Here is a 113,784-nt window from a genome sequence, read left to right on the forward strand (position 1 = left end):
GGCGCCAATCAGTCCCGGCCCCGCCGTGACGGCTACGGCATCGGGGCGTTGCCCCCCGGTTTGCAGCATGAGTTGTTCCAGCAACAGCGGCAGCCGGCGCACATGATCCCGGGAGGCCAGCTCTGGAACCACCCCGCCATAAGGAGCATGCAGATCAATCTGACTGAACAGGACTTCACCCAGTAACCCCTGGCGGGTGTCATACACAGCCAGGCCGGTCTCATCACAGGAGCTTTCAATACCCAGAATACGGGTGGCGGCCGATTCAGACATGCGCCGATTTCTCCTCCGCCGCAGAACCCATCACCGGGCGCTGATTTTGGGCGACGCATTCTTGTAACCACAGCAACTCCTGTTCGGAAAAACCTCCGGCGCGGCGCGCTTCCAGGGCTAACGGGCCCTGAATACGGCCCCGGTAGCGTTCCTGCAGCAATTGACGAAAAGTCTGTTCTGCATCCAATCCACGTTGTTCGCACAAATAACGAAACCAACGACTACCAATGGCCACATGACCACGCTCATCTGTTTCAATGCGTTCCAGCACAGCGGCGGCGGCGCAATCTCCTGCCTCCTGCAATCGCTCGCGGATAGCAGGAGTCACATCCAGACCTCGCGCCTCAAGAACACGGGGTACCAGAGCCATACGCTCCAGAGGATCAGTCGCTGTATCCATAGCCATCTCCCAGAGACCATCGTGGGCAGGTAAATCACCGTAATCACCACCCATAGCCTGGAGCAGTCCGCGCAGCAGAACAAAATGCTCCGCCTCTTCCTGGGCAACCTGCAGCCAGTCCTGGTAATAGGCCACGGGCAGATCGACAAAACGGCAAAGCGCATCCAAAGCCAGGTTAATGGCATTAAATTCAATGTGAGCCAAGGCATGGAGCAGGGCAAAACGACCAGTCTGGGTGCTCAGTGCCCGACGTCTGGGTAATTTTTTGGGCGCGACCAGCTCAGGACGGGCAGGTCGCCCCGGGACGCCGGGACAAGGTAACAGTGCCGCCCGGACAGCACCCGTACAGTGCAGCGCCCGAACCTGTGTCACTTTTTCGGTTGGGTCTGTGGCTAACAGCGCGCTCAACACCTCTGTAGCAAAATCCCGATGCTGCTTTTCTTCAGTGACATTCATCATGTCAACGCACCTGCTTCCGGACCATTCAAAACACAGAATATAGCACATGCGCTGCTTGATTCTGTGGAAAGCCATTTATCAGATTCTCCTGATAGACTGAATAGATGACATAAACAAATAATAACACTTTTTTATTTGATTTAATTTTCACCGCTGGTGGTTTTAAACCACTTTATGGCGGTGCATATCAACCAAAAATGGTGCAAACCTCCGATCAGATGAGCAGGAATCAAAGCATTACAGTAGTTAGTAATATTGGCATAAGCCTTGCAAGAGCATAGGTGCAACAAAATTTATCTTATTCACAAAATTTATGGGGTGGAAGTGATGATCATTGAAAACTCTCTCCCGATCTTGCTCAGTCGACTGGATTTTGCCTGGATTACTTCCATGCACATTCTCTGGACGCCTATGACGATCGGCATGTCCTGGCTGCTCTTCATCATGGAAGTCGCGTGGCTACGTACCGGCAATGAGCGTTGGTACAAACTTAACCGCTTTGTCGAAAAAATCTTCATCATCAATTTTGGCGCGGGGGTCGCTACCGGTGTCACCATGGAAATGGCTTTTGGTATTCTTTATGGTCCTTTCTCTCAAGCCGTAGGGCCCTTCTTCGGCAACATCCTTGGCTTTGAGACCATTACCGCCTTCATGTATGAAGCCGGCTTCATCGGCCTGATGGTGTTTGGTTGGGGTAAAATCAGCAAGGGTATGCATCTTTTTGCCACTTTCAACGTCGGTTTGTCTTCTTCATTATCTGCCATGTGGATTCTGGTGGCCAACTCCTGGATGCAGACACCTGATGGGATTGTACTGAAAGATGGACTTTTCCAGGTGACCAACTGGTGGAATGCCATTCTGAATGACAACTTCCAATGGGGTTTTCCCCACATGTGGATGGCCACTGTGGAATTGGCGTTATTTGTACTGGCGGGACTCAGTGGGTTTTTCATTCTGAAAAATCGCAATGCCGAGCTATTTACCAGACTCCTCAAACCGGTACTGCTGGCGTTGATCATCGTGACGCCTTTGCAGATTCTTATCGGGGATAACATAGGCCGCGTGGTCGCACAAACCCAGCCGACTTCACTGGCGGCTATGGAAGGTCACTATCACACCTATTTGCCCGATGGCAAAGTGAATACCGGCTGGCATCTGATCGCCATTCCCAACGCCAAAAATGACGGCAATGTGTTTGCCATCACCATTCCGCATGTACTGAGCCTGCTCGAAACCCATACCCTTAACGGCAAAGTTACAGGCATGGATAGTTTCCCGGCTAATGATCGTCCGAATGTCTGGGTGCCCTTCTACTCATTCCGGGTCATGGTAGCTATTGGCTTCTTCCTCTTTTTTGTCGCCCTCTGGGGTAACTGGTTGCGCCTGCGTGGCAAGCTCAATGCTACGGAGCTGCGTAAGCATCCCTGGTTTTTGCGGGCCATGGTTTTCTCGGCATTCCTGCCTTACCTGGCCATCTGGTGTGGTTGGTGGACCCGTGAAGTGGGACGGCAACCCTGGGTAGTTAACGGCCTGATGCGGACTTATCAGGGAACCAGCCATATGCCGGTCGCCATGGAAATCATCTGGTTTGTGGGTTACATCATTTTCGAACTGACTGTATGGGCGGGTTCCTGGTACTTCTTTACCCGCGTCATCAAGAAAGGGGTAGATGATATTCCAGACTCCAGCACGCTGTTTGATCATGATCATGCGGATGGTGCTGATGTTAAAGCCGGTGGTGGCCATGTGACGCCAACCTTCGCCAGCAAACCCATGCTGCGTTCGGATCGCTGATTCGGCTTTACCCGCATCTTCAAAATCATGACGGGGAGCTCAGCTCCCCGCATACAGCTACTGGAGTAATATATGGACCTTTTATCAATAGGACGCATCGCCGGAACTTTAACGACCTGGTGGTGGCTGCTCCTTTCTCTCGCTTTTTTCCTGTACATCGCCACGGACGGTACGGACCTTGGCGCTGGCATTTTCGCTGTGTTTTCTAAGGACGAAGAAGAACGCGGCGCCATTATGGCCTCCATGGCTGGCATGTGGGACGGTAATGAAAGCTGGCTGGTCGTAGCGGGCGGCGTGCTTTTCGGAGCCTTTCCACTGGTTTACGGTTCGGCTTTCAATTATCTGATGATTCCACTGATGTTTGCGCTCTGGGGCATTATTGCCCGGGCAGTGGCCTTTGAATTTCACATTCATGCCAAGAAAAGCAAACGGTTCTGGGGATGGGCATTTGCTGTTGGCAGCTTATTTGCGACCTTTTTTGCCGGAGTTTCATTGGGTGCTACCCTCCAGGGTTTTCCCATGAAGTCAGGATTGGCCATGCAGCCAGCCCTCGCCGCCCATGGCGTTTTTGCTCAGAATTATACCACTCCAATCATGCATTTTTCGGGTGGCATCCTCGACTTTTTGACGCCTTTTTCCATCTGGACAGGGGTTGGTGCGGTCATCGCCGCCAGTCTTGCCGGAGGGCTGTATTTGTGTGCCCGCTTCATTCCCGGTGATCCCATTCATGAACGGGCTCGTAAATGGACGAATGTTGTTTCCTTACTGGCTCTGGCTGCTATTGTCATTACACTGGTCTGGTCTTACGCACTCTTCCCCTGGGCAGCTGCCAAGTGGACCGGTTCGGATTGGTGGATCTGGTTGATCTGGTTCATTATCGTGCTCATTTTCGCCTTCAAGTCCTCCACCAATCACTCCGTACGCAAGGATTTCAGCGCGATGATGTGGGGTATTGGCGTGGTTGCCCTGTTGTGGGCGGCCATGTGGGCGACCATTTTCCCCTACGTGGTGCCCAATACCTGGACCATTGTGCAGGCGGCCAATCCGGCAGATTCCATTGCCGTATTCACCCTGTTCATGACGGGCTTCTTCCCCATCATGATCATGTACAACTGGTATCAGATTTGGGTATTCCGTGGCCGCTTCAGTAAAAAGATGGCCTACGGAGCGCACTAAAAGCGTATCGGCGATGTTCTGAAGATTGCCTGAAACAGAACATCGCCTTTTTCAAACGGGGTAAAAAATGTCTACGGTATATGATGAAAATTCTTTAAGTACGGCGCTGGATATTATTGAAAATATTGAATCTCGTTATGGACGACTTGCAGATCGCCTCGGCGAAGTCCGCAAATCCATGCCGTCGGAAAATATCGAAACCATAGCGGACCAATGTTTTGAGCTGTCTGTCGAGATCATGCGTTACAAACACTACTTTTCTTCGGTCAAAAAGCTGGTGGTTGGTAGGCAGGATATTGGTCTGATTCATTTATTATGACACGAGCATATTTTGATTAAACGGTTTCAACATAAGCCATTAGGAACCCATGGGAAATCCGAAAAAGATCATCACCCCACACTGCTTGATGTTCTGAACATACTGGAAACGCGGCTGGATATTGTTGAAGAGCAATGTGCCGAAGTACTGCAATCCATCCATATTCGTACACGCACGGAAGTGGACGATCAAATTGCCATTATGGATGCCGAAATCAATCGTTGCCAAAAATTATTAAAAATCATCAAAAATACCATGCATGAACCAGAGTCAGAGAACTAAAATCATCCAGACGTGTCGAATATCCGTATGAAACTACGCCATCACCATCAAAAATCACGTTCCCGGTTTCTTTCTGCAAAAATAGGGGCTATTCTAACTGCAGCCTGCGTAACAGGCTTATTATCAGCAAATGCTTCAGCCTTCGCCAACACTTTTGATTCCAGTACCAACGCCAGTATCCGCACACAAAACCCGCAAGATTGGCAACAAGTCTGGCAAATTCTCGCCCTTACCGGATACGTACACCTGGTTTATGGCACGTATATGGGTCGTTACGGGGGAATGCATACAGTCGCCGCATGGAATATTCCCGTGCCCAAGGCCCTGCAAAAAATTTCCAACAACTGGGGTTATTCCCCTTTTAATCCCGCTTTTCGTAGCGGCCTGATCCAGTTTGAACGCGCAGATCATTTGCTCAATCGCCGAGGCATCTCACGCGGGCGGGTTACTCCGGAAGTCCTCTCGGCCCTGCGCGCGCCGATTCCCAAAAACCGTTTTCCGTTTCAATGGATTAAAGTCGACAAAAGCACGCATCCTGAGCATCTGCAGATCTGGCAGGTGCCACCTGATCCTCAGGGAAAAGGACAATGGATTTACCGGACAGTCGTCAACACCGGGGTCATGCATTCCACCCCGGATGGTAGTTGGCCGATTTATCAGCGTCTTGCCAAAACCACCATGACCGGTAAATTCCCTATTGCGGTAAGCCCCCACGAATACCATTTACTCCCTGCCTCAGACCGCAGTATTTATCATGGCTATCATGTCCGCTGGCAACACTATACCGCACCCAATGTGCATTTCGTAAACTACTTTTACGATGGCCGCGCCATTCACTTTTATCCCCGCAAAGGCTACGGATGGCCTCAAAGTGCGGGTTGTGTGGAGGAACCCTACCAAAACGCACGCAAGGTTTACGCCCTGTTACACTATGGGGATATCGTTTCGGTCATGGGACATTACCACAGGAAATCGTTAAAACTTGACCGTGCAGCCTTGTTGAAGAAACAAATTATTCGAGAAATAGCGGCCAGCAAGGCCGACTGAATAAATAGCTTCGTGTTCAGCCAATGACGTCGCAATCAAAATTATCCATAAAAAATGCCCCCAGCGGGGGCATTTGAGGGAACAAAAACCTTGAATCAGACTTTTGGGGTACCCTGCTGATCGATCCAGACCTGTTTGGCCAAACCGTAAGGGAAGCCACCCTGGATCATGGTTTCACGAATCACCCGATTAGTATCCCAGTAAACCTGCCAATAGTGGGCATTATTACAAAACGGGAAAACCGCCAATTTGGGGCCGATATCCGTAAATTCGAAAATTTCGACAAGTGGCGCAGGATCACTGAGCACGTTGGGAATTTTTGCGAGATTCTGGCGCAGCAGTTCGCTGGCATGCACATGATCGACATCACTGGCCAACTGACACTTGAGCTCAACACGACGATAGGCATTGGATGAATAGTTTTCAATAGTACCGCCCAGCACCTTGGCATTGCCGTGATAAATCCGGTCATTGTTCAGCGTGTTGATACCGGTAAAAAACAACCCGATTTCTTCAACGGTTCCCATGGTATCGTTTATCTGAACGAAATCCCCCACCTTGTAAGGTCTTAGAATAATCAGAAAAGCGCCTGCAGCAAAATTGGCGAGGAGTCCACTCCATGCCAGACCCAAAGCAACGCCCGCACCGGCGATCAGTGCTGCAAAAGTAGTCGTCTGCACACCAAAATAACCGAGGATGGCAACAACCAAGGCAACATTAAGCGCCACATTGACAACATTAACCGCATAGCGGGTCAGTGTAGGATCAATGTTTTGCTTGTCCATGACTGTTTTCAAAAGCTTGTCCACTAAACGGATGAGCAGACGCCCCACAATCCATAAAATCAGCGCAGCAATGATCATCATGCCCGCTTTGGTACCATAACGGATGACCAAATCCCAGTAATGTTCCAGATTCATAACGGCTCCTTTGCAAAATTTATTGAATACTTCTTAGCGCCTTCTGGGTAGAAGGATGCAAATCATGCCTGGGAAACGACATCAGCTCTCCGCTCGGGCAGAAAAGCAAATGCATTATTTCCCAGTGAAATCCTTATAGTATGCGTAAGGAATATTTTCAATGAATTTTTCGGGGGACGCCATTAAACCATACCGTTTTTATAACTTATGAATTACTTTTGTCACAACTGGCTGATGATAAATCACAACGCATGTTCAATAAATAAAACAAAAAGCTGTGGAAGGGCGTAATGGTCGTTTCCTGCCCGCCTTTCCCACCAGCTTACCTTCCTACAGGTATTTGTTGGCAAAAATGGCTCACGACTCCGCCTTTAACGCATGGTGATGCACCGATCGCCCAAACCACACATAAAAGGCCGGAATCACAAACAGGGACACCAGGGACCCAAAGCCCAAGCCACTGACAATGACCAGACCCATGGAGAATCGGGCATCGGCATTACCACCACTGGCAAAAAGCAGGGGCACGGCTCCGGCAATCATGGCTGCCACCGTCATCAAAATGGGCCGTAGCCGTAAAGTGGCTGCTTCCACGACGGCATGGCGCTTGTCCAGTTGCTTTTCTTCCTGCATGACCCGGGCAAATTGCACAATCAGAATCCCCTGCTTGGCAATCAGACCAATCAGCATGACCATTCCTACTTCCGAGTAAATATTGACACTGGAAGCACCGAGACTGATGGGCAACAACGCCCCAAACAGAGCCACCGGAACAGCCGTGAGCACCACCAGAGCATCCCGGAAGCTGTTGAACTGCGCCGCGAGCAGAAGCAGCACCATCAGCAGGGCAAAGGCAAAAGTGATCGCCAGCGCATTGCCCTGATGCACATACTGGCGGGATACGCCGGCATAATGGATCTGATCACCACTGGGAAGAATTTTTTGGGCATGAGATTGCAAAAACTGCAGTGCTTGTCCCAATGACACGCCGGGGGCCGGGTTGGCCTGAATAAATACAGCCGGCAACTGCTGAAACTGCGGTAAAAATGTCGGTGCCGATTCCGACTTCAGGGACACAAAAGTGGACAGAGGAATCTCTGCACCAGAAGGCGTTTTGATGGTATAGGCCTTGAGAAAATCGGGGTTGGCCCGCAACGCTGGTGGTACTTGTGGCACTACCCGATAGCTCAAACCGTCCATATCGAAGTAGTTGACGTAGTTACCACCCAATAGCGTCTCCAGATTTTGCCCGATATCGGCCATGCTGAGTCCAAACGATGCAGCCATTTGCCGATTAATGACCACCTGCTGAATCTGGTTGTTGTACTTCAGATTTTTGCAGACAAAAGAAAAAAGGCCGCTGGCTTTGGCTTCCTGAACCAGCTTGGCAGAAATTTCATCCAGTTGATGATAGGAGCCTCCCGTGCTGGTCAATACAAACTGCACCGGCAAGCCGACCGCTGCCCCGGGGAGTGGCGGCAAGCCAAAAGCGGACAGTTTCATACCGGGCACCTGCTCGGCCAGCTTCTGCACCTTGGTTTTGACCTGTTGCGTGGTCACAGCGCCGCGCTCGGGCTTCAGAACCACGCCCGCCATCACCTCATTATTTAACAGCATGCCGCCAATACCCACCCCGTTGACCGCAAAGCTATGACTGCGGCTGGCAATTTTGTCGAAAACCGTATTCGTCAGATAGTGATCATAAGCATTCATGTATTCCAGCGTCGCCGTGGGTTGGGCAACGCCGTTCACATAAACAATGCCCTGATTCGCAGGAGGTGCCAGCTCACTCTGGCTGATGCTGAAAAGAAAATAGATGCCTCCCGTCAATACCAGGGCCAAAGCCACAGTTGCCGGCCAAACCCGCAAACTGGCGAAAAGAAGGCGTCCGTAAAAGGCCTTCAAGCGTCCGAATACATGATCCACCAAATGGGCGACCCGGCCCTCCTGTCCCGCCTTCAGGACCCGTGAAGCCAACATGGGCGCCAGGGTCAGGGCGGCAATCATGGACAACAGCACCGTGGCCACAATGGTAAAAGCAAATTCGCTGAATAAGTGGCCCACCAACCCGCCAATAAAGGCCATGGGTGCAAATACGGCCACCAGCGTCGTGGCCATCACCAGAATCGGACTGGCCAGTTCCTTGGCACTGAGCAGTGCCGCATGTAAAGGGGTTGCCCCATGTTCAATATGACGATGGACGTTTTCCACCACAATAATCGCGTCGTCCACTACCAGACCAATAGCCAGCACCATCGCCAACAGGGTCAGCAAATTGAGGGTATATCCCAGAGCATGCAGGATGGTGATGGCTCCTACCATGGCCACAGGAATCGCCAGTGCCGGCACAATCAGCGCGCGCCAGGAACCCATGAACAAATAGATGACCAGGATGACCACCAGTAGTGCCAGGCCAATATTGATTTCCACTTCCTGCAGGGAGCTTTTGACAAACTGGGCACCATTATAAATGGTATACCCCTGCATTCCCGGAGGCATGGTCGTCTTCAATTGGGTCATGACTTTGTGAATACCCTGGGCGACCTGCAGGGCGTTACTGCCGGGGGCCTGCTGAATCCCGATATTGACAGCCGGCTGTCCATCCACCATGACGGATGAATCATAAGTCTGAGCCCCCAACGATACCTTGGCGACCTGCTCCAGATGGATGGGTACGCCGTGCACCGTCGCCACGACCAGATTGCGGAATTCTGCCGCGCTATGCAGGGCTGTATTGGCACTGAGAGATACTGCTGTATATTCGCCGCGCAACCGCCCTACCGCCGCGACAAAGTCATTTTTCTTGAGCGCATCGCTGACTTGCGCCGGGGTCACTCCCAATACCGCCATTTCCTGCGGATTCAGCCAGACCCGCATGGCGTAAGTATTACCGTTAGGCCCGGTACCCGGAGGCAGAATGGCGGTCAGACCTACGCCTGGAACCGATTGAATGGCGGGCTGCACGACGCGGGTCAGATAATCGGTAATCTGCTGCTGATTAAAGCCCTTACCGTGGTAACTCAACAGCATCAGATAAGCCCCTGAACCAGACATTTCCTGAACCACCGGTTGCATGACCCCCTTGGGCAGCTGATTCAGGACCGTATTGACCTTGCTTTGCACCTGCGATAAGGCGGCATTGGGGTTTTCCCCCATCCGCATATACAGGGTCAAAATGGAAATACCGTCTTCACTGACCGCCGTCATATAGTTTATGCCCGGGGCCTGACCCACAGCCTTTTCCAGAGGGGCGGTGATAAAAGCGTTGACGGTTTTGGGGGTGGCCCCAAAATAGTGGGTCGTGACCGTAATCATCGAACTATCGGTAGGCGGATATTCGGTGATGGGCATCAGCCCCAGGGAGCGCAGGCCAAAGAAAAACAGTACCAGGCTCAGGGAAATAGCCAAAATCGGACGTCGGATAAATGGTTCGGTAAAATGCATGTTGGTCTTCGTCCCTATAGATGCACAGCATTATTGATTTGCACGGAGTCGCCACTGTGCAGCTTCACCTGCCCGGCGGTAACCACCGTATCCCCGACCTTGAGTCCGGAACGAATCACCGTATCCTGGCCCTGCTGCGTGCCGGTGAGCACTTTTTGTTCGCGAGCGATCAGCCGATGGTCCGGCCCGGGACTCAGCACATAAACAAAATCACCATAGGTATTGAAGCTCACCGCAACAGTGGGAATCAGCAGTGCTGCTTTGGGCGCCTCTTTTTCCAGAACCACACGCACAAACATACCCGGCTTCAACCCCGGTTCGGCCTGGAGCAAGGCTCTTACACTGAGGGCACGATTATCCGCATTCACATGACTGGATATCGCCTGTACAGAAGCGCCGTAGTGCCGAACCACCTCGCCATCGTGAATATCCACCTGCACCGGCGCAGCTTTGTGCAGAGTCTGGGCATCGCGTTGCGGAACGGTGAAATCAACATACAAATGCTGCAGATTTTCCAGATGCACCACAGCGGTTCCCGCATGAATAAATTCACCGGTATTGACGGTGCGCAGACTGAGCACTCCCGAAAAGGGTGCGCGGAGCTGCGTGTCGGCAAGCGACTCCTGCAATGCCGAAACTTCTCCTTGAGCGGCCTCGGCATCATATTGCGCCTTGTCCAGAGCTGCGGTAGATATACCGTGAATGGCATAAACCTTTTGGGCGCGTCGATAATCTACCGAAGCCAGCTGGGCGTGAGCCTGGGCTGCTTGCAACTGTCCCGGCAAGGCACCCGGGTCCAGGGCGAGGAGTAACTGCCCCTTGCTCACCGTTTGTCCCGAATGAAAATACAGTTTCTGAATAACCCCACCGACTTGCGGGCCAAGGGCGGCGCCCTGCTGCGGCACCACCTCGCCAACGGCTGTCAATTCACCCGCGATACTGCGGGTTTTGACCTTGACCGCAGAAACCGTCACCGCCGGATTGGCAGCAGCAAGCAATTGGGTATGCAAGCGTTGCTGCCGCCATGCATACCAGCCATACACGGCTCCAAAAAGCAGCACAACAACCAATCCTAATAGAAGAAAAGCCTTTTTCATGCGGGGGCTCCTGCAGTGTTTACAATGGGGGTGTCAGAGGGCACAGAATGCGCTTTGGATTCTGGTTGATCCGGTTGCCAGCCATCACCCAGCGCCACAAACAGCGCGACACTATCCAGATAACGCTGACTGCGGCCTTGAATAGCGGCGACAGAATCCTGTTGATAGGCAATTTCGGCATTCAAAACCGTGGCATAGTCCGTAGCACCATCCCGATATCGGGCCTCGGCCAGGTGCAGGGCCTTGGCAGAAGATTGCTGAGCCTGTTTTTGCTGAATATAAGCCGTATCGGCACCCTGCAGAGTGCGCAAGGCATCTGCCACTTGTTTAAAGGCATTCAATACCGTGCTGCGATACTGGTCACTGGCTACCTGATACTGATCCAACGCCGCACGACGCTCTGCATGCAAGCTGCCGCCATTATAAATTGGCGCAGCCAAGCCAGCGCCCAGTGACCAGAGGGTGGAAACCGGGTTGAAAAACAGGCCACCGGTCATGGCTGCCTTGCCAATCTCCGCAGAAATGTTGAATTGGGGATATAAATTGGCTGTCGCCACATCGGCCTGGGCAGCAGCGACCTTAATCTCCGCTGTGGCTGCCTGGATATCCGGACGATTTTCAGCCAGCGCCGAAGGAATGGTCGTGGGCAAGCGGGCTGGCAAATGCAGACTTTGCAGAGCAGGAATACTGAGGGCCACATTCGGCGTTTGCCCCAACAACGCCGCCAGGGCGTGGCGGGCTGCCGCCAACTCTGCCGCAAGAGGGGCAATGCGGGCACGCGCAGCGGCCGTCATGGCAGCCTGCTGTTCTACATTCTGCAGATTTTGATCACCCAGTTTATATTCCTGCTGCAACAGTTTCAGCAAACGGGCATCGGCTGTGGCAATCTGCTGGGCTGAATGCAACTGGGCGCGAGCGGCTGCGCCACTGATGATAGCCCGACTGACGTCTGCGGCCAGAAATACTTCACTCTGATGCAAATTGGCCTTTGTCACCGCCGCCTGTGCCCGGGCTGCATGGACCAGATCTTTCTGCCGGCCAAACACATCCGGGTTATAGCTGACGTCAATGGTGCCCAGGAAAAGGCTATAGAGATTGCCCGGAATACGGTAACTTTGTCCTCCGTCGGCACCTGTCCGCAAGGCCCGCGCGCGACTGATTCCCGCATTTGCAGAAACCTGCGGAGTTAAGCCTCCCTGCGCAGCCACCATCAGCGACTGCTGCCTTGCCAAAGCCGCATGGGCTGCCTGCAAATCCGGATTAGCCTGCATGGCCTGCTGGATATAGTTATTGAGCGGTTTTGAATGAAACAACAACCACCACGAACGCGCCTGCTGCTGCGTCCACTGGACTTTTTGCTGGTCTGCCGGCAAAGCAGCGGGATGGGCATTATAAGATGGCGGCGTACTCATCTTCGGTACGGACCAATGGGGGCCCACTGCACAACCTGCCAAACTGATCATCAAACCCGAGCCCAACCATATGGCGGTGCCCCGCCTGCGTATCCGGGGTCCCGGCCAGCGCCGGGCCGCAGCATTTTCCTGTGCCATGTATCATCCTTGTTCAGGTCCAATGGAAGTTCAGGAAAAGCATAACGGAGTGGCCTGTAACAATCGTGCGCAGACACCGCTCCAATATGTAACAAAGTGTCTGTTTATTTCCGGATCGCCCCGATTGTTACATTTAAGTTTGGTCTATCCGCATCCGGGGAGTACAGTACAACTCATGGAAAACAAAGCGCGAATTTTAGTGATTGATGATGACTTGCGACTACGCAGCCTGGTGGAATCCCATCTGAAGGGCTATGGTTTTATGGTTCAGGGCATGGGTGATGGTCGCCAGATTGAAGCCAGCCTTGCAGAAAACCCGGTAGATCTCATCATTCTCGACCTGGGTCTTCCCCATGAAGATGGCCTGCAGATATGCCGACGCCTGCGCCAGCAGCACGACGTGCCTATTCTCATGCTCACCGCTCGGGGGGACGAAGTCGACCGGATTTTAGGACTGGAAATGGGTGCCGACGATTATCTGGCCAAACCCTTTCATCCCCGTGAACTGGTTGCCCGTATCCAGGCCATTTTACGCCGGGTCCGGGGCAGTGCGCCCAGAACCTCAGGGGCCACCGCCAGCTTTGAAAAAGGTCCCTTTCGGGTGGACATGGGCCGCCAGGAAATTCATCTTCATGGCCAGCTCATCTCCCTGACCAGCGCCGAATTTTTAACCCTGGCCACACTCATTCAGCATGAAGGACAGGCACTGACGCGTGAAAAACTGATGTGGTTGACGCGTGGCCGGCAACTGGAAGCCGATGACCGCAGTATCGACATGCAAATATCGCGGCTCCGCCGCCTGCTGGACAAAGGCCCCGGTCGCCCCCGGCACATTCGTACGGTCTGGGGACACGGCTACCTTTTCGTGGCCGAACCCTGAACATCCGTACCTTTTGGCCCCGTAGTACACTGGGGCGGACCCTGCTGCTACTCGGCCTGCTGCTGCTTGGCACCCAAGCCGCTGTTTACGTCCTTTTTCATCAGTATGTGATGAATCCTGCCGCCGAGCGCTTTGCCGAGTTTCTGCTGCAAACCGACCACGCCCTGATCAGTAGCGGGGCACAATATGCCCCCACCGGAAACCTGCAATGGCGGCCTGCCAGTGCCAAACCGGGCAAAATTCCGGACAAGTACTTCATGGATAAAACCGCTCACTATGTCCAGCAGCAGGTACCGGGGGCCAGACTCCGCGTAGGTTTGGATGAGGGGAGCACTACCTGGATGTGGATACGCGGTGGTCCTCATCAGCCCTGGCTGGGCATGCCGGTATCTCCAATGAGCTTTGGTGGGCAGGGATTCATGTTCATGCGTCTTGGAGTCATTGCGTTGGTGACTTTGCTGGGAGCCTGGTTGATTGTCCGCCAGATTAACCGGCCCCTGGCCCGCCTGGCGGCTGAAGCTCCACGCATTGGTCTTGGTGACACCCCCGACAATCTGCAGCCCATCGGTGGTCCCCTGGAAGTCCAGCACCTGACTCAGGCCATTACGGGTATGGCCAATGATCTGCACCGTCTTCATGAAGAACGCACCCTGCTGCTCACGGGCATTTCCCACGAACTCCGGACACCGCTGTCCCGACTGCTTTTGATCCTGCACTTGCCCGATTCAGATTTTCTGGAACAGAAATCCGCCATGCGTGTGGATGTCAACGAGATGGACGAAACCATCGACAAGTTTCTGACTCTCGTCCGCAGCGGGGATCAGGAAAAAGCCGTTGTCGTCAACGTGCGGAACTGGCTGGAAGAAATGCAGGAAATTGCCAGGGAACGCTATGGACTGGACATCCGCGTTGCGGAAAACCATTTTGCTGTGGCTGAAAATTCTATTCGATGTCGCCCCTTGGCGCTGGAGAGAGTGTTTCGGATTATTTTCGACAATACCCGCCGTTACGGTGATGGCAGCCTACAGATTCGGGTTCTCAGTCATCCCGGGCACACGGAAATACAACTGCGGGATTACGGCCCCGGAGTTTCTGCAGCGCATCTCCTGGCCATGAATCAGGGCACACTTCCGCGTCAAACCGGCCACGGCGCGGGTATTGGAATACGCATCTGCAAGCGCATCATGGACTTGCACGGCGGGACCATATATTTTGAGAATGCTGCAGAGGGAGGGCTGGTGGTCAGACTACAATTTCCAGTCACTGCGCCTCTCAGGACTTGACAAGCTTCCATTAAACAGGAATCATTCGCAAATCAAAAACGTAAATACGGATTATTCTTAATAATGACTGCAAGCAACTCCTCAATGCCCCAGCGTCACTCCCGCTGGTCTGTTTTTCTGATTGTACTTGGCCCCGGTCTGGTGGTCATGCTCGCCGATACCGATGTCGGCAGCATCATCACCGCCGCCCAAAGTGGCGCGCAGTGGGGCTTCAAACTGCTGCTGCTGCAATTCATCCTCATGCCGATTCTCTATATAGTGCAGGAACTCACCGTACGCCTGGGAATTTTCACCGGCAAGGGCCACGGCGAACTGATTCGTGAAACCTTTGGCACCGGCTGGGCTTATTTATCGGTAGCCGGACTGAGCATCGCCACTACCGGCGCTCTGCTGACCGAGTTTTCAGGCGTTGCAGGGGTTAGCCATCTCTATGGATTACCGCGTGCCGTGGGCGTTATTCTCGCCGCAACCACCCTGCTGATCATTGTCTGGACCGGCTCCTACCGGCGCGTAGAGCGCATTGCCCTGATCATGGGCCTGTTTGAACTGGTCTTTTTTGGGATTGCCTGGGCCTCTCACCCCAATATTCAGGATATTCTCCACGGCCTGACCCATGCACCCATTACTAACCAGGACTATATGATGCTGGTAGCAGCCAACATCGGTGCCGTCATCATGCCCTGGATGGTGTTTTATCAGCAGTCCGCTGTTGCCGATAAAGGACTGCATCCCGAACATTATCGTCATGCCCGTTGGGATACGGCCATTGGTGCGGTCCTCACCCAGGCCATCATGGCCGCCGTACTGATTGCCACAGCGGCCACTATCGGCCGCCTCAATCCTAACGCACCCCTGAATACCGTCCATCAACTCTCCGAGGCCATTACCCCGTACCTGGGAGACACCTGGGGACGCCTGGTATTTTCCATGGGCATTCTGGGTGCTGGCATGGTAGCGGCCATCGTTGCCTCGCTGGCTGGAGCCTGGGGCTGGGGAGAAGTTACCGGATTCCGCCACTCCCTCGAACACCATCCCAAAGACGCCCCATGGTTTTACGGAATCTATACCGCCATCATCATCGCCGGTGCCGTGGCCGTAATCAGCATACCCGACCTCGTCAGCCTGGATATTGGTGTGGAAGTCATGAACGCCCTGCTGCTGCCCCTGGTTCTTGGTTTCCTGGTCGCTCTGGCAATGAAAGCACTACCTGCGGAGCATCGCCTGCGTGGCCCATACCTTTGGCTGGTCCTCTTTGTGGTCATTCTTTCCGCCGGGCTGGGTGTCTATGGCGGCTTGACCAGCATTCCCGGCCTCTAAAAGGCCAACATCCGCGTGCATATAAACGTCCATCAACAAGAAGGGGCTTTCTCACCGCAGATACAGCCTCTGCTTAGATGCTCAGCCAGTTTTGAACCCGCAACCCCCGCACCCGAGAAAACTCGGACTCATTGGCGGTGACCAAAACGGCATCCAATGCCAATGCATGGGCAGCAATTAACAGGTCATTGGGGCCAATGAGCGCGCCTGATTGTGTCAGCTGATTCCGAATTTGTGCGTAAAATTCATCGGCGGGCGCATCGAAAGGTGCAATTTCCAGCGCCGATAAAATGGCCTCGACCTGCGCTGTCAACCGGCTTGATCCTTTCTTCGCCACACCATAGCGCAATTCACAGGCTACGATGATGGAGGTAAATACAGCATCTTCGCCAATCTCGGTAATCGCTTTTGCAATAGTACCCTGGGGCTGCCTGACCAAATCCGAGATGATATTGGTATCGAGTAGATAGCGCGCCGCTGAGCTCACAAATCAATCTCATCTAATGCTCGAAGATCCTGATCAAGGTCCGGCATTGTTTCGTCCAGGGCGGATAACGTGGCTAAGGTGGCAAGCAAACCATGTCGGCGAATCGGTTCAATCACGATCCGATCGTCCTCTTTGCGCATTACCACCTCATCAGCGTCGAGTTCGAACTCCCGAGGGATACGCACGGCCTGATTGCGGCCATTGCGGAACAAGCGAACATGACGTTCAGAAAGCATGACTATCCCCACTATTGAATTGTTTTGCATATGCTGAAGCATAGGCCTTGTGAAAATTTGAGTCAAACGACAGGTAATCCTCTTCCTATCACCCGTTGTCATAAAACTGTCACATTCAAGGCGTACACTACCCTCCATAAATAGATGGAGATAATGGTCATGCCTCGAAACAAACTGATTGTAGACGTGCAGTGATGAATGCCCTTGTTATTAAGCATTCCACACGCCTACTAACGTCCCATGGTTGCTGAACTGCAGGTAAAAAACCGGCCGGCAATCGCGGCGGTGCCCAACGAACCGGCGCTTTCCGTGCGGGGCCTGAATGTGCGGTTCGGCACCCAGACAGTATTGAGTAACGTCCAGATGGATCTTGAAGATGGTCGTTACGCCTGCCTGCTGGGTGAATCTGGATCAGGCAAAAGCACCTTGCTGGCAGCCATTGCCGGGCTCATTAAACCCCAGGCAGGGAGCATTCGGCTGCGCGGTCAAAATGTATTCACCGCCGGAGGCATGCAGATTTCTCCCGAAAAACGCGGCATTGGTATGGTTTTTCAGGATGCTGCACTTTGGCCCCACCTCCGAGTCATTGATAATGTTCTTTTTCCCCTGCGCGCTCAGGGGCTTCCGGTAGATCGCGAGCGGGCTATGCTGCTGCTGGAAAAAATGAACATTCCTGCTACTGCAGTAAAACGCAAACCCCATGAATTATCGGGCGGGCAACGGCAGCGGGTGGCCATTGCCCGCGCTATCATCGCCCGTCCGCGTCTGGTTTTACTGGATGAACCCTTATCCGCCGTAGATCAGGGGGTTCGCGAAGAAATCCGCTACTTTCTCCGTACCCTGTTTCGTGAAGAAGGCATTGCCGCACTGCATGTCACCCATGATCCCAGCGAAGCCTTTTATCTGGGCCAGCATGTCGGAGTTCTCCACAGCGGTCATCTGGAACAATGGGATCAGCCGGAGAAACTATTCCGTTTTCCGGCCAGTGAAAATGTAGCTCGACTCAGCGGTTCCGTCCGGAGCCTACCCGTAAAGATTGTTCAATATCAGGGCGGCAAAGCTGAAGTCGCGTTGGCAAATGGCCAGAAAATATGGGTACCCGGGGCCGATACACTGCGTGAAGGCAAGCCTGGCCTTTTGCTGCTGCGCCCCGGAGACATTGACTGCGACAGCCCGGTAGACGCATTTGCTGCGGAAGCCATTCATTCCCATTGGAGTGATGGTCGCTATCTGGTGCATTTGCAAGCTTTCGGCCAGCACGAATTATTGAGCTACTCCCAGCAGAGCAATCTGGGTCCGCGCCACTGGCAAATTTATCCGAATCACGGCTGGTGCATTCCTGCCGAAACATCCGCAAATCAGGAGAAAATCCCATGAAACCCGTAGTCAAACAAGTTACCTTGGCCATCATGAGCCTGGCATTCGCAGGCACCGCCTCCGCCACCACGCTGACTTTGTACAGTGCTGCGCCGGCCTCTTTAGCCAAGGCGCTGGCCCGCGCATTCAGCAAAAAAACCGGTGATCATGTCGCCGTGTGGACGTCCAGCACCGGAAAAGTCATGGCCCGCCTTGCGGCCGAAGCCAACCACCCGCATGCCGATGTGGTCATGGTCGCCGACTGGACAGCCGGCCTGGAACTCGCCAAAGACAAGATGGTGTACGACTATCAACCTGAAAGCATCGACAAAAATCTTTTCCCGGCCATGCAGCTCAAAGGACCTTTCCTGCCCTATGGTGCCGATACGGTTTCCATGGTCATGAACACCAAAGCCTTGCCCAAGGGCGCGAGCATGCCTACCAGCTGGTTTGACCTGACCGCTCCCGTCTGGAAAAACCACCTCACCGCGCCCAATCCGCTGCTTTCGGGCACGGCTTCGGATTTTGTCATTGCTTTTGTGGATAAATACGGCAACAAGGCCTGGCAATATTTTTCCGACCTGAAAGCCAATGGCACCGTCTGGCCGGGAACCAACCATGCCGCACTGATGCCGGTACTTTCCGGTGAACGCAGTGGTATGGTGGAGTGCGTTGGTCATGCCGCCGTGCAGGCCAAGGTACAGGGTAACTCCATTCAGCTGATTTACCCGAAAGAAGGCACCATGCTGATTCCCCGCCCCATCATGATCATGCAGTCGGCGCCGGATAAAAAGCTGGCCGAACAGTTTGTCAATTTCACCATGTCTCCTGCCGGACAAAAACTCGTCGCCAAATATAATCTCTATCCTTCTCTGAATGGCGTTGCCGCCAAACCTGCTCTGGCCAAGCTCGGCACTTATCCCGTCATGACAGTCAACTGGGATCAGGTCGCCGCAACCCGCGCCAGCGTCCTGGCCAAATTCCGTAAGGATATTCTCGGTCAATGATGGGGCGCAGCCTAAATCGGCTGCTGGTTTTTGGCATCCTTGGCCTGCTGGTTCTCGCACCGCTCGCCACCATTATTTTCGAGGCGCTGCAGCCTGACGCCAGCCATCATCATGGCATGGCTCTGCTGCAGTTGGGGGTAGACCAGCACTTTATCCACGCCCTGCTGGGCACCGCAGGTATGGCCGCTCTGGCGGTTGTTTTTGCGTTGCCCATCGGGCTGATTCTGGCATTGTTGATGTTTTACGCCCCGCCCAAATTCAGCTTAGTTTGGGAAGGGCTGATTCTTATCCCCTTTTTAATACCGCCTTACCTGACTGCCGAGGCCTGGACCTTGCTGGTTGGTCCGGTAGGACTCATTGAACAACTCATCCATATTCTCGGAACGCCCCTGGAAACTTTTTTGTACTCATTAGCGGGAATGGCTGCGGTAATGGCCCTGCATCTCACCCCGCTGGTGTACATCATTCTGCGCGCAGCGTTACAAAATGGGGATTTTCGCCTGATTCAAGCGGCCCGTGTACATGGGGCAGGACTGTGGCGGGCCTTTCGCGTCGGCGTTTTGCCCCTGGTCCTGCCCGCATTGGCCGCTGCAGGTTTACTGGTTTTCCTGGATACTTCAGCAGAATTTGGTGTTCCAGCCTTGCTGAGTGGCTATGCAGGTGTCACCGTTCTCAGCACCAGCATTGAGGCCGCCACCAATGTCTGGCCCGTCAATTTGCCACGCGCTTCCGCCATCGGCCTGGTATTGTGTACTTTGGGCATTGTCGCCTGGTTTTTTTATCGCCCCCTGGCCAATGAAAACCGTGGACAAATCCACCAGCTTCGCTACCCAAGCCGCTGGTGGTCGATGCTGCCTTTAGCCGCTTTTGTGTTGATTGCCATGTTGTTACCCATCGGGGCGGTGCTGGCGGTGTCTTTTGAGAAAGCCATTACGGTAGGACTGAAATTCAGCAATTTCACCTGGCATCATTACCATCATATTCTCTCTCATCAATCCAGTGCGTTCGGGGCGCTAGAAACCAGCCTGGAACTCGCCGCCCTGGTAGCTTTTGGCACCATGGTAGCCGCCCTGCTGACGGCCAATATTGTCCGCCGTGGTGGTCGTTTTGCTGCTTTTCTGGATTTGCTGGCTACCCTGCCCATGGCCATACCCGGCGTTGTCCTGGCCGTGGGCATGATCCTTTTCTGGAATGCGCCGTGGAACCACCTACCCGTCTTCGGCACTACCGCCATTCTCGGCGTTGCCTATGCCACTACCACCTTTCCTTTTGCCATGCGCTATGCCCGCGCCGGGCTGGCGCAAATACCGCAGCTACTCGATAACGCCAGCCGGGTGCATGGTAGTGGGCCGTTGCGAACTTTCATGAAAGTGCATATTCCCATCGCCTGGCCGATGCTGATTGGTGGTGCGACCGTGGTGTTTGCCCTGTCCATGCGCGAACTGGTTGCCTCGTTGATGTTGCAGCCAGCGGGGGTACAGGTGATTTCCACTTACATTTATGCCAATTTTCGGCAAGGCGTCATTGGTGATGGCATGGCCATGTCGGTCATTGGCGTGCTCAGTTCGGCATTCATCCTGGGGGTAGCCCGGGGACTGCTGCTGCGTCGTTGAATTTCACTGTGTTGCCACCTATTACCCATAACGGAGTCCAAACATGAACAACCGCAAGCTTATTACCACCATGCTGATTGCTGCCTTAGGTGGCGTCTGCCTGCCCCTCGTAGCTTCTGCCACACCGGCTGAAATCATCCTGCTGCGCCATGGTGAAAAAATGAACCACTACGCCCTGTCACCCGTGGGTCAGGCCCGCGCAGCGGCCCTCGCCCGGCAATATCTGGGAAAAAACGCAACCCATAGCCTGCTGCCAGCACACGAAAAGCCCGCCGCCCTCATGGCCATCACCCTGCATACCATTGAAACCATGACACCGACAGCGCAGAGCTGGGGGCTTCCGGTGACGGCTTTTACGGTCGTCCCGGAACCCGGTCTGAGCAAACATCAGAAAATGGTGCAGGAAAATCTCCGCACCCAGGAAGCCGTTCACGACATCATGACCAATCCCGCCTATGATCAGAAGGTTGTGGTCATCATGTGGGAACATAAACATATTGCCAATGCCAAGCTGGAAGCCCGGTTTCCTGGACAACAGGTCACTTTTTGGCAATTGCTGCATCTCGACAAATTCAAGAATGTACCCCAAACCTGGCCCAAGAAAACCTTCGATTACTTCTGGATTGTTCGTTATCAACCCGGCGACACAACCCCTGTTTCCTTCAGCGTGGAACAGGAAAAGTTTACCGGACAATATGCCAGGCTTCCTGAAAATGCCTGGGGAAAGCCGGAATAGCGCCATTTTGCCGCGCAGTCTATCGGGCTTCTGGTGCGGCGTAGCGGGACTATGTTATATCTAAACAGGTCAGATTTCTGCGCTACCGCAATTGACCATGAGGAGTCCTGCATGTCCTATTTCATACCCGCTGCGAACCTTCCCGAAACCACTGGCAGCCACCGTTACGCGGGCATGATCTGTCAGCATGGCGAGCTGGCAGCATCCGGAAATGTCCAACCTTAGTTTCCAAGCGTCCAAGCCCGGATTCGGCTGCCATGGATAACGTCTTCCTGAACAGTTTGTTACGTCACGGCAGTCGTCCCTATTGGGTTTTGGCTGCAGCGATAATTTTATCAACTGGCAGTGGATTATTCCCTGCCCAGGCCGCCATTTACCGTTGGGTGTCCCCCAATGGCACCGTCAGTTATGGTGATCAGCCACCACCAGGCGCAGCAAAGCTGCAGTCTCTGCCACCCATTCCTCCGCCACCACCGCCTGCAGCGCATCTGCAAACTCCGCAAAAGGCAGCAACTGTAACCCCATCTTCAGCAGCCAGCGATAAAACCCTGACGGCTATAGAACGCTTGAATCTCCTGGCGGCACTAAATAACTATCAAAACAGCCTGCGACCGCCCCCAGAACCTGAGCACCATGTTTACATACCGGCCTATATCGGCCCTGCGCCTTTTCCACCATATCGACCCGGTCGTCCACCCTATTGGCGGCGGCCTCCACCCAGACCTCTCCGCCCCCCGAGCAATCGTCCGCCAACTGTACTTTTGCCACCACCTGCTCCAGCCTCGGCTTATTCTTCGCCCGTACCATTGCCGTAGTCGAGAATGGTTGCCGAAGAAACCGTCAATGCTTCCCTTTCACTGATAATTTGCGCGCCGTGCTTCCAGAGGTAATAAATGACGATGACCCCCATGGGGATGAGCAGGGTCAACACAAAAGTAATAAAAAAGGTGCTCACTTTCAGATAATGACCCCAGCGGGTGCGGGCGGTACCAATGGCCAATGCCACATTTCTCAGTTCTTTTCCGTCGGAATTTTCTACGCTCATGAACACTCCTGTTGTTGCCTTCCGAAACACGAGGGCTCATGTTATTCCTGCGGAATAAGCAAAACAATTCCCGTTGGGACGGCGTTAATCGCGTTCAGCGTGCAAAGGCCAGCATCCGCAATTTCAGTGCGCCCTGCGTAAAGTCAGATTAATGCGCTGCGCACCTACGAGAGGGTGGTTTCCCGGTTTGATCGGGTCAATACCATGATAGCGCAGGCGGGCAGGGCCACCCCAGACCAACACATCACCATGCTCTACAAAAACACGTTTCACCTTGTCCCGACGTTGCGCACCGCCAAACAGAAAAGTGGCTGGCAAACCCAGAGAAACGGAAACAATAGGCGCATCCAGATCCTGTTCGTCCTTATCCTGATGTAACGACATCCGCGCTCCAGGAACATACACATTCACCAGACAGGCATCTGGCGTGAAATCGGCAAAACCCGCTTTTTCCGACGCACGTTGGGCCAAATTCAAAATAATGGCGGGAATTTCCGGCCAAGGCTCCGCATTTTCTGGATCTTTGGACACATATCGATACCCCTGCCTGTCCGACACCCAACCCCATGAGCCGAAATTACTCATGGCAACGGACATTGTTTTTCCACCCGGGGTACACATCTGCCGCAGTGCAGCCTGCATCAACCCTTGTTGCACCGCATGAATCAGGGATTCGGCATCGGCTAACGCCCACCCTCTCAGAATCATGGCCCCTTCTTCAAGCGATTCCGTCGCCGGAGCAGGCAAGGGAAAGTTTTCAAAAAGATCTGCCGTCACAGCCCCCTCCCGCTAGATCTGCGTAACTATAGAGCTTTATTGATCTTTCGGTCTAAGCCAACGTCGGACCGCGCACCGGCATACTGGAATCCAGACTCTGACAAATGTGGCGGGTCGCATAAATGGCAAAACGTTCATTGCCACCCACGACAAACTGGCGAGCGGCATCAATCAGCGCCAAGTTACCCGCTTCAATAAAATCAATCAAAGCGTGCGGTGTTTGATCGTGATAGCTCCGTGCAATACGCAACACCAATCGTAAATGCATTTCGAGTAATTCATGCCAAGCTTCACGATCATTGTGCTGAATCCTTTTAAGCAGATGTTCTTCTTCCAATGCAGTCAAAAGTTCATGATAAGCAATCTCCTGCAAATAGGCGTTGATACGATGACTGGATAGGGCAGATTCTGCACGGACCTGACCATCTTGAGAGTGTGTCCGACGTGCTGTAGCGGAGAGTGTATCGGCTGAGGGCGCTAAACTTTCTGTGGACATGGAAATATTTTCCCTATATTTGTAAAGTGCGATATAGGGTTTAAACATACGGATACACCAGACATCATAGCAAATGTATTTTATTGGTAACTTTATCGGAGAAATCGATAATGGCAGATGACGAACAACTTCTTTCCCTACTGGCCATCGCCGAGCACGGTAGCATCAGTGCTGCCGCCGAGCATTTACATCGGGGTCAATCAGCCATTTCCGAACGCCTGAGAAAACTGACCGAACTGGTCGGCGAGCCTCTTTATACTCGTGAAATCAATGGCGTAAAACTCACTCAGGCGGGGGCCGTACTCATTCCCGACATTGAACGCCTACGCCGCGTCCTGCGGGATATTGACAGCATTATCAGGCGTCGTCAGCGTCTCATGGAAGGAGAGCTCAATATTGTTTCTACCAGTCTCATTGCCAATTATTATTTACCCCCTTTTCTAACCCGATTCAGACAGCAATATCCGGGGATCAATCTCTACATCAAAAGTGGCGAACGATACTGGAAAGATGCAGCGGCGGGGGAAGTAGATGTGTTTTTTTATGAAGGTGACAGCGATCTTCCGGAATTGCCCGATTACTTTAAAAGTGTACCCTGGCAGGATAATGAAATTGTCATTGTCACTCCCTTGCAGCATCCTCTTGCCGGACGCCAGGATGTTTCTTTTGAAGAGGTGGAAAGTTACCCCATTATTTGGCGCGAACCGGGTTCTGCTGTACGCGGCGCCATAGAAAAGGAATTCCGCCGCCGTGGCATCGTCCCCAGGCATTTTATCGAAGTAGCCGATATTGAATCGGTAGGCACGATGATCAATGCCAACCTGGGCATCGGCTTCATGAGCAAAAGAGTGTTAGACAAACGCTCCGACTGGCAGGTAGCTACCGCCACTCTGGAAAGCCACCAGATGGTCTGCCTGAATTTCATGGCCGCACCACAACCCGACCGGCGCTCGATAATGCTCCAGAAATTTCTTGAGATGATCGAAAACCCTGAGAATTTAACCTGAGCAAAAGTGATTGGATTTCGGTTTTGTAGATATCCTCGTTAATAATTATCGTTAGGCCTGCTCAAGCTGATCGTTTAGCCTGTCTGAAAATCGCTTTTTCAATTCAGCGATCCATACAGCGGGGTGATCATCTTGTGAAGCTATTGAATCAACATCAGGAAAAAGACATAACATCCTCCTTTAGTCCATCTTCCCCAACGAATAATAACCACTCTTCACATAACCACGTCAGTGCAAAAGACTGGGAAAACCTGATTGCCGCCAAAGGTAATGCAGAAAAAGCCGACGCATGGGTTAGAGCGCGCTTACATGAAGTGGAGAATTTAAGCACCGGCGCACAAAAAGCGTATTTGCGCATCATGACCAGAAACTTGCCCTGAAATGTCGGACTATCTTCTTCCCTGAAGGGTTTTTGGCGTCATGGTCAGCCAGCAGGGCAGTCACCCTGTTAGCTGCTTCAGGCACGATAGAGACGGGAAATGCTATACTGGGGCGAGTTCGCCTGGAGCTTACAGTTTCGGATACAACACCAACCTTCAGTCAAGGAGTTGATTTGCCCAGTTCAGTCCCTTCCCGCATAAATCCCGGCAGCCATGCCCTCTGGCCCAATTTTTTTATTACAGGCACGGTAAAAGGCGGCACCACCTCTTTATATCGTTACCTTCAGGGGCATCCCGAGGTATTTTTACCGGCCTTCAAAGAACCGCATTACTTTGCCCGTATTCAGCCAAAGCCTGAATATAAGCATCTCATTGAGCATATTAGTGAAGAACATGCCTACCTGCATCTTTACGAAAATGCCGGGGATTTTCCTGCCATTGGCGATGCCAGCACCTCTAACCTCTGGTACCCGGAGGCTCCTGAACGTATTCATGCCGTCACCCCCGATGCCCGTGTGATCATTTTATTGCGCGACCCGGTCAGCCGCGCCCACTCCCACTACCTGATGGATTTTCGTGAGGGTCTTGTAGATCTTCCATTTTCAGTAGAGTTACTTCGGGAGGATTTTGCGCAAAGCGAAAAAGGCTGGGGCGTGTCCAGAATGTATGTGGATCTTGGTTTGTATCACGATCAGGTGCAGCGCTATGTTCGGATTTTTGGCGCGAATCAGGTACTGATCCTGCAATTTGATGATTTGGTGAATGAAACCAACCAGGCTCTGGAACGCGTAGCTGCACACTTACAGATTGATCCTGCGCCCTTTCAGGAAATGGATCTGGAACAGGTGCACAATGGCTTCAAGGCACCCCGAGGTAACTGGTCGCGGCGTTGCGCATCCAGCCCGCTAGCCCGCTGGATTGGTTATCATCTGATGCCCAGAAAGCTGCAATGGTGGCTATATCAGAATCTGATCCTGAAAGCCGCTTCCAAACCGCAGATAGATCCGGCTGCACGTCAGTATCTGGAACAAATTTACGCACCGGATATTGAAAAACTGGAAACCTTACTGGGACAAAAAATGCCAGCGCTGCGCTCTTCCTGGTAAAAATTTAAGCAGGGATAATGGTTTTTACGTCCACAAGGTCGGGAAGCCCCTGCAAATAGCTGGTCATCATGTTCTCGGACCCGCTATAGATGAGATCGCCGTTAGCCATGGCCTGATCCCGCCATTTCTCAATGGGACCCGCCTCAACCAGTACCTTGATCTGGTGACTCTTGGAGAACGCCTGCGCGGCCATCTTCATGGCAGGTAATGGTCCACCTGGACCATAAACATGCAATTCCAATTGTTTCGCCCAAGCCGAACTGCTGGTAAACAGTAAACCTACACAGCCAAAAATATAAAAGCAGTTCAAAAACAATCCACGAAATCTATGATGACCACAATTCATATTTCTCCCTCTTTCAGAGTAGCGCAGAATGCGAGCGATTGAGTCCATAACACGCGTCATAAAAGTTACTTTTTAGTCTTTCTTTCGCTTTTAAGTAAATGCCCAAGTTTAGGCATACAAAAAACCTCATTGACATAGCAATGCAACTGCATTACCGTCCTGGCACCGACCCAAAACTGCTAGGAGACTGCCATGGCAGCGGCCCTCGAAGTCGAATCTACGCTCACCGATCGCTACCAGACCACCGTGCCGGAAACCGTGCGTCGTGCCCTCAAGCTGGGCAAGCGCGACAAGATCCACTACACCATTCGCCCCAGCGGAGAGGTGGTGCTGACACGTGCCCAAGTACCCCACGGGGAAGACCTGGTGCTCGGTCAGTTCCTCGACTTCCTCACTGCCGAAATCTCTCGCCATCCCGAGCGGCTGCAAGCTGTGGATGCCGGGCTCCTCCAACGCCTCCAACCGCTGGTCGACGGCGTCAATGTCGATCTTGATGCCGCCCTGTCGGCAGACGATGAATGAACGCAGAGAAGCCTGAACCCTTGGTCATTCATGGTTGGGCGGTCTTCGCCCATCCACTGTTCCTGGCGCAGATTGAAGCGCTGGTGCGGCAGGTCGAGACCCTGAAGCAGAAGGACCCGGACGGGTCCGTAAAAAAGAACGCCAGCAAACGGCTGGCTGCGATCATCAAGCTGGCGTTCGATGTCATCCCGCAAGATCCGACGCGACCAGAGTACCGCCAGGGTGGGACACTCGGTGACGATCACAAGCACTGGTTTCGGGCCAAATTCTTCCAGCAGTACCGACTATTCTTCCGCTACCATGCCCCGAGCAAGGTGATCGTCTATGCTTGGGTGAATGACGAAAACAGCAAACGTGCCTTTGAGCGCAACGACGACGCCTACCAGGTGTTCCGCAAGATGCTGGGAAACGGACATCCGCCTGATGACTGGGATCAGCTCCTGGCTGAGGCACAGAAAGAATCGCAGCAGATGCAGGAATCATTGGCTAAGGCTGCAGCAGCGCAGTGATTGGCGCAAGTGCGAACGATCTTTACTTGTAGAGGAAATCCCTTATGCTTGATCTGAACTTGCCAGCCTATCGAGATGCTATCCCGGTCTTCCCGTGATCTGATGGTTACCATATTTTGCCCCTTTTTTTGGACTCAAGTATGGCGTCATGGTTTGCATACATTAGACTTGATATCAATTGAAATTAATGACTTGCTGTTTTTAATGGTGGGAACGGCGGGATTCGAACCCGCGACCCACGGCTTAAAAGGGCAGGGATGTTGCACGCTCGGCAATAAACGGGAACAGATAGCAAGTAATAAATCAATGCGTTACCATCTGGCGGCTTTTCCCTTGTGTTGTGGATAACTCCCGCTTTTTGCCCCTGAGTGTCCCGCCAGTGTCCCACGGGGTAACGCGATTCCGCAGCCAGTCACAGTAACAGCCTTACGCGCGGGATGTTGGGATTTGTCAGGGTTTTACAGCCGGGAGAAACTCACGCGCGCACACCTGCTGAAAAGTGTTTTTATAGTCGGTAGGAATCCATGTAGCACATCGCGCGCGTGTACATCTCGCAAAAGTCACGCGCGGGCAAATCTCAGCCTTTCTCATGCGTTTTGTGCGGTAGTGGTACGGTAGGGCCACCCATGCCGCTGGAGTGCGGCACAGGGCAGGGAAAGGGCCTTGCTGGGCGTTTGCTTTTGCCCTTGCAAGAGCCGCCATTGCTGGGGATAGCGTTTGCTTTTGGGTTGCCTTTGGCGGTTGCTGTTACAGTAACGCCACTATATTTACCGTTCTTCGGCTGCCCGGTGGCTGGGGTGATGGTGCTGGCTGCCGGGCTTGCCGTTCCGCCTTAATCTCGGCGGGTGAGCGGGCAAACAGCTTCGCCCATGCCGCCATATACTGAAGGGTTACGGCTGGCACTTCCCCCCGGCGCTTCACGCAAAAGTCTCCCCAGATTCGCGCTCTTCTCGCAGTAGCTGCCTGATTTCATCAACAGTAGCCATAGGCTGAGTGTTAGCGATGGTGCGAGTTATTGAAGTGATAGGCTCCCCGTTCGCCCCTGATACCTGTAAGTCGCTGGGTAGCAGCTTGCCCAGTAGTGCCATAAACGCCACGGGGTTTTCGTCTGCCTGCTTTGCCAGCCAGCCCACGCCCCCGGCCTGCTCCAGAGCACCTAAAATCATCTCCTTCATGCTGCCGGTGATTTTGTTGGGGCTGCCCGCAGGTCTGCCGGGTCCGGGTCCGCGCAGGTTATTCTGAGTTTGTTTATTCATGGCGTCATCTCGAACGGCACGCGGGCAATCTCGCTGTCGGCGTCGTCATAAGCCACCAGCTCGCAGGTGTCGGGGTTGAACTCGATATGCAGAGTCAGCCCGCCACAAGTGGTAAGGCTGGCCGCTGATAGGTGCGGCAGTGCATGAAAAAACGGGACTGCCCGGCGTAGTGCGGTTTTTGGGTTCCAGCGTTCATCTGTCATGGTTCGTTCCTTTCAAAATTGGGGCACTGTCTGGGTGCCATCGGGTAGCAGGCTTTATATCCAGAGCCACCAGACGGCGGGCCTGTTCCGGTGATGTTGCAGCGGCCTAGCCCTTGGGCTGGGTTGATGGTATCGGGCAGGAATCGGGAACACTCCCCACAAGCCACTTTCCTTGGCTCAGGACGCACGCTGGCGGGTTGGGTGGTGCTTGGGTGGCTCTCAACGGCTGGCGCTGATTCTGCCGCCAGTGTGCGGATTATCTCGGCGCGGCGTTCTCGGATAGATTGGCGTAGTTCATCGGTGAGCAAGTCAGCAGGGCCAACTTTCAGCTTTCCGCCAATGGTGGATAGGTTGAGTCCTGCCGCCCTGAGTTCTGCCACCAAATTAGAAGGTTTCATAATCTTCCCCTTCGTCGTCATCCAGCCCCGGCCCCGTGATTACGCGCCCACTCACCACATGCACAAGCCCTGTCTTTCGTGCCCGTATGATTGCCCGCGTAGTCACCCCCCCGGTGATGCCCGCCAAGAGACAGGCACGCTGCCAGTCGCCAACAGACGGATTTCCGCCAGTGGTGAGTAGCTTTTCTAAAACCCCTATGGCGTCGGGCTGGGAATTCGTCCGGGAACGAACGAACGAACGGACGGGGGTATTACATACCCCCCCGTTACGTTCCGTTCGCTCTGGTTCCCCCGAACGATTCGTAACGTTTCGTTCGCTTTCGTTCGCGTTCGTTCGCCCCCCTGATACCCCTACAAAATTGCCTGAGATTGTCACAAGCCCCCGTTTTATAAGGGCTGCCTTGGCTTCATTAAATCTTTGGCGGACTAGGCCTGTCCCTGCTCGCCATTCGGTAAGTGTCACTTTGGCGTCATCAGGCGAACGGCCCCCGCTTTCAAGGTTCGTTCGCCTGTTTTCGTGCATCTCCCGCAACACTCCAAGGCACAACGTCTGATTTTTTCCCAGTTGCTCCGTCTGCTCTGGCGGCTCGCATTCTTCCAGCACTGCCGAAAATATCCGCTCGTCATCTTCATCCAGCCAGTGCGTGTCCGTGCTCGTCAGCCTGAACGTCAAGGGCTTGAACCCTTCCGATTCTTTGGCCTTGGTGGACGATAGGGTAATAACGCCTTCGGACTGGGTGAGCGACAACTCAGTATCCAGTGCGGCCTTTATCGCTGAGCTGCCGCGTGCCCTGTCCTGATTGTGTCCGGCATGGTGAACCAGAACCACGGCGCACCCGTATTGCTCCCGTATTTTGTCGCAAGCCTGCACCAGCTCGCCCATGTCGCGTGCGCTGTTTTCATCCAGCCCAGCAGCAGCACGCGCCAGAGTGTCGATAAACACCACGGACGGGGTGCCTGCACCTGCTTCCTGTATGGCGGCGGTAATCTCGGCCACTGCTTCCGATTCGCCAAGGGGCACAATGCGGCGGGATATGAACAGCGGCGCGTCTGGTAGTCCCGCGTCTGGGTTCGTCAGGTGCCACGCTCGCAAGCGTCGAGATACACCCCCGACGCCTTCGCCAAGGATATAAACGGCTGGGCCTTGGGTGATACGGTGCCCGTACCAGTCAGAACCACAGGCAATGCTTGCCGCCATGCTGAGAGCGCAGAACGATTTACCCGCTCCCGGCTGTCCATATAACAACGCCAGCGTGTCCGCTTCCACGATACCGCGTATCAGCCAACGGACGGCGGGCGGGTTCGTCAGCAGTTCCCGAACGTGACGCAGTAACGGCGGGCGCGGTGGTTGTGGTTCCGGGAGTCCATCAGCAGCGCCAGCATCCGGCACAACAGACAGGCGCGGGGCGGGCTGCTCGAACTCAGCGTATGCGTCCAGCGGCGGCGATTCGTCAGCCCAGCTCATGACGCCACCGCCTGCCGCAGGCATTTCCGCCATGCGTGCCAATCGTTGAAATCGTTTACCCATGCAGGGGCATCAGCGGGCAGGCTGGGCCATATCCAACGGGAACGGGATGCAATAGCGGCACTCTTGGCTTTGGATAAACCGACTTCGCCCAAATCCGCAGCAATTACCATATCCAGAGCAGGGAACAGGCGGCGGCCTTCGGTTGCCACGGCCTGCAAATTGCCTGCATCCAGTCCAGCGATAACGCAAGCCCCCGGACTGAGTGCCGCCAAGGTTTGCCCCGTCGCCCAGCCTTCGCAAACTATCAGCCGGCCATCAGGTGCGGGCATGTCACCAGTGCGGATAAAGCAGCCTGATTTTTTCATGCCCGACAGGAACCGCTTACCGCCTTGCTCGTTGATGAATTGCAGGCCCCAAAGTTTCCCGGTGAAGCCCTGAACAGGCAACACCAGAGAAGGCCCAGACTGGCGGGCAATACCTGGCGCAATGCCCTTGCGCTCAAGGTAGGGGTGTCGTGCGGCGGCTGGCGCTGAGTCATTCCATACGCGAAGCGCACGCCTTGCCGCGTCCTTGTGGCGGCGTTCCGTCTCGGCCTGAGCTTCGGCACGTTCCCGCAGGATACGGGCGGCGAGTTCGGCCCGTTCTTTGGCGGTGAGTGCTGATTCTCTCTTGCTGCACCAGCGCACGGAAGCCCCGGACTTCCAAGAGCCACCAGCGCCAGCAACAGGCGCGTCAAGGTGGAGACGATACCAGCAGGACACTTTACCCGCTTTATCGTCGGCACTTCTGGCGCGGTGCAAGACACCATCAGCGCGGATTGTTTCGGACTGGTGAAGGATTACACCAGCAGCGGCGAGAGCGTCGCGAAAGGCTGCAATAGGATTATTTCCCATGATGCACCCCCATAGCCCGGCGCAGGCGGCGCAGGCTCCAGAACATGCGGGCGATGTTGTGGCGTATCCCCTTGTATGTGCTATCCTTCGGCATGGCTGCCCCCTTGTTTGCCCTTGGCGGCTGTCTGCTTGCTTGCGGTATCCTTGGCGGCGTTTGCGGCGTCGCCTTCCCTTGCGCTTTTAGGAAGTTTAAGCGGTTCTTCACTTCGGCCTAGCCGATAATACGCGATACGCTCGACACCCCGGCGCTCGGTGGTTATCGGCCATTTATACCGCGTCCGTAAAACGTGGATTATCGCGCCAAGTCTCCACGCGCCAACTTCGGCAATCTCGTCAGCATGGGATATTGTGCGGCCCTTGATTAACTCCCGGCATGTCCATGCAACGGCAGTGTCTCCGCTGAACCAAAGCCCCCCGCTCATGCCGCACCCCTTACAGAGCGAAGCCCGCCGGCCTGCACAAGTCGCAGGAATACCGGCGTGTTTATCAACACGCGGCGGCCAAGGCGGGCGATGGCTCCAGCGTTTTCCAGTTCGTCGCCCTTCCAAAATATGGCGCTTCTCAGCCCGCCAGCGGTGAAAGCTGGGTAGGTTTCTGCAAACTGTTTGACTGTCAGATATTCGGGTAAATCCTGCATTGTCTTTGCTCCACAATGCCGCGTTATTGCGGCGATGTGTGGAGCATAAAAAACGGCAATCTATAAACGGAAAAGCCCCATTTAAGGGGCTAAAATATTTAGTGGGCTAAAATAGCCATTATATTTTAGGCTTGGACAATAGCCCGATTATGCTGCTATCCCGTCGCGGCCCCGGCTTGGGTTCTGCCGTGCGCTTTGCCTGCTTCATCACTGAGCAAACAAAGTTTGGCGTAGTGCCCGGCTCGCAAAGGTTGGCTATCCCGGCGATGATGGTAAAACCCCCTGATTCAATAAACGGCCCGTCAACGGTGAAACACCCCGCCAAGGCGCGAACAACGGCCCCCCTGCGGCTACGGGTGCCACGCTTACCTGCAAACGCAGCGGATAGGGCGTCTCCATGCTGGCTTGCGTGCATGTACCCCCCGGACAGTCCCGCAGGATACACGCGCCCATACTTGCCACGCTCTGCCCACGGTGCCAATGCTCCCACGTTACGGGCCAGCGGTTCGTTATCGGCCCCCCTGAGCAACTCGGCGGCTTCCCTGAGTAGTCGGGCGGCCTTGTCGCAATCCTTGGCCCGGCGCTCGGCAATCTCTAAGGCGTCGTCGCTTTCGTTCAGCAGATAGGCAACATTACGCAGGAATACATGCGCGGGCATACAGGTTAAAGGTAAAGCCTTGTCTATGACGCCCACGCCCACGCTTTCTATTGGTGGCCTGCCGTCCGTGATATTGTCGGGCACAGGTTCGGGTTTTCCTGCCGCTTCCCATGCCAGCACAAGCCAGCGGCTAAGTGCCGCTTCAATGCGGGCGCGTGCAAAATCCTTGTCAGGTACTTCTCCATCATCATGCGCCTTCGTGTATGAACGGGCGACTTCTTCCCGTTCGGCTTCAGTGGGAAAGTATGGCTCTATAATAGCGGCGGCGATTTCTTCGGAAAGCACCTTTTCCCATTTTTCGGCAATGGCTAAGGCTTCGGCCTGCTCTTGGGTGAGTTTACGCGTCATGCTGCACCCCCGCCCACCATACGGGCGGCCACTTTCTCCGCCAGTGTCGCGGTATGGGCTGGGCTTAGGTGCGCGTATCGCTGCACCATTGCCAGCGTCTTATGTCCCAACAATGCCGCCAATTCGGGAAGGCTGGCCCCGTTCATGGCGGCCATACTTGCGAAGTCGTGCCGCATGTCGTGCCAGTGGAAGCCTTCAATGCCTGCCGCCTGTAAAGCCTTTTCCCACGGCTGGCGCAAGTCCACGGCCTGTTTAGGATTCACCTTGCTTGGGAACAGTAGTCCGCTATCAATCCGGCGCACTTTGGCCCGTTCCTTGAGTAATTCCAGCACTGGCGCGGTAAGGTGCAAGGCGCGGCGGCTGCCGTTCTTGGTTTCTTCAAGTTGCAAGGTGGCGCGGTTCAAATCAATTTGCGCCCACGTCGCGCCCATCGTCTCGGCTTGCCTGCCGCCAGTTGTCAGCGCCAGCAGAATGGCAAGGTATAAATCGGGGTTGCTCGATTGCTTGCAGGTTTCCAGCAGTCGGGCGCGTTCGTCGTCACTCAGGTAGCGCACGCGGCCCCTTGGCTCGGCTTTCTTGCCTACCTTGTGCATCGGTGACGCTTCCAGCCATTCCCAGTTTTTCACGGCTTCCGTGAGCACAGACGCCAAGGCTTGGCGGTAATGGTTCAACGTCGAAGCACTAAGCGGCTTCCCGGTGCGCTCGCTGGGGTTGTCGGCAAGCTGGGCTAGTTTCTGCTTCACGGCGGCAGGGGTTACATCAGAGAGCGGCAAGGTGCCTAGTTCAGCCCGCCAGTAACCAAGGTGCTGTTTACGGGCTTCCTTGGCTCGCATATCTCCAAGGCGTTCCCGTTCGTAACGCTCGATTGCTTCCGCCAGCGTGTGCCGCTTGGCTTCTGCCGTCTGGAAATAGCGGCCTTCTCTTATGGCGGCTTCGGTATTGACGGCCCACTGCTTGGCCTTGGTGAGACTGGCGAAGGTGGCACTTTGGACAGGCTGCCCCCTGAGTCTGATTTTTACCCGGTAGCTGGTGCTGCCGTCGCTGGTGGTGCGCTTCTCGATGGCGGCCATGTTATGCACCCCGCCAGATGATTACTGATATAATCGCTGTATCCATTTTGCAGGCTCCTTTTCAGCTTGCGGTGGTAGGGCCGGGCGGGTGCTGAGAACACCCCCCGGCCTGTTCTTTGTATTATGGCAAACACGGCAATAAATGGCAACAATGGCTTCACAAGCCAGAGTATAGGCAATGCAACGTAATGTTTTATATATCTTCACCACGCCATGAAAGCGGATATGGGGCACTAGCGGGACAGTGCGGGACAAAATGGGCCACTTATCCACAGAAAAAAGTGACTTGTCACAGTAACGCCAGCGGGAAGGTTACGGGTACGGTTTGGGTTCCCAAGAGTGCCCACGAGTTGCGGCTAGGTGTCCCATGAGTGCCCCACGGCAAAGAAAAAGGGCCTAGACGTTAAGCCTAAACCCTTGTTTTAATTGGTGGGAACGGCGGGATTCGAACCCGCGACCCACGGCTTAAAAGGCCGCTGCTCTACCGACTGAGCTACATTCCCATACACACGCAATTGACACCAGAACAGCGTCAAGGCCGCGTATTATCAGCGGTGAAGCAACTTCGGTCAAGTCGAGGGTGAGTGTGTGCTGAACTTTCCGTCCTGTGCGGACAATCGCAGACGCGACGAGTCAGGGAGCAGAGCTTGCGCTCACATTCTTAAACAGGCGTTGCCCTGCAGGGACAGCATCCTTGCCGACAACGCCTTCCCGATCAGGAATTATCCAGCGCGAAATGCCCTGAGAATTCGGCATGATCGAGCACATGCCCCAAACTGTGCATTTCGCGGGCACGCGGATCTGCTGCAGGGGGCGGTCCAAGCTGGTCGGTATCATGGTCTGGCGTATGCAATCTCGCCTTTACCGCCTCCCAATCAGCCCCTTCGGCTAGACCCAATGTGGCTTTATCCGTCGCCAGAAGCAGGAAATCATAATGCTGCAACTGGTGATCAGCCGCTGCCTCGGGTGGGCGATAACCCAACGTCCCGAAACTATTGCGTCCGGTGAAGATGCCATCGGGGAGAGGACCCCCCTCGTTTAACCCTTCGATCGTTGGAGAAATATCGTAGAGCAACCAATGTACCCGTTGATCTGATTCCGCCTCCCGATGTTCCATGAGCAACACCAGACTTTTGGTGTTGGGGGGAAGATGTTGCCAAAAAATGGACGGGGTCCGGCCTTCACCGGGATGCGCGAAGCGTCTGGGAATCCAGTCTTCTGGATCAATTCCGGTACTGAATACTTTCATTTCTGCTGCCATGTCTGCCTCCTCACTTGCGTGCGGGCTGTTGGCCAAAACATCGTCAACCGGTGCAAGCACTACGCCCGCAAAAAAACAACCAACCCCTGTAAGACTAGCAGAAAAAGAGCATTCGGGATGGCAGCAGGGCAAGTCATACGGTGCAGGTCAACCGCCAAGCCCTGAGCAATGAATTTGGGTCAGGGTAGCTCCATGCCCATCAGATCATCCCAGTTTTCCCGTCGCCGAATGAGGCGATGTTGATGACCATGGACCAGCACCTCCGGGGGCCGGGGCCGGGTATTGTAGTTGCTACTCATGGCAAAGCCGTACGCACCGGCACCCATAATGGCCAACAACTGTCCTGCCTCCGCCCGAACGGGGCGGTCCTTGGCGATGAAGTCGCCGCTTTCGCAGATGGGCCCAACCACATCCATGACCTGCCCGGCTGCCGCATCCTGGCGGAGTGGCAAAATATCGTGCCAGGCCCCATAAAGAGCGGGGCGCAACAAATCATTCATGGCTGCATCCACCACACAAAACTGCTTGCTGCCATTATCCTTGAGGTATTCCACCCGGGTCAGCAGAACCCCTGCATTCCCCACCAGGGCCCGGCCCAGCTCTACGGCCCTTTTGACGGCCAAGCCCTGCAAGGCCTGGTTGAGAACCGCCGCATAATCCGCAGGACTGGGCGGGTTTTCTTCGTGATAACGAATACCCACTCCGCCCCCGAGATCCAGATGCTCCAGAGTAAGGCCTTGGGCAGAGAGGTCTTCATAGAGGGCACGCACCCGCGTCACCGCTTCGCCCAGGGGCGCAAGATTGAGTAATTGGGACCCGATATGGCAGGCAATGCCCTTGAGCTCCAGAGCAGGATGTTTTGCGGCCTCCAGGTAGAGAGCCCGCGCGGCATCCATGGGGATTCCGAACTTGCTTTCCTTAAGGCCGGTAGCAATGTACGCATGGGTGCCGGGATCCACATCCGGATTCACGCGCAGGGCAATGGGCGCGCGCAGGCCCATATCAGCAGCAATATCGGCAATCCGCCACAACTCTGCAGCAGACTCTACATTGAGACAGGCAATGCTGGCAGACAGGGCGGTACGAATTTCATCGGCAGACTTACCTACGCCCGAAAAAATGATTTTCTGCGGCGCGCCTCCCGCACGCAGCACCCGTTCCAGTTCTCCGCCCGAAACAATATCAAAGCCAGCCCCCATTTCTGCAAATAAACGCAGCACCGCCAGATTACTGTTGGCCTTAACGGCATAACACACCTGCGTGCCGTCACCCAGCGCGTTACTGAAGGAATGGTAGCGTTCGCGCAGCGCCGCCCCGGAATACACGTAGCAGGGAGTATCATAATGCCGGGCGATGGTGGCGAGGGATATATCCTCGCAGTACAAGTCTCCCTGATGGTAATGGAAGGTGTTCATGGACGCGCAGCACTCCCCGTTGCACTGCTGGTCGGGCTGATCGGTGCCGGAGCGACAGCAGCATTGACGGCAGGATGTGCTGGGGGAGGTGGCGGCAGGCTCAGTGGCGTCTTCCGCCCACAGCCGGCAAGGCCGAGAACTAGCAGGCACGAGAAGGCCACCGCAGCCATGGGCTTCATGCGGTTTGCTCCTCAGCCAGGCGCGCACGAGCACGGGCGATAGCCGCCCGCACCTGGTCAGGGGCGGTTCCGCCGAGATGATTACGGGCCGCGAGTGAACCTTCCAGCGTCAGCACCTGATAAACCTCTTCGGTAATAAGTGGGGACAAGGCCTGCAAGTCAGGCAAGGGCATGGCTTCCAGCCCTATATTGCGGTCTTGGGCGAGACGTACGGCTTTACCCACCACCGCATGCGCATCACGGAAAGGCAAACCTTTACGCACCAGGTAATCGGCCAGATCAGTAGCCGTGGCATAACCTCGTTCTGCCTGGGCACGCATGACTGCGGGGCGGGTTTGCAGGCCCGGCAACATTCGACTCATGATTTCGATGCTGGCCCGCACCTGATCCAGCGCATCAAAAAAAGTTTCCTTGTCTTCCTGATTATCGCGATTGTAAGTCAGGGGCTGGCCCTTCATCAGCACCAGCATGGCGACCAGATCCCCGACCACCCGACCACTTTTGCCACGAATGATTTCCGCCACATCCGGATTTTTCTTCTGGGGCATAATGCTGGAACCCGTACAAAAACTATCCGGGAGATCAATGAAGCCAAAAGGTGCTGACATCCACAAAATCAATTCTTCGCATAAACGCGATAAATGGACGGCAATCATGGCCAGATCAGCCAGCACTTCCATGACAAAATCCCGGTCGGAAACGGCGTCCAGGCTGTTTTCCGCGACGGCGTCAAAACCCAGTTGCCGTGCCACATCCCAACGGTCAATCGGGAAAGTGGTACCTGCCAAAGCCGCCGCACCCAGGGGCAGCACATTCACCCTTTTCCGCGCGTCCAGAAGACGCTGGGCATCGCGCTGAAACATTTCGACATAGGCCATACAATGGTGGCCGAAGCTGACCGGCTGCGCCACCTGCATATGGGTCAGGCCGGGCAGAATGGTTTCCACTTCGCGCTCGGCCAGGTCCACAAACACTCCCTGCAGATGGCGCAATGCGGCGACCAGATCATCCACACAAGCGCGGGTATACAGACGCAGGTCAGTGGCCACTTGATCATTGCGGGAACGGCCAGTGTGCAGCTTCTTCCCCACGTCCCCGATGATTTCCGTCAAACGGGATTCAACATGCATGTGAATATCTTCGAGGCTGTCGACAAATGGCAGGCGCTGTTCGGCAATTTCCTGTCCCACCTGCTGCAGTCCGGAGACAATGGCCTCCACCTCGCTGGCGGTCAGCACGCCAACCCGCCCCAACATGCGGGCATGAGCTTGCGAACCACGGATATCCTCCGCATATAAACGGCTGTCTACCAGGATGGATGCCGTGAATGCTTCCACCAAACTATCCGTACCTGCAGCGAAGCGCCCGCCCCACATTTTTTCACTCATGCCTGCACCTCCTTTCTGCCCGCGACTATAACGAAAACACCAGCTCTTACGCCAGCATTGCCCATGCTTCCCGCTAAAAACGGCAGTTGGCCCGGGGGCTTTGCCGCAACTTTGGCAAAATAGTCGATGCCTTGCTACAGTTAGTCTGCTGAACACCGAGAGGGACCGAAGCAATGAAACAAGAGCAATCATCCCAAAGCTGGCGCTGGCTGATCGTGGTCATTGTTGTGCTGCTGATCGCTGTGCTGGCTTTTTTCTTTTGGCAGCATAACCAATCGGTCCGACAGACCCAAAAAGCGGCTGAAGCGGCCGCCGCAGTGAAACTCGCGGCACCGACAGTATCTACGGTGTCAGTGGCCGACTTTCCGGTGGGAAAAACCATTTCTCAGGAAGGCTCTCTGCAAGGCCCCCTCAGTGGCAAATGCGGCAATATTGCCTGGCACGATCTCAGCCCTTCCGCCGAAGCCAATCTCCGCAAGTTGTGCCCGGCGCAAAAACCGGCACCCTGAACGGATCGCTTTAGTAAGGCTGACGCAAGGGCAGGACCAGTTCGGCCACCAGGCCGCCATCAGGGGCATTGTACAAATTCAACTGACCGTTATGGTAGGCCATGACCCGTTCGACAATGGCCAGGCCCAGACCAATCCCACCACCCTTACCCGCCTGGGCGAAAGGGGCACGCACACTTTGCAACTGGGATTCGGCAATCCCTGAACCATGATCCCGCACCCGAATCAGCATCTGTTGGCCGACTTTTTCGGCGTAAATATCTACGGGTCCCACGCCATGCACCTGGGCATTATCAATCAGATTTTGCAGAGCCCGCGCCAAACCGACCTCCTGGATGGCCAATTTCGGTAAGGTAGTAGACGAAGGATGCCAGCGCACTTCGGCCTGCTGACGCAATACCAGTTGCTGCAACCAGATCCCAATATCGGTATCCACCAGCAGCTCGCGTTCGCCGCTGCGCGCATATCCCATGAATTGATGGATGACTTTGTCCATTTCCTGAATATTGTCGATGATTTCCTGCCGGGCTTCTTCCTCAGCTGGCAGAAACTCCGCGCTTAAACGCATCCGCGTCAGAGGCGTCCGCAAATCATGGGAAACTCCCACCAGAACCATTTCCCGCTCTCGCCACAAACGCTGCAGGTCTCGCAGGGTCTGATTGAATCTTTCCGCCAAACGCCGCAAATCCGCAGGCCCTGCTTCCGGCAAATCCCCCAGAGTATCGCCACTGCGCAAGCGATCTACGCCCTGCATCAAACGTGTCAGGGGGCGGGTAACCTGGCGTACAACCAAATACGCGCCCAACCAGGACAAGAGCAAAATAGCGGCGAGCTTGAACCAGGGCAGAGGTAAACCTGCCGGACGCGGCATCGGCATGGCCAGGGCCAGAGCCGCACCGGGATGCGTCTGCAACCACAAGGTCCCGGAGCGCGGATCAAAACGTAACAGGGCATCCGGCCAGCCCATCTGCCGGAGTTGCTGCAGGGCATTGACCAAGGGCGGAATACTGGGATTGCGTCCACGCATCCCGCTGGCAGGCAACACCTGCAAACCTTGCCGGGACAAAATCGGCTGAATGGCGGCCCGCTGAGCAGGACTGAGGGTTTCGCTGAGGGTCAGAATCTGCGCCCAATTCTGAGCCATGTGCTCGGCCTGAGGATTAGCCTGATAAATATTAAAAAACCAGTAAACTGCCAACTGACTCAGAAAGAGCAATCCGGCAATAATCAAAAACATCCGGTTAAACAGGGTATCCGGCCACCAGAATTGATTTTTTTTCATGATCCTTCCACCCAATGAGCTTTTTGACGAGGACATTCTGAACCAACAGAGCGCGATGTCGGAGAAGCACCGTCCCGGCCTTGCCCAAAATGCCCTCGTCAAACCGTTACCTGAACGGTGCTAGGACTCATCCCGCGCCGCAGAGGCATTTCCACCATCGGGCACCAGCACATAGCCGCGTCCCCACACAGTTTGTATATAACGCGGATCACCCGGATCTGTTTCCACAATGCGCCGCAACCGGGAAATAAACACATCGACTCCCCGCGATCCCGCAGTGACTTCTTCACTCCCATGACTCATAGCCAGCAGACGCTCTCTGGACAAGGGTTGCCAGGCGTGACTGGCGAGGGCATGTAAAATGGAAAACTCGCTATCGGTCAGGGAGATTTTTTCCGCTCCCCGCCACAAGCTGCGCGTGTCCAGAGCCAGACGAAAGGGGCCGAATTCTATGGCTCCAGGCGCCGGATCCACCGTCCGGATTTCCTGACTACGCCGCAACACCGCCCGAATACGAGCCGTCAACTCACGGGGTTCAAAAGGCTTGGGCAAATAATCATCGGCACCCACATCCAGCCCCTCTACCCGGTCACTGAGGTCGCCCCGTGCCGTGAGCATGATAATTGGCAGCTGGGGTTCCTGCACACGCAGGCGGCGACAAATGCTGAAACCATCTTCGCCGGGCATCATGACATCCAGAAGCAACAAATCGTAATATTCCCGCTCCAGATGTCGGTCCATCTGTACCCCGGACCCCACTGCCTGAACGGCAAAACCCTGCCCTTCCAAATAGCGGACCAGCATGGTCCGCACTCTGGGATCATCATCGACCAGCAGTATCTTGCCGTTCTCAGCCATTTTATTTACCCCAGGGTCCTGGACGATGGCCCTTGTGCTCCGCCATCTTCACGACGGTCTGCCACTGCACCGGGGTCAGGATTTTATGAAGATACTGAACCTGCTCAATACCCCGATCCAGCATCATTTCATGATCCTTGACCACAGCCGCTTTCAGCGGTGCCAGCGCGGCACCGGATTCACCGTTGAGGAGAGCATCGCGCAGCGCCTTGTTGTGCGCCATCATGCCCTGACGCCAGGCCGGAAAATCCTTACGCTGGGTATTCCGCCAATTTTTCAGGTCGCTCTCCTGTGCCGGGGTCAATTTCAGGTCAATCGCATGGCGCCAGACAATAGGCATCAACATGGGAACGGGCATATTCTGCATCCAGGGACCACGCATGGGACCGTGCTGCCATGGTCCGTGATGACCATTCATCATCTCCGGTCCCCTCGGGCCATGTCCGGCCATAGGCGGCGGGGGTGCCTCTTCGGCAAATGCCGGCAAAGCAGCCATACTAAATGCGGCAATCATCAAACCGGATACTGCATATTTCAGTTTCGACATCGTATTGCTCCTCGTCTCTCAGGGGGAAAAGGTTCGTCCCTTTCCGTGGAACACACGTTAACGACTTGACTCCTCTGTTGCCAGCGACAAATTGTCAATAATTGTGAATAAGACACCGAATCCATTCACACTTTGCAACAATTTTGCACAAAAATCTGCTTCCCTCCCTAGCGCTTTTTCAGGAGAATGCAGGCTCCACGAATGAGGAGCTTGAGCGTGCCCCATAAAGTGCTAAGCGCTGTCACTGGCGTCTTGCTGGCGGTCACCGGACTGACTCAGGCGGATGCCGGGGTGATGGGCTGGTTGGCAGATCCCTTTGCTACCGATGGCGGAATCAGCCAGCAACCCGGACAGCCATGGACCGGCCCCAGCAAACTGCCGACCATACCCGATGCCCATACGCTTGGCCCGGCTGAACAGGACCAGGTCTGGAGCCTGCCCCAACTTACCGCCTATGCCCTTGCCCACAATCCGCAAACAGCGGCCGCCTGGGATTCCCTGCGTGCCGAAGCAGCCGGGGTGGGTGTGGCAGAGAGCGCCTGGTTACCGACTTTAACCCTCAGCACTTCGGCTTCACGTCGCCAGTCGGCTTCTACGGCGGGTTTTACCGTACCTGCGCGTAACAGCGTCAATCCCAATTTAACCCTCAGTTACACTCTCTGGGATTTTGGCCTGCGCTCCGCCAAAACCGATGCGGCAAAAGCCCAGGAATGGGTAGCTGGTTTCACCCAGAATCAGGAAATCCAATCTGTGGCTTTCAGCGTGGCCCAAGCCTATTATCAGGTGCTCGGCAACCAGTCCCTGCTGCTTGCCGATGAAAAAACCGTTGCCGAAAATCAGAAAAACCTGGAAGCCGCAGAAGTCATGCACCGCGCCGGTCAGGCGACAGTAGGGGCCCTGTATCAGGCGCGGGCGGCCATGGCTCAGTCACAATCCACCCTTGCCGCCCAACAGCAGACCTTGCTGAGCAGCCAGGGGGTACTGGCCAGCACCCTCGGCCTGAGCCCCAAAACCCTGCTTAAAATTCACGCGCTGCAACTCACTCAAACACCCCCGCAACTGCACGATGCGGCAGAAACCCTGATGCAATCTGCACTGAGCGCCAACCCGGCCTTGCAGGAAGCGCGAGCCCAGGTGGCTGCGGCCCAGGCCAATGTGCGGAGTGCAGAAGCCAGTGGCTTGCCCACTCTGGGGGCCAGCAGTTCTTATGGCTACCTGTTTCAGGGTGGCTTTCAACCCGGCGACACCTGGACCGTTGGCTTTACTCTGACGGTTCCATTGTTTACGGGCTTTAATAACCACTACCAGGTTCGCCAGAACGAGGCATTGCGGGATCAGGCTGAAGCCAATCTTGCCAGCAGTCGTAATAGCACCGAAAGTACGGTCTGGCAGGATTATCATAATTTTCAGGGTGCGACAGCAGCATGGCCAGGAGCTCGCAGTGGCCTGCAGAACGCCGACAAAGCCCTGGAAGTAGTACAGGCACAATATCGTGTTGGGCAAGCCACCATCCAGGATGTGTTACTGGCAGAATCCACTCTGGCGCAGGCGCGTTACACCCTCATTCAAAATCTGGTCAGCAGTTACGTGGCACTGGCACAACTCAGCCAGGCTGTGGGCATGCCTTTGGGAGCACAAAAACCGTGATTCGTTATCCACTTATTTTCCTCCTGACCGCTGTTACATTGGGCCTGACGGGGTGTCAGAGCAAAGCCCGACATGAAATGCCCCCACTTCAGGTACAACTGACCAGCCCGACCCAGGAGAATATGACGCACTACGTCGGCTATCTTGGAACCGTGACCCCTATCCAGACTGTCACCGTCATTCCCCAGACTTCGGGGCTGCTACAAAATATCTCTTTCACGCAGGGCGCCATGGTCAGCAAGGGTCAAACCCTGTTTACCATTGACCCGGCCCAAACCCAGGCGGCGCTTGCCCAGGCTCAGGCCAAACTGGCTGCCGATCAGGCTACTGCCCGCTACAACCGCAACCTGGTTGATCAGGATCGCCCCCTGGCGGAAAAAGATTTTATTACCCGCCAGAGCTTTGACCAGGCGGTTTCCCAGGCTCAGGCGGCGGCAGCTCAGGTGGCCGAGGATCAAGCCGCTGTGCAGCAGGCTCGGATTAATCTGTCTTACACCAGGATTACCGCGCCTATCAATGGTCGCATCGGCTTGGCGCTGGTCAAAGCCGGGAATCTGGTGGTCGCCAATCAAACCCAATTAACCACCATCAATGAAATCAACCTCATCACCATCAACTTCAGTGTTCCTCAAGCACAACTGGGGGCCGCCAGACAGGCACAAACCCAAAACACCAACCTGCCCATTCAGGACGAAAAAGGTGGGACGCTTCTGGCTCAAGGCAAGCTGACTTTTATTGATAACACCGTCAGTGCCAGCACCGCCACGGTCAGCTTGCAGGTCACGGTGCCCAATACCGACCATAAACTCTGGCCGGGTCAGTACGTGCTGGTGCAAATGCCTGTCCAGCACATCGCCAATGCTCTGGTGCTGCCCGTAGGGGCTGTGCAACAGGGTAGTTCCGGTCCTTTCGTTTATACCGTCGAACAGGGCAAAGCAACAGACAAGGCCATTCAGGTTCTCTGGGAAACGGGAGCGAAGGCGGTGATCAGCGGCATTACGACCCATACCCAGGTCATTTTCCCGCTGCCGGCCCGACTTTATCCCGGTGCCGCCGTACAAGTAGGTGAGGCCAAGCACTCCACCGGGCAGCATTCAGGTAAGCTATCGTGAATTTCTCCGCGTTATTCATCCGGCGCCCGGTGATGACCGTTGTCATCATCCTCGGGTTGGTGATTTACGGCATTTTTGCCTTTACCAATCTGCCAGTCGCCCTCCTGCCCAGCGTCGATTTCCCAACCGTCATGGTCTCGGCCAGTTTGCCTGGCGCCAGCCCTCAGACCATGGCCAGCGCCGTCGCCACGCCTCTCGAAAAACAGTTTTCTTCCATCCCCGGGCTGTCTTCGATGAGTTCCGTCAACAATCAGGGCTCCACACGCATCATTCTGCAGTTTGATCTCAGCCAGAATATCGACGTAGCCACCCAGAATGTATCCAATGCCGTCACTCAGGCCAGTCATCTGTTGCCACCCGGCATGACCAGTCTACCTTTTGTCAAACAACTGAATCCTTCTGCGGCCCCCATCGAATTCATCGCTCTTTCCGCACCCAACATGCCTATCTACAAGCTCAATGAGTACGCAGTAGATAAGGTGGTGCCAGCCATTTCCGGTATTCCCGGGGTAGCACAGGTGCAAATATTTGGTGAGCAGAATTACGCCGTACGCATTCATGCCAATCCATTTGCAATGCAGGCGCATGGTATTTCCCTGCAGGATCTCAGCACGGCCATCAACAATCACAATGTGAATTTACCCCAGGGAACGGTTCTGGGCGCCGTCCGTAATTACGCGGTGAATGTTCATGGTCAGTTACAGGACGCCCAGGCTTTTGCCAACATGCCCGTAACTTTTGCCAACGGCGCTGTAGTCCCCCTTTCCGACATCGCTCAGGTGCGCAATGGGGTTGATAATGACCAGATTGCCAGCTGGATTGGCGACCAGCGCGCCCTGATTCTGGCGGTCGTCCGCCAGCCCGACGCCGATACGGTCGCCATTTCTGATGCTATCGGCAAGCGTCTGCCGACGCTTGCTGCCAGCCTGCCCGGCGGGGCGAAAATGACCGTGGTTTATGACAAAGCAGACTATATCCGCTCCGCCGTGGAAGAAGTGGAAATCACCTTGCTTCTGGCTTCCCTGCTGGTAGCTGGCGTGCTCTGGCTGTTCCTGCGCCGGGGTAGCCCCACGCTGATTGGGGCAGTAGCCATTCCAACTTCTATTTTGGCCACCTTCGCCATTATCTACGAGCTGGGCTACACCCTGAACACCCTGACTCTGCTGGCCCTGACTTTGGCCGTCGGATTTGTGGTGGATGACGCCGTGGTCATGCTCGAAAACATCACCCGCCACGAAGAAAATGGTGAAGAACCTTTCCAGGCGGCCATTACCGGCAGCCGGGAAATTGGTTTTACCGTCATTTCCATGACCCTGTCTCTGGCCGTCGTGTTCCTGCCCTTTCTGGTTATGGGCGGCATTATTGGTCGTTTGTTTCGGGAGTTCGGGGTCACGATAGCCATCGTCATCCTCATGTCAGGACTGGTCTCGCTGACTTTGACCCCCATGCTCTGCGCCCGTTATTTGCGGGTAAAACATCATAGTCCCAGCCGCTTTGAGTCGGGCTTTGCGCGGCTGCGCAACTGGTATGGACGCAGTTTGCGCACAACCCTGCGGCATCGCGGCTGGGTGTATATGGCTGCGCTGCTCAGCCTGCTGGGCATGATCGGTCTATTCGTCATTCTGCCCAAAGGGTTCATTCCCAGCGAAGATAGCGGCATGATCATGGGCAACCTGGAGTACCCTCAGGGTATTTCCTTCAGTCAACTGGAAGATACCCAGCAACGTATCGCCACGGCCGTAGGTGACAACAAGGCCGTACAGGCGGTCATGTCCAGCGCCGGACAGGGAGCGGGTGCTTTTGGGTCCGCCAATACCGGACGCCTGATCATCCGTCTGAAACCGCTGGGGCAAAGAGCTTCCGGAGAGCAGGTCATCACCCAGTTACGCCAAATTGTCAGTCACTTTAATGGCGTGGAGGCCAGCTTCCAGTTGCCTCCAGCCATTCAGATGGGGCCGGTGTCGTCGCAGTCTCACTATCAATACATTCTCCAGAGCGAGGACCAGGACAGTCTCAACGAGGCAGTCCCCAAATTGGTAAAAGCCCTGCGCAAAGTGCCGGGACTCCAGGCCGTCAATAGTGATCTGCAACTAGCCAATCCCGAAATCGAGGTCCATGTATTGCACCAACGTGCCCAGGCCCTCGGAGTAACGCCTCAGGGCATTGAGCAAGCCCTCAACTTTGCCTTCGGCGGCACCCAGGTCGGAACCATTTATGCCTCCACCAACCAGTACGAGGTCATTCTGGATCTGGAGCGAAAGTTTCAGGAAAACCTGGGTGCCCTTTCGGCGATTACCATTCCCGGTACTGCCGGCCTGGTACCCTTGGCAGCCATTGCCCATTTTGCCTATGGCGTAGGGCCCTTGAGCATCAGTCATTATGATGGCCTGCCCAGTGTCACCATTTCCTTCAACCTGGCCCCCGGTGTCTCCCTGGGAGAGGCCACCCAACGGGTGCAAAAAGCTGCCGCACAAATTCTTCCCGCCAACGTGCAGGGTGAGTTTGGCGGCTCGGCAGCGGCCTTTTCTCAATCCACGAACACGCTGCCCTTGCTGCTTCTTGCCACCATCGCCCTGATTTATGCGATTCTGGCCATTCTCTACGAAGACTTCATCCACCCGTTGACCATTCTGACCGCCTTGCCACTGGCAGGTTTCGGCGCGCTGCTGGCTTTGTGGATATTCCATCAGGAACTGGATTTGTTCAGCTTTGTGGGCATTATCATGCTCGTGGGTCTGGTCAAGAAAAATGGCATTATCATGGTGGATTTTGCCGTCCATCGGCGGCGCGAGGGTGCCAGTGCAGAAGATGCCATTGTCGATGCCTGCATTACTCGTTTCCGCCCGATCATGATGACCAACCTTGCGGCGGTATTGGGCATTTTGCCTATCGCCATCGGCATCGGCGCTGGTGCAGAATCGCGGGTTCCACTGGGTGTTGCGGTAGCCGGGGGCATTGTTGTTTCACAATTTTTGACCCTTTATATCACTCCCGCTTTTTATGTGCTCTTTGAAAACTGGAAAGGACGCTGGCGACGCCAGCCTCGGCCGGCACAGAGCAGCCCGGCGATTTCCGGGGATCACCCATAAACCTCAAAACGGCGGTTGGCCGGGAAGCTTTGCAGCGACTTTGGCCTGCGCCGTAGGCGATGCGACCCTGTTTCGGAATGGCATCTGAATGGATAAGTTCTGCATTATCACCGAATTGTGATATATAGCGAGCAGCTATCCGCAGAATAGAGAGTCCATGATGCCTGCAAAAATCCTGTTATTACTTGCCCTTGCCAGTCTGGCAGGCTGCGCTACTGTATCCACCTCCGAGTCCAACCATCAGACGAATAGTGCCGCCACGCAAAGCGCCCAACTCGCGCAACAAAAAGCCAAACTGGCCGAACAGCACCTGGCAGCCATTGCTGGCCAACGTGCTACTGCAGAACGGCAGTTTTGTCCCAACTGGCAACAGGCACTCCTTCACGCCCGTAATAATGCTATCGGCTGTGCCCAAATGCCGATCAATGCCCAGTCCGCCTGCTGGCAGGCGGTTGCCCAATGGGCCAACGAGGAAAGCCAATATTTTCATGCTCTGCGCCCTTTGTTCACCCATAGCCCCTACGCGGAACCCGCAGGGCATGCCGCACACTTTTTCGATTTGGCCCAAAGCTGGGCCATGACCTGCGAAGATGGCAGTACTGCCTGCACCCAGGCCTCAGGACATCAGCAAATGGATCAGGAGAAAAAACAGGTGAATCAGTTTTGTGTGCAATAAAAACTCGGATCCAAGTGGCTGCAAACAATCCACGCCAAATACTTTTTTGAAGATGAATCATTATATGCATCACCAGAAAAATTGGGTAAGATAAATTTCAGTAGAAAATACTGACTTTACAATTAACTAGAAGATTTACCTACCCATAACTCAAAAAGGGAGAAACCATGTTCAAGGGTTTTATAGGAGATTTTAAAACATTTCTGCAGCGTGGGAATGTGATTGATCTGGCCGTCGCTTTTGTCATTGGTACAGCCTTTTCCGCTATTGTCACGTCACTGGTGGGCAATATCATCATGCCGCCCATCGGCTTGTTGCTCGACAAGGTCGATTTTTCCAACTTGTACGTCATTCTGAAAGAAGGCAGCACTGCCGGTCCTTACCTGACCCTCGCAGCGGCAAAAAAAGCAGGCGCAGTCACTCTTAATTATGGCCTGTTCATCATTTCACTGATCAGCTTTTTCATCATTGCTCTGGTCATTTTTTCCATTGTCCGCGTCATCAACAAACTCTACCCAAAACCTGTTGCACCGGCTTCCACAAAAAGCTGCCCCTATTGCTATTCGTCCATCCCTTTGGCGGCTACGCGTTGCCCCAGTTGCACCTCCCAACTGGAATCCTGATCAGGTAATAACTTTGGCGAAGCCCGCTCACTGAGAGCCCCTTCGCCTTTCCTGCGTAGTTGCCGTATGCTCATGACTCATTATGTACACGGGATGGATCATGTGATCTGGGAGCTTTTTCTGGTTTTCCTGGTCGGGCTATTGCTCGGACTGGGTATTCTGTTTTTTTTGAGTCGGCAAAACTTAGGTCGCCAGCAGGACGAGGCAGCAGCTTTCCAGGCACGTCAGGAACAACTTATCAGCGAACTGCGTGCCCAAATTCAGGCGCATCAATCCGAGCTGCTGAAACAAAATGAAAGCCGGGTCCGGGCAGAAACGGAAAACCGACAGATTCCTTTACTGAATGACGCACTCAAAAATGCTCAGGATGAAACCAATCAGTTACAGCTTAATCTCAACCAGATGCGCGGGCAGCAGGCAGAATTACAGGAACGCCTGGAACAGGAGCGCCTGCGCAGTAACGAGAAACTGACGTTGCTGGAAGAAGCCCGGCAGCGCCTCACCGAAACTTTCCAGTCCCTCTCTGCCGACGCCCTGCGCCGCAATAATCAATCTTTTCTGGATCTCGCCAGGGAAAACCTCGAACGCTTTCAGGAAAACGCCAAAACTGACTGGGATGTCCGCCAGAAAGCAGCAGGACAACTCATCGAACCCATTCGTGAATCCATGGAAAAAGTGGGCCAGCGCATGGATGCCATGGAAAAAACCCGTATTGATGCTTATGGCGCTTTAAATGAACAACTGCGTGGCCTCGTTCAGGACCATCTGCCCCGTCTGCATCAGGAAACAGCTGCTTTGGTAAAGGCACTGCGTCAACCTGCCGCGCGAGGACGCTGGGGCGAAATGCAGCTCAAACGCGTCGTGGAAATGGCAGGAATGCTGGCCTACTGTGATTTTGCCGAACAGGAAAGCGTGCAGACGGAAACCGGGCAGCAACGCCCCGATCTGGTTGTCCGACTGCCCGGAGGCAAACGCCTGATTGTAGATGCCAAGGCGCCCCTTAACGCCTACCTGGAAGCCATGGAAAGCGAGGATGAGCAAAAACGTCAGCAGTTCCTGCTCAAGCATGCCCAAGAACTGCGCACGCACATGACCCAACTCAGCAAAAAATCCTATTGGGAACAATTTCAGCCCACCCCTGAGTTCGTGGTGCTTTTTGTCCCCGGAGAAGTATTTTTCAGCGCGGCGCTCCAGGCCGATCCTGCGCTAATTGAATTTGGCGTCGAACAAAAAGTCATTGTTGCCAGCCCAACCACCCTCATTGCTCTGCTGCGAGCAGTTTCATACGGATGGCGGCAGGAGTCTCTGGCTGAAAATGCCAGAGCAATCAGTGAGTTGGGCAAAGAACTTTATGATCGTCTTCATACGCTCGCCGGACACTGGAGCAGGGTAGGAAAAAATCTGGGACAGGCAGTTGATGCGTATAACAAGGCCACCGGCTCACTGGAAGGTCGTGTTCTCAGTTCCGCCAGGAAGTTCCGGGACCTCAAGGCTATTGCAGACGACAAGGAATTAGCAGTCTCAGAACCGGTAGAACTCAATCCGCGTCAATTACAGGCAGACGAACTGATCGGCGAAAAGCTGCCCGACTCTATCGATTAGACGGAGTCGCCGGTCGCTTGCCCGGCATCCTGCCGACGGGATTGCGCCTGCACGAGCGCCAAAGGCAGGCTGAAAATGACTTTTTCTTCAACCCCCGCTGTTTCCTGCGGTGCAGTGGCGCCCCATTCCTGTAACTGGTCGATAATACCTTTCACCAGACTTTCCGGTGCCGACGCACCGGCACTAATCCCGATTTTGCCGACATCAGCAAACCATTCCCTACGCAATTGGCTCGAATCTTCAATCAGATGCGTTGGTGTATCCAGCCTTCCGCCCAGCTCGGCCAGACGGCTGGAGTTGGAACTGTTGGGAGCCCCGACCACCAGCAAAATATCCACCTCGGGAGCCAGCGTTTTGACGGCATCCTGACGATTTTGAGTGGCATAACAAATGTCATCTTTTTTGGGGCCCTGAATGTGTGGAAAACGCACACGCAGGGCCTGAATCACCTCGGCAGTATCATCCATACTCAGGGTTGTCTGGGTAATATAAGCCAGCTTTTCCGGGTTGCGCGGAGTCAGACTGGCCACATCAGTGACATTGGAGACCAGATACATCATTCCTTCTTCCACCTGCCCCATGGTGCCTTCAACTTCCGGATGCCCGGCATGACCAATCAGCACCATTTCCATCCCGTCCCGACTGTATTTCTTGACCTCCATATGGACCTTGGTGACCAACGGGCAAGTCGCGTCAAAGACACTCAGTCCTCGGGCAGCCGCATGCTGACGTACCGCAATGGGGACCCCATGCGCACTGAAAATGACCGTTGCGGCATCGGGAACCTCGTCCAGTTCCTCCACAAATATCGCCCCACGGGCACGCAGGTCCTCGACAACATGGCGGTTATGCACGACTTCATGCCGCACATAAATCGGTGCCCCGAAAAGCTCCAGAGCGCGGTCCACAATTTGAATGGCGCGATTGACGCCAGCGCAAAAACCACGTGGATTGGCTAACAAAATTTCCATATCGAAGCTCTCTAAAAGATTTAAGGGAATGGTCCATCCTGCCGCTGGCGCTGTCAACCCAAACGAAAGCGCCCAGCCCAGGCCCAAATTCACCTCGCCGGAATTTTATCTGGCTTCAGCAACTTTAGCTGATTGTCATAAAAGTGTCATATTCACCTGATATGATTCCACCGGAATATCAACCAGTTCTCGGGAGACATCATGGCAGAAAGCTCCAAACCCGCGCAAAATCTGCGGGAGCAACCAATCTCTACAGACAGCAACGCGCATAGTCTCACCAGCTCGGGAGATATTGCCCCGGATTTAAGTCCTGAAGGCATTCGTGATTTCGTCATCCATGAAGCCGTAGAAGCAGCCCAGGCGCAGCAAAGTGCCATCGTCACCGACTATGTAAACAGTCATCCCCAGGCCGCCCAGTCTATGGATGCCGCCATTCAGGTGATTCATTCTGATGTCAGCCCGGAAGATCTGGAGCATCTGCACGAGAGCGGAGCCATCCATCCGGGCAAGTACGTCGCAAACACGGATGATGCCCTCAATGACGACTGGCGTACCGGCGGTTATCCCTACAAATTCCGGATGACGCGCCGGGACTATGAACACGGTAAGTATGGCTTGCAGGTAGAGCTACTCAAGTTACAGGCCTGGGTGAAATCCAGCGGTCAGAAAGTTGTCGTCATCTTTGAAGGGCGGGATGCGGCGGGCAAGGGCGGCACCATCAAGCGCTTCATGGAACATCTCAATCCGCGTGGTGCCAGAGTGGTTGCGCTGGACAAACCTTCTGAAAGAGAAAAGGGACAGTGGTACTTCCAACGTTATGTGGAACAACTGCCTACCGCTGGCGAAATGGTGTTTTTCGATCGCTCCTGGTACAACCGTGCGGGCGTCGAGCGGGTAATGGGTTTCTGCAATGAAGCCGATTATCAGGAGTTCATGCGCCAGGTTCCGGAATTTGAGCGACATCTCATTTACAGCGGTATTCATCTCGTCAAGTTATGGTTTTCAGTGACTCGTGACGAGCAACACCGGCGTTTTGAAGAGCGCAAAGTGCATCCCCTCAAGCAGTGGAAGCTATCTCCCATGGATCTCGCCTCCCTGGATCGCTGGGAAGATTATACCCGTGCCAAGGAAACCATGTTTTTCCATACAGATACGGCTTATGCGCCGTGGACTGTGGTCAAATCCAATGACAAAAAACGGGCTCGACTAAATGCCTTGCGGCATCTGCTCCAGGTCATTCCCTACGACAATAAGGACCTCCATGCCATTGGTCCCGTCGACGGACTGGTGGTCAGCCGCGCCCACGTCATGTATGGCGAGACCAATTCTCAAGAACTCAATCCCTTTAACGGCAACAATTCACCGGAATCCGCTGGCTAAATCCACTCCAAGGAGCACTTGACCGTGAGCACAGAAAAAATTCACACCCCGCCTTCGGGGAAAAGTATCCAGCAATATATTGACGAAACACCTGCCTGGCCCGATGGCACGTCTCTCAAGGGTACACCCATGACGGCCATGCAATGGCGGATCTGGAGCCTTGCCGTGGCCGGTAAGTTTTTTGAGGGCCTGGTGATTTTCATGACGGGTATTGCCTTACCCCTCATCGTCCGGGACTTTACCCTGCAGGCCGCCCAAAAAGGTGTAGTCACTGCCGTGGCACTTTTCGGTATCCTGATTGGAGCCACCATGCTGGGTGGACTGTCCGATATATTCGGGCGTAAACGCATGTTCATTGCAGAAATGATGATTTTTGTGTTGTTTCTCATCGGTCTCACCCTGAGCCCCAGCTATCTCTGGATGGTAATTTGCCTCTTTGGGATTGGGCTGGCTTTGGGTTGTGACTACCCCACTGCCCATCTGGTCATTTCTGAAGCGGTTCCCAGCAAGGGACGCGGCGGCCTGGTTCTTGGTGCCTTTGCCTTCCAGGCTGTAGGCGCAATTGTCGGTGCCGGTCTGGGCATTATCATTCTCGATGTTTATCCCGAAGTGGATGCCTGGCGCTGGATGTACGCTGCAGCGATTATCCCGGCCATTTTGGTGATTGTCGGCCGGTTTTTTATCACCGACAGCCCCCACTGGCTGGCTAGCAAGGGACGTATGGAAGAAGCGGAAAAAGAAACCCGCCGCCTGCTCAAGCGGGTTCCCCAATATCCCAAAGAAGTGGTCCTAAACAGGGAACACGCCCACCAGCACCAAAAAGTCAGTCCTGCTGTGCTTTTCAACAACAAAAATCGGCGCGCTACTTTCCTCGCCGCCATCCCCTGGTTTATTCAGGACTTAGGTACTTACGGTATCGGCATTTTTACCCCGATCATTCTGGCCACCACCCTGGGTGCTTCCAGGGATGTGCATAGCGTTGCTGACCTGGCACAAAATGTGATGCTCTCTGCCAAAGGTACCGCCCTGCTCGATGTGCTGTTGATTCTGGGGGTGCTTGCCGCTATTTTCTTTGTGGAAGGGACCGGCCGCATCAAGTTGCAAATCATCGGTTTTATCGGCTGTGCTGTCGGTCTGGGTCTGGCTGCCATTTCTTTGAACTTGCCGGATGGTGACAAAACCATTCTGCTTTTTGCCGGATTCATGCTTTTCAATTTCATGACCAATCTCGGCCCCAACGCCCAGACTTATCTGCTGGCCGGTGAAGTATTTCCGACCTCCATTCGCGGCTATGGTGCCGGATTTGCGGCTTCTTTCGCCAAAATTGGTGCGGTCATGACAGCCTTTTTGTTCCCCATCCTGCTCCACACCATTGGTACCCAAATCTTGTTGATCATTCTGGTGGGCACGTCAATACTGGGGGCCATATTGACTTGGGTTTTCCAGGTCGAAACCCGTGGTAGCCTCGAAAAAATTGAAGAGGCGCGCGTGCAACCTCAAGTCTGAGGGGTTTGCTTGTGGGTCCGCGCAGCTTGCGGACCCTGTTTCTCCGCCGGAAATGGCTGTTGGCGTTTCCGGCGGAACCGTTTATGGGGTAGGCGACCGCAACATCCGCAAAGGAGTCTGAAATATGCTGGTCAACTGTGTGGTATATAACGATGGACATAAGGTCGCAGACAGCACCCTGGAGGACATTCCTCAACACTTGCAGCAAGCCCAAAACTTTGTTTGGGTCGCCCTGCAAGATGCTACAGAACCAGAACTGCGCCTTCTGCAAAAGCAGTTCAATTTGCATGAACTAGCCGTGGAAGATGTATTTAATGGCTTGCAAAGGCCTAAAGTGGAAGAGTACGACGAACATCTCTTCGTCATACTTCAGGCCCCGGCCTACCACGGCAAAGATCTGCATATGGGCCAGATCAATATTTTTGTCGGCAGCAATTTTGTGCTTTCCGTCCGTCAGGATTGTGAACAAACCCTGCTGGGCGTCCGTGCCCGGGCCGAACGCGAGCCGCATCTGCTCAAATACGGCTCTGCTTATGTGCTTTATGCCCTGTCCGACGCCATTGTCGACCTGTTTTTCCCGGTAGTGGATATGCTGGATGATGAACTGGAACAACTGGAAACCGTGATGTTTCACAATCAGGAAGCACGCCAGAACATGGAGCGCCTGTATGATTTTAAATATAAAAGCAATGTGTTACGCCATGCGTTACTCCCTCTGGCAGACGGCTTCAGCAAACTGTTTGGCGGACGGGTCCCCGCCCAGATAGATGGCGCAGAAAACTACTTCCGGGATGTTCATGATCATATCATGTTGCTCAACAGCCAACTGGACACTATCCGTGACACCATCTCCACCGCGATTCAGGTCAATCTTTCCCTGATTGCCATCGACCACGGCGAGGTCAACAAAAAGCTGGCGGGCTGGGGTGCCATTCTGGTGCTGATTACCATTTTTACGGGCATCTGGGGCATGAACTTTGAGTACATGCCAGAACTTCACTGGAAGTTCGGATACCCCATGGCCCTGACCGTCATGGCCGGATCATCCTATTACCTCTACCGTCGCTTCAAGAAAGCCGGCTGGATTTAGTTTTCAGAGATCCCCCCACAACGCCTGCAACACGGCGACCGCTGCAACTGCAGCGGTTTCCGCCCGCAGAATGCGTGGCCCCATGCCCACCTTTTGAAAACCATGGGCGCTTGCCGCTGCCAGTTCAGAACTACTCAGCCCACCTTCAGGCCCACTTAACAGCGTCACTTCCGACTCGGGGTGAGGCAGTTCACGCATCTTCGCATTCTCCGGCGCAGGGTCCAGAACCAGACTCTGGCCCCGGCACAGGGACCAGGCATTAGTCAGAGCGATAGGCGGCAACACTTTCGGAATGCTCGTCGCGCCACTCTGCTCACAGGCCGCAATCACCATATCCTGCCAACGTTGGAGACGTTTTTCGCCGCGCGTTTCTTTAATCTGTACCACGGCATGCTGGCAAGCCACCGGCAGAATCGTCTGCACGCCCAGTTCTACGGCTTTTTGCAGGCTCCAGTCCCAACGCTCCCCGCGCATCAAGGGCAACCACAGATGAATCATGAGCGGAGAACGTGTTTGCCGCACAAAACGCCCGCTGATCTGGATTTCGGCGCGGTTACCGGTAATGCCTTTCAATGTACCGGCATAGACGCAACCATCCCCGTTGAAGAGAGTCACATCCTGAGCAATGCGCGCGCGCAGCACTTTCAATAAATGATGGCTGGGCTCCGTGGGCAAAAGAAAAGCACCGCTTTCGGGCAATTCGGAATCAGCGTATAAATGAATGCGCGGCATCACGGTAGACTTTCAGCAAGAAATAATAACTATATCATCGCAGCGCCGTAGTAGTGGGTCAAAAATCACGGAGACGGGCATGTCCAGAATCAATGAAATCGACCAGCAATGGGTGGGAAAATTGCTGCGTACCAGTGCCGAGCGTTTCGTTCTGCCGCGTTTTCATACTGTAGTCAGTAGTCGCAAGCCTGACGGCAGCATCGTCACCAGCGCTGACATAGACAGTCAGAATTTTCTTCAGGATATGCTGGCCGCCCGCTATCCCGATATTCCCCTACTGGGCGAAGAGATGCCCCGCGAAGAACAACAATCCCTCCTGAAAAACAGTGATGCACTTTGGTGCCTGGACCCTCTGGACGGCACCAGTAATTTTGCCGCAGGGGTGCCGGTTTTTGGCGTCTCTCTGGCCCTGCTGGAAAAGGGGCATTCGGTCATGGGCTGGATTTATGATCCGGTACGCGCTGAACTTTTTTCAGCCGTACAGGGAAAAGGGGCTAAAGTTGATGGCACTTCACTCCACACTCGCGAAGCTCCGGCGCTGAAACACTGCGTAGGGGTGGTGGACTACAAACGACTGGATCGAAATCTGGCCCTGCGCATCATTGATGAACGCCCCTTTCATAGCCAACGTAATTTCGGTTCATCCGTATTGGAATGGTGTTGGCTGGCGGCGGGACGCTACCATTTTTATTTGCATGGTGCCCAGCAACTTTGGGATCGCGCCGCAGGCGCATTGATTCTCCAGGAAGCCGGTGGTCAAATTTCCCAGTTCAATGGTCAGGCTCTTCAGGAAAAAGACCTGAAGCCACGCTCCGCTCTGGCCACACTGGATCCAAATTTGCACCAAACCTGGCGAAACTGGCTGGAGCATGCCTCCGATAAGGCCTCCGAGTTCCCAAACGCGGTCCTTTGATTTATGCTAAAACGAATTATGTCTTCCATCTAATTCCGCCACTGAAGGGAACAACCTTATGTCATCCATAGGTAGTCTTGCGCTGTCTCTACTCCCCGTTACCGAATCTGCCGCCCGCGCTGCCAGCGCCTGGATTGGGCGTGGTGAAAAAGAACTGGGAGATGGAGCCGCTGTAGATGCCATGCGTGCTGCCATTGCTCAAGTCCCCATGCGCGGCGTGGTCATCATCGGCGAAGGCGAAAAAGACGAAGCGCCCATGCTCTACAATGGTGAGCAGGTTGGATCGGGCACGGGTCCGGAAGTGGAAATCGCCGTGGATCCCGTCGAAGGCACCACCTTTTTAGCCCAAGGCATGCCCGGTTCCATTTGTGTGCTGGCAGCAGCCCCCAAAGGCAGCATGTTCCAGCCCGGCCCCGCATATTACATGGACAAGTTGATTGTCCCCGCCCCGGCGCGCGGCAAAATTGATCCCGAAGCCCCCATGAAAGCCAAATTGCAGGCACTGGCCAAATCTCTCGGCAAAGATGTGAAAGAATTGCGCATTTTCCTTCTGAAAAAGCCTCGTCATGACGCCATGATCCGCGAAATTCAAGCCGCAGGCGCGACGGTTCGCCTGCAGACAGACGGTGACGTCAGTGGTGGCATCATGGCAGCCCTGGGTACCAAAGTGGATGCTATGATGGGCATCGGTGGCACACCCGAAGGCGTCATCTCGGCCTGCGCCGCCCGCGCCATGGGCGCGGACATGTTTGGCTGCCTGGCCCCGCAAAAACCCGGCGAAGCCGAAGCTATTGCCGAAGCGGGCCTGAAAGCAGGTCAATGGCTGAGCCGTGATGAACTGGTTTCCAGTGACGACGTGCTTTTCGTGGCGACTGGCCTGACTTCCGGCGACATTCTTGATGGCGTTACCCGTTCCCACTACTTTGTAGAGAGCGAAACCCTGGTCATTTCGGGTCATGACGGTATTTTACGTCGGGTCCGCACCCACCAGCGCGCCGACTGACATTTTCATTTATCCAAGGAGTGAGTTATGACTGTAACCCGTACTGATCTGGCCAATGCCATTCGCGTTCTGGCCATGGATGCCGTCGAAAAAGCGAACTCCGGCCATCCCGGAATGCCTATGGGCATGGCGGACATCGCCGAAGTCTTGTGGAATGATTTTCTGGTGCACAACCCGGCCAATCCGCATTGGGCCGGACGTGACCGCTTCATTCTTTCCAACGGCCACGGTTCGATGTTGCAGTATGCACTCCTCCACCTGAGCGGCTACGATTTGTCCATTGATGATCTTAAGCAATTCCGTCAGTGGCACAGCAAAACTCCCGGTCATCCCGAATATCGCGATACGCCCGGCGTTGAAACCACCACGGGTCCATTAGGTCAGGGCATTGCCAACGGTGTGGGTATGGCCCTGGCGGAACGTATGCTGGCTGCCCAGTTCAACCGCCCCGATCATGAAATCGTCAGCAACTACACTTATGTATTTCTGGGCGACGGCTGTCTCATGGAAGGGGTTTCCCATGAAGCCTGCTCTTTGGCCGGGGTCTGGGGTCTGAACAAGCTTGTCTGCTTTTACGATGACAACAACATTTCTATTGATGGTCATGTGGACGACTGGTTCGGGGACGATACCCCGGCGCGTTTTGAAGCCTACGGCTGGCATGTCGTTCGTCATGTGGATGGTCACGATCCCGAAGCCATCAAAAAGGCCATCACTCAGGCCCACAAACAAACCACGCAACCGACCCTGATTTGCTGCAAGACCGTCATTGGTCATGGCTCACCCAACAAGGCTGGCACCCACGATGTGCATGGAGCCGCGCTGGGCGCTGAAGAAATTGCCCTGACGCGCAAGAATCTCGGCTGGAGTGGTGCTCCCTTTGAAATTCCGGAAGCGGTTTATCACGGTTACAACGCCAAAGCCAAAGGGGAAACGGCGGAGAGTGCCTGGAAAGAAAAGTTTTCCAAATACAAGGCCAACTTCCCCAAGGAAGCAGCCGAATTTGAACGGCGCCTGAGTGGTGAAGCCAGTCCCGAATTTGACGCGGCCATTGCCCGAATCATCGGCGAATTCCGTAAGGAAAACCCGAAAATTGCGACCCGCGTTGCCTCGGGTAAAACCATTCAGGGTATTGCTGCCTCTCTACCTGAATTTCTCGGTGGCTCCGCCGATTTGACGCCTTCCAACAATACTCGCTGGAAAGAAGCGATTGACATCGGCAAGCACCGTTTGATGGGTAATTACATTCACTATGGTGTGCGTGAATTCGGCATGTCGGCCATCATGAACGGTGTATCCTTGTATGGCGGCTTCCTGCCCTTCGGTGGCACTTTCCTGATTTTCTCGGATTACAGCCGCAACGCGATTCGCATGTCAGCCCTGATGGGTATTCGCGTCGTCTATGTCATGACCCATGATTCCATTGGTCTTGGTGAAGATGGTCCCACCCATCAACCGGTTGAGCAGGTCAACAGCTTGCGGCTGATCCCCAACCTCAACGTCTGGCGTCCTGCGGACGCCGTAGAAACAACCATTGCCTGGGAATCCTCCGTCAAGCTCCAGCGTACGCCGTCCTTGCTCGCTCTCAGTCGTCAGAACTTGCCAGCACTGCCCCATACGGATGAAACCGTAGCCAATGCCCGTCGTGGTGGCTATGTCATCAAGGATGCCGAGGCTGGCAAGGCACAAGGTATTTTGATTGCTACCGGTTCTGAAGTTGAACTGGCCCTGGCGGCCCAGGCGAAACTGGCTGAACAGGGTCACGCCGTTCGGGTGGTTTCCATGCCTTGTATGGACATCTTCGCCGCTCAGGATGCCGCCTATCAGGAAAGCGTTTTGCCCGCCAGCATCAGCAAGCGGGTCGCCATTGAAGCAGGCACCACGGGACTCTGGTACAAATACGTCGGATTGCATGGCGCCGTCGTCGGTATTGATCATTTCGGGGCTTCCGCTCCGGCACCGACGCTATTCGCCAAATTCGGCTTCACTGTGGACAACATTGTTGCCCAGTTCCAGTCGCTTTGAATTCATTTGCAATTTTGAGGAGTAAATATAATGACCATTCGCGTAGGTATTAATGGTTTCGGCCGCATCGGCCGCATGGCTTTTCGCGCCATCGCCAAGGAAGCAGAGTTCAACAACATTGAAGTTGTTGCCATCAATGACTTGCTTGAGCCTGACTACTTGGCCTATATGCTGCAGTATGATTCGGTTCATGGCCGCTTTCAGGGTGAAGTCAAGGTCGAGGGCAATGATCTCGTCGTCAACGGCAAGAGTATCCGCCTGACCGCCGAACGCGATCCTGCGAATCTCAAGTGGGGCGATGTAAACGTAGATGTAGTCATTGAATCTACCGGCTTTTTCCTGACGGGCGAGACCTGTCAGAAGCATCTGGACGCCGGCGCCAAAAAAGTGGTGCAGTCTGCGCCTTCCAAGGATGACACCCCGATGTTTGTTTACGGGGTGAATCACAGCAAGTATGCCGGTGAAAAAATCGTTTCGGCGGCTTCTTGCACCACCAACTGTCTGGCGCCCATCGCCAAGGTGCTGAATGATCACTTTGGTATCAAACGTGGCCTGATGAGCACGGTGCATGCTACAACCGCGACTCAGAAAACCGTTGATGGTCCTTCTGCCAAAGACTGGCGCGGTGGCCGTGGCATTCTCGAAAACATCATTCCTTCCTCTACGGGTGCTGCCAAGGCCGTAGGCAAGGTTATTCCTGAATTGAACAAAAAGCTGACCGGTATGTCTTTCCGGGTGCCTACTTCTGACGTTTCGGTGGTTGACCTCACTGCTGAGCTGAACAAGGAAACCAGCTACGAAGAAATCTGCAAGGCTATGAAAGCAGCCAGCGAAGGTCCGCTCAAAGGCGTCCTCGGCTATACCGAAGCCTCAGTGGTTTCCACCGACTTCCGTGGCTATCCGACCCCGTCCATTTTTGACGCTGGTGCCGGCCTGCAGCTGGATCCGACTTTCGTCAAGGTAGTGTCCTGGTATGACAATGAATATGGTTATACCTGCAACATGATGCGTTTCGTCAAGCACGTCGCCAGTCACTGATTATCACTACAAACTGGAGATGCCATCATGCATGTTCTGACCTTTGAAGACCTGTGCAAGCGTGGCCTAGCACAAGGCAAGCGGGTTTTTATCCGCGCTGATCTCAATGTTCCCCTGAGTAAGGAAGGGGCAATTGCCGATGACACCCGGGTGCGCGCTTCTGCACCTGCGGTCCAAATGGCTTTGGATGCCGGTGCTGGCGTCATGATCACCTCGCACCTGGGTCGTCCCACGGAAGGTGAATTCAAACCCGAAGACTCTCTGGCACCGGTGGCCAAGCGACTTTCCGAGCTGCTCGGTCGCCCAGTCCGTCTGCAAGCGGACTGGGTGGACGGTGGTTTCGAGGTCCAGCCCGGTGATGTGGTCATGCTCGAAAACTGCCGCATCAACAAGGGCGAAAAGAAAGATGACGATACTTTGGCGCAGAAATACGGAAAACTCTGCGACATTTTCGTCAATGATGCTTTCGGTACCGCCCATCGCGCCGAAGCCAGTACCCATGGTATTGCCAAGTATGCCCCGACTGCTTGTGCTGGCCCCCTGCTGGTGGGTGAACTGGATGCGCTCGGCAAGGCCTTGCAGAATCCCAAACGACCACTGGTCGCCATTGTGGCGGGCTCAAAGGTATCCACCAAGCTCACCATTCTCAAATCACTGGCCGACAAGGTAGATCAGCTGGTAGTAGGCGGTGGTATTGCCAATACCTTCATTCTTGCCGAAGGCTATGGAGTGGGTAAATCGCTCTGCGAGGCTGATCTGGTTCCCGAGGCAAAAGCCATCATTGCTGCCGCCAAAGCCAAGGGTGGCGTGGTTCCCCTGCCTACAGACGTAGTTGTTGCCAAGGAATTTTCGGCCACGGCACCGGCTCGCACGTGTGCGGTAGCCGACATTGCCGAAGATGACATGGTTCTGGATATCGGTCCGGATACCGCCAAGGCGTTGGGCGAGATTCTCAGAAAAGCGGGGACCATCGTCTGGAACGGTCCGGTAGGCGTCTTTGAGTTTGAAAATTTCGCGGGTGGAACCAAGGCCATTGCCCAGGCTGTCTCCGAAAGCACGGCATTTTCCATTGCCGGTGGTGGCGATACCATCGCGGCCATCAACCAGTTCCACATTGAAGACAAAGTTTCTTACATCAGCACCGGTGGTGGTGCCTTTCTGGAATTTCTGGAAGGCAAAACCTTACCGGCCGTTGCCATACTTGAAGAACGTGCACGAGGTAACAACACTTGATACGCCGGACGAAAATCGTCGCAACCCTAGGCCCTGCCAGTTCTGATGTGCAGGTCATCGATCGTCTGATCGAGGCGGGCGTCGATGTCGTCCGCCTCAATTTTTCTCATGGTTCCCCCGAAGACCATGTGCAAAGAGCGGAAATGGTGCGCGAACGGGCACGTGCCCATGGTCGCGCCATTGGGGTTCTGGCCGATTTGCAGGGCCCGAAAATCCGCATCGGCAAATTTGCCGATGGCAAAATTCATCTGAAAGAAGGCGATTCCTTCATTCTGGATATTCACTGCAGCATGGGAGATCAAACCCGGGTGGGGGTGACTTATCCACAGCTGGTCAGCGATGTGGATCGTGGTGCCACACTTCTGCTTAATGATGGCATGATTGTGCTCTGGGTCGAGAAGGTTCAGGGCGGCGAAATTCATACCCGGGTAGTACAGGGGGGTGAATTGTCCAACAGCAAGGGGATCAACCGCGCCGGTGGTGGTCTGACCGCGCCGGCTCTGACCGACAAGGATCGGGCCGACATCATCACGGCCGCCCAACTGGAAGCCGATTATCTGGCGGTTTCCTTTCCGCGCAGTGCGGCAGATATGGACGAAGCACGCCGCCTGTTCCGTGAAGCCGGAGGGCATGGTGCCCTGATTGCCAAAATCGAACGTGCCGAAGCGGTCGATGCGATTGAAGAGATTTTGGCGGTATCCGAAGGCATCATGGTGGCCCGGGGAGATCTCGGGGTGGAAATCGGCGATGCAGCCGTTCCTCCGGTGCAGAAGCGAATTATCGCCCTGGCCCAAAAACATAATCGCCTGAGTATCACTGCCACCCAAATGATGGAATCCATGATTCATCAGCCCATACCCACTCGTGCCGAAGTTTCCGACGTGGCGAATGCGGTTCTGGATGGTACGGATGCGGTCATGTTGTCGGCAGAAACGGCGAGCGGCGCTTATCCGGTAGAGGCCGTGGCGGCGATGGACCGTACCTGTCGCGAAGCTGAACGGCATGCCCCCAGCACCAACACCCTGCAGATTATTGATCGCCCGCTTGCCGGAGTGGATGAAACCATCGCAGCCGCCGCGCTTCTAGCTACCCTGCGCTCATCTATTGCCGCCATTGCCGCCTTTACGGAAAGTGGCTCTACGGCATTGTGGTTATCGCGGGCTAATCCCAAGGTGCCCATTTATGCGTTGACGCCCCAGGTGTATACCCGCCGTAAGGTGACTTTGTACCGGGGCGTTCATCCGGTGAATTTTCCACAAAACCGTCATGATGATCCTGTGCAGGTGATGCGCGCCGCCGAAGATGAGCTGCGCCGTCGTGGTGCAGTACGCGACGGAGACCTGATGTTGATTACCATTGGTGAGCCCATTGGCTCTCCGGGTGGAACCAATACCCTGAAACTGGTCCGTGTGGGAGACCTCACCCATCGCGGCTAGACAGAAACATACGAACCGGACTGATGACGGGCGGCTTGCAGTTTGCTTACCCCGTCTATAGGATTGATTAAAAACCAACCATTTTTCATTCACGTTTAGGAGAAGTGCTATGGCCCTCGTTTCACTGCGCCAGCTTTTGGATCACGCTGCAGAACACAGCTACGGAATTCCCGCATTTAATGTCAACAACCTGGAACAGGTTCGTGCCATCATGGAAGCCGCCGCTGCTGTTGATGCGCCGGTTATCCTGCAGGCCTCTGCGGGTGCCCGCAAGTATGCGGGTGAACCCTTCCTGCGCCACCTCATTTTGGCGGCCATCGAAGAATACCCTGATATTCCCGTCGTGCTCCATCAGGATCACGGTGCCAGCCCGGCCGTTTGTATTCAGGCCATCCGCTCCGGATTCTCCAGCGTCATGATGGACGGCTCGCTGATGGAAGATGCCAAAACGCCGGCCAGCTACGATTACAACACCGCCGTCACTGCCAAAGTGGTTGAAATGGCTCATGCTGTAGGCGTTTCTGTGGAAGGTGAACTGGGTTGTCTGGGATCCCTGGAAACCGGCATGGCTGGTGAAGAAGATGGAGTGGGCGCCGAAGGTTGCCTGACCCACGACCAGATGCTGACCGATCCGGAAGAAGCCGCCCAATTTGTGAAGGCCACCAAGCTCGATGCCCTGGCTATCGCCATCGGCACCAGCCATGGCGCCTACAAATTTACCCAGCCGCCAACCGGCAAGGTACTGCGTATTGACCGGATCAAGGAAATTCACGCCCGTATTCCCGATACCCATCTGGTCATGCACGGCTCCAGTTCCGTGCCCCAGGAATGGCTGAAAATCATCCACGAATTTGGTGGTGACATTGGCGAAACCTATGGCGTGCCCGTCGAAGAAATTCAGGAAGGCATCAAAAATGGTGTGCGCAAGGTCAATATCGACACCGACCTGCGTCTGGCCGCCACGGGTGCTGTTCGCCAGAGCCTTTACAAAAACCCGAAGAACTTCGATCCCCGCAAGTTCCTCACCGCTTCTCTGGATGCCATGCGCGACATCTGCCGTCAGCGTTTCGAAGCCTTCGGTACGGCTGGCAATGCCAGCAAGATCAAGGTGATTCAGCTGGACGACATGTTCAAGCGCTACAAGAAAGGTGAACTGGATCCCCGCGTCACTGGTCTCTGAAACGATTCCAGTTTTTGCAAACGGCGAGGGCGCACAGCGCTCTCGCCCTGTTTTGGAGGCCGTATGACACAATTCAAGATTTCACCCTCCATTCTCTCCGCTGACTTTGCCCGCCTGGGTGAAGAAGTGCGGGCAGTGGATGAAGCCGGCGCCGACTATATTCATATCGACGTCATGGACAACCATTTTGTACCCAACCTGACTATTGGACCGCTGGTCGCTGCGGCTATCAAACCCCATACCCAGAAGCCTCTGGATGTGCATTTGATGATTGCCCCGGTGGATGCCATCATTCCCGAGTTTGCCAAGGCCGGTGCCAACATCATCACCGTGCATCCGGAAGCAACCATTCATCTCGATCGTACCATTCAGTTGATCCACAGCCTCGGTTGCAAGGCCGGCGTATCCCTCAATCCCGGAACTCCCCTGGATGTGCTGGACTACGTTCTGGAAAACCTGGACCTGGTACTGGTCATGAGCGTCAACCCCGGTTTTGGTGGTCAAAGTTTCATTGACTACACCCTGCGTAAGATCGAAGCCATCCGCAAGCGCATTGACGCTACCGGCAAGCATATTGAACTGGAAGTAGATGGCGGCGTTAAAGTCGACAACGTGCGCCGGGTTGCCGATGCCGGTGCCGATGTATTCGTAGCCGGCAGCGCCATTTATAATACTCCGGACTATAAAGCCACCATTGCGGCTTTCCGCAAGGCATTGGCGGGTTAAATGACGGTGCAACTGAGCGTCAGCGCGCCATTCACTGCACGGGTGGTACTGCTGGATCTGGACGGTACGCTCATTGATACCGCTCCGGATCTGGCCGGAGCGGCCAACCATGCTCTCCATAAGCTCGGGCGACAGCCTGCCGAAATGCCGGTCATTCGCGGCTTCATCGGTAATGGCGTACGTGAACTGATGCGTCGGGCACTGTGTATTCAGCAGGAACCCAGCGAAGCAGAACTGGACGCCGCCATGGTCGATTTCAGTCAGTACTATGGGGACCATCTGCTGGACCATAGTCAGATTTATCCGGGCGTAGGCGATACGCTCAAAGCCCTTCAGGCTCAAGGCCGGGAGCTGGTCTGCATCACCAACAAGGCCAAGGCTTTTACCGAACCCCTGTTAAAACGCCTGGAGTTATACGACTTTTTTGGCCTGGTCCTGTCTGGTGACAGCCTCCCCAAAAAAAAGCCGGATCCATTGCAACTCCTGCATACTGCCGCCCACTTTCATCAACCGGTAGGTGACTGTTTGTTGGTCGGAGATTCCTGCAATGATACTCAGGCAGCCCGCGCAGCAAGCATGCCCGTAGCTTGTGTAACCTATGGATATCATGGTGACGAACCCGTACACACGCTCAATCCCGATGCGGTACTGGACAATATGAGTGAATTATTGGATATTCTCGCCTGACACAGGAGTAACGGAAATTATGCGGAAATTGGAACGTGCGGGAAATCGATGGCGTCGCTGCTGAAAAGCAGTACCCTTCTTTTCATCGTTCCAACGAGGTGATCCGTGATTTCTGAAGCCACTTTTGCTGCTCTGGCAAGCCAGGGCTATAACCGCGTACCCCTTTCCCGCGAGGTCATTGCCGACCTCGACACCCCCCTTTCCGCCTATCTGAAACTGGTAGATGGTCCCTATGCCTATCTACTCGAATCCGTTCAGGGCGGTGAAAAATGGGGGCGTTACTCCATCATCGGTCTCCCTGCCCGGCAGATCATCCGCGTGCATCATGGGTTGGTGACTGTCCACAATGAGGGTATCGAAACGGAGCGGGCCCAGCCGCAAGACCCGCTCGAATGGATCAGCGCGTTTCGCGCGCGCTTTCGGGTCGCCCCCCTGGAAGAAGCCATTGATGACCGCTTCAGTGGTGGGCTGGTCGGTTACTTCGGATATGATATTGTTCGCTATATCGAGCCGCGTCTGGCCCGTAGCGCAACACTTCCTGACCCGCTCGATCTGCCGGAAATCCAGTTGCTGGTGGCCGATGAGCTGCTGATTTTTGACAATTTGCGCGGAACCATCCGTCTTCTGGTGCATGTGGACCCCAGTCAGAACAATGCCTATCACCAAGGTCTTCAGCGCCTGGATGACCTTCAGAAGCGGCTGCGACAAAGCGCCATGCCGCCGCCCCCCCCCGTGCAAACTCGCAGGGTCAGGGAGGAGGACTTCACGGCCAGTTTCAGCCGTGAGGGATACATGGCCGCAGTGGATCACATCAAGGACTACATCGCTGCTGGCGACGTCATGCAAGTCGTACCTTCGCAACGCCTATCCACCGAACTGAGCGCCCATCCGCTGGACCTTTACCGCGCCCTGCGTGGTGTCAACCCTTCTCCCTACATGTTTTATGTAGATTTGGACGACACTTATCTGGTGGGCTCTTCACCCGAAATTCTGGTCCGGGTGGAAGACCAGCAGGTCACCGTACGCCCCATTGCCGGCACCCGTCCCCGAGGCAAAACCCGGGCAGAAGATGAAGCTCTGGAAAAAGAGCTTCTGGCAGACCCCAAAGAACGTGCCGAACATCTCATGCTGATTGATCTGGCCCGCAATGATGTGGGCCGAATTGCCGAAGTCGGTTCGGTCACGCTGACGGATTCCTTTGGTATTGAACGCTACTCCCATGTCATGCACATTGTTTCTCAGGTCACTGGTCGGCTGCGCCCGGAGCTGGATGCCATGGATGCCCTGCGCGCCAGCTTTCCGGCTGGCACCGTATCGGGAGCGCCGAAAATTCGCGCCATGGAAATCATCCGGGAAATCGAACCGGTATCCCGGGCCGTATATGCCGGGGCAGTAGGCTACTGGGGCTGGAATGGCAACATGGATACCTGCATCGCCATCCGTACTGCAGTCATCAAAAACGGCACTCTGCATATTCAGGCCGGAGGGGGCATTGTCGCCGACTCCGAACCCGCGGCAGAGTGGGAAGAAACCATGAACAAGCGCCGCGCCATGTTCCGGGCTGTAGCCCTGGCCGAAAACGGCCTCGACCCCGAAGGGAGGGCAGATCATGTTGCTCATGATTGATAACTACAGACCATGAACGTCTTTCAAACCCACGCGGATATCGTCTCAGACTACGCCACCTACATCCGAAGCTTTCTGAAGATCGAGCAAGCCAAGCTCAATCACCAGATCGTCGCAGTTGCCGATGGATCTCCTCGGCATTTACATTCTGTTGCCGGAGTAATGCCTTGTGCTAAAATATTCTTACCCCGTAAGAGGAGAATGTTGCCATGTTAACAACGGTTTCCGATAAAGGCCAAGTTGTCATTCCGGTGGAAATCCGTCGCCGCTTGGGCATCACCCCCGGCTGTCAACTTGATTTCAGCCTGGAAGGTCATGTCATCCACGCCGAGGTGAAGCGCCAAGTCACTCAAACCACTGCCGAAGACGGCTTTGGCATGCTGGTTTGCACGCGGCCGGGCAAACGCCGTCTTGCCGATTTCGATGTCGCCCTCGCCATGCGGGAAACCAAAGATGATCGCCCTTGATACCAACATTCTGGCACGTTTCTATGTGGCTGACCCGGCTGACCCCGAGGCCGCCAGACAACGTCCGATTGCCCATAGACTCCTGACCGAATCCCCCCAGGTGTTCGTACCCCTGACCGTAATCCTTGAGCTCGAATGGGTCTTGCGCGCCTTTTATGGCTTCGCGGACGAGGATTTCGTCAGGGTCGTCAAACATCTGCTTGGTCTGCCCAACGTCAATGTCGAGGAATGGTCGCGCATCGCCGATGCCTTGGCCTGGCACACAGAGGGGCTGGACTTCGCCGATGCCCTGCACTTGCTGGCCAGCAGCCATTGCACGGAATTCATGAGCTTCGATGACCGTCGATTTGCGCGCCGCGCCAAACGTCTTGGTGTTGCACCTGCAGTCGTTGTACCTGCCAAGTAGCCTACGCTATGTCGTTACCCATCAACATCAACGACCTCCTCAGCTACCCTGGGCCGGATCGCTCGGTGCGGCTGGAGCAACTGCGCACCGGTAGCTGTCTAAATCGCACTTTTTACGGAGAACGCGTAATCTACAGCCCAAATTAAAGCACAGCCCTGCAATAAAGAGGGTATGGAAGGGGCATGATTCGCAAGTGTTTTATGGTAGAATGCATAAAAATCAATAGGATGGTGCAATTATGTTACTCATGATTGATAATTACGATAGTTTTACCTACAACCTGGTGCAGTATTTTGGCGAACTCGGTGCGGAAGTACGGGTAGAACGTAATGACGCCATTGATATTGCCCGCATTGCAAAGCTGGCTCCCAGCCATATCTGCATCTCGCCCGGTCCCTGCACCCCCAATGAAGCGGGTATTTCCATTGCCAGCATTCAGCACTTTGCGGGAAAAATCCCGCTGCTGGGCGTTTGTCTCGGCCATCAGGCTATCGGTCAGGCTTTTGGTGGCAAGGTGATCCGCGCCGACCAGGTGATGCATGGCAAGACATCGCCCATCTATCACAATGGTCAGGGAATCTTCCACGATCTGCCCGATCCCTTTCCCGCCACCCGTTATCATTCCCTGATTGTCGAACGCGACAGCTTGCCGGAGAGTTTGGAAATCACCGCCTGGACGGAAGCGGGAGAAATCATGGGCTTACGTCACCGCGCACTGGCCGTGGAGGGGGTGCAGTTTCATCCTGAGTCCATTCTCAGCGAATGTGGCAAAACCCTCCTCCAGCACTTCTTACAGGGAGAAGCAACCCGATGATGGTCCGCGACATTCTTGAACAAATTGCCGCCGGGCAGGATTTATCCCGAGAGCAAGCCCAGCATGTATTTGCCGGAATCATGGCCGGTGACTGGACGCCTGCGCAAATTGGCGCCCTCCTCATGGGCCTGCGCATGAAAGGACAACGGGTCGAAGAACTGGTTGGTGCCACCCTGGCTCTGCGCGCCTGCATGACCCGGGTAGAAGTTTCCACCGATCATCTGCTCGACACCTGCGGGACCGGCGGAGATGCCCTGAGCACCTTCAATATTTCCACGGTATCCGCCGTCGTCGCAGCAGCGGGGGGAGCTCGGGTAGCCAAGCACGGCAATCGTTCCATGGTCAGCCGCAGCGGCAGCGCCGATGTGCTGGAAGCCGCAGGTTTGCCCATGGATATGACCCCCGAAATGGTGGCTCAAAGCATCGAAAAAATCGGCATCGGCTTCCTGTTTGCTCCAGCGCATCACGGTGCCATGCGCCATGCCGTCGGTCCGCGCAAGGAACTGGCCATTCGCTCCCTGTTCAATTTGATGGGTCCCCTGAGTAACCCGGCGGGGGCCCCGCATCAGGTTCTCGGCGTGTATGCCGAACGCTGGCTGATGCCACTGGCCGAAGCTGCACGGGAACTGGGCTCCCGTCACGTACTGGTGGTTCATGGCCATGACGGTCTGGATGAAATCAGTCTTTCTGCCCCCACAGACATGGCCGAACTGAAGGATGGGGTGATTTCACGCAGCCGTATTCAGCCGGAGGACTTCGGCATTGCGCGCGCGCCGCTTGCCAGCCTGCAAATCAACAGCGTAGCAGAAGCATTGTCGGCCGCCGAAGAAGTCCTGCAAAACCGGGCTGGGCCACGCCTGGATGTGGTTTTACTGAACGCCGGGGCGGCGCTTTATGCGGCAGATGTGGTACCCGATATAGCGGTTGGTGTGGTGTTGGCAAGAGACATATTGAAGTCAGGCGCTGCCTGGAGTAAATGGCAGGAATTACTGGGCAAAAACCAATAAAGGATCCGTATGACGGACATACTCCAGGAAATCATCACCCGCAAATACGCTGAAATCATTGAACGCAAGGCCCGTCTTGGCCTGGCTGAATTGCAGGAATCCGTCGCCCTGAGCGGGCCAGCGCGTGATTTCATCGCTGCCATCCGCAGTAAAATCAGTGCCGGGCAAGCAGCAGTCATCGCCGAAATCAAAAAGGCCTCCCCTTCCGCAGGCATTATCCGGGAAGATTTCAATCCTGTCAGCATTGCCCAGGATTACGCAGCCCACGGCGCGGCCTGTCTGTCGGTGCTGACGGATGAACATTATTTTCAGGGAGCCGACATTTACCTGACGGCTGCCCGGGAAGCCTGCTCCATTCCGGTGCTGAGAAAGGATTTCTGCATTGATCCCTATCAGATCTGGGAAGCACGCGCCATTGGCGCAGATGCCATCCTCCTCATTGTCGCGGCATTGTCTGACGAACAATTGCAAACCCTGGAAGAATCTGCCCACTACCTGGGTATGGCCGTACTGGTCGAAGTACACAACAGCGCAGAACTCCAGCGTGCCCTTAAATTGCACACCCCATTGATTGGCATCAATAATCGCGATCTGCATCGCTTCGTGACCGACATTGAAACCACCCTGCAATTACTCCCACAGGTACCCGGAGACCGCATTGTGGTCACCGAAAGCGGTATTCGCCAGGTTGAGGATGTCCTGCAACTGCGTGCGGCGGACGTCAACGCTTTTCTCGTCGGCGAGGCCTTCATGCGCGAACCGCAACCCGGTGCGGCTTTGAGTAAGCTGTTTGGTTTACATGGCCCGCATATTGTCATCTAATGGTAGGTTGTTGTTCAAAAGCAAAAGGGGGCGACGCATGCAGGCACGCGTACAATGGATGGGCCCGGGTCAAATGAGTTTTGTGGCCAATGCTGACAGTGGTCATGCTGTGGTCATGGATGGATCCGCAGAAATTGGTGGACATAATCTCGGCGCACGTCCCATGGAAATGTTGCTCATGGGTCTTGGTGGTTGTGCGAGCATTGATGTGGTCATGATCCTGCAAAAATCCCGACAGGCCATCCAGCAATGTGTGGTTGAAATTCAGGCCGAACGTACTGATACCGACCCCAAGGTATTCACAAAAATACACCTTCATTTTATGGTATCCGGCAAAGCACTGGATCCCAAGCGAGTAGCACACGCCATCAGCCTGTCGGCGGAAAAATACTGTTCAGCCAGCGTCATGCTGGGGAAAACAGCGGAAATCACCCACGACTTTACAGTCGTCGACGAATCCTGAGGATGTTTTCATGCTACTGAGTAAAACCAGCGAATATGCTTTACAAGCATTAATTTATCTTGCCGCCCAACCGGAGGGCGAACCGGTACTTAGCCGGGATATTTCCGATTATCTGCGGGTTCCGGCCCAATATCTGGCAAAAATCCTTCAGGACCTGGCCAAGCGCGGGGTACTGGATTCTTTCAAGGGCCGTGGTGGTGGCTTTGTGCTGAGGCCGGGGGCAGACCAGATGAACATTCTGGATATTGTCGAAGTGGTTGAAGGTCAACCCTTCGGCCAGGGTTGCGTACTGGGACTCAAAGCCTGCGCCGACGAAACCGCCTGCCCGGTCCACTATCAGTGGAAGCCCCTGAAAGCCGAAGTCGTGGGTCTGCTCGGCAAGCAAACCATTGGCAGTATGGCTGAAGCCGTGCGTGCCGGTCGTTATCGTATCCACCTGCCGGGGGGTTCAGAACTACATATCCGGCCGATGGCAACCAAGCACCCGGTATCCTGAGTAATCGGGGCGCTTAAATCCAGAGTGCCCCGTGCGTCAGCACCTTGGAGAACATCCCCATGGCTACCCGCACCGGCATGGGCAGTTTCCCGGCACCCAGGGATTCTGCAGTCTCGGCATGTCCCACTTCATCATCCCGCATCTGCGCGACCACTGCCCGACTGCGATCATCATCTGCTGGCAAGGCATCCAGGTGCTCGTTCAGATGCTCTTCCACCTGATTTTCCACAGCCACTACCAGACCGAGATTAGCTGCACGACCCTGGCGGGCGGCCAGAAAGCCCATGCTCCAGCCAGCTCCGTACCAAAGAGGGGATAGAAGGCTGGGACGACTGTTAAGTTCTTGCAGTCGAGTCTGGCACCAGCGCAGATGATCTTCTTCTTCGCTGCGGGCGTGTTCCAGCTGGGCACGCAGTTGCGGATCACTGGTACCTGCCGACTGTCCCGTATACAGGGCCTGCGCCATCACCTCACCGGCATGGTTGACTCGCATCATCCGTCCTGCCTCATGACGTTCCCAGGGACGCAGCAAGGTGTCGGGCACCGCCCGGCCGGGATAGGGACGATTACTCCCGATGTGCTGACCGGTCAGGGTTCGCAGGGCATTATCCAGATTGGCGACCAGCAAATCGCTGAGCATGATTTCTCCGTACGCTGTTTGTAAAAGCTGATTCGGGTATGATGTCCCTGAGCAGAGAAAGGGTCAACGCTTATGGAAGAAGGTTTCTATCAACGGCATATGTTTATTTGCCTGAATCATCGCGACAATGGTGAACAGTCCTGCAACAACAGCGGACTGGCCGACGAAATGTTTCATCTGGCCAAGAAACACGCCAAATCCCTGGGTATTCATGGTGATCATCAGGTCCGCGTCAATCGCTGCGGCTGCCTGGGACGCTGCCAGGAAGGCCCGGTAGCTGTCGTTTATCCGGAAGCAGTCTGGTACACCTTTGTCGATGGTGATGATGTGCGGGAAATTGTCGAATCCCACCTGCGCGACGGGGTTCCCGTAGACAGGTTGCGCATCTGATGCTGCCTATAGATCGCAGCCATCTGTATGACGGGGGCGAGCTGGCGGGTCTGGAGTGCGTCGGCGAGAAAGTCATCATTCCCGGCCCGGCAGGTGATCTGGAAGGCCTCACGGCTTGTCCTGAAAAGGAAACCCGGGGCGCAGTGGCCGTCATTCTCCACCCGCACCCGCTTTATGGCGGCACCCTGCACAACAAGGTGGTTCACTATCTCAGCAGAACCTTCAACCTGCTGGGTATTCCCTCCCTGCGCTTCAATTTTCGGGGCGTCGGAGAAAGCGCCGGCAGTTATGACGATGGCCGTGGGGAAACAGAAGACTGCCTGGCCGTTCTGAATTGGGTGCAGGAAAGACGTCCGGGGTTTGATATCTGGCTGACTGGCTTTTCTTTTGGTGCTTACGTGGCCTATCGGGCCGTACATCGCCATCCGCAGATCACCCGCCTGTTGACAGTGGCCCCACCTGTCAATCTTTTCGACTTCCAGCACCTGTCGCCACCCCGTTGTCCCTGGACCCTGATTCAGGGTGAGCAGGACGAGTTAGTACCCGCAACCAACGTCAAACAGTGGGTAGCAGCCTTACCCGTCAACCCCGTAACCCTTCTGCTTCCTGCTGATCATTTTTTTCATGGTCAACTCAACACCCTGCAGACAGCGCTGCTGCAATCCCTTGAGGACGAAGTGGCCAAGATGCGCTATACGGGAACAAGCCCCTGTGTTGAATCCCGCTTTTCTTGAACTGAAACATCTGCACAAGCAGTACGCTCAGCGCGAAGTCTTGCGGGGGGTAGAATTCTCCATTCCTGCGGGTAGTTGTTATGCCCTGGTAGGACCCAATGGCGCGGGCAAAAGCACTACCGTACGGGCTATCCAGGGGCTGACACCTTTGGATGGTGGAGAAATCCGCATTGATGGACAGGCACTTTCCACATTGGGGGCAGCGGGCCGCGCCAGAATCGGCGTAGTTCCGCAAATGGACAACCTCGACCCGGATTTTACCGTAGAAGAAAACCTCTGGACCTACGGACGCTATTTTCGTCTTCCCAAAACCAGAATCCGTCAACGCAGTGCGGAATTGCTGGAATTCATGGCCCTGAGCGGCTATGCCCGGCAACCTATTTCCGCCCTGTCCGGTGGCATGCAGCGCCGCCTCACCATTGCCCGCGCGCTCATCAACGCTCCGCAGCTCCTGCTGCTGGATGAACCGACCACCGGACTCGATCCGCAGGCACGGCACCTGATCTGGCAACGCCTGCGGGATTTACGACGCCAGGGTACCACCCTGTTGCTCACCACCCATTACATGGACGAGGCGGAACGACTTGCTGATCAGGTCGGCATTATTGATCAGGGTCGCATTCTGGCGCAGGACACCCCAAGAGGTCTGATTGAATCGCATATTCCTGGAGAAGTCATGGAGTTGCGCCGCCTGGATGGCCGCACTCCGGATCCCGAAAACTGGCATCAACAGCAGGTGGCGCTCAGCGAAAGAGTCGGCGATACCCTCATTTGTTATGGGCAGGACCTGCAGCAAGTGATGGCGCATTTTGTCCATAATCCAGATTACCGATGGTTGCAGCGTCCCGCCAGCCTCGAAGACGTATTTTTAAGACTCACAGGCCGCAATTTGCGTGAGGAAGAGCACTAATGTCCTGGCAAGATGCCATTCCCAATCCCGGAGCCTTGGCGGTGGTACAGCGCAATTTCGGGGTATGGCGGAAACTCCTGCTCCCCAGCATGCTTGGCAATTTCGGTGATCCATTACTGTATTTATTGGCTTTGGGTTATGGACTCGGGCATTTTGTCGGACACATGGACGGGATGCCCTACATCACCTTCATTGCCTCGGGCATTGTCGCCAGCAGTGTCATGAATACTGCGAGTTTTGAGGGATTATATTCGGCTTTTACCCGGATGAGCGCCCAACATACTTATGCCGCCATGCTGGCCACACCCCTACGAGTCAGTGACATTCTTGCCGGCGAGGTGCTCTGGGCCGCCATCAAAGGCCTGATCAGCGCTGTGGCCATTATCATCGTGGCCAGCTTTTTCGGAGCCATTCAGGGGCCCTGGGTATGGCTGAGCATTCCGGTCATTCTGCTGTCGGGATTAAGCTTTGGCAGCCTCGCTCTGGTCATGACCGCCATGGCCCGCAGTTATGATTTTTTCATGTACTACTTCACCCTGGCTGTCACCCCCATGTTTTTATTTTGCGGGGTATTTTACCCTTTGCACTCGCTTCCCGCCTTTGCCCAGGATATTGCCCAGGTATTACCGCTTACCCATGCGGTAGCTTTGTTGCGCCCACTATTGACCGGACAACTCCCCCAACAAGTACCTTACCATCTCGGCGTTCTACTGCTTTATACCGTAATTCCCTACCTGATCGCCTGGCGTTTACTGGTCCGGCGCCTGTTGCGCTGAACCGTTAAGTTGCTCATTGACAACAGCTTGTGCGCTTATAGCCATATTGACTATAGAATTAGAATAATTAAATATACAAATGTAATCTAAATGAGGAGAGAGCGTATGAAACCCATTGTTGAATGCTTTTTTGATGAAGCCACTTTCACTGCCAGCTATTTGGTCAAAGAGCCCGAAGGTCGTTCTTGCGCCATTATTGACCCGGTCCTGGATTTTGATTATGCCAGCGGGCGTACTTCGCACAGTTCGGCTGACACACTCCTGGCGCGCGTTCGCGAGGAAAATCTACAGGTTGAATGGATACTGGATACCCATGCCCACGCCGACCACCTCAGTGCGGCGCACTTTCTCCGCAAGGAACTCGACAGCAAAATAGGCATCGGGGCCCACATCACCCAGGTTCAGAAAACCTTTGCCCAGCTCTACAACGAGTCCGATCAGGTTCCTCAGGATGGCAGACAGTTTGACCATCTCTTTGCAGATGGAGAAACATTCACCATCGGCAACCTGTCCGTCCAGGTCATGCATACGCCCGGCCACACGCCCGCTTGCCTGACTTACGTCATCGGCGACGCCGCCTTTGTCGGAGACACCCTGTTCATGCCCGATTACGGTTCTGCCCGTTGCGATTTTCCCGGTGGCAGTGCCGAGACACTGTACCATTCAGTTCAGCGCATATTTGCGCTTCCGGAGGAAACACGTCTGTTTTTTTGCCACGATTACAAGGCACCGGGACGTGAAGAATACCGCTGGGAGAGTACGGTCGCTGAGGAAAAAGCCCACAACATCCACTTGGGCAATAATCGGAGTCTGGCCGATTTTGTCGCACTGCGCCAAAAAAGGGATGCAACCCTGACCATGCCCAAACTAATTTTGCCCGCTCTTCAGGTCAACATCCGCGCCGGCGAACTCCCCCCGAAGGAGGATAACGGCATAGCCTATCTCCGCATTCCTCTCAATGCGGTTTAATCCCCCAGCCAAATGGAGAAATTCTGATGCAACATGCATGGCTCATGGGTTTTCTTGGGGGCTTGATGATTGGCACTGCGGCCTTGACCTTTCTGGTGGTCAACGGTCGCATTATGGGCGTCAGCGGCCTTATTGGCGGCCTTATTGATCGTTCTGGTTGGGGAAACGGGTGGGAACGGATCGTCTTCCTGTTCGGCTTATTCATTTTTCCGGCTCTCTGGGTCCGCTTTGTTGCACCGGTCGAAACCAACGTCACCCGTAACCTCAGCCTGATCACCATCGCCGGCCTGTTGGTTGGGATTGGAAGTCGTCTGGCCAATGGTTGCACCTCTGGACATGGTGTCTGCGGGATCTCGCGCTTTTCCATACGCAGCATTTTCGCGACGGCGGTTTATTTATTGAGTGGGGTAATAGCCATCTCTATTTTCCGGCAGCTTTTGGGGGTGATTTAATGTTACGACTGATCAGCGCCCTGTTTGCAGGATCCCTTTTTGGCCTGGGATTGATTGTCTCTGATATGGTCAATGCCGATCGTGTCCAGGGCTGGATGGATGTTCTGGGTAATTGGGATCCGACCCTCGCCTTTGTTCTCGGAGGTGCCATTCTGCCCATGCTCCTCGCATGGCCCTTAAGTGCCCGTCGTGGTAAAGCCCTGCTGGGCAACACCCTGCCGGGCCCGGCCTCAGTCCGTATTGATTGGGAACTATTTTTAGGGGCTGCCTTATTTGGTGCCGGATGGGCGCTGGTTGGTCTTTGTCCCGGACCGGCCGTAGCTGGATTAGGCCTGAATGGAACCAGTGGCATCGTGTTCTTGCTGGCCATGGGACTGGGAATGTATCTCACCCCTCATTTGCGGCGACGCTTCCAAAAACCCGCTATGGCTTGACATCAGCATCTGTAAACGCTTTAATTCGCCGTTCGTGGCGCTTTAGCTCAGTCGGTTAGAGCAGCGGAATCATAATCCGCGTGTCCGGGGTTCGAATCCCTGAAGCGCCACCAAATAAAATAAGGGCTTAGACTTCGGTCTGGGCCTTTTTGTTGCTTTCTTTGTCATGCCTGGCAGCAGAATCGTCAAAGTCCTCATTTGAAAATCTCCAGCCATTCTGATGAGTTAATGATGCACCGCTTCGGTCAGGCAAGCTCCTCACCTTCAAATCCGAGTTGTTATGCGTGGGGATCGCTTTGGGGTTTCCCGCTGCGGTCAATTCGAGCAAGTGACTGTCACCTTCATCAGGGAAATTGGACGCTATCCGAAGTGGTTAGATATTCACTGGGGCCTGATACTGCTAAGTTGAGTGAGTTTACAGCCTGATATAAATAGCGGCCACGTACTCTAACCCATATTCGCATCGCCTTAAAATTGTTTCAAAAATATTACGTTCTTGACATGAAATTAGTGAGCTAAACAGCGCAGGCTCAGCTTTTTCACATGTGTTTTTATGTTATGCTTATGCACGAATCTTGAACCATTTAAGGTGAGAATCATGCAGCGTAGTAAATCTTTTTTATGCCTAAAAAGCGGTTTATTGCTGCTATGCGTTTTGTTTCTCCCTTGGTCGGCTTTCGCGAGCACCTTACCCAGCGTAGGATTTTACTACGGCTCCGGCCCCGCGCCCGAGGCATTTCATGATTTCAACTGGGTAGTCGTCAACCCTGGGAGTCAACGCCTACCTGCTGACTTTGATAAAAATCAGCAGGTTTTTGCGTATGTCAGTATCGGCGAGGCCACACCAGGTGACGCCCACTATCAAAACCTGCCTGACAGTTGTGTCATGGGCACCAATCCCAACTGGGGGGGCAAAATTATCAACCTTGCCCATGCCGATTGCCGCAGTTATTTATTAAATCAGGTTATTAATCCTATCTGGCAGCAAGGCTACCACGCCTTTTTTATGGACACTCTGGACTCATTCAAGCTGGTTGATACAAGCCCTGCCGCCCAGAAACAACAGGAAGCCGGACTGGTGCAACTCATTAAAGCCATCAAGACAGAACATCCCGATGTGCAGCTCATTGCCAATCGTGGCTTTTCGGTGCTCCCCGAGATCCATCAGGACCTTGTTGGCGTTGTTGCTGAGTCCTTGTTCAAACAATGGGATCAAGGCACAAGAAGTTACACCTCGGTGCCCGAGAGTGAGCAGCGAGCCCTGATTCCGGAGCTCAAGAAGGTCCAGGGATACGGACTTCCAGCAATAGTCATCGACTACATGTCGCCCAAACTCAATCGTCAGGGTTGGTGGGAAGACGCCCAAAAAATTCAGTCCCTGGGCTTTGTACCTTATGTTACCGATTCCGGACTGACGGCGGTTGGCGCAGGATTACGCGAACCCATGCCTCGTCATGTGCTGATTATGTACAATAGCAGCGACCCCAAACAGTACAGTTCTGCCTTTGCCAATGGCGCCATGCCTCTGGAATACCTGGGTTACATACCAAGTTTCCATCGGCTTTCCGAGCCATTACCTGCAAAACCACGCGCTGGAGAATACGCTGGCATCATCCTGTGGAGCGATGGTGATCCTGTCAAAGATGTCGCCGGAATTTCACACTGGTTGAATGAAGCCAAGGCACAGGGTATCCCTATCCTGTTGATTGGTGATTTTCAGGACGCCCTGGATGACAAAACCTATATGGATCTTGGTATGAACAAGCCGACAAGCCACGAAGTCGGCTCTCTGAGTATTGCGTCCCAAAACAAAAACATGAGCTATGAAATGCCGATCACAGCTAATCCTCGGGACTTTTTACAAATAACAGCCCCATCCGACAGCAGAATCTGGCTCACCCTAAAAAGTTCTACGGGTGACAACGAAGATGCGGCGGCAATCACGCCCTGGGGCGGATATGTGTTATCGCCCTATATACTGACGACACTTCCCAATAAGGACAACCGCTGGTTGGTAAATCCTTTCCAGTTATATCGCGAGGCATTTCGCTTGCCGGAAATGCCGGTACCGGATACCACCACAGAAAGTGGACGACGACTGTTCATGGCCCATACTGATGGCGATGGCTTTATTAGCCGCGCGCAATTTCCGCCTTACCACATTGCTGGTGAGGTTTACATGCACCGGATTCTGGAAAAGTACAAGCTACCCTTTACCGGCTCCGTCATTGTAGGTGATTTACTGCCGGGAAATCGGGGGTTGTATCCGGCCCTGGCACCCTTGGGCAGCAAAGTTGCCCAAGAAGTTTTCCGGCTGCCCTATGTCGAAATAGGCTCACATATGTGGTCTCACCCTTTCGACTGGCCTGCCATTGAAGCCGGCAAGGATTATCCTGGCATTAACCTGCCGGTTCCTGGCTATAAATTCAGTCCTTATATGGAAGCCGTTGGCGCTGCCAAATGGATTGATAAACATTTGGCCCCACCTGATAAAAAAGTCGTCATTGACCAGTGGTCCGGTGACTGTGAACCGGATGCCCAAGTAGTTGGCTTGGCCTACAGTGCGGGGCTCATGAATATCAATGGTGGTGAAAGCACCATCAGCAAAAAAAATCCGAGTATTACAGCAGTACCCCCCATCGGCATCTTTAGGGGAAAATGGCTGCAGGTGTTTGCCCCAGATGCCAATGAAGACTATTTCACCAACCAGTGGCACGGACCCTACTGGGGCTTCGAAAACGTCATCCAGACTTTTGAAATGACCAACAAACCACGCCGACTGAAACCCATAGATATATACACGCACTGGTATTCAGCCACCAAACTGGCTTCTATTTCTGCTCTGGACAAGGTTTACCAATGGGTGCTGACCCAATCCATCACGCCAATTTATGTGGCTGATTATGGACACATTGCCAATAACTTTTTCACCATTCACTTGGCTCGCGAAGGCAAAGGTTTCTGGATTGGCGGAGCAGAAGCCCTGCGTGAATTACGCATGCCAACCGGCCTGGGAACCCCAGAAATTGCCAATAGCCAGGGAATAGCTGGATATAATTCAAGTCCCAATGGCAATATTTACGTTCATATGGATGGGAGTTCGTCCGTTTATCTTGCGTTAGGCCAAAGCCCGAAGCCTTTCCCTTATATCATCAGCGCTAACGCACCCATTGCAGCATTTACCCCTGAAAACAGGGGGTTCACCGCCAAACTGAAGGGCTATGTACCCGTACAGGTACAAATGGGAAATGTGCAAAACTGCCGCGCCAGCTTGAACGGGCAGACCACAGCCATTCCGGTCAGCGGACAACTGCAAAGCACTGCGCATGATGTCACTCTGCATGTCTCCTGCTCTCAATAAACCGCAGCTTCCGGCGCAGTACGTACTGCGTCCGGCCAGTATTTTTATTTTTATTGTCGTGGTACTGACAGTGATTCTGGCTATTGCCTGGAGTTATGGCTGGAATGGTAAGTTGGACTTCCAAAACTCATCCGCCAATGGCAAAGCACGTATCCAGAGTGCCGAGCTTTTGCTGCAAAGCGGCCAGTATCAGGCTGCATACCAACAATTGAAACCCATTCTTGATCGTCCCCAGGATCCGGTTTACCGACAGGCGCAACGCATGCAATGGAAAATTGACTGGACAAATGCCATGGCCCAGCCCCCACATTCTGCAGCCAGGGCAAAGGCCCAAGCTGCACTTGCTCTACGCCTGGATCAATTACTCAAGGAAGGCCGTTGGTCTGCCAAAGATTATGCGCATTTTGCCATCGATGCCCAGATGATTGGGGCTTATGACCAGAGCGCAGAAGCATGGTTAGCTGTAGCCAGAGAAAATCCGAAAGCCGCCACGCAAGCCATGAACTCGGCAGCAGCTGCCTGGACCGCAAATGGTAAAAGTGTCAAAGCGGGACAACTGCTTCTGCAAATGGCGTTACACAACAAGCAGACTTCCTTGCAAGAAGATTATTTTATCCGTGGCCTGACTCTGATTCAGGGGGGCGGCGGTGCCAGACTCGCCCTGGCTCAGGGTGAAAAAATCTTGTCCGGACTGCCTCAACTTGCAAAAAAAACCGATATTGTTTTGATCATGGCGCGTCTGGCCTTGTCTGCCGGACAACCCAGTCTCGCCGCCCAATGGTTAAAAGCGCAACTCGAAAGCTCAGCGCAGGATCATCTTCCATGACCACGCCAAAACTGCTGCTAGGAATAATTTTGCTGGCTGTAGGAGTCACGGCGCAGGCCCAGGATTCTGCAGCGGCGACACCATGGTGGAAAGCTCCGGGCAGCCTCGCCGCCGACGATGCAAAGTGGCGAGCGGAAGACGATAAACAAAAGGACAATGCGGACGCTTTTGCTGCCAGTCTGGCGCAAAGCATCAAGACGGGCAAGGGTATGGGATATCTGGACCAAGGCGGCGTTTCACCTTCCTGGTACAAGCCTCCCATGCTTGTCGAGCCCTTTCCGGGAAGTTATTCACCTGAACTCTATGAATTGGCCTACAATGTTTTCCTGAAAACAGGACAGTTGAAAGAGGCCTACCGCCTGGCTTATACCGCAGTAGTGCAGGTGCCGGGAAACGTCCTCTGGCGACAACGACTCATTCAGGTCGGCACTTGGCTGGAACAAAGAGAAACGGTTTTGCAGCAATGGCAATGGATGGCGCAGCGCGATCTGCCGGGGGCTCGCGCTGCAGCGGTCAAGTTAGCGGCTGCACTCTCGCGGCCGGATATTGTCATCCAGTTGCTTTCACCAGTGGCCAGGGCCGGACAACTCAGTGATGCTGACTGGAAAACCCTGATTTATGCTTACGGGCAATTGAGTGAACCGGACAAGGCGATAGCTGATATCAACCAGTCATTGCAGCATACCGGTCCCAAGCGGTTTTTACTGGAGCAAAAAGCCTATCTCAGTTATCAACGGGGAGAAATAGCTCAGAGTCTCGCAGCGCTGCAAGGCGTCGAAAAGCATTTCCAGGCGACTCCCGACATAGCCATACAGGAAGCCCGTCTGCTGTCCATGCAGGGGAAATATGCGGAAGCTTTTGCTGCCATGGATCATGTACGCAGCAAAGCCAGTCTGAATGATGTCCCATTCTGGCATTTATTGGCGGTTCTCGCTTGGGAAGTTCATGATCACGAGGCGGCCTATGATGCCGAGAAAAAACTGTACCTGCTGGGCGCCGCTAGCCAATATGATTTGCAGCGCTTGATCATGCTGGTCGGCTCGAAAAATCCAGAGGCGGCCCTAGCTGTTGCCCAGCGGGGTTGGAAAATATATCAATTCCCCTATTTTTACTTCGAGAGTCTGACGTATGCGGGTCAAGCGCACGAATGGAAAACACTGGGGCAACTTTTACAGTCAGTGCCTGCCCATGATCCTCAGGATCTACGCTCTTATGCAACCTATTGGCTGGCCATGGGGCAGTGGGCCAATGCTGTGGAAAATTATCCTGCGGCGGAATGGGCGTATGCTGAAGCGTTACGTCTGAATCCAGAGGATGAGATCGCCAAAAACAATCTACTCTGGATGCTGGTCGATTCTGGAAATGTCCATGCATTGCGGGCATTATTGGCGGGCGATGTCCTGCAACCACCAGAAAGTCTTCGGAACGTGACACAAAATGCGCTGGAGCGTCTGGGACACAACACAACAGCCCTATTCCTCGCCCGGCAAAATTTGCCATCGCTTAAGCCCAACAGCCTTCGGCTGCTCAATGAGGCGTCTCTTTGGGAGTCTGCGGGCAGTCCCGGTATAGCCTGGTCATTACGGCAAAACGTCATCGCTGACAGCCTGTCCAGTCTTCAGAAAAATCACTGGCAAGGGGTTACTCCACATGAATAAACGTCCACTGCCAGCCCATTCAAAAATCGTCCTGACTTCATTCAAATTTCTGATTGCCAGTGGTTCTCTGATTTTCAGCGTGAAAGTGCTGGCCGACACTCAAAATGGTATCCTGCCCCCCGAAGCGGCCCCTTTTCCTGAACAACAGCAGATTACTGCGCATAATGCGACCGAACCCAGTTCACCCGTCATCAGGCGTGATGAGCAGGTTATCAAAAAGCGCCACGAGGCTAGAGAAGCACTTCTGCATGAAGCCATTCCGGTCGGGATGGAAGGCTCAACTTTGGCAGCGCCAATTCTGCCATTTACAATGCAAGCCACGGCTCCAACAAAAATCGCTCCTCAAAAAATCAACAGCCAGGAAGACGCACTCCATACCTTGGCAGCGGCGCTGGCAGCTTCGCCCAAAGAAGGCAATCAGACGCAAGCCATTCTGATGGCCGCTGCTGATCATGGCGATTATTTGCCCGCCATTTCCTGGAGTCTGGCCAGAAAATATTGGGGTTTAGCAAAACTTCTGGTCGAAAACAATCCTGGGCGCACCCCACCCTGGGTGCACTTAAGCCTGGCTTTACATAACAAAGATCTAGACACCATTAAGTCTCTGCTGGACCATCCGGCTGATTTACCGTCAAAGGAAATGTTTCAGGCTGAAGAAGATTTGGGGCGTCCGCGTCAGGCCCAATCCCTGGCTATTAAAGCCCTGCAGGTGAATCCTTTTGACCGGGAATTACGGCGTTTGTACGTGGATAGTCTGGCCCATACGGCTAGCTATGCGGGTATTCAGGGGAGCTGGCAAAGCTTCAATGGTCTGCAACTTTATGGACCGGAGCTTAACGCCCGCATTCATGCTTCGCCGTTTTGGGGCATACAGATCCAAAGTCAAAACTTATGGCAGAACGCAAATAGCGACACGCAGCTGATTACCACCCCGAGACTACAAAATCGCACAGATGTAGGCGTTTTTTGGGACAGTCGCCGTTGGCAGGGAGATCTCAGTGCTGGCGAATATCAGGGACTGCAAAACAACTGGACCAGCAGGTTGGCAGTAAGCTGGCAAATGACCAGCAGCACTAGCATTTCAACGCGCCTGGCTTATCACTCCCAGACTTTCCAAAGCCCGGCTTTGGCTGTTGCCGGCATGGCCAATCGTGCAGAAATTCAACTAACCCAGACCTTAGATAGTTGGACGACCAATGCCGCCCTCGGTTGGAATCAGTATCTTGGACAGGATGGTATTCAGCAGGGCACTGATAGCTATGGTGAATTAGGCGCATTCTGGCGCAGCAACCTTGGACCCTGGGAGTTTCATGTCGGCCCATTTGCTGATTATCACGCACTACAGCGTCGCGCAGCCCCCGAGGGGGTTGTCGCCCAGGTGCTTTCCACAGATGCCCGCAATATCGATAGCATCCTGCCTGGAAGTTATGCCGATTATGGTGTGCGCCTGCAATGGGGGGCTCTGGAGCAAGATTTACATCCCGGCTGGACGCCCAATCTACAACTCAGTGTCTATGACAACTCCCGATTCGGCTTTCAATATCAACTGAACGCCGGGGTAAGCACAGCGGTATTGGGACCAGATCGTCTCAGCCTGGATTTTTCCCAGGGACAAGGGGGGAATGGATTGGCATTGAACCAGCGCATTTTCGCTTTAAATTATCGTTTTTATTTTTAATATGATCTGTTGAGGGAGAAAAAATATGTTAAAAACAAAAGGAATCTGGATTCCCATTTTGGCATTAATGCTCAGCGGTTGCGCGGGGATGAGCGTCCAGTCGGCTAAACCCGTTGCGCTAAGCAAAGGGGCGGCCTGGACGGTATTGCCCTTTGCCAACAATACGGAAACCCCGTTAGCCAATGAACGTGCGGCAGCACTAGCAGCAGGTATTTTACAAAGTGATAATCAGCGCGTGTTGGGTACCCTGCCAATTCGTAGCCGGACCCAGGCATTACTGGGTGGCGACTGGAAAAAAGAGTACGCGACTGCACTCGGTAGCGCACGTAGTGATGGCGTGCATTACGCCTTGGGTGGCAGTGTTGATGAATGGAACTACCGTGCGGGAATCAATGCTGAGCCCGTTGTGACCATGACACTCTGGATTGTCGATGTACCTGCGGACAAGGTGATCTGGACGGGTGTAGGCAGTGCCCATGGGGGAAGCCTTGGACGTGGTGGTACCGGCGGTCTCGCACAGGGACTGATTCACCGCCTGATTGATCGCGCCCTGAATTAAAGACCCGATGAAAATGCGTGTACAGCTAGTGACGGCGCTTCCCCGCTGGGGGTCAGGATGGCTGGAAGCAATTCTGCTCCCCGCCCTGGGAATTGTGGTGGCCTGGACTCTGGATCCAGGAGATCCTCTGTTATTAAGGCAACCATTTCCATGGCTTCTGATCATTCCATTACTGATTGCGTTGCGATACGAGTTAATGCCGGCACTGCTTTCCGTCGCGATACTTGCCAGCACTTTGATCTGGCATGCGTATCCAGAGATACGGGGTCTGGAAATATTTGCAGGAACCGTACTGGTTATTCTCATTGCCTCAGAATATGCCGGATATTGGGCAAGACAAGAAGCGGGACGATCCTTGCAAGAGGAAATTACTGCCACCCGCTTTCGACAGTTATCCGATGATCTATATGTGACGCGAATTTCACAGGACCGCCTTGAACAAAGCCTGCTTTATCAGCCCATGTCGGTGCGGGGTGCCTTACTCGAAATCAAAAATCAGCTGGCACAAAAACAGGGACGTCTGGACACTGAACTTGCCTATAACACGCTTTATTTTTTAAACCAGCTGGTTGGGGTTCAGATAGCCAGTCTATATGATATCCAGGCGGGGCATCATTCTCCGCATTTAATTGCCGCATTTGGTAATGCGCAACCCTGGCAGGAGCAGGATCCCGTCCTCAGAGAATCCTTGAATAGTGGTGAAAGCCAGTCTCTGGCTGATCTGGAGATTACCCAGTTTCGCCATTATATCAGCGTACACACTCACAGCAGCCGTAGTGGACAAAATTATGTGCTGACTATTGAGGAGATGTCTTTTTTCGCCATCAACAAAGAAAGCTTGCAAACTATAGAAGTCATTTTTCAGTATCTTTGTACCTATGCTGAGTCTCTTGCTCAGGCTGCCCCCTTGTTACAAATATGGTCTGACTGTCCGCCAGAGTTTGCTACGGACTTCATGCAATTACAGAAGCTCGCTCAGCGGGTACCGCAAGTTGGCATGATGGTTCGTTATGATTTCCATAGCGGTCCGTGTGCTGAAAAGGTGTTGGAGTATCTGCAGCGTTTGCGTCGAGGGCTGGATGTCCTCTGGCTCCACAGAGATAAGGAGAAAATACAACTGATTGTATTATTACCTTTTGCAGGCAGTATGGCGGCAGAGGGTCATTTTCAGCGCATGCGGACTGAAAGCAGATTGCATTATGGCGAAGAATGGGAAAAAAGCTTTATTCACCATAAAATTTTCTCAATCAGCGCGCAGCATTGCGAAAAACAGATCAAACAATTGTTTGACCCAGAAGTGTCCATATGAACTCATTCAGCAGCAACACATATCTGCTTATTTATGGTCTTTACTGGTTTCTCTGTCTTTTGACCAGCTATATGATCGTACTAAAAACCGGGCAATCAGTAGATAAAAAATTTCCTTTATTGCTGTTCGTCGTTATTGCATCGGTAATACCTTTATTTGGTCCAGTAGTCATACTGGTGTATGCCATTTTTTTGCGGGGTGTCGCATGGCGGCTCCATGAGCCCGAACTTGAGCCAATCAAACTGCCGCCGGTCATGCGTGACGTCAGGCTCACCACATCCACAGTAGCCCCTGGAAGTGTCGCCGCACGTCTTCGCCATTCCCGAGACCCGCGACAAAGATTGGCAGCTGTTTCCCAGATCGCCGAATCACAGTTTTTCAATCAGTCGCAATTGTTGCGCGGAGCACTATCAGACGATGCGGAAGAAGTTCGGTTGTTGGCCTATGCCGCTCTGGATCGACGTGAACAGGAAAACACCGAATTACTGATACACTTGAATGCGCAACAAACACACGCCCACGAAGTGAGAACCTTACGGCGTATACAGGATTCCAGGCAATGGCTTTACTGGAACATCCACCACACGGAGGCCCGTGAAATGGCCACACCTTCATCGGTAGGCGAGTCGACAAAATGGGAGCCAGACTATTCAAACATGGACCACGATTCTCCGTCCATGAAGCTGCTTATGGGTCTTCATCTACTGGAAACAGGCAAAGTAGATAAAGCCATTTCCGAGATGAAAAATGCCGAAGCAAAAAAGATTGCCAGCAGCATTGTTGCCCCACACCTTGCTTCGGCCTATTTTCGGAGCAGAAACATTGAGAAGATTTTCGATATTTACCGAGCACACCCAGAACTGAAACTTTCTCCAAGATACGGCCCCTCCTTTTCTTTTTGGACAGGAGGAAAGCCATGATTCCATTCCGGCAAGCCGATTCAGTAGACATTCTCCTGGTTCTGGAAGGCACCTTTCCCTATGTACGTGGCGGAGTATCCTCCTGGGTGAATCGTCTGATACTTGGATTTCCTGAATATCGCTTCGGGGTCATTTTTCTGGGCAGTACGATTGAGGATTATACGGCAAAGCCCTATGCACTTCCGGATAATATTCACTACTACGCCGAGTATTTTCTGTATGGAGCTAATGATCATTCCGGGAATAATCACCATTCAAAAGTCTCAACAAGCGAACTTTCTGCAGTTACAGATGCTCATCAGGAAATGAAAAAATGTCTCTCAAAATGTGAGTTTTGTGTTGATATCAGCCAGTATGGAAATGTTTTTAATATTTCTCAAAAAGCTTTTTTTGAAGACAGAAAAGTCTGGGACTATTTCATCGAATGCTACTCAGAAATTCCTGACCAACCCTCTTTTGTAGACTACTTCTGGACGATACGTGGAATGCACGCCCCCCTCTGGTTTCTCCAGATGGCCATGCAAAACGCCCCGAGATCTCGGATTATTCACTGTCCATCAACAGGTTATGCAGGATATCTTGGAGCTTTACTCAGCAAAGCCGGGGATATTCCACTGATCATTTCAGAGCATGGAATTTATACCAAAGAAAGGCGCATTGATCTCATGCTTGCGCGTTGGATTCATGAGGACGAGGAATTCCTCCGTCAGGCCGGCCGAATCCACTATTTACGACACTTGTGGATTCGCTTTTTTGAATTTATTGGGAGCCTGACCTATCAACAGGCGCAAAACATTATCAACTTGTATTCGGGTGTGGTCGAACTCCAGATCGCCGATGGCGCAGATCAACAAAAATTAAGTACGATTCCCAACGGAATTCCGGTCGAAAATTTCATAAACTGTCGATTCTCTTATGCAGAACGTAAAAACATTGTTGCCTTGGTGGGTAGGGTGGTTCCTATCAAGGACATCAAAACCTTCATTCGAGCCGCGAAACTCATTCAACAAGCGGAAACAGATACACCTGAATTCTGGATTGCCGGCCCCATTGAAGAGGATGATGAATATTATCAGGAATGCCTTTTATTAGTAGAGCATCTCGATTTGGGAGAAAAAGTCAAATTTCTGGGATATGTTCCGGTACAGGATGTTCTCAGCCAGGTACGTCTTACTGTTCTTAGCTCCATTAGTGAAGGTCTACCACTTTCTGTTCTTGAGAGTTTTGCTGCTGGAGTGCCTGTAGTAGCGACAGATGTTGGCTCCTGTCGTGAACTTATTTACGGAACCAGCAAAGAAGATAGTGCTGAACCGGCGGGAAAAATAGTACCTATAGCCAATCCTAAGGCATTGGCACAGGCAATTTCTTCTCTACTGAGAAATATCGATTTTTGGATGACCTGCAGTAACAATGCGATTGATAGAGTAGAAAAAAATTATCGGGAGGAAGACATGTTTACAAGTTATCGTAACCTCTATCAAGCCGGGATGGCTAACTGAACATGGCCGGCATTGGATTTGAATTACGCAGGATTCTCAAACGCAGGACCTACTTTTCCTTACTACAGGCATACGGCTTCGCGGGAATTGTTTCTTCAGGGCCATGGTTGTTATCTATTTTTGGCATCCTGCTTCTGGGCTTTCTCGCAGTGAGCCAGAATGAACACAGCTCAGCAGTCATTGAGTTTCAGGTTTCAGTGACTTATCTGATCATGTCCTCACTGATTTTTACTGGCCCAGTTCAGTTGCTGTTTACCCGTTATATTGCCGACATGCTTTTTGCCCGGGAAAGAAAGACCGTTATATCCATCATCCTTATGATGATCGCCAGCACCTGTGCCCTCGGTGGCATTCTTGCCTACGTTATAGCGATCATGTTTTTTGCCAATACGCCTATTTTTTATCAGTTCTTGATGGGTACAGGCTTTGTAGAACTCTGCGGAGTATGGATTTTGACGATTATGGGAACCAGTCTCAAGGATTATAAAGCTCTGGTTTCTTGGTATCTGGTAGCCTATACAGTGATTGTACTCGCTGGCATCTATCTGGGTGCTGATCGAGGTCTGTATGGCTATTTGCTGGCTTTCGATCTCGGTCAGGGTATTTTGTTAATGAGCCTGGGTGCCATGGTTATTCGTCAATTTCCGGGCATGCTCAGCTTTCCAGGGAGTGTCCTCAGCACTCAGCGCATGTTCTGGTCTCTTACTTTGGTAGGACTATTTTTCAATGCTGCTGTCTGGGCAGACAAACTTTTGTTTTGGTTCACTCCAGACACCAGTGGCCTAGTTATAGGTCCGCTACGTGCCTCACCAATTTATGATGTACCCATTTTTCTTAGCTATCTCCTGATTGTACCAGGCCTGGCTATCTTTCTCTTTCGCCTTGAAACTGATTTTGTGGAAGCGTATGAAGCCTATAATCGTACCATTGTCGAAGGTGGAAATTATTCTGAACTCCTCATAGCCAAACAAGGGATGATCAATGCTACGAGAACCGGTTTATGGGATATTGCCAAGGTGCAAGGCATAACCGTCATATTTGCCATCGCCTTTACTCCGCAAATACTCAGCTTACTGGGCTATCCCGTCAGCTATTCACGAATTTTCCAGTTTGATGTTATCGGCGTCAGTTTGCAACTTTTATTCATGAGCATTTTGAATGTTTATTTCTATATGGATTTACGTAGTCGCAGCGTTTTAATGACCTTAATCTTTTTTTTAGGAAATGTCATTTTTACCTGGTTAAGCTTACAGGGAGGCCCGTTTTTTTATGGTATGGGGTTCATGTTTTCTTTGTTTATTGCCGATACATTAGGACTTGTTTTGTTACAACGGGATTTACGCGACATCGACTTCATCACCTTCGTTAGATCTCAATAAATTATAAAGGGCGTTAAATATCATGAATTCAAAACAGCGTGCAGGAACCATTCTGGTGGTTGGTGGTGCTGGCTTCATCGGCTCCCACACGGTTGAACTTCTGCTTTCTGAAGGTTATTACGTCCGTGTCATGGATAATCTCTCCACCGGAAAAAGGGATAATTTACCAGCAAGTCACGAACGTCTGGATTTTATATTTGGCGACATGACCAATCGAACGCTCCTGCATCAAGCCTGTGAAGGCGTGACCCATATATTGCATCTCGCCGCTCAAGTTTCCGTCATCAGAAGTCAGGAAGATCCTGTTTTTTCCTGTCAGCAGAACATTCTGGCTTATGTTGGCGTTCTCGAAGAGGCGCGGAAGCACCATGCGCGCTTTGTGTACGCATCTTCGGCAGCTGTATATGGCAACCCCGCAATACTGCCTCTGAATGAAGAGGAACCAGTCCTGCCAATTTCTCCTTACGGTATGGAAAAATATACCAATGAGTTATATGCAGACCTCTATGGCCGCATGCATCAACTTTCGCATTTAGGCTTACGTTATTTTAATGTTTATGGCCCCCGGCAGGATCCCCAATCCCCCTATAGCGGGGTGATTTCCCGTTTTGTGGCCCAGGCGCTTTCCCAGCAGGCGCTGACCATTCGTGGTGATGGCAGCCAGGAACGAGATTTCATTCATGTCAAAGATGTTGCTCAGGCCAACGTGGCGGCTCTTACCGGAAAGGTGCAGGGAAGCATTAACATTGCCCGAGGAGAAGCGATTACCATTCTTAACCTGGCCAAAACTATCCAACAACTTGTCAGTGCGCCATCCAATATTGAATGGGTTCCACCCGTAGAAGGCGATATCCTCCGTTCCATTGCGGATAACGAGCGAATGCGCAAGCACTTATGCCAATCTTTCTGGTCTTTATCTGAAGGTATTCAGGATTTATTGCGGGCCCCGGTTATCTGACCAGCGGCTATATGCAGTTGCTGGCTGACATACGCGCCCTGACGCCAAATCTCACGCAAAAAAAAAGCGCCGCAATTGCGGCGCCCTGGGCGATGATCATCCGCTAGGGATTAGATCTCGCGCACGTCCTCAGCCTGCATGCCTTTGGGGCCGCGAACACTGTTGAACGATACACGTGCGCCTTCTGCCAGGGTCTTGAAGCCGCTGCCCTGAATGGCGGAATGATGCACGAATACATCTTCTTTACCATCTTCAGGAGTAATGAAACCGAAACCTTTACTATCGTTAAACCACTTTACTGTACCTGTTGCCATTTGATGCACTTCCTATTGCGTAAATTCGGACCACGTGTCCATTGGCGAGGATAAGGACTATTCTCGAGACATGCAAGGCATTTCGTAAAAATTTCGCGCCAAATCATACATTGTTGACGAAAACAGGGATTCTGACTAAGGTTAGAACCAACCGTCCGGTATGTAGCTGCTGAAAAACAAGGAGGTCACCATGCAAGTGGGTTTCGTAGGATTGGGGCAAATGGGGTCGGGAATGGCAGCCAGGCTGCTCACTTCCGGATTAAATCTGAAGATATTTAACCGCTCTCCCGAGAAAATGCAGGCTCTTGTGGACCAAGGTGCAGCGGCCGCCAATAGCCTTAAGGACTTTGCCGATGTCGATGTGGTTTTCACCATGCTCGCTGATGATCCCGCAGTGGCATCCCTGGTTCTGGAAGAAAAGGGTCTGCTCGCGCAGCTGCGGCCGGGTGCCGTGCATGTATCCTGCAGCACCATCAGCGTGGCACTTTCAGCACAACTGGCAGCAGCCCATGCCCAAGCTGGACAGGAGTATCTGTCCGCCCCGGTTTTCGGAAGACCCGATGCTGCAGCTGCTGGCAAGCTGTTCCTGGCCTTGGCAGGAAAACCGGAGATCATCTCCCGCCTGCAGCCGCTTTTTGATAGGATAGGCCAACGCAGCTTTGTGGTTGCAGATACACCCGAGAAGGCCAATCTGGTCAAACTCAGTGGTAATTTTCTGATAGCTTCGGTCATTGAGTCACTGGGTGAAGCCATGGCACTGGTGGAAAAAGGTGGCGTAGATCGGCATGCCTATCTGGATTTGCTGACATCCAGCCTGTTCAATGTGCCTCTGTACAAAAACTATGGCGCACTGATTGCCGACCGGAAATTTACGCCACCAGGCTTTGCCGCGCCCTTGGGCCAAAAAGATATGCGTCTGGTTCTGGCAGCAGCGGAAAATCTGGATGTTCCACTGCCCCTAGCAAGCCTCTTGCGTGATCGTTTTATTCGCCTTGCTGCGGAGGGCGGCGCCATCCGTGACTGGTCTGCCATTGGCGCATTGGCCGCGGAGGACGCCGGTCTTCTGTCCTGAAAGTGGTGATGCTTCACAAGGAGAAAATCATGTCTGAGCTGAAATTTCGTCCTTATCGTCAACCAGCGGGAGGCTGGGGGGCGCTTCGTGCTTCCATGCAGAGCCTGCGCCAGCAAGGTATTCTCTCGGAAGGAACTGCCCTGTTGCTGAAGTCCAATCAGGCCGAAGGTTTTGATTGTCCGGGCTGCGCCTGGCCCGACCCCGATGCCCACTCCACTTTTGAATTCTGTGAAAACGGCGTCAAGGCGGTCGCTGCCGAAGCCACCAGCAAACGCGTAACAGCCGATTTATTTGCCCGGCATTCCGTGAGCTGGCTTGCCCAGCAAAGTGATTATGATCTGGAAGAATTCGGCCGCCTGACGGAACCGATGATGTACGATGCAGCCAGCGACCATTATCAACCCGTTTCCTGGGAGCATGCATTTGCCCAGATAGCCCATCACCTGCAGGCACTCGAATCCCCCCACCAGGCTATTTTTTATACTTCCGGCAGAACCTCCAACGAAGCCGCCTTTCTTTATCAGCTTTTTGTCCGTGAATTTGGTACCAACAACATGCCGGACTGCTCCAACATGTGTCACGAACCGACCAGTCTCGGAATGCCTGAATCTATTGGTATTGGCAAAGGTACCGTCACCCTGGAAGACTTTGACCACGCCGATACACTGCTCCTCTTTGGTCATAATCCCGGCACCAATCATCCGCGTATGCTGGGCACCTTGCGGGATGCGGCCAAACGTGGCTGCCGGATTCTGGTTTTTAACCCGCTTCGGGAACGCGGCCTGCAGCGTTTTGTAAACCCTCAGGATCCCGGCGAGATGCTCACCAATCATGGGACAGAAATCGCCACCCATTACTATCAGCCCCGCATTGGCGGCGACTACGCCATTGCCCTTGGTATAGTGCGTTATCTGTTGGAGCAAGGCTCTCTGGATGAGGATTTTATTGACACCCATACCGAAGGCTTTAATACCCTGAAAAAAATTGCCCTGGATACCTCCTGGGCAGAAATTGAGTCAGAGAGCGGTCTCAGCCATGCCGAGTTTATGGAAATTGGTAAAATTTATGATTCGGGCAAAGCCAGCATCATCACCTGGGGAATGGGCATCACCCAACACAAGCATGCCGTGGCTACCATTCAGATGCTGGTCAATGTGCTCCTGCTGAAAGGGAATATGGGTAAGCCAGGAGCTGGAGCTTGCCCCATTCGCGGACACAGCAATGTTCAGGGCGATCGCACCATGGGGATCTGGGAGCGTCCCGCTGCCGATTTTCTGGATCGTCTGGGCAAGGAGTTTGGTTTTGAGCCACCGCGAGAACCCGGCCATGACGTCATTGGCAGTATTGCCGCCCTGGAAAAAGGCGAGGCCAAGATGTTTTTCGGGATGGGCGGCAATTTTGCCAATGCCACCCCGGATACCCAGCGCGTACATGAAGCCTTGCGTCATTGTGAACTGACCGTGCATGTAACCACCAAACTCAATCGCTCTCATGTGGTCCATGGAAAAAACGCCCTGATTCTTCCTTGTCTGGGTCGAACAGAAATAGACATTCAAAATGGTCAGCCCCAGGGCATTACCGTTGAGGATTCCATGAGCATGGTACACATTTCCCAGGGAATGCGGGCACCGGCATCGTCCCAACTGAAATCCGAATGTGCCATTATCGCCGAACTGGCTGAAGCCACTTTGCCCGACAGTAAAACCCCATGGCGCGCCCTGGTAGAGGATTACGATCGGATTCGCGACCGCATCTCACGGGTGGTTGCGGGTTTTGAGGACTTCAATGCCCGGGTCCATCAACCCAGAGGATTTCATCTCGATCTGCCGCCACGCTCCCGGCGCTGGACGACCCCATCGGGCAAGGCTCAGTTTATTGCCCAGCCACTGCATAGCATTACCGAAGACCGCTTTGTTCCCAAAAGTTCAGAGCAGGTTTTCAATCTGATGACTATTCGTAGTCATGATCAATACAACACCACCATTTATGGATACGAAGATCGCTACCGGGGCGTATCAGGTGCCCGCAATATTTGCTTCATGCATCCGGAAGATATAGCGGAATTGGGTTTTGCCGAAAATACGCTGGTGGATATTATTTCGCACTGGACTGACGGTGAGCGCGTTGCCCGGAGTTTTCGCCTGCTGCCCTATGATATTCCCCGCTCCTGTGTGGCGGGCTACTATCCCGAACTGAATGTACTGGTGCCTCTGTCCAGTCACGCAGACCGGGCAAACACCCCGACTTCCAAATCCATTCGGGTGACCTTTCACGCGGTGACCAAGCGTGACGACTGAGTCTGCTCCAGAATCAGCCACGGAAGACCTGGTCATCGCCCTGCTGCAGGCACTGTGTCATGAACCGGTCATTTCTCTGGCAAAAATAGGCAAACAGATGAATTTGCGGCGTAGCCAACTGGAACGTCTATTGTTACTGCTTGGTGAAAATGAAAGCTGGGGGGGTATGGGTTATCTGACCCAAAGCGAACAACGTGGTCGCACCGTGATCCTTCTTACCCAGAAAGGAAAGGATTTATGCGCATCAATGGCGAATTAGGTGCGGGCATCGGCTGGTCGGCAGCGACCCTGCTGACCGGAAAGGGATTACCGGTTGCCCACCAGGAAGCGGTCCTTGAAGAACGCGCAGTCTCCATTGTCATTAATGGTCAGGCTTATGCAGTGATGATGGTAACGCCCGAACACCTGGATGATTTCTTTATGGGTTTTTTGTGGAGCGAAGCCATTATTCACGGCCCTGAGGAAATTATCACCTGGGAGTGGGTGACCGAAAATGGTGCATGGGCCATCTACCTCCAGCTCACGGCAGAAGCGGCAGAACGCGCGCAACAAAAGCGTCGCCACGTCCTTGGCGGAAGCGCCTGCGGCTTGTGCGGGACGCCGCTCTTGGCGGGACTGGTTCCCTTTGCAGCACTGGAAAGCCGTTATTGCTGCCATCCGGCATCCATCCGCACCCTCATGGTACATATGCAGGAGCAACAGGCGCTGAATCACAGTACCGGCACGGCCCATGCAGCCATTCTCGGCTATCACCGGGATTATCTGGTGCGCGAAGATATTGGTCGCCATAATGCTGTGGATAAGGGTATTGGTGCGGCCATTCAGCAAGGACTGATGCCCGGCGAAATCAATGTGCTGGGAATTTCCTCGCGTCTGAGTTTTGAAATTGTGCTCAAGGCCATTGGCTTTGGCATTCCGGTGATTGCAGCCATTTCCGGAGTCAGCAGTCTCGCCATCGAGCTGGCTGAAAGCCACGGAGTAACCCTGATTGGTTACGCCCGCGATGATCGCATGACTTTGTATGCTCACTCCGAACGTATCCAGAAGGATTGGATGCCCGCACTTTCCCCGCTTTGTGATTAGCGGTTAAGCTGTGTTTTGTTCGCCAACTTTCAGGAGATCACCTTATGGATGTACGTGCCGCTGTCGCCTATGGCGCCAATCAACCCCTCGTCGTCGAGACTGTTCAGCTGGATGGTCCCCGCGCCGGGGAAGTGCTGGTGGAAATCAAGGCGACCGGGGTTTGCCATACCGATGCCTACACACTTTCCGGCATGGATCCGGAAGGACTGTTTCCTACCATTCTTGGTCATGAAGGTGCAGGCGTGGTGGTTGAAGTGGGCGCGGGCGTGCGCTCTCTGAAACCCGGAGATCATGTTATTCCCCTTTATACCCCGGAGTGCCGGGAATGCGAATATTGCCTGAGTGGTAAAACCAATTTATGTCAGGCCATTCGTGAAACTCAGGGTAAAGGCTTGATGCCTGATGGCAGCAGCCGTTTTTCCAGTCAGGGCAAGCCTCTATACCATTACATGGGAACCAGCACTTTCGCGCAATACACCGTGCTCCCGGAAATTGCCCTGGCCAAAATTCGCGAGGATGCACCCTTTGACAAGGTTTGCTATATCGGCTGCGGCGTAACTACGGGTATTGGCGCGGTGATTTATACGGCCAAGGTGCGCCCTGGCGACAAGGTGGTGGTTTTTGGTTTGGGTGGTATTGGCCTCAACGTCGTGCAGGGTGCCCGCCTGGCGGGAGCCGACATGATCATCGGCGTGGATATCAATCCCTCCAAAAAAGCTTTGGCCGAAGAATTCGGGATGACGCATTTCGTCAATCCCAAAGAGGTAGAAGAGGATCTGGTCCCTTATCTGGTCAACCTCACCAAAGGCGGAGCAGACTACAGCTTTGAATGCATTGGTAACACCACGTTGATGCGTCAGGCTCTGGAATGTTGCCACAAGGGCTGGGGAACCAGCATTATCATTGGCGTCGCCGGGGCTGGCCAGGAAATCAGCACGCGCCCCTTCCAGCTGGTGACTGGACGTAACTGGCGCGGCTCTGCTTTTGGCGGAGCCAAAGGTCGTACGGACGTGCCCAAAATTGTCGACTGGTATATGGAAGGTAAAATCCGGATTGATGAGATGATCACCCATACCCTGCCACTGGAATCCATCAATACCGCCTTTGATTTGATGCACGAAGGTAAATCCATCCGCACCGTGCTGACTTTCTGAGGTATTTCATGCCCGCTCAAGAACTGGAGATCCTCGAATCGCATGCCTGCTTTGCCGGGCGCATGGCGCGCTATGAACATCCATCCCGGCACTGTCAGGGACCCATGCGTTTTGCGATTTTCATCCCCCCGCATCAACCAGGGGAGAAGCTTCCGGTGCTGACTTTTCTTGCCGGACTGACCTGCAGCGAAGAAACCTTCATGATCAAGGCGGGAGCTCAGCGCTATGCGGCAGAACTGGGCCTTATCCTGGTAGCCCCCGATACCAGCCCCCGTAATACCGGAATTGCAGGAGAAAATGATGACTGGGACTTCGGCAGCGGTGCCGGATTTTATCTGGACGCGACGCAAGCGCCCTGGCAGGCTCACTACCAGATGTTTTCCTATGTAACCGAAGAACTTCCCGCCCTCATTGCCCGGAATTTTCCCATGAGCGCAGGCGTCCAGGGCATTTGCGGGCACTCCATGGGTGGTCACGGGGCTCTGGCCTGCGGATTACGACGACCCGGGCAGTATCAGTCCCTGTCGGCCTTCGCCCCGGTATCCGCCCCCAGTCAGACGCCCTGGGGACAAAAAGCCTTCAGTCGCTACCTCGGTGACGATACCCGGCAATGGCTGGCTTATGACAGTCTGGAACTCCTCAAAAGTTCGGGCCAACAGCACCCACCCATCCTGATAGATCAGGGACGTGCCGATCCCTTTCTGGAGGCAGAGCTGAAAACCGAATATCTGGAGGCTCTGAATGACCCGCAAATCACCCTGCGCTGGCATGAAACCTATGATCACAGCTATTTTTTCATCAGCAGCTTCATCGGAGAACATCTGAATTTCCATGCTCGCCATCTGGGCGCTGTACCCAGATCACCTGCTCATGACTGATTTCCGGGGCCCGCACAACGGGCCTAGTCCTTACCATGCAGAGCCTTTAGCCGATGGCTGACCGTCGCGGGCATGCGTTGGGTGCAGCCATGTTGGGGATGCTGTTGGATGGCTATGACCTCAGCATCATGGCGGTGGTTCTGCTGCCGCTGAGCAGTGCCTGGCATCTGCAAGCGACGGAAACCGGCATTCTCATGGCCATGGCCCTGCTGGGCTCCTTGATCGGCGGATTATTTGGTGGATTTTTCACGGATCGTTTTGGTCGCCGCCGGCTGCTTTTTCCCAACATTTTTCTTTATGTGCTGGGGGCCTTGATCAGTGCTTTCAGTCCGGATACCGCAGCCCTTTTTGCGGGCCGATTTATTACCGGCCTCGCCATTGGCCTCGACTACCCACTGGTGGCCACCATCGTTGCCGAATACAGCCAGTCGGCGCAACGGGGAAACCGCTTTGCCCGGGTCAATCTGGCCTGGTATGTAGGCGCACTGCTCTCCACCCTTGTCGGCTGGGCGCTGCTATCCACCGGACCCGATTCCTGGCGCTGGATGCTGGGCAGCGCCATCGTCCCCGCCCTGGCCTTGCTCTGGCTTCGCCGTGGCTTGCCGGAATCGCCGCGCTGGCTGATACGCAAAGGGCAGTATCAGCAGGCGGAGGAAGCCCTGGAGCAGCTACAGCCAGCTTATTCGCAAGCACAGCGGCAAGCCGAACTCGAAAGTTTTCAGATTCAGCGTCAATCGTGGCGCATTCTGCTTCGTAAGGCCTGGTTGCGACGCCTTTTTCTCAGCGTTTTCCCCTGGTTTTGTCTGGACGTGGTCGGCCTCGGAATAGGTCTCTATTTCCCTATGGTACTGCGTGATAATGGTCTGGCCAGCAGTAATGCCGCTGCAGCAGCCATCAACGCCGCTTTTCTGATCATTTCGGCCCTCGGGATTATTTTCATTCTCTCCCGGCTGGATCGCTGGGGGCGCATTCCCCTGCAAAGTGCCGGTTTTGGCCTGATGTCCCTGGGACTGGCCGTATTCGCGCTCTGCTCCTGGAATCATTGGATTATGGGCGTATACCTGGCCGCTGCCGTATATTCTTTTGGGGTGGGCATTGGTCCCGGCGTCACCGTATTTGCTCTGGCAGTGGAAATATTCCCCACCGAGTTGCGGGCCAGCGCCGCTGGTCTGGCAACGGCCCTGTCGCGGCTCGGGGCCTTCATTTCCGCCGTACTATTTCCGATTTTTGAAAAAAGCTGGGGGATTCCTCTGGTGCTGGTATTTATGTCGGTTGTTGCCCTGCTCGGCTTGCTGGCCACCCTGATTTATGGCGTGGAATCGCGTATGAAAAGCCTGGAGGAACTGGAAAACCTACCGGCTAAAAACTGAAGCTACTCAAAACTCCAGGTGCGGACAATACGCAAAGGCGTAGGCGGGGATTGCCACAGAGCCGGCAAGGCTGCAAAAGGTGCCGCAGCGCGAATAAGGGTTTCCACGGCTTCTACCAGGGCCATATTGCGTGAGCCCTGCAACATGGAAATTTCCAACAATTGTCCATTTGGAGCAATGGTCACTGCCACGACCACCCGACCTTGCGGCAGCGGCCCATGCCCCGGCGCAAACAGCTTTTTCTGGGCGAGCGCCATGATGCGTCCTTCCCAGTTTTTCAGATAGAAGTTATAGGCAGCCTGGCGCTCTGCCGAGGAAACAGCTGGCATCGCCTTACGCGTCACGGCGTCCACATCCGCCTGTGGACGCGACACGCGCGGATCTGCCGGGGCACTGATCCGGGGCTGATGAAAAGTGGGAGTCAGGGAAATTTCTACCAACGAGGTAACCGGATTTTTTTTGGCCAGCGGTGCAGCCAGACCCAATAACAGATACATCCAGACCAACAAATTGATAAATAACGAAAACAACAACCAGGGAAACAACTGGTCCATGTCACTGGCGCGCAAGCGGAAAATCCGGCCAATGGCGGTAATGCCTACTGCACCATACCAGCGCAGGCGGAATAACCCATCTTCGAGTAAGCTGTCCCATTTTCTCTGGCGCAGATCACGACCAGGATTTGATGAGGACGCTTTTACTCCAGCCATTCCGCCGCATCCAGGGCGTAATAAGTAATAATGGCGTCTGCCCCGGCGCGTTTCATGCCCAGTAAAGATTCCAGCACGCTGCGCTGTAAATCCAGCCATCCCGCCCGCGCGGCTGCCTGCAACATGCTGTATTCTCCTGACACCTGATAAGTCAGCACCGGCAGATCACAACGCTCGCGCAAATCCCGCACCAGATCCAGATAAGGCATGGCGGGCTTGACCATGACCATGTCGCAACCTTCAGCAATATCCAGATCCAGTTCGCGGAAAGCTTCGCGGCGGTTGCCTGGATCCATCTGATAGGCGCGACGATCTCCAAACTGGGGGGCGCTGTCGGCCGCATCCCGGAAAGGGCCGTAATAGGCACTGGCATACTTGACCGCATAAGACAAAATACTGACCTCGGAATGACAGGCAGCATCCAGGGCCTCACGGATGGCCGTCACCATGCCATCCACCATGCCCGATGGTGCCACCACATGCACACCCGCCTCGGCATAGGAAAGTGCCTGACGCTGCAGATTTTCCAGGGTCGCGTTATCATCCCGGTCCCCTTCGGTATTGAGCATACCGCAATGGCCATGATCGGTGTATTCACAAAAACAGGCGTCTGCTATGACCAGCAGATCGGGGTAGGCAGCGCGGATGGCGCGGGTAGCTTTTTGCACCAAACCCTCGCTATCCCAGGAGGCAGAGCCGCAAGCATCCTTGCATCCTTCAGCAATCACACCAAACAACAAAACCGCCGAAATACCTCGGGAGACCGCTTCCCCGCAAAGCTTTAGGGCTGAATCAATACTATGGCGGAATACCCCGGGCATGGAAATAATATCGCTGCGGATCCCTTTTCCTTCCACCAGGAAAATCGGCAGGATGAAATCCGCTGGAGTCAGCTGATTTTCCTGCAGCATGGCGCGCATGGCCGGATGGCGGCGCAAACGTCGGGGAGAATGTCGTAAGGAAAGACTATTTCTAGACATCAGCAACTTGCTCCCGGCTTTTTGCCCAGACTTCCAGGGCCGCCATAATCCCTTCGGTACTGGCTTCTTCAGCTACCCAGGGTTCCGGTAAACCCACCGCAGTAATGGCTTCTGCGGTGAGCGGGCTGATGGCAATCAGGGGTGTATTTTTCAACCAGCGCTGACCGAGCCCGCCAATCATTTGATAAAAGTTATTGAAAATTTCGGGACTGGTCAGGGTAACGGCATCCAGTTCACCACGGGCCCAGGCGTGCAGGAGAGGCGTTGGATTGGCACCCGGCAGGGTGCGGCGATAACACAAGACCTTGTCCACTTGCGCGCCACGTTCGCCCAGCACCTTTTCCAGCAATTCCCGACCCTGATCCCCGACAAAAAGGGCAACGTGGCGGGCTTGCATTTCCGCCAGTTCAGTACTGTTGAGCAAGCCTTCGGAGCTGAACTTTGTGGGCACCAGATCCACTTGCAGGCCAAATTCCCGAAGGGCCTTGGCGGTTTCTCGCCCCACCGCCGCTACGCGCGGACCCTGTGGCCAGATTAAATTCCGGCTTTGCAGACGACTCAGGGCAAAAGCCACGGCATTGCGGCTGGTAAAAATCACCCAGTCGAATGTATCCAGCCGGTGCAGGGCGTCATCCAGAGACTGCCAGTTTTCCGGCGCTTCAATTTGTACTGCCGGAAACAGAATCGGCCGCGCAGCAGCAGCTTTCAGAGCATCCACCAGATCTCCTGCCTGCTCGCGGGGACGGGTAACCACCACACCTTTGTTCTGTAGTAATCCACTACTCATAATGTTTGAATTTCCTTGATAATTGCGGCAGCACCCTGGGCCAGTAGCTGGTCAGCCACCTCCTGGCCCAGCGCCACCGGATCAGTACCACTGGCTTCTGCCCGCAGCAGGCGGGAACCATCAGGACTGGCTACCAGCCCACGCAGGAACAGCTTTTGTTCCTGCCATTCTGCCAGTGCCGCAACCGGTAAACGACAATCTCCACCCAGAATCCGGTTCATACTGCGCTCCGCCAACACACACTGCCAGGTAGACTGATCAATCAAGGGCTGTAATAACTCCCTTGTTGCTATATCGTCTGTGCGGATTTCAATGCCTACCGCGCCCTGCCCCACTGCGGGCAAGGACTGCTCAACCGGAATAGCGTAGGTAATCCGCTCGTGAAGCTGCAAACGTTTCAGACCCGCCACAGCCAGGATAATCGCCGAATATTGACCTTCGTCCAGCTTGCGCAGCCGGGTAGCCACATTACCCCGTACATCATCCACCTGTAGTTGCGGATATTTTTGCAATAATTGTGCGCAGCGCCGCAAGCTGGAACTCCCCACTCTGGCGCCCGGCGCAAGATCCTCAGGATGAACGACGGTGTTGCTGACGAAGGCATCGCGGACATCCTCCCGCGCCATGATGGCCGCAATTTCCAGGCCCTTCGGCTGCAGAGCCGGCACATCCTTCATGGAATGCACGGCAATATCCACCTGACGCGCCAGTAACGCTTCTTCGATTTCCTTGACGAACAGCCCTTTACCACCCAGGGAATGTAAGGGAGCGTCCAGCAGCATGTCCCCACTGGTGCTCATGCGGATGATTTCCACCTGAGTATCTGGATGGGCGGCATGCAGGGCATCGCGGACATGCTCAGCCTGCCAGACAGCGAGAGGACTGGCGCGGGTACCAATTCGAATAAGCGGCATCATGGCGGGATAATCATCCTGGAATCACACAAAAAAGCAGGAGCTAGACCCCTTGGCAGGGCAACTTTTCCCGTCAAGGATAATGATGTTTGAGCAAAGCAGCAAATAACATTGAAATACTCTTTAACTACAAGATACAATCGCTGCAAATTTAACAGGAGCTCGAAAACATGCGTTATCATCAAATCTGGATAGCCGTTGCAATGACTGGTGCCCTGGCACTGACGGGCTGCGCCCATAATGTAGGTAGTGGCAAGCCCAGCACTGTGGGTGCTGTAGCCCCTGTCAATTCCGCTGCCACCGCAGGTTACAATGGCGAAGGCGTCAATGGCCAGGACCTGAACGCCAATGGCCCCATCGGCGGCGGCAACAGTGGCCTGACGGCTGCTGAACTGGCTGCCTTGCCACAGCAATTGCGTGTACATTTCGGCTTCAACAGTGAAAACATGGATGCCCATGCCCAGCAAATTGCCACCCAGAACGCCCAGTTCATGGTCAATCACTCCCATGTCAAGGTCCGCCTCGAAGGTAATACCGATGACCGGGGCACCCAGGAATACAATCTGGCCCTCGGTGAACGCCGCGCAGAAACCGTCAAACAGTTCCTGGAAGCTCAGGGTGTCAACGCCGCCCGCATCAGCACCGTGAGCTTTGGCAAGGATAACCCCCTCTGCACCACCAACGATGCCGAGTGCTGGGCAAAAAATCGCCGCGTTGATTTTGTGTATAGTGGTGGCTACAACGGCTAAACAGCCAAGGAGTATATGTTGATGAAACGCTGGCAATTACTGCCTGTTCTTCCGTTATTGTGCCTGAGTCCGTTTGCCCAGGCAGAATCCACGAGTGACCGGGTCCTCCAGCTTCAACAGCAAATGGCGGTCATGCAGGGCGAGTTGAGCAGTCTCGTTGCGGTTCAGCAAGCGGATAAAGGCTCACAAAGCGCTCTGGCCAACCTGCTTCAACGTACGCAACGTCTGGAGCAGGAGGTTCGCAATCTGCGTGGGGAAGTAGACACCAAAACCCATGACCTGCAGACAGAACAGCAAGCTACGGCAAGTAAGGTGCAGGCTCTGGCCGCACAACTTGCAGTAGCTACTCCAGCAACCGGCATAACCGCCAGCACCAGCAGCGTGCTGACCAGCACTTCTGCAGTCAGCACGCCTGCTGCAGCGGTGACCAGCGCAGCCAGCAATGCTTCCGCACCGTCCATTCAAGGACTGGGACAAGCTGATTATCAGCATGCCTTCAATTTTCTGCGTCAGGGTAAATATGGTGATGCCGTCACCGGCCTGCAGGGTTTCATCCAGAAATATCCACAAAGCAGTCTGGTGCCGGATGCGTATTACTGGTTAGGGCAAGCCCAGTACGTACTAGGACAAAATGATGCGGCCCTGAAAAGCCTTTATGTGGTGCCTACCCGTTTTAGTCAGAGCAGCAAGGCTCCCGAAGCCATGTTACGCATGGCCGAGATTTATCAAGCCATCGGCAAAAAGAAGCAGGCAACCGTGGTCCTGAATAAGGTCCTCAAACAATATCCCAGCACCCCGTCAGCACAAAAAGCGGAAGCACAGTTACAGGCTTTGCCGTCTCAGTAAGGATGGACGAACGGCTTCGCATCACTGAAATCTTTCATAGTCTGCAAGGGGAGACCCGCAGCGTAGGCCGTCTTGCAACATTTGTGCGGCTGACCGGCTGCCCCCTGCGTTGTCAGTACTGTGATACGGCGTATGCGTTTCATGGTGGTGAATGGCAGACTCTGGATGCCATCATGGATGTAGTGCGCGAAGGCGGTAATCGTCTGGTCATCGTTACGGGTGGCGAGCCTCTCGCCCAGCAGGATGTGTTGCCGCTCATGACCCGGCTTTGCGATTCTGGCTACGAAGTTTTTCTGGAAACCAGCGGTGCCCTATCCGTCGAAGCGGTAGACCCCCGTGTTATCAAGGTGCTTGACCTAAAAACCCCGGATTCTGGCGAGTCAGACCGCAACCTTTGGGAAAACCTGGCCCGGCTGAATGCCCAGGATCAAATCAAGTTCGTCATTTGCAGTCGCCGGGATTATGACTGGGCCAAGGAAGTTCTGGCCCGAAAAGACCTGAGCCAGATCTGCGAGGTTTTGTTTTCCCCTTCCCAGGGAGAAATGCCGCTCCGTGACCTGGCCGAATGGATACTCGCTGACCAGCTTCCGGTGCGCCTCCAGATTCAACTGCACAAACTCATTTGGGGCGATGTCCCGGGACGCTGAATGGTGCCAGACATGATTGAAGCAAAACCTGCCATTGTGCTGCTTTCCGGCGGCCTCGACTCCGCCACGGTCATGGCGCTGATGCGTCGCGATGGTTATACCATTCATGCCATGTCCTTTGATTATGGCCAACGCCACAAGCAGGAACTGCATTACGCCGGGCTGGTGGCGCAGGCCATAGGGGTGGCCAGTCATCGTACCGTGCATATTGATCTGGCCGCGTTTGGCGGTTCTGCGCTGACCGATACCCAGCTTGCCGTACCGGAAAGTGGTGTCGTCCCCGGCATTCCCATTACCTATGTCCCGGCGCGGAACACCATATTTTTATCTTTTGCTCTGGCCCTGGCCGAAGTAACCGGGGCCCAGGATATTTTCATCGGGGTCAACAGCCAGGATTACAGCGGTTATCCTGACTGCCGCCCGGAATTTATCAGCGCCTTTGAGAAACTGGCCCAGGTGGCAACACGCCTCGGCGACGAATCCAGAGGGCCACGCATCCACGCGCCTCTCCAGCATCTCGACAAGAGTGAAATCATCCAGTTGGGAACCCGGTTAGGCGTCGATTACGGTTTGACCCGCTCCTGTTACCAGCTCGATGATCAGGGTCGATCTTGTGGCCGCTGCGACAGTTGCCGCCTGCGCCACGCCGGATTCCTGAGCGCCGGAATTGCTGATCCTACGCCTTATCAATAAGATGGAGTGTAGGGTGGCTGACGTTGTCTCCAAATAAGACTTGGTACCCGTCATCCGCAGTGCCCGTAACCGCGACGCGGGTGGGGTGTCAGGCAGAGGCGAGGCAGACGGCGCTCGGGTTGTCGGTCAGGCGGCCTGCTCGGGCTTGTGATCTGAAAGGCGCGGCTGGTGTTTCACAGCGATCCCACTTGCAGACCGAAGGCCTCGGCGGCGCGACATTGGCGGGCATCGGCCGAGATGAACACTTCGGCGGTGCAGGCGAGGGCGGCACCCAGGTGGATGGCGTCCATGCCGCGCAGCGTGTGGTTTTCCAAAGCTTTGACGGCGTGCTGGATGACCTGGGGCGTGGTATCGCAGATCAGCGCATCGGCGATGTCGAGCATCAGGGTGCGCTTGATGATCTGGTATTGCGCGTCCGTCAGGCGGCCTTCGCGTTGCAGGCGGCAGAAGGCGGAGATCAGTTCAGGCACCGCGATGACCGACAGCGCCAGTTCGCTGGCCCGTTCGCACCACGCCAGAACGTCCGCAGTGCCGGTTTCGTCGATGTAGCGCTTGGCAAAGGCCGATGAGTCGAAATAGACGCGCATCAGTCTCCGCGCTCGTCGAGGATGAGCCGGCTGATCTCCTTGCCGCCAATGGCCAGCGGGCGTGCCGGACGCTGCTTCCAGGAGGGCAGTTGCGCCGGGATGGGGTGGATTTCGGCAATAGGCTTGCCATTGCGCAATACACGCACCGTCTGTCCGCTCTCGACCAGATCGAACCAGGTCTTGGCGTGGTTGCGTAATTCGGTGAAGGTGGTTTCCGGCATGATGTGCTCCCGTTAGATGATGTACATCAAAGTGTACATTACAGAGCGTCCAGCAACAACACATAGACGCCGATCACGTCCACCGGCAGGCAGGCGCTGACGCTGTATGCCCTGGTCATATTCACGCTGAACCGTTTCGCGAATATCTGATGCGTGTGCTAGTTCTTAAACGAACCCTTACCGTGACCAGGCGGGCTGGCTGTCCTGACCGACGTCACTGTGCAATATGGCCATGGTTTTTCCATCCAGACTGACTTCTGCCAGAACCTTGCGGCCACCCCGATGGGTGCCATACAAAATCATCTGACCATTACCCGCGAAACTCGGATGATCGCAGTTGCCCTGGGCATCCAGCACCCGCAGGTCGCCGCCGCTGGGATTCATCACGGCCAAGGCATAAACACCATCCGTGCGATGAATAAAGGCGATGGCATTTCCCGTGGGTGAGTACTCAGGTCCGGCATTATAGCCGCCGCTGTAAGTCAGGCGATGAATGTTGCCGCCATTGGTATTCATGGCATAAATCTGCGGCCCACCCGCGCGATCCGAAACAAACACAATCTGACTGCCATTGGGTGACCAGGTAGGAGAAGTATTGATGGCATCATCATTGGTCAATTGACGCCGCTGTCCGGTCTGCAGATTGGTCACATACAGCTCGGTATGACCGCCCGAGGAGCGTGCGTAGGCAATTTCCTGACTATTGGGTGAAAAAGCCGGGGCACTGACAATTTCACCACCTGGAGCGATGGATTGGCGTTTTCCCGTCGCCAGATCCTGCACGTAAATAATGGCGCGGGCATTGGCGTAGGTAACATAAGCCAGACGGTGGTTGTTGGGTGACCAGACCGGCGAAAATACCGGCATAATGCCCCGAACAATGGGATGCGGATTCCAGCCATCTGATTCAGCCACCAGCAATTCATAGGTATTACCCGTCTGCCGCACATAGGCAATACGGCTGGCAAAGGGACCGGGTTTTCCGGTGAAAGCCTGATAAATGACATCGGCGACGTGATGCGCGGTCATATGCAATTCAGCGGCCGAACAAGTGAAACGCCGCGCCGTCAACTCCTGTCCCGTGCTGACATTGTACACATAGACACTGACTGCATAACCGCCATTCAGGGGCTGCACCGAACCCACCGCAAGACCGGTAGCCCCTACGGCAGTCCATTCGGAAGCTTTGACGGCTCCCGGGGCACGGGGATCACTGGGGTAACCCGCTGGCTCAATCACCCGAAACAAACCACTGTGGCGTAAATCATTGCGGACCACAGCGGCTACTGAAGGCTGTCCCGCCACGCCTGGACCAAAAGAAGGTATGGCAATGGGCAGGGCCGAAGCCACACTTTTAGTGATTTCTACGGTGAGTGCGGCCTGGGCGGGCAACACAAATGCTGAAGCCAGCAGAAACAGGGCCAAAGCCCATAAGCGTTTAGCCATGATTGAGATCCTCCGCGTTCATTTTGAGGTTAATAGGTGTATTAAAGACTGAATAAGGCAGACCAATCGGAGGGACAAAAGGCGCAGCGGCTTCCACGGCAGCAATCACCAAATGATCGAAGTGGGCATCACCACTGGATCGAACGACAACAGGTGTTCCTAACAGTTGTCCCTGGGGTCCAAGTCGTATCTGTATTTCACAAGCAAGGGCCGAAGAAGACACTGGAACCCAACGCTCCGACACCTGGGTTTTTATGGTGTTTATCAGCATACCGATCATCCGCTGATTTTCCGAAGCCTGCTGGGCGCGGGCAGCGGCCATGTTGGCTTCAGCCTGCAACTTGGCTTTTGCTTCGGCCATGCGCTGCTGCAAAGCTTTAGCGCGTGCGGCAGCAGCCGCTTGGGCCGCCAGTTGTTTTTTGACTTCTGCAGCGCGCGCCGCCGCTGCTTTTTCCTCGGCGGCTTTAGCCGCAGCCTGTTGCGCGGCCTTTTCTTGAGCAGCTTTTTCCTGGGTCGCCTTTCTGGCCGCAGCCTTCTCCTGAGCAGCTGCCGCCGCTTGCACCTTGGCCTCCCGAGCGGCTTTTTGCCGTGCAGCCAACTCTTCGGCATGCTTTTCCTGCGCCGCGCGTGCCGCCGCAATTTGTGCCGCCTTCTGTCTGGCTGCTTTTTCAGCCTTTACCGCTTGTTCAGCGGCAATTTGCGCTGCAGTAGGCGGGGGTGGCGTAACGGGTTTGAGCGCTGGCTTGGGAACGGGAACAGGTTTGGGTTCCGGTTTAGGCACTGGTTTGGGTGCAGGCTGAGGGGTAGGCGCCGGTTGCGGAACCGGTGCAGGTGCGGGCATGGCGGCCATAGGCATACTGCTGCTCAGTTGGGCTTGCATGGGTTTATTGCCACTACTCGGTGGCACCTGCACATGAAAAGTCCAGAACAAGGCAAACAGTATGGCCGCATTGAGAATAATGGCCAGAAGCAAAGGCCAAAAAGACTGACGCTCTTTCAATGGCCCTCCGGGCGGGTCAGCAGGCCGACATGGGAAATACCGGCTTCCTGCAGCCGTGCCATCACGGCCATCACCTTGCCATAATCCACATGGGCATCACCACCTACCAATACCTGCACCTGACCGTTACTGGAAGCGGCAATATGGCGCACATCCGTAGCCAGATCATCCAGCGCCACCGGACTATGACTGTCTTTGAACTGCACGGAAATGGTCCCTTGCCGCGTTACGGAAATCAGCACCGGCGGGGTTTTGTCGGAGACGGGTTTAGTGACGCCCTTAGGCAGGTTAACATTCACGCCTTGGGTCAGGAGCGGAGCCGAGAGCATAAAAATCACCAACAACACCAAGGTCACGTCGATATAGGGAACGACGTTCATTTCCGCCATCAAACGCCTTCTTTTCATGGCTTGGTCTCGGGCACCTGGCGATGCAGGATGTTAGTGAACTCATCCATGAACACCTCATACTGGGCATCCAGCTTGTCCAGTTTGTGAATGTAGCGGTTGTAGGCAGCCGTTGCCGGAATGGCCGCAAAAAGACCAGCCGCCGTGGCAATGAGGGCTTCGGCAACCGGGGGGGCAACTGTCGCCAGGGTGGCCTGCCCTGCGACACCAATATGCATGAAAGCGGTCATGATGCCCCAGACGGTGCCCAGTAAGCCAACGAAGGGGCTAACGGAAGAGACCGAGGCCAGAAAAGCCAGCCGGTTTTCCAGACGGCCAACCTCGCGCATTTGGGCCACACGCATGGCGCGGCGGGCGGCGTCGAGGGCATCGCTGGGGCGAATTTTGCCGCGCTGCCGCTGAAATTCTTCATAACCCGCACAGAAAATACTGCCAGCTCCGGTTTCCAGATTGGAATTGCCGGAAACATGCTGATAAATCTGGCTCATTTCACCGCCGCTCCAGAAGCGTTTCTCGAAACGGGTCAGGGCCTTGAAAGCACCAGCAAATACCGCCCATTTTTCAAAAATGATGGTCCAGGAAGCAATGGAGGCGATGACCAAAAGCACCAGTATGATCTGGACAACGGGGCTGGCATTCAGGACCAGATGGGCCACGGAAAGAGAAGCTGCAGGATGGGTGACAGTTTGAGGATCCATAAAATCTCACGGGTGAACACTAAGGGGAAAGGCCTGCAGAAGTTCTGCAGGAATGACGTGGGGACGAAAAGTCTCGGCTTCCAGGCAGACAACTTCTACCTCGCCACTGCACAAGTGCTTTTCTTTCACCGAAATATGTTGTTGAAAATTCATACGAACCGGGGTCTTGTGAATGATGGCCGATTTTATCTGAAGCAGGTCATTAAAACGAGCCGGGGCGCGAAAATCCAGATGCGCCCGACGCACCACAAAAAGAATACCGGGATCGCGTTCCAACACATCCAGTTCATAACCTTTTTCGCGCAGCATTTCAGTACGGGCGCGCTCCATGAAGCGTAAGTAGTTGGCATGATACACCACCCCGCCATGATCCGTATCTTCATAATAAACGCGGACCTGAAACACGCTGTCAGCAGCATCAGAGCGCATCGAAAAGCCCCCCGCCAGCCTTAGGTGGCGGTAAACCCAACGCCAGATAACTCATTTCCGTGGCACAACGACCACGCGGCGTACGGATCAGGTATCCGCGCTGAATCAGGAAAGGTTCCAGCACATCTTCGATGGTTCCGCGCTCTTCACCAATGGCTGCGGCCAGACTTTCCACCCCCACCGGACCGCCGGCAAAACGCTCGATGACGGCTTGCAACAGCTTACGATCCTGACCGTCAAAACCATGCTGATCGACTTCCATCAAGGTCAGCGCGGCCTCTGCCGTGCCTTGATCAATTTCCCCGTTGCCCCGCACCTGGGCAAAATCTCGCACCCGCCGCAGCAAGCGATTGGCAATGCGCGGGGTTCCTCGGGCACGCCGGGCGATTTCCTGGGCACCCCGTAAATCCTGGGTAGTCCCCAGAATATTGGCCGAACGGGTCACAATTTGGGTCAATTCTGCGTCACTGTAAAATTCCAGATGAAAACTGATGCCGAATCGATCACGCAACGGGGAGGTGAGCAAACCCGCCCGGGTGGTGGCCCCGATCAGGGTGAAGGGGGGCAGGCTGATTTTAATGGATCGGGCAGCAGGGCCCTCGCCAATCAAAATATCCAGCTCATAATCTTCCAGAGCCGGATAGAGAATTTCTTCGACCACGGGGCTGAGGCGATGAATTTCATCGACAAATAACACATCATGGGGTTGCAGATTGGTCAAAATGGCGGCCAGATCTCCCGGCTTATCCAGAACCGGTCCCGAGGTGACTTTCAGACCCGCACCCATTTCCTGGGCAATAATGTGCGCGAGGGTGGTTTTTCCAAGGCCGGGGGGTCCGAAGAGCAGGACATGGTCCAGGGCTTCGTCACGGCCTTTGGCCGCATCAATATAAAGACTAAGGGATTCGCGGAGCCGCGCCTGGCCAATATAATCCGCCAGCAAACGCGGGCGCAGAGCACGATCCACTGCGTCGGTGTGGGTTTCCTGGGGATTGAGAGGGCCTCTGTCCATCATGGGGTTGTGACCATCGCGATGCTGGCGGGTTCCATAAAATCAATGGCGTGAAAGTTGTTGCAAAGCCTGACGGATCAGGTCTTCAAGACTCAATCCATCGCCCAGGTTGCCAATCGCCTGACTGGCCTGTGCAGGCTTATACCCTAATGTCAGGAGTGCTGCAACAGCTTCCTGGCGCGGATCACCCGAAACGGCTTTGCTGGTAGGCAAGGCGCTGATTCCACCCATTTTATCGCGCAGCTCGACCACCAGCCTTTCTGCTGTTTTCGGACCAATCCCAGGAATGGCCGTCAGCTGTGCCACATTGCCTTCCGCCACCGCTTGACCAAGTTTTTCTGCTGGCAGACCCGAGAGGCAGGCCAGTGCCACTTTGCCACCAATACCATTGACACGAATCAACAAGCGAAAAGTATCGCGCTCAGCCACGCTCATAAATCCATAGAGCAGATGGGCATCTTCGCGAATGGCCAGATGGGTATGTACCAACAGGGTTTCGCCAGCGTCCACCATTTGGTAGAAGCTGGACAGGGGCATCTCCAGCTCATAACCCACCCCCTGGACTTCCAGCCAGAGCCAGGGTGGACGCTTCTGCAGAATGATCCCGCGCAATGAGGTAATCATGGGCGTCCTTTTTCTAAAAAATCAGGCATGGCCAGCCGCCTGCCAACGCTGTTGGGTCCGGGCATGATGGGCATGACAAATGGCGCAAGCCAAGGCGTCAGCCGCATCAGCCTGAGGATTTTTGTCCAGATGAAGCAGCCAGCGCACCATGCTCTGAACTTGCGTCTTATCTGCATGTCCAGCTCCTACCGACGCTTTTTTGATTTGCAGGGCCGTGTATTCTTCTACCGGCAGTCCTGCTTCCAGCAGTGCTACCAGAGCCGCACCCCGGGCCTGGCCAAGTTTCAGGGCAGAATCCGCATTACGCGCCATGAAAACCTGCTCAATGGCTGCCGTATCAGGTCGATGCTCTGCCAACACCTGCGCCAAATCCCGGTAGATGGCACCGATGCGCTCCAAAAATGGACGGC

The 113,784-nt window shown here is 54.3% G+C and carries 119 protein-coding genes, 2 tRNA genes and 2 pseudogenes (1 of these 123 only partly in view); 75 read left to right on the plus strand and 48 right to left on the minus strand.

What is annotated here, in order from left to right; translation table 11 throughout:
• Together HAP95_RS10370 and HAP95_RS10375 are read right to left on the minus strand one after the other, a co-directional pair.
• Nucleotides 1-273, minus strand: a pseudogene (locus tag HAP95_RS10370) (tRNA (adenosine(37)-N6)-threonylcarbamoyltransferase complex transferase subunit TsaD); the annotation flags it as partial.
• Entirely contained in the window at nt 266-1,132 is an 867-nt protein-coding gene (locus HAP95_RS10375; protein WP_215884149.1) for a ferritin-like domain-containing protein, read from the minus strand. The pseudogene HAP95_RS10370 and the gene HAP95_RS10375, both read right to left, overlap by 8 nt.
• 327 nt (nt 1,133-1,459) lie before the next feature.
• On the opposite strand from HAP95_RS10375, the gene HAP95_RS10380 reads away from it, so the two are divergent.
• From HAP95_RS10380 to HAP95_RS10400, 5 genes are all read left to right on the plus strand, one after another.
• The gene (locus tag HAP95_RS10380) at nt 1,460-2,926 is read left to right on the plus strand and encodes a cytochrome ubiquinol oxidase subunit I (protein ID WP_215884150.1); all 1,467 of its coding nucleotides are present in this window, start codon (nt 1,460-1,462) and stop codon (nt 2,924-2,926) included.
• A 72-nt stretch (nt 2,927-2,998) separates the two neighbouring features.
• Complete coding sequence (locus HAP95_RS10385) at nt 2,999-4,102, plus strand: cytochrome d ubiquinol oxidase subunit II (RefSeq protein ID WP_215884151.1); 1,104 nt, start codon at nt 2,999-3,001, stop codon at nt 4,100-4,102.
• 67 nt (nt 4,103-4,169) lie between these two features.
• The gene (locus tag HAP95_RS10390) at nt 4,170-4,421 is read left to right on the plus strand and encodes a hypothetical protein (RefSeq protein WP_215884152.1); all 252 of its coding nucleotides are present in this window, start codon (nt 4,170-4,172) and stop codon (nt 4,419-4,421) included.
• A gap of 12 nt (nt 4,422-4,433) precedes the next feature.
• The gene (locus tag HAP95_RS10395; protein ID WP_215884153.1) at nt 4,434-4,703 is read left to right on the plus strand and encodes a hypothetical protein; all 270 of its coding nucleotides are present in this window, start codon (nt 4,434-4,436) and stop codon (nt 4,701-4,703) included.
• A gap of 27 nt (nt 4,704-4,730) precedes the next feature.
• Nucleotides 4,731-5,750 carry a L,D-transpeptidase family protein gene (locus HAP95_RS10400; RefSeq protein WP_215884154.1) on the plus strand — a complete coding sequence of 340 codons (1,020 nt, stop codon included), beginning with the start codon at nt 4,731-4,733 and terminating at the stop codon, nt 5,748-5,750.
• 95 nt (nt 5,751-5,845) lie between these two features.
• Here HAP95_RS10400 and HAP95_RS10405 read toward each other — a convergent pair whose 3' ends face one another.
• The 4 genes from HAP95_RS10405 to HAP95_RS10420 all read right to left on the minus strand — a co-directional run bounded on the left by HAP95_RS10405 (nt 5,846) and on the right by HAP95_RS10420 (nt 12,761).
• The gene (locus HAP95_RS10405) at nt 5,846-6,670 is read right to left on the minus strand and encodes a mechanosensitive ion channel family protein (RefSeq protein ID WP_215884155.1); all 825 of its coding nucleotides are present in this window, start codon (nt 6,668-6,670) and stop codon (nt 5,846-5,848) included.
• 357 nt (nt 6,671-7,027) lie between these two features.
• Entirely contained in the window at nt 7,028-10,114 is a 3,087-nt protein-coding gene (locus tag HAP95_RS10410) for an efflux RND transporter permease subunit (protein ID WP_215884156.1), read from the minus strand.
• Between the two features lie 14 nt (nt 10,115-10,128).
• A complete protein-coding gene (locus HAP95_RS10415) occupies nt 10,129-11,211 on the minus strand; it encodes an efflux RND transporter periplasmic adaptor subunit (protein ID WP_215884157.1) in 1,083 nt (360 codons plus the stop codon).
• Complete coding sequence (locus tag HAP95_RS10420) at nt 11,208-12,761, minus strand: efflux transporter outer membrane subunit (protein ID WP_215884158.1); 1,554 nt, start codon at nt 12,759-12,761, stop codon at nt 11,208-11,210. The genes HAP95_RS10415 and HAP95_RS10420 overlap by 4 nt, the downstream gene beginning before the upstream one ends.
• Nucleotides 12,762-12,936: 175 nt before the next feature.
• Here HAP95_RS10420 and HAP95_RS10425 point away from each other — a divergent pair, with 175 nt between their 5' ends.
• The 3 genes from HAP95_RS10425 (at nt 12,937) to HAP95_RS10435 (ending at nt 16,241) form a co-directional block, all read left to right on the plus strand.
• Nucleotides 12,937-13,641 (plus strand): response regulator, encoded by a 705-nt coding sequence (locus tag HAP95_RS10425; protein WP_215884159.1) that lies wholly within the window; start codon nt 12,937-12,939, stop codon nt 13,639-13,641.
• Between the two features lie 110 nt (nt 13,642-13,751).
• Nucleotides 13,752-14,924, plus strand: coding sequence for an ATP-binding protein (locus HAP95_RS10430; RefSeq protein ID WP_226832718.1), 1,173 nt, complete (start codon nt 13,752-13,754; stop codon nt 14,922-14,924).
• Nucleotides 14,925-15,008: 84 nt separating this feature from the next.
• Complete coding sequence (locus HAP95_RS10435; RefSeq protein ID WP_226832719.1) at nt 15,009-16,241, plus strand: NRAMP family divalent metal transporter; 1,233 nt, start codon at nt 15,009-15,011, stop codon at nt 16,239-16,241.
• Between the two features lie 73 nt (nt 16,242-16,314).
• Here HAP95_RS10435 and HAP95_RS10440 read toward each other — a convergent pair whose 3' ends face one another.
• Together HAP95_RS10440 and HAP95_RS10445 are read right to left on the minus strand one after the other, a co-directional pair.
• Entirely contained in the window at nt 16,315-16,728 is a 414-nt protein-coding gene (locus HAP95_RS10440; RefSeq protein ID WP_215884161.1) for a type II toxin-antitoxin system VapC family toxin, read from the minus strand.
• Entirely contained in the window at nt 16,725-16,964 is a 240-nt protein-coding gene (locus HAP95_RS10445) for an antitoxin (protein WP_215884162.1), read from the minus strand. The genes HAP95_RS10440 and HAP95_RS10445 overlap by 4 nt, the downstream gene beginning before the upstream one ends.
• Nucleotides 16,965-17,249: 285 nt before the next feature.
• Here HAP95_RS10445 and HAP95_RS10450 point away from each other — a divergent pair, with 285 nt between their 5' ends.
• From HAP95_RS10450 to HAP95_RS17515, 5 genes and pseudogenes are all read left to right on the plus strand, one after another.
• Nucleotides 17,250-18,341: an ABC transporter ATP-binding protein gene (locus tag HAP95_RS10450; protein WP_215884163.1), complete on the plus strand. Its 1,092-nt coding sequence runs from the start codon at nt 17,250-17,252 to the stop codon at nt 18,339-18,341.
• A complete protein-coding gene (locus tag HAP95_RS10455) occupies nt 18,338-19,327 on the plus strand; it encodes an extracellular solute-binding protein (RefSeq protein WP_215884164.1) in 990 nt (329 codons plus the stop codon). The genes HAP95_RS10450 and HAP95_RS10455 overlap by 4 nt, the downstream gene beginning before the upstream one ends.
• Nucleotides 19,324-20,940, plus strand: a complete 1,617-nt coding sequence (locus tag HAP95_RS10460; protein WP_215884165.1) for an ABC transporter permease — start codon at nt 19,324-19,326, stop codon at nt 20,938-20,940. The genes HAP95_RS10455 and HAP95_RS10460 overlap by 4 nt, the downstream gene beginning before the upstream one ends.
• 43 nt (nt 20,941-20,983) lie before the next feature.
• Nucleotides 20,984-21,676 carry a hypothetical protein gene (locus HAP95_RS10465; RefSeq protein ID WP_215884166.1) on the plus strand — a complete coding sequence of 231 codons (693 nt, stop codon included), beginning with the start codon at nt 20,984-20,986 and terminating at the stop codon, nt 21,674-21,676.
• Nucleotides 21,677-21,933: 257 nt separating this feature from the next.
• A pseudogene (locus HAP95_RS17515) lies at nt 21,934-22,101 on the plus strand (DUF4124 domain-containing protein); the annotation flags it as partial.
• Here HAP95_RS17515 and HAP95_RS17300 read toward each other — a convergent pair.
• From HAP95_RS17300 to HAP95_RS10485, 5 genes are all read right to left on the minus strand, one after another.
• Nucleotides 22,079-22,201, minus strand: coding sequence for a hypothetical protein (locus HAP95_RS17300; RefSeq protein WP_264318845.1), 123 nt, complete (start codon nt 22,199-22,201; stop codon nt 22,079-22,081). The pseudogene HAP95_RS17515 and the gene HAP95_RS17300 overlap by 23 nt on opposite strands.
• A 30-nt stretch (nt 22,202-22,231) precedes the next feature.
• Nucleotides 22,232-22,444, minus strand: a complete 213-nt coding sequence (locus HAP95_RS17305; protein ID WP_264318846.1) for a hypothetical protein — start codon at nt 22,442-22,444, stop codon at nt 22,232-22,234.
• Between the two features lie 19 nt (nt 22,445-22,463).
• Nucleotides 22,464-22,721: a hypothetical protein gene (locus HAP95_RS10475; RefSeq protein WP_215884168.1), complete on the minus strand. Its 258-nt coding sequence runs from the start codon at nt 22,719-22,721 to the stop codon at nt 22,464-22,466.
• Between the two features lie 123 nt (nt 22,722-22,844).
• Nucleotides 22,845-23,498 carry a DNA oxidative demethylase AlkB gene (gene alkB, locus HAP95_RS10480; protein ID WP_215884169.1) on the minus strand — a complete coding sequence of 218 codons (654 nt, stop codon included), beginning with the start codon at nt 23,496-23,498 and terminating at the stop codon, nt 22,845-22,847.
• A gap of 52 nt (nt 23,499-23,550) precedes the next feature.
• A complete protein-coding gene (locus tag HAP95_RS10485; protein WP_215884170.1) occupies nt 23,551-23,994 on the minus strand; it encodes a sigma factor in 444 nt (147 codons plus the stop codon).
• 110 nt (nt 23,995-24,104) lie between these two features.
• On the opposite strand from HAP95_RS10485, the gene HAP95_RS10490 reads away from it, so the two are divergent.
• The 3 genes from HAP95_RS10490 (at nt 24,105) to HAP95_RS10500 (ending at nt 26,487) form a co-directional block, all read left to right on the plus strand.
• Entirely contained in the window at nt 24,105-25,001 is an 897-nt protein-coding gene (locus HAP95_RS10490; RefSeq protein ID WP_215884171.1) for a LysR substrate-binding domain-containing protein, read from the plus strand.
• 134 nt (nt 25,002-25,135) lie between these two features.
• On the plus strand, nt 25,136-25,381 hold the full coding sequence (locus tag HAP95_RS10495; RefSeq protein ID WP_215884172.1) for a hypothetical protein: 246 nt from the start codon (nt 25,136-25,138) through the stop codon (nt 25,379-25,381).
• 173 nt (nt 25,382-25,554) lie between these two features.
• A complete protein-coding gene (locus HAP95_RS10500) occupies nt 25,555-26,487 on the plus strand; it encodes a sulfotransferase family protein (protein WP_226832720.1) in 933 nt (310 codons plus the stop codon).
• Between the two features lie 4 nt (nt 26,488-26,491).
• Here the strand turns inward: HAP95_RS10500 and HAP95_RS10505 are convergent, their stop codons facing one another.
• Nucleotides 26,492-26,797 carry a substrate-binding domain-containing protein gene (locus HAP95_RS10505; protein ID WP_215884173.1) on the minus strand — a complete coding sequence of 102 codons (306 nt, stop codon included), beginning with the start codon at nt 26,795-26,797 and terminating at the stop codon, nt 26,492-26,494.
• 228 nt (nt 26,798-27,025) lie between these two features.
• Here HAP95_RS10505 and HAP95_RS10510 point away from each other — a divergent pair, with 228 nt between their 5' ends.
• From HAP95_RS10510 to HAP95_RS10520, 3 genes are all read left to right on the plus strand, one after another.
• The gene (locus tag HAP95_RS10510; RefSeq protein ID WP_215884174.1) at nt 27,026-27,355 is read left to right on the plus strand and encodes a type II toxin-antitoxin system PrlF family antitoxin; all 330 of its coding nucleotides are present in this window, start codon (nt 27,026-27,028) and stop codon (nt 27,353-27,355) included.
• The gene (locus HAP95_RS10515; protein ID WP_215884175.1) at nt 27,352-27,864 is read left to right on the plus strand and encodes a type II toxin-antitoxin system YhaV family toxin; all 513 of its coding nucleotides are present in this window, start codon (nt 27,352-27,354) and stop codon (nt 27,862-27,864) included. Before HAP95_RS10510 ends, HAP95_RS10515 begins: the two co-directional genes overlap by 4 nt.
• A gap of 626 nt (nt 27,865-28,490) precedes the next feature.
• Nucleotides 28,491-28,700 (plus strand): hypothetical protein, encoded by a 210-nt coding sequence (locus HAP95_RS10520; protein ID WP_215884176.1) that lies wholly within the window; start codon nt 28,491-28,493, stop codon nt 28,698-28,700.
• A gap of 81 nt (nt 28,701-28,781) precedes the next feature.
• Here HAP95_RS10520 and HAP95_RS10525 read toward each other — a convergent pair whose 3' ends face one another.
• The 13 genes from HAP95_RS10525 to argH form a co-directional block, all read right to left on the minus strand.
• Nucleotides 28,782-29,120 (minus strand): hypothetical protein, encoded by a 339-nt coding sequence (locus HAP95_RS10525; protein ID WP_215884177.1) that lies wholly within the window; start codon nt 29,118-29,120, stop codon nt 28,782-28,784.
• Nucleotides 29,117-29,323: a hypothetical protein gene (locus HAP95_RS10530; RefSeq protein ID WP_215884178.1), complete on the minus strand. Its 207-nt coding sequence runs from the start codon at nt 29,321-29,323 to the stop codon at nt 29,117-29,119. Before HAP95_RS10530 ends, HAP95_RS10525 begins: the two co-directional genes overlap by 4 nt.
• Entirely contained in the window at nt 29,320-29,721 is a 402-nt protein-coding gene (locus tag HAP95_RS10535; RefSeq protein ID WP_215884179.1) for a TubC N-terminal docking domain-related protein, read from the minus strand. Before HAP95_RS10535 ends, HAP95_RS10530 begins: the two co-directional genes overlap by 4 nt.
• Entirely contained in the window at nt 29,708-31,249 is a 1,542-nt protein-coding gene (locus HAP95_RS10540; protein ID WP_215884180.1) for an AAA family ATPase, read from the minus strand. Before HAP95_RS10540 ends, HAP95_RS10535 begins: the two co-directional genes overlap by 14 nt.
• Entirely contained in the window at nt 31,183-32,082 is a 900-nt protein-coding gene (locus tag HAP95_RS10545; protein ID WP_215884181.1) for a toprim domain-containing protein, read from the minus strand. The genes HAP95_RS10540 and HAP95_RS10545 overlap by 67 nt, the downstream gene beginning before the upstream one ends.
• A 418-nt stretch (nt 32,083-32,500) precedes the next feature.
• Nucleotides 32,501-32,719: a hypothetical protein gene (locus HAP95_RS10550; RefSeq protein ID WP_215884182.1), complete on the minus strand. Its 219-nt coding sequence runs from the start codon at nt 32,717-32,719 to the stop codon at nt 32,501-32,503.
• A gap of 118 nt (nt 32,720-32,837) precedes the next feature.
• A complete protein-coding gene (locus HAP95_RS10555) occupies nt 32,838-33,725 on the minus strand; it encodes a hypothetical protein (RefSeq protein WP_215884183.1) in 888 nt (295 codons plus the stop codon).
• Nucleotides 33,722-34,795: a tyrosine-type recombinase/integrase gene (locus tag HAP95_RS10560; protein ID WP_215884184.1), complete on the minus strand. Its 1,074-nt coding sequence runs from the start codon at nt 34,793-34,795 to the stop codon at nt 33,722-33,724. Before HAP95_RS10560 ends, HAP95_RS10555 begins: the two co-directional genes overlap by 4 nt.
• A 427-nt stretch (nt 34,796-35,222) precedes the next feature.
• A tRNA-Lys gene (locus HAP95_RS10565) sits at nt 35,223-35,298 on the minus strand.
• Between the two features lie 212 nt (nt 35,299-35,510).
• Nucleotides 35,511-36,056 (minus strand): YbhB/YbcL family Raf kinase inhibitor-like protein, encoded by a 546-nt coding sequence (locus HAP95_RS10570; protein ID WP_215884185.1) that lies wholly within the window; start codon nt 36,054-36,056, stop codon nt 35,511-35,513.
• Nucleotides 36,057-36,235: 179 nt separating this feature from the next.
• Complete coding sequence (gene lysA / locus HAP95_RS10575; protein WP_215884186.1) at nt 36,236-37,471, minus strand: diaminopimelate decarboxylase; 1,236 nt, start codon at nt 37,469-37,471, stop codon at nt 36,236-36,238.
• Nucleotides 37,468-37,650 (minus strand): LPS translocon maturation chaperone LptM, encoded by a 183-nt coding sequence (gene lptM, locus HAP95_RS10580; protein ID WP_215884187.1) that lies wholly within the window; start codon nt 37,648-37,650, stop codon nt 37,468-37,470. Before lptM ends, lysA begins: the two co-directional genes overlap by 4 nt.
• Nucleotides 37,647-39,038, minus strand: a complete 1,392-nt coding sequence (gene argH, locus HAP95_RS10585; RefSeq protein WP_215884188.1) for an argininosuccinate lyase — start codon at nt 39,036-39,038, stop codon at nt 37,647-37,649. The genes lptM and argH overlap by 4 nt, the downstream gene beginning before the upstream one ends.
• Before the next feature lie 173 nt (nt 39,039-39,211).
• Here argH and HAP95_RS10590 point away from each other — a divergent pair, with 173 nt between their 5' ends.
• On the plus strand, nt 39,212-39,547 hold the full coding sequence (locus HAP95_RS10590) for a hypothetical protein (protein WP_215884189.1): 336 nt from the start codon (nt 39,212-39,214) through the stop codon (nt 39,545-39,547).
• Between the two features lie 10 nt (nt 39,548-39,557).
• Here HAP95_RS10590 and HAP95_RS10595 read toward each other — a convergent pair whose 3' ends face one another.
• The 3 genes from HAP95_RS10595 to HAP95_RS10605 form a co-directional block, all read right to left on the minus strand.
• A complete protein-coding gene (locus tag HAP95_RS10595) occupies nt 39,558-40,829 on the minus strand; it encodes an ATP-binding protein (RefSeq protein WP_215884190.1) in 1,272 nt (423 codons plus the stop codon).
• A gap of 120 nt (nt 40,830-40,949) precedes the next feature.
• On the minus strand, nt 40,950-41,687 hold the full coding sequence (locus HAP95_RS10600; RefSeq protein WP_215884191.1) for a response regulator: 738 nt from the start codon (nt 41,685-41,687) through the stop codon (nt 40,950-40,952).
• Between the two features lies 1 nt (nt 41,688).
• On the minus strand, nt 41,689-42,234 hold the full coding sequence (locus tag HAP95_RS10605) for a Spy/CpxP family protein refolding chaperone (protein ID WP_215884192.1): 546 nt from the start codon (nt 42,232-42,234) through the stop codon (nt 41,689-41,691).
• Between the two features lie 216 nt (nt 42,235-42,450).
• Between HAP95_RS10605 and HAP95_RS10610 the strand changes: the two genes are divergently transcribed.
• From HAP95_RS10610 to HAP95_RS10635, 6 genes are all read left to right on the plus strand, one after another.
• On the plus strand, nt 42,451-43,881 hold the full coding sequence (locus HAP95_RS10610; protein ID WP_215884193.1) for a TolC family protein: 1,431 nt from the start codon (nt 42,451-42,453) through the stop codon (nt 43,879-43,881).
• Nucleotides 43,878-44,993, plus strand: a complete 1,116-nt coding sequence (locus tag HAP95_RS10615; protein ID WP_215884194.1) for an efflux RND transporter periplasmic adaptor subunit — start codon at nt 43,878-43,880, stop codon at nt 44,991-44,993. Before HAP95_RS10610 ends, HAP95_RS10615 begins: the two co-directional genes overlap by 4 nt.
• Nucleotides 44,990-48,082, plus strand: a complete 3,093-nt coding sequence (locus HAP95_RS10620) for an efflux RND transporter permease subunit (protein ID WP_215884195.1) — start codon at nt 44,990-44,992, stop codon at nt 48,080-48,082. Before HAP95_RS10615 ends, HAP95_RS10620 begins: the two co-directional genes overlap by 4 nt.
• Before the next feature lie 157 nt (nt 48,083-48,239).
• Complete coding sequence (locus HAP95_RS10625) at nt 48,240-48,758, plus strand: hypothetical protein (RefSeq protein ID WP_226832723.1); 519 nt, start codon at nt 48,240-48,242, stop codon at nt 48,756-48,758.
• A gap of 167 nt (nt 48,759-48,925) precedes the next feature.
• Complete coding sequence (gene mscL, locus HAP95_RS10630; protein WP_215884196.1) at nt 48,926-49,381, plus strand: large conductance mechanosensitive channel protein MscL; 456 nt, start codon at nt 48,926-48,928, stop codon at nt 49,379-49,381.
• 72 nt (nt 49,382-49,453) lie between these two features.
• Nucleotides 49,454-50,983 carry a DNA recombination protein RmuC gene (locus HAP95_RS10635; RefSeq protein ID WP_226832724.1) on the plus strand — a complete coding sequence of 510 codons (1,530 nt, stop codon included), beginning with the start codon at nt 49,454-49,456 and terminating at the stop codon, nt 50,981-50,983.
• Here HAP95_RS10635 and ispH read toward each other — a convergent pair.
• Complete coding sequence (ispH, locus tag HAP95_RS10640) at nt 50,980-51,954, minus strand: 4-hydroxy-3-methylbut-2-enyl diphosphate reductase (protein WP_215884197.1); 975 nt, start codon at nt 51,952-51,954, stop codon at nt 50,980-50,982. The genes HAP95_RS10635 and ispH overlap by 4 nt on opposite strands.
• A gap of 201 nt (nt 51,955-52,155) precedes the next feature.
• On the opposite strand from ispH, the gene ppk2 reads away from it, so the two are divergent.
• From ppk2 to HAP95_RS10655, 3 genes are all read left to right on the plus strand, one after another.
• Complete coding sequence (gene ppk2, locus HAP95_RS10645; RefSeq protein ID WP_215884198.1) at nt 52,156-53,334, plus strand: polyphosphate kinase 2; 1,179 nt, start codon at nt 52,156-52,158, stop codon at nt 53,332-53,334.
• A 24-nt stretch (nt 53,335-53,358) separates the two neighbouring features.
• Complete coding sequence (locus tag HAP95_RS10650; protein ID WP_215884199.1) at nt 53,359-54,840, plus strand: MFS transporter; 1,482 nt, start codon at nt 53,359-53,361, stop codon at nt 54,838-54,840.
• A 124-nt stretch (nt 54,841-54,964) separates the two neighbouring features.
• Complete coding sequence (locus HAP95_RS10655; RefSeq protein ID WP_215884200.1) at nt 54,965-55,930, plus strand: magnesium and cobalt transport protein CorA; 966 nt, start codon at nt 54,965-54,967, stop codon at nt 55,928-55,930.
• A gap of 3 nt (nt 55,931-55,933) precedes the next feature.
• Here the strand turns inward: HAP95_RS10655 and HAP95_RS10660 are convergent, their stop codons facing one another.
• The gene (locus HAP95_RS10660; RefSeq protein ID WP_215884271.1) at nt 55,934-56,662 is read right to left on the minus strand and encodes a 16S rRNA (uracil(1498)-N(3))-methyltransferase; all 729 of its coding nucleotides are present in this window, start codon (nt 56,660-56,662) and stop codon (nt 55,934-55,936) included.
• A 79-nt stretch (nt 56,663-56,741) separates the two neighbouring features.
• On the opposite strand from HAP95_RS10660, the gene HAP95_RS10665 reads away from it, so the two are divergent.
• From HAP95_RS10665 to HAP95_RS10745, 17 genes are all read left to right on the plus strand, one after another.
• A complete protein-coding gene (locus HAP95_RS10665) occupies nt 56,742-57,575 on the plus strand; it encodes an inositol monophosphatase family protein (protein ID WP_215884201.1) in 834 nt (277 codons plus the stop codon).
• 58 nt (nt 57,576-57,633) lie between these two features.
• Nucleotides 57,634-58,578, plus strand: coding sequence for a class II fructose-bisphosphatase (gene glpX, locus HAP95_RS10670; protein WP_215884202.1), 945 nt, complete (start codon nt 57,634-57,636; stop codon nt 58,576-58,578).
• Nucleotides 58,579-58,605: 27 nt separating this feature from the next.
• A complete protein-coding gene (gene tkt / locus HAP95_RS10675; RefSeq protein WP_215884203.1) occupies nt 58,606-60,603 on the plus strand; it encodes a transketolase in 1,998 nt (665 codons plus the stop codon).
• Between the two features lie 30 nt (nt 60,604-60,633).
• Nucleotides 60,634-61,641 (plus strand): type I glyceraldehyde-3-phosphate dehydrogenase, encoded by a 1,008-nt coding sequence (gene gap, locus HAP95_RS10680; protein WP_215884204.1) that lies wholly within the window; start codon nt 60,634-60,636, stop codon nt 61,639-61,641.
• Nucleotides 61,642-61,668: 27 nt separating this feature from the next.
• On the plus strand, nt 61,669-62,874 hold the full coding sequence (locus HAP95_RS10685; protein ID WP_215884205.1) for a phosphoglycerate kinase: 1,206 nt from the start codon (nt 61,669-61,671) through the stop codon (nt 62,872-62,874).
• Nucleotides 62,871-64,310 (plus strand): pyruvate kinase, encoded by a 1,440-nt coding sequence (gene pyk / locus HAP95_RS10690; RefSeq protein ID WP_215884206.1) that lies wholly within the window; start codon nt 62,871-62,873, stop codon nt 64,308-64,310. The genes HAP95_RS10685 and pyk overlap by 4 nt, the downstream gene beginning before the upstream one ends.
• Nucleotides 64,311-64,419: 109 nt before the next feature.
• Nucleotides 64,420-65,490 (plus strand): class II fructose-bisphosphate aldolase, encoded by a 1,071-nt coding sequence (gene fba, locus HAP95_RS10695; RefSeq protein ID WP_215862499.1) that lies wholly within the window; start codon nt 64,420-64,422, stop codon nt 65,488-65,490.
• Between the two features lie 63 nt (nt 65,491-65,553).
• Nucleotides 65,554-66,216: a ribulose-phosphate 3-epimerase gene (gene rpe, locus HAP95_RS10700; protein WP_215884207.1), complete on the plus strand. Its 663-nt coding sequence runs from the start codon at nt 65,554-65,556 to the stop codon at nt 66,214-66,216.
• Entirely contained in the window at nt 66,217-66,903 is a 687-nt protein-coding gene (locus HAP95_RS10705; protein ID WP_215884208.1) for a phosphoglycolate phosphatase, read from the plus strand. It begins immediately after the preceding gene.
• A gap of 105 nt (nt 66,904-67,008) precedes the next feature.
• Nucleotides 67,009-68,529 carry an anthranilate synthase component I gene (gene trpE, locus HAP95_RS10710; RefSeq protein ID WP_215884209.1) on the plus strand — a complete coding sequence of 507 codons (1,521 nt, stop codon included), beginning with the start codon at nt 67,009-67,011 and terminating at the stop codon, nt 68,527-68,529.
• 209 nt (nt 68,530-68,738) lie between these two features.
• The gene (locus HAP95_RS10715) at nt 68,739-68,996 is read left to right on the plus strand and encodes an AbrB/MazE/SpoVT family DNA-binding domain-containing protein (protein ID WP_215884210.1); all 258 of its coding nucleotides are present in this window, start codon (nt 68,739-68,741) and stop codon (nt 68,994-68,996) included.
• Entirely contained in the window at nt 68,983-69,402 is a 420-nt protein-coding gene (locus tag HAP95_RS10720) for a type II toxin-antitoxin system VapC family toxin (protein WP_215884211.1), read from the plus strand. Before HAP95_RS10715 ends, HAP95_RS10720 begins: the two co-directional genes overlap by 14 nt.
• A 238-nt stretch (nt 69,403-69,640) precedes the next feature.
• Complete coding sequence (locus tag HAP95_RS10725; RefSeq protein WP_215884212.1) at nt 69,641-70,216, plus strand: anthranilate synthase component II; 576 nt, start codon at nt 69,641-69,643, stop codon at nt 70,214-70,216.
• On the plus strand, nt 70,213-71,223 hold the full coding sequence (gene trpD, locus HAP95_RS10730; RefSeq protein WP_215884213.1) for an anthranilate phosphoribosyltransferase: 1,011 nt from the start codon (nt 70,213-70,215) through the stop codon (nt 71,221-71,223). The genes HAP95_RS10725 and trpD overlap by 4 nt, the downstream gene beginning before the upstream one ends.
• Nucleotides 71,224-71,232: 9 nt before the next feature.
• A complete protein-coding gene (trpC, locus tag HAP95_RS10735; protein WP_215884214.1) occupies nt 71,233-72,045 on the plus strand; it encodes an indole-3-glycerol phosphate synthase TrpC in 813 nt (270 codons plus the stop codon).
• Between the two features lie 37 nt (nt 72,046-72,082).
• Nucleotides 72,083-72,508 carry an OsmC family protein gene (locus HAP95_RS10740; RefSeq protein WP_215884215.1) on the plus strand — a complete coding sequence of 142 codons (426 nt, stop codon included), beginning with the start codon at nt 72,083-72,085 and terminating at the stop codon, nt 72,506-72,508.
• A gap of 10 nt (nt 72,509-72,518) precedes the next feature.
• Entirely contained in the window at nt 72,519-73,004 is a 486-nt protein-coding gene (locus HAP95_RS10745; protein WP_215884216.1) for an RrF2 family transcriptional regulator, read from the plus strand.
• 13 nt (nt 73,005-73,017) lie between these two features.
• Here HAP95_RS10745 and coq7 read toward each other — a convergent pair whose 3' ends face one another.
• A complete protein-coding gene (coq7, locus tag HAP95_RS10750; RefSeq protein ID WP_215884217.1) occupies nt 73,018-73,644 on the minus strand; it encodes a 2-polyprenyl-3-methyl-6-methoxy-1,4-benzoquinone monooxygenase in 627 nt (208 codons plus the stop codon).
• 72 nt (nt 73,645-73,716) lie between these two features.
• Between coq7 and HAP95_RS10755 the strand changes: the two genes are divergently transcribed.
• The 18 genes from HAP95_RS10755 to HAP95_RS10840 all read left to right on the plus strand — a co-directional run bounded on the left by HAP95_RS10755 (nt 73,717) and on the right by HAP95_RS10840 (nt 92,456).
• On the plus strand, nt 73,717-74,034 hold the full coding sequence (locus HAP95_RS10755) for a (2Fe-2S) ferredoxin domain-containing protein (RefSeq protein ID WP_193650344.1): 318 nt from the start codon (nt 73,717-73,719) through the stop codon (nt 74,032-74,034).
• Nucleotides 74,034-74,768, plus strand: a complete 735-nt coding sequence (locus HAP95_RS10760; protein WP_215884218.1) for an alpha/beta hydrolase — start codon at nt 74,034-74,036, stop codon at nt 74,766-74,768. Before HAP95_RS10755 ends, HAP95_RS10760 begins: the two co-directional genes overlap by 1 nt.
• Complete coding sequence (locus HAP95_RS10765; protein WP_368356580.1) at nt 74,746-75,678, plus strand: ATP-binding cassette domain-containing protein; 933 nt, start codon at nt 74,746-74,748, stop codon at nt 75,676-75,678. Before HAP95_RS10760 ends, HAP95_RS10765 begins: the two co-directional genes overlap by 23 nt.
• Entirely contained in the window at nt 75,678-76,454 is a 777-nt protein-coding gene (locus tag HAP95_RS10770; RefSeq protein ID WP_215884219.1) for an ABC transporter permease, read from the plus strand. The genes HAP95_RS10765 and HAP95_RS10770 overlap by 1 nt, the downstream gene beginning before the upstream one ends.
• Nucleotides 76,455-76,559: 105 nt before the next feature.
• Nucleotides 76,560-77,423: an MBL fold metallo-hydrolase gene (locus HAP95_RS10775; RefSeq protein ID WP_215884220.1), complete on the plus strand. Its 864-nt coding sequence runs from the start codon at nt 76,560-76,562 to the stop codon at nt 77,421-77,423.
• Between the two features lie 26 nt (nt 77,424-77,449).
• Entirely contained in the window at nt 77,450-77,875 is a 426-nt protein-coding gene (locus HAP95_RS10780) for a YeeE/YedE family protein (RefSeq protein ID WP_215884221.1), read from the plus strand.
• Entirely contained in the window at nt 77,875-78,309 is a 435-nt protein-coding gene (locus HAP95_RS10785; RefSeq protein ID WP_215884222.1) for a DUF6691 family protein, read from the plus strand. The genes HAP95_RS10780 and HAP95_RS10785 overlap by 1 nt, the downstream gene beginning before the upstream one ends.
• A gap of 36 nt (nt 78,310-78,345) precedes the next feature.
• A tRNA-Met gene (locus HAP95_RS10790) sits at nt 78,346-78,422 on the plus strand.
• Nucleotides 78,423-78,907: 485 nt separating this feature from the next.
• Nucleotides 78,908-81,670 (plus strand): bifunctional glycoside hydrolase/polysaccharide deacetylase family protein, encoded by a 2,763-nt coding sequence (locus HAP95_RS10795; RefSeq protein WP_215884223.1) that lies wholly within the window; start codon nt 78,908-78,910, stop codon nt 81,668-81,670.
• Nucleotides 81,651-82,496 carry a hypothetical protein gene (locus HAP95_RS10800; protein WP_215884224.1) on the plus strand — a complete coding sequence of 282 codons (846 nt, stop codon included), beginning with the start codon at nt 81,651-81,653 and terminating at the stop codon, nt 82,494-82,496. Before HAP95_RS10795 ends, HAP95_RS10800 begins: the two co-directional genes overlap by 20 nt.
• Nucleotides 82,493-84,154 (plus strand): tetratricopeptide repeat protein, encoded by a 1,662-nt coding sequence (locus HAP95_RS10805; RefSeq protein ID WP_215884225.1) that lies wholly within the window; start codon nt 82,493-82,495, stop codon nt 84,152-84,154. The genes HAP95_RS10800 and HAP95_RS10805 overlap by 4 nt, the downstream gene beginning before the upstream one ends.
• Nucleotides 84,147-85,832 carry a hypothetical protein gene (locus HAP95_RS10810; RefSeq protein WP_215884226.1) on the plus strand — a complete coding sequence of 562 codons (1,686 nt, stop codon included), beginning with the start codon at nt 84,147-84,149 and terminating at the stop codon, nt 85,830-85,832. The genes HAP95_RS10805 and HAP95_RS10810 overlap by 8 nt, the downstream gene beginning before the upstream one ends.
• Before the next feature lie 25 nt (nt 85,833-85,857).
• The gene (locus HAP95_RS10815) at nt 85,858-86,391 is read left to right on the plus strand and encodes a hypothetical protein (RefSeq protein ID WP_215884227.1); all 534 of its coding nucleotides are present in this window, start codon (nt 85,858-85,860) and stop codon (nt 86,389-86,391) included.
• A gap of 13 nt (nt 86,392-86,404) precedes the next feature.
• A complete protein-coding gene (locus HAP95_RS10820) occupies nt 86,405-87,700 on the plus strand; it encodes a PelD GGDEF domain-containing protein (RefSeq protein WP_215884228.1) in 1,296 nt (431 codons plus the stop codon).
• Complete coding sequence (locus HAP95_RS10825) at nt 87,697-88,620, plus strand: HEAT repeat domain-containing protein (protein ID WP_215884229.1); 924 nt, start codon at nt 87,697-87,699, stop codon at nt 88,618-88,620. Before HAP95_RS10820 ends, HAP95_RS10825 begins: the two co-directional genes overlap by 4 nt.
• A complete protein-coding gene (pelF, locus tag HAP95_RS10830; RefSeq protein ID WP_215884230.1) occupies nt 88,617-90,119 on the plus strand; it encodes a GT4 family glycosyltransferase PelF in 1,503 nt (500 codons plus the stop codon). The genes HAP95_RS10825 and pelF overlap by 4 nt, the downstream gene beginning before the upstream one ends.
• A 2-nt stretch (nt 90,120-90,121) precedes the next feature.
• Nucleotides 90,122-91,498, plus strand: a complete 1,377-nt coding sequence (gene pelG, locus HAP95_RS10835; RefSeq protein WP_215884231.1) for an exopolysaccharide Pel transporter PelG — start codon at nt 90,122-90,124, stop codon at nt 91,496-91,498.
• Nucleotides 91,499-91,520: 22 nt separating this feature from the next.
• Nucleotides 91,521-92,456, plus strand: coding sequence for an NAD-dependent epimerase/dehydratase family protein (locus HAP95_RS10840; RefSeq protein ID WP_215884232.1), 936 nt, complete (start codon nt 91,521-91,523; stop codon nt 92,454-92,456).
• 110 nt (nt 92,457-92,566) lie between these two features.
• On the opposite strand, the gene HAP95_RS10845 is transcribed toward HAP95_RS10840, so the two are convergent.
• Entirely contained in the window at nt 92,567-92,770 is a 204-nt protein-coding gene (locus tag HAP95_RS10845) for a cold-shock protein (RefSeq protein ID WP_010642828.1), read from the minus strand.
• A gap of 190 nt (nt 92,771-92,960) precedes the next feature.
• Between HAP95_RS10845 and HAP95_RS10850 the strand changes: the two genes are divergently transcribed.
• The 7 genes from HAP95_RS10850 to HAP95_RS10880 are packed head-to-tail and all read left to right on the plus strand — an operon-like array spanning nt 92,961 to nt 100,624.
• On the plus strand, nt 92,961-93,842 hold the full coding sequence (locus HAP95_RS10850) for an NAD(P)-dependent oxidoreductase (protein WP_215884233.1): 882 nt from the start codon (nt 92,961-92,963) through the stop codon (nt 93,840-93,842).
• A gap of 29 nt (nt 93,843-93,871) precedes the next feature.
• Complete coding sequence (locus tag HAP95_RS10855; protein ID WP_215884234.1) at nt 93,872-96,139, plus strand: FdhF/YdeP family oxidoreductase; 2,268 nt, start codon at nt 93,872-93,874, stop codon at nt 96,137-96,139.
• Complete coding sequence (locus HAP95_RS10860) at nt 96,129-96,398, plus strand: hypothetical protein (protein WP_215884235.1); 270 nt, start codon at nt 96,129-96,131, stop codon at nt 96,396-96,398. Before HAP95_RS10855 ends, HAP95_RS10860 begins: the two co-directional genes overlap by 11 nt.
• Nucleotides 96,377-97,222 carry a formate dehydrogenase accessory sulfurtransferase FdhD gene (gene fdhD / locus HAP95_RS10865; RefSeq protein ID WP_215884236.1) on the plus strand — a complete coding sequence of 282 codons (846 nt, stop codon included), beginning with the start codon at nt 96,377-96,379 and terminating at the stop codon, nt 97,220-97,222. Before HAP95_RS10860 ends, fdhD begins: the two co-directional genes overlap by 22 nt.
• 44 nt (nt 97,223-97,266) lie before the next feature.
• On the plus strand, nt 97,267-98,376 hold the full coding sequence (locus HAP95_RS10870) for an S-(hydroxymethyl)glutathione dehydrogenase/class III alcohol dehydrogenase (RefSeq protein ID WP_215884237.1): 1,110 nt from the start codon (nt 97,267-97,269) through the stop codon (nt 98,374-98,376).
• 8 nt (nt 98,377-98,384) lie between these two features.
• Entirely contained in the window at nt 98,385-99,254 is an 870-nt protein-coding gene (gene fghA, locus HAP95_RS10875; RefSeq protein ID WP_303646380.1) for an S-formylglutathione hydrolase, read from the plus strand.
• Between the two features lie 53 nt (nt 99,255-99,307).
• The gene (locus HAP95_RS10880; protein WP_215884238.1) at nt 99,308-100,624 is read left to right on the plus strand and encodes an MFS transporter; all 1,317 of its coding nucleotides are present in this window, start codon (nt 99,308-99,310) and stop codon (nt 100,622-100,624) included.
• A 2-nt stretch (nt 100,625-100,626) separates the two neighbouring features.
• Here the strand turns inward: HAP95_RS10880 and HAP95_RS10885 are convergent, their stop codons facing one another.
• From HAP95_RS10885 to hemC, 4 genes are read right to left on the minus strand one after another with little or no spacing between them, the layout of a single operon-like run.
• Nucleotides 100,627-101,334 carry an energy transducer TonB gene (locus HAP95_RS10885; RefSeq protein WP_215884239.1) on the minus strand — a complete coding sequence of 236 codons (708 nt, stop codon included), beginning with the start codon at nt 101,332-101,334 and terminating at the stop codon, nt 100,627-100,629.
• Complete coding sequence (gene hemB / locus HAP95_RS10890) at nt 101,322-102,314, minus strand: porphobilinogen synthase (RefSeq protein WP_215884240.1); 993 nt, start codon at nt 102,312-102,314, stop codon at nt 101,322-101,324. The genes HAP95_RS10885 and hemB overlap by 13 nt, the downstream gene beginning before the upstream one ends.
• Entirely contained in the window at nt 102,307-103,101 is a 795-nt protein-coding gene (locus HAP95_RS10895; RefSeq protein ID WP_215884241.1) for a uroporphyrinogen-III synthase, read from the minus strand. The genes hemB and HAP95_RS10895 overlap by 8 nt, the downstream gene beginning before the upstream one ends.
• Entirely contained in the window at nt 103,098-104,018 is a 921-nt protein-coding gene (gene hemC, locus HAP95_RS10900; RefSeq protein ID WP_215884242.1) for a hydroxymethylbilane synthase, read from the minus strand. Before hemC ends, HAP95_RS10895 begins: the two co-directional genes overlap by 4 nt.
• 167 nt (nt 104,019-104,185) lie before the next feature.
• On the opposite strand from hemC, the gene pal reads away from it, so the two are divergent.
• From pal to queC, 4 genes are read left to right on the plus strand one after another with little or no spacing between them, the layout of a single operon-like run.
• Nucleotides 104,186-104,764 carry a peptidoglycan-associated lipoprotein Pal gene (gene pal / locus HAP95_RS10905; RefSeq protein ID WP_215884243.1) on the plus strand — a complete coding sequence of 193 codons (579 nt, stop codon included), beginning with the start codon at nt 104,186-104,188 and terminating at the stop codon, nt 104,762-104,764.
• 21 nt (nt 104,765-104,785) lie between these two features.
• Nucleotides 104,786-105,610: a tol-pal system protein YbgF gene (gene ybgF / locus HAP95_RS10910; RefSeq protein ID WP_215884244.1), complete on the plus strand. Its 825-nt coding sequence runs from the start codon at nt 104,786-104,788 to the stop codon at nt 105,608-105,610.
• A 2-nt stretch (nt 105,611-105,612) separates the two neighbouring features.
• Nucleotides 105,613-106,257: a 7-carboxy-7-deazaguanine synthase QueE gene (gene queE, locus HAP95_RS10915; RefSeq protein WP_215884245.1), complete on the plus strand. Its 645-nt coding sequence runs from the start codon at nt 105,613-105,615 to the stop codon at nt 106,255-106,257.
• A 12-nt stretch (nt 106,258-106,269) separates the two neighbouring features.
• A complete protein-coding gene (gene queC / locus HAP95_RS10920; protein ID WP_226832726.1) occupies nt 106,270-106,950 on the plus strand; it encodes a 7-cyano-7-deazaguanine synthase QueC in 681 nt (226 codons plus the stop codon).
• A 173-nt stretch (nt 106,951-107,123) separates the two neighbouring features.
• On the opposite strand, the gene HAP95_RS10925 is transcribed toward queC, so the two are convergent.
• The 10 genes from HAP95_RS10925 to ruvC all read right to left on the minus strand — a co-directional run.
• Nucleotides 107,124-107,537 (minus strand): type II toxin-antitoxin system VapC family toxin, encoded by a 414-nt coding sequence (locus HAP95_RS10925; protein ID WP_215884247.1) that lies wholly within the window; start codon nt 107,535-107,537, stop codon nt 107,124-107,126.
• Entirely contained in the window at nt 107,537-107,758 is a 222-nt protein-coding gene (locus HAP95_RS10930) for a type II toxin-antitoxin system Phd/YefM family antitoxin (RefSeq protein ID WP_215884248.1), read from the minus strand. The genes HAP95_RS10925 and HAP95_RS10930 overlap by 1 nt, the downstream gene beginning before the upstream one ends.
• Before the next feature lie 177 nt (nt 107,759-107,935).
• Nucleotides 107,936-109,204 carry a Tol-Pal system beta propeller repeat protein TolB gene (tolB, locus tag HAP95_RS10935; protein WP_215884249.1) on the minus strand — a complete coding sequence of 423 codons (1,269 nt, stop codon included), beginning with the start codon at nt 109,202-109,204 and terminating at the stop codon, nt 107,936-107,938.
• Nucleotides 109,197-110,204, minus strand: coding sequence for a cell envelope integrity protein TolA (gene tolA, locus HAP95_RS10940; protein ID WP_215884250.1), 1,008 nt, complete (start codon nt 110,202-110,204; stop codon nt 109,197-109,199). The genes tolB and tolA overlap by 8 nt, the downstream gene beginning before the upstream one ends.
• Entirely contained in the window at nt 110,201-110,593 is a 393-nt protein-coding gene (tolR, locus tag HAP95_RS10945) for a protein TolR (protein WP_264318848.1), read from the minus strand. The genes tolA and tolR overlap by 4 nt, the downstream gene beginning before the upstream one ends.
• A 14-nt stretch (nt 110,594-110,607) precedes the next feature.
• Complete coding sequence (gene tolQ, locus HAP95_RS10950) at nt 110,608-111,309, minus strand: protein TolQ (protein WP_215884252.1); 702 nt, start codon at nt 111,307-111,309, stop codon at nt 110,608-110,610.
• 6 nt (nt 111,310-111,315) lie between these two features.
• Nucleotides 111,316-111,738 (minus strand): tol-pal system-associated acyl-CoA thioesterase, encoded by a 423-nt coding sequence (gene ybgC / locus HAP95_RS10955; RefSeq protein WP_215884253.1) that lies wholly within the window; start codon nt 111,736-111,738, stop codon nt 111,316-111,318.
• Nucleotides 111,728-112,753: a Holliday junction branch migration DNA helicase RuvB gene (gene ruvB, locus HAP95_RS10960; RefSeq protein ID WP_215884254.1), complete on the minus strand. Its 1,026-nt coding sequence runs from the start codon at nt 112,751-112,753 to the stop codon at nt 111,728-111,730. Before ruvB ends, ybgC begins: the two co-directional genes overlap by 11 nt.
• 39 nt (nt 112,754-112,792) lie before the next feature.
• Nucleotides 112,793-113,374, minus strand: a complete 582-nt coding sequence (ruvA, locus tag HAP95_RS10965) for a Holliday junction branch migration protein RuvA (RefSeq protein WP_215884255.1) — start codon at nt 113,372-113,374, stop codon at nt 112,793-112,795.
• A 21-nt stretch (nt 113,375-113,395) separates the two neighbouring features.
• On the minus strand, nt 113,396-113,784 hold the 3' portion of the coding sequence (gene ruvC, locus HAP95_RS10970) for a crossover junction endodeoxyribonuclease RuvC (protein ID WP_215884256.1). It continues 112 nt past the right edge of the window; only the last 389 of its 501 coding nucleotides appear in the window; its start codon lies off the right edge, out of view; its stop codon occupies nt 113,396-113,398.

The sequence above is a fragment of the Acidithiobacillus sulfurivorans genome, assembly GCF_018853815.1.
GTDB classification, from domain to species: Bacteria; Pseudomonadota; Gammaproteobacteria; order Acidithiobacillales; family Acidithiobacillaceae; genus Acidithiobacillus; species Acidithiobacillus sulfurivorans.

Bases quoted from the DNA above. Each gene is read 5' to 3' on its own strand.
- coq7 (WP_215884217.1), bottom strand. From the start codon at position 73,644: ATGCTCAGCGATTTGCTGGTCGCCAATCTGGATAATGCCCTGCGAACC.
- HAP95_RS10780 (WP_215884221.1), top strand. From the start codon at position 77,450: ATGCAACATGCATGGCTCATGGGTTTTCTTGGGGGCTTGATGATTGGC.
- queC (WP_226832726.1), top strand. From the start codon at position 106,270: ATGATTGAAGCAAAACCTGCCATTGTGCTGCTTTCCGGCGGCCTCGAC.
- HAP95_RS10755 (WP_193650344.1), top strand. From the start codon at position 73,717: ATGGAAGAAGGTTTCTATCAACGGCATATGTTTATTTGCCTGAATCAT.
- HAP95_RS10410 (WP_215884156.1), bottom strand. From the start codon at position 10,114: ATGCATTTTACCGAACCATTTATCCGACGTCCGATTTTGGCTATTTCC.
- HAP95_RS10535 (WP_215884179.1), bottom strand. From the start codon at position 29,721: ATGAAACCTTCTAATTTGGTGGCAGAACTCAGGGCGGCAGGACTCAAC.
- HAP95_RS10850 (WP_215884233.1), top strand. From the start codon at position 92,961: ATGCAAGTGGGTTTCGTAGGATTGGGGCAAATGGGGTCGGGAATGGCA.
- HAP95_RS10925 (WP_215884247.1), bottom strand. From the start codon at position 107,537: ATGCGCGTCTATTTCGACTCATCGGCCTTTGCCAAGCGCTACATCGAC.
- ruvB (WP_215884254.1), bottom strand. From the start codon at position 112,753: ATGATGGACAGAGGCCCTCTCAATCCCCAGGAAACCCACACCGACGCA.
- argH (WP_215884188.1), bottom strand. From the start codon at position 39,038: ATGAGTGAAAAAATGTGGGGCGGGCGCTTCGCTGCAGGTACGGATAGT.
- gap (WP_215884204.1), top strand. From the start codon at position 60,634: ATGACCATTCGCGTAGGTATTAATGGTTTCGGCCGCATCGGCCGCATG.
- HAP95_RS17300 (WP_264318845.1), bottom strand. From the start codon at position 22,201: ATGGGGTTACAGTTGCTGCCTTTTGCGGAGTTTGCAGATGCGCTGCAG.
- glpX (WP_215884202.1), top strand. From the start codon at position 57,634: ATGTCATCCATAGGTAGTCTTGCGCTGTCTCTACTCCCCGTTACCGAA.
- HAP95_RS10445 (WP_215884162.1), bottom strand. From the start codon at position 16,964: ATGCTTTCTGAACGTCATGTTCGCTTGTTCCGCAATGGCCGCAATCAG.
- HAP95_RS10685 (WP_215884205.1), top strand. From the start codon at position 61,669: ATGCATGTTCTGACCTTTGAAGACCTGTGCAAGCGTGGCCTAGCACAA.
- pelF (WP_215884230.1), top strand. From the start codon at position 88,617: ATGATTCCATTCCGGCAAGCCGATTCAGTAGACATTCTCCTGGTTCTG.
- rpe (WP_215884207.1), top strand. From the start codon at position 65,554: ATGACACAATTCAAGATTTCACCCTCCATTCTCTCCGCTGACTTTGCC.
- HAP95_RS10465 (WP_215884166.1), top strand. From the start codon at position 20,984: ATGAACAACCGCAAGCTTATTACCACCATGCTGATTGCTGCCTTAGGT.
- ybgF (WP_215884244.1), top strand. From the start codon at position 104,786: ATGAAACGCTGGCAATTACTGCCTGTTCTTCCGTTATTGTGCCTGAGT.
- HAP95_RS10420 (WP_215884158.1), bottom strand. From the start codon at position 12,761: ATGGCACAGGAAAATGCTGCGGCCCGGCGCTGGCCGGGACCCCGGATA.
- HAP95_RS10845 (WP_010642828.1), bottom strand. From the start codon at position 92,770: ATGGCAACAGGTACAGTAAAGTGGTTTAACGATAGTAAAGGTTTCGGT.
- HAP95_RS10525 (WP_215884177.1), bottom strand. From the start codon at position 29,120: ATGAATAAACAAACTCAGAATAACCTGCGCGGACCCGGACCCGGCAGA.
- HAP95_RS10760 (WP_215884218.1), top strand. From the start codon at position 74,034: ATGCTGCCTATAGATCGCAGCCATCTGTATGACGGGGGCGAGCTGGCG.
- HAP95_RS10520 (WP_215884176.1), top strand. From the start codon at position 28,491: ATGCCGCTGGAGTGCGGCACAGGGCAGGGAAAGGGCCTTGCTGGGCGT.
- HAP95_RS10820 (WP_215884228.1), top strand. From the start codon at position 86,405: ATGCGTGTACAGCTAGTGACGGCGCTTCCCCGCTGGGGGTCAGGATGG.
- HAP95_RS10785 (WP_215884222.1), top strand. From the start codon at position 77,875: ATGTTACGACTGATCAGCGCCCTGTTTGCAGGATCCCTTTTTGGCCTG.
- tolQ (WP_215884252.1), bottom strand. From the start codon at position 111,309: ATGGATCCTCAAACTGTCACCCATCCTGCAGCTTCTCTTTCCGTGGCC.
- HAP95_RS10740 (WP_215884215.1), top strand. From the start codon at position 72,083: ATGCAGGCACGCGTACAATGGATGGGCCCGGGTCAAATGAGTTTTGTG.
- HAP95_RS10385 (WP_215884151.1), top strand. From the start codon at position 2,999: ATGGACCTTTTATCAATAGGACGCATCGCCGGAACTTTAACGACCTGG.
- HAP95_RS10660 (WP_215884271.1), bottom strand. From the start codon at position 56,662: ATGCCGCGCATTCATTTATACGCTGATTCCGAATTGCCCGAAAGCGGT.
- HAP95_RS10725 (WP_215884212.1), top strand. From the start codon at position 69,641: ATGTTACTCATGATTGATAATTACGATAGTTTTACCTACAACCTGGTG.
- HAP95_RS10545 (WP_215884181.1), bottom strand. From the start codon at position 32,082: ATGGGAAATAATCCTATTGCAGCCTTTCGCGACGCTCTCGCCGCTGCT.
- tolB (WP_215884249.1), bottom strand. From the start codon at position 109,204: ATGGCTAAACGCTTATGGGCTTTGGCCCTGTTTCTGCTGGCTTCAGCA.
- HAP95_RS10490 (WP_215884171.1), top strand. From the start codon at position 24,105: ATGGCAGATGACGAACAACTTCTTTCCCTACTGGCCATCGCCGAGCAC.
- HAP95_RS10485 (WP_215884170.1), bottom strand. From the start codon at position 23,994: ATGTCCACAGAAAGTTTAGCGCCCTCAGCCGATACACTCTCCGCTACA.
- HAP95_RS10555 (WP_215884183.1), bottom strand. From the start codon at position 33,725: ATGACGCGTAAACTCACCCAAGAGCAGGCCGAAGCCTTAGCCATTGCC.
- ybgC (WP_215884253.1), bottom strand. From the start codon at position 111,738: ATGCGCTCTGATGCTGCTGACAGCGTGTTTCAGGTCCGCGTTTATTAT.
- HAP95_RS10930 (WP_215884248.1), bottom strand. From the start codon at position 107,758: ATGCCGGAAACCACCTTCACCGAATTACGCAACCACGCCAAGACCTGG.
- HAP95_RS10655 (WP_215884200.1), top strand. From the start codon at position 54,965: ATGCTGGTCAACTGTGTGGTATATAACGATGGACATAAGGTCGCAGAC.
- HAP95_RS10720 (WP_215884211.1), top strand. From the start codon at position 68,983: ATGATCGCCCTTGATACCAACATTCTGGCACGTTTCTATGTGGCTGAC.
- HAP95_RS10840 (WP_215884232.1), top strand. From the start codon at position 91,521: ATGAATTCAAAACAGCGTGCAGGAACCATTCTGGTGGTTGGTGGTGCT.
- HAP95_RS10460 (WP_215884165.1), top strand. From the start codon at position 19,324: ATGATGGGGCGCAGCCTAAATCGGCTGCTGGTTTTTGGCATCCTTGGC.
- HAP95_RS10550 (WP_215884182.1), bottom strand. From the start codon at position 32,719: ATGCAGGATTTACCCGAATATCTGACAGTCAAACAGTTTGCAGAAACC.
- tolR (WP_264318848.1), bottom strand. From the start codon at position 110,593: ATGGCGGAAATGAACGTCGTTCCCTATATCGACGTGACCTTGGTGTTG.
- HAP95_RS10425 (WP_215884159.1), top strand. From the start codon at position 12,937: ATGGAAAACAAAGCGCGAATTTTAGTGATTGATGATGACTTGCGACTA.
- HAP95_RS10570 (WP_215884185.1), bottom strand. From the start codon at position 36,056: ATGGCAGCAGAAATGAAAGTATTCAGTACCGGAATTGATCCAGAAGAC.
- HAP95_RS10625 (WP_226832723.1), top strand. From the start codon at position 48,240: ATGATGCCTGCAAAAATCCTGTTATTACTTGCCCTTGCCAGTCTGGCA.
- HAP95_RS10705 (WP_215884208.1), top strand. From the start codon at position 66,217: ATGACGGTGCAACTGAGCGTCAGCGCGCCATTCACTGCACGGGTGGTA.
- mscL (WP_215884196.1), top strand. From the start codon at position 48,926: ATGTTCAAGGGTTTTATAGGAGATTTTAAAACATTTCTGCAGCGTGGG.
- HAP95_RS10475 (WP_215884168.1), bottom strand. From the start codon at position 22,721: ATGAGCGTAGAAAATTCCGACGGAAAAGAACTGAGAAATGTGGCATTG.
- pal (WP_215884243.1), top strand. From the start codon at position 104,186: ATGCGTTATCATCAAATCTGGATAGCCGTTGCAATGACTGGTGCCCTG.
- HAP95_RS10390 (WP_215884152.1), top strand. From the start codon at position 4,170: ATGTCTACGGTATATGATGAAAATTCTTTAAGTACGGCGCTGGATATT.
- HAP95_RS10435 (WP_226832719.1), top strand. From the start codon at position 15,009: ATGCCCCAGCGTCACTCCCGCTGGTCTGTTTTTCTGATTGTACTTGGC.
- HAP95_RS10795 (WP_215884223.1), top strand. From the start codon at position 78,908: ATGCAGCGTAGTAAATCTTTTTTATGCCTAAAAAGCGGTTTATTGCTG.
- HAP95_RS10595 (WP_215884190.1), bottom strand. From the start codon at position 40,829: ATGAAAAAAAATCAATTCTGGTGGCCGGATACCCTGTTTAACCGGATG.
- HAP95_RS10400 (WP_215884154.1), top strand. From the start codon at position 4,731: ATGAAACTACGCCATCACCATCAAAAATCACGTTCCCGGTTTCTTTCT.
- HAP95_RS10885 (WP_215884239.1), bottom strand. From the start codon at position 101,334: ATGGCTGGAGTAAAAGCGTCCTCATCAAATCCTGGTCGTGATCTGCGC.
- HAP95_RS10455 (WP_215884164.1), top strand. From the start codon at position 18,338: ATGAAACCCGTAGTCAAACAAGTTACCTTGGCCATCATGAGCCTGGCA.
- HAP95_RS10715 (WP_215884210.1), top strand. From the start codon at position 68,739: ATGTTAACAACGGTTTCCGATAAAGGCCAAGTTGTCATTCCGGTGGAA.
- HAP95_RS10880 (WP_215884238.1), top strand. From the start codon at position 99,308: ATGGCTGACCGTCGCGGGCATGCGTTGGGTGCAGCCATGTTGGGGATG.
- HAP95_RS10870 (WP_215884237.1), top strand. From the start codon at position 97,267: ATGGATGTACGTGCCGCTGTCGCCTATGGCGCCAATCAACCCCTCGTC.
- fba (WP_215862499.1), top strand. From the start codon at position 64,420: ATGGCCCTCGTTTCACTGCGCCAGCTTTTGGATCACGCTGCAGAACAC.
- HAP95_RS10530 (WP_215884178.1), bottom strand. From the start codon at position 29,323: ATGACAGATGAACGCTGGAACCCAAAAACCGCACTACGCCGGGCAGTC.
- queE (WP_215884245.1), top strand. From the start codon at position 105,613: ATGGACGAACGGCTTCGCATCACTGAAATCTTTCATAGTCTGCAAGGG.
- pelG (WP_215884231.1), top strand. From the start codon at position 90,122: ATGGCCGGCATTGGATTTGAATTACGCAGGATTCTCAAACGCAGGACC.
- tkt (WP_215884203.1), top strand. From the start codon at position 58,606: ATGACTGTAACCCGTACTGATCTGGCCAATGCCATTCGCGTTCTGGCC.
- HAP95_RS10590 (WP_215884189.1), top strand. From the start codon at position 39,212: ATGAAACAAGAGCAATCATCCCAAAGCTGGCGCTGGCTGATCGTGGTC.
- HAP95_RS10560 (WP_215884184.1), bottom strand. From the start codon at position 34,795: ATGGCCGCCATCGAGAAGCGCACCACCAGCGACGGCAGCACCAGCTAC.
- fghA (WP_303646380.1), top strand. From the start codon at position 98,385: ATGCCCGCTCAAGAACTGGAGATCCTCGAATCGCATGCCTGCTTTGCC.
- HAP95_RS10805 (WP_215884225.1), top strand. From the start codon at position 82,493: ATGACCACGCCAAAACTGCTGCTAGGAATAATTTTGCTGGCTGTAGGA.
- fdhD (WP_215884236.1), top strand. From the start codon at position 96,377: ATGCGCATCAATGGCGAATTAGGTGCGGGCATCGGCTGGTCGGCAGCG.
- ruvA (WP_215884255.1), bottom strand. From the start codon at position 113,374: ATGATTACCTCATTGCGCGGGATCATTCTGCAGAAGCGTCCACCCTGG.
- HAP95_RS10775 (WP_215884220.1), top strand. From the start codon at position 76,560: ATGAAACCCATTGTTGAATGCTTTTTTGATGAAGCCACTTTCACTGCC.
- lysA (WP_215884186.1), bottom strand. From the start codon at position 37,471: ATGAACACCTTCCATTACCATCAGGGAGACTTGTACTGCGAGGATATA.
- HAP95_RS10415 (WP_215884157.1), bottom strand. From the start codon at position 11,211: ATGAAAAAGGCTTTTCTTCTATTAGGATTGGTTGTTGTGCTGCTTTTT.
- hemC (WP_215884242.1), bottom strand. From the start codon at position 104,018: ATGATGCCGCTTATTCGAATTGGTACCCGCGCCAGTCCTCTCGCTGTC.
- HAP95_RS10540 (WP_215884180.1), bottom strand. From the start codon at position 31,249: ATGGGTAAACGATTTCAACGATTGGCACGCATGGCGGAAATGCCTGCG.
- HAP95_RS10665 (WP_215884201.1), top strand. From the start codon at position 56,742: ATGTCCAGAATCAATGAAATCGACCAGCAATGGGTGGGAAAATTGCTG.
- HAP95_RS10745 (WP_215884216.1), top strand. From the start codon at position 72,519: ATGCTACTGAGTAAAACCAGCGAATATGCTTTACAAGCATTAATTTAT.
- HAP95_RS10515 (WP_215884175.1), top strand. From the start codon at position 27,352: ATGAACGCAGAGAAGCCTGAACCCTTGGTCATTCATGGTTGGGCGGTC.
- HAP95_RS10600 (WP_215884191.1), bottom strand. From the start codon at position 41,687: ATGGCTGAGAACGGCAAGATACTGCTGGTCGATGATGATCCCAGAGTG.
- lptM (WP_215884187.1), bottom strand. From the start codon at position 37,650: ATGAAGCCCATGGCTGCGGTGGCCTTCTCGTGCCTGCTAGTTCTCGGC.
- HAP95_RS10895 (WP_215884241.1), bottom strand. From the start codon at position 103,101: ATGAGTAGTGGATTACTACAGAACAAAGGTGTGGTGGTTACCCGTCCC.
- ppk2 (WP_215884198.1), top strand. From the start codon at position 52,156: ATGGCAGAAAGCTCCAAACCCGCGCAAAATCTGCGGGAGCAACCAATC.
- HAP95_RS10825 (WP_215884229.1), top strand. From the start codon at position 87,697: ATGAACTCATTCAGCAGCAACACATATCTGCTTATTTATGGTCTTTAC.
- HAP95_RS10635 (WP_226832724.1), top strand. From the start codon at position 49,454: ATGACTCATTATGTACACGGGATGGATCATGTGATCTGGGAGCTTTTT.
- ispH (WP_215884197.1), bottom strand. From the start codon at position 51,954: ATGGAAATTTTGTTAGCCAATCCACGTGGTTTTTGCGCTGGCGTCAAT.
- hemB (WP_215884240.1), bottom strand. From the start codon at position 102,314: ATGTCTAGAAATAGTCTTTCCTTACGACATTCTCCCCGACGTTTGCGC.
- HAP95_RS10800 (WP_215884224.1), top strand. From the start codon at position 81,651: ATGTCTCCTGCTCTCAATAAACCGCAGCTTCCGGCGCAGTACGTACTG.
- HAP95_RS10510 (WP_215884174.1), top strand. From the start codon at position 27,026: ATGGCAGCGGCCCTCGAAGTCGAATCTACGCTCACCGATCGCTACCAG.
- HAP95_RS10810 (WP_215884226.1), top strand. From the start codon at position 84,147: ATGAATAAACGTCCACTGCCAGCCCATTCAAAAATCGTCCTGACTTCA.
- HAP95_RS10855 (WP_215884234.1), top strand. From the start codon at position 93,872: ATGTCTGAGCTGAAATTTCGTCCTTATCGTCAACCAGCGGGAGGCTGG.
- HAP95_RS10375 (WP_215884149.1), bottom strand. From the start codon at position 1,132: ATGATGAATGTCACTGAAGAAAAGCAGCATCGGGATTTTGCTACAGAG.
- HAP95_RS10770 (WP_215884219.1), top strand. From the start codon at position 75,678: ATGTCCTGGCAAGATGCCATTCCCAATCCCGGAGCCTTGGCGGTGGTA.
- trpD (WP_215884213.1), top strand. From the start codon at position 70,213: ATGATGGTCCGCGACATTCTTGAACAAATTGCCGCCGGGCAGGATTTA.
- HAP95_RS10380 (WP_215884150.1), top strand. From the start codon at position 1,460: ATGATCATTGAAAACTCTCTCCCGATCTTGCTCAGTCGACTGGATTTT.
- trpC (WP_215884214.1), top strand. From the start codon at position 71,233: ATGACGGACATACTCCAGGAAATCATCACCCGCAAATACGCTGAAATC.
- HAP95_RS10430 (WP_226832718.1), top strand. From the start codon at position 13,752: ATGAATCCTGCCGCCGAGCGCTTTGCCGAGTTTCTGCTGCAAACCGAC.
- HAP95_RS10815 (WP_215884227.1), top strand. From the start codon at position 85,858: ATGTTAAAAACAAAAGGAATCTGGATTCCCATTTTGGCATTAATGCTC.
- HAP95_RS10405 (WP_215884155.1), bottom strand. From the start codon at position 6,670: ATGAATCTGGAACATTACTGGGATTTGGTCATCCGTTATGGTACCAAA.
- HAP95_RS10605 (WP_215884192.1), bottom strand. From the start codon at position 42,234: ATGTCGAAACTGAAATATGCAGTATCCGGTTTGATGATTGCCGCATTT.